Here is a 95168-nt window from a genome sequence, read left to right on the forward strand (position 1 = left end):
CCTGTCGGTGACCGACGTCGTCACCTTCGTCAGCGTCGGCATCATCGGCGGCGCGCTCGTCCAGTACCCGCTCGGCTACATGTCCGACCTGTGGGACCGGCGCATGGTGTTGCTCGTCACCACGGCGGGTGCGATGGCCTCGGCACTGATGCTGGTGTTTTTCGCCGGCGACTCGCCGCTGGCAAATTTCGTCTATGTCTTCATCTTCGGCTCATTCGCCATGCCGCTCTATTCGCTGTCGGCGGCGCATGCCAACGACCGCGCCGAAAAGGGCGAATTCGTCCTGATCAATGCGGCGCTGATGCTGTTCTACTCCGTCGGCGCCATCGCAGGTCCGTTCGTGGCCTCTCTGGTGATGGAGCGATACGGCCCGCATTCGCTGTTCAGCTTCAGTGCTGCCGTTTACGTCGTGTTCGTTGCGGTGATCATCTACCGCATGGGTTCGCGCTCGCCGGTGCCGGCCGGCCATCGCGGCCGCTTCATCGCCTTGTTGAGGACGTCGCCCATTTTTGCCCGTCTTGCCGGCCGAAACAGCTCCTCCAACGGCACAGATGACCGCTAGACATACCCATCGGACGTGCAAGTGCTTGACGAAAGGGCGCCCGGCTGAAATGGAAAGATAACGCGTTCTGATAAAAGCAATATTATGCATGTAATAACGACCCAGGACGAACTCGAAACCGTCGTAGCCGCTCTCGAAAAATCCAACTTCGTCACGGTAGACACCGAGTTCATTCGCGAAACCACTTTCTGGCCCGAGCTCTGCCTGATCCAGATGGCAGCACCCGGCGTTTCGGCGCTGGTCGATCCTCTGGCCCCTGGCCTCGACCTCAAGCCATTTTTTGCGCTGATGGCCAACGAGGCGGTGACCAAGGTTTTCCATGCCGCCCGCCAGGACATCGAAATCATCTTCCATCTCGGCGCTCTGATCCCGCACCCAGTGTTCGACACCCAGGTCGCAGCCATGGTCTGCGGCTTCGGCGACAGTGTCTCTTACGAGCAGATCGTCCAGAAGATCACCGGGGGGCGCATCGACAAGTCGTCGCGCTTCACCGACTGGCGCCACCGGCCGCTGTCGGAAAAGCAGCTCGACTACGCTTTGGCCGACGTCACGCACCTGATCGACGTCTACAAGCATCTCGTCACCGAACTCGAGCGCGAGAACCGCGCGCATTGGCTCAATGAAGAGATGGAGGTCCTGACCTCCCGCGAGACCTACGACCCGCATCCCGAAGATGCCTGGAAGCGGCTCAAGATGCGGCTGCGCAAGCCGCAGGAGCTGGCCATCGTGCAGGCGGTGGCCGCCTGGCGCGAGCGCGAGGCGCGCGAACGCAATGTGCCGCGCGGCCGAGTGCTCAAGGACGACGCAATCTACGAAGTCGCCCAGCAGGCGCCACGCGATGCCGTGGCACTGGCACGGCTGCGCACCACGCCCAAAGGCTGGGAGCGCTCGTCATCGGCGACAGCACTGCTTGGCGTCGTCAACGCGGCGCTCGAAATTCCGCGCGACCAGATGCCCAAGCTGCCCAAGACGTTCCAGCCGCCGGAAGGCTCTAGCGCCGCTTCCGAGCTGCTGAAGGTCCTGCTGCGGCTCGTTTCCGAGAAGGAAGGCGTGGCTCCCAAGGTGCTGGCTTCGGGCGACGACATCGACCGCATTGCCGCCGAAGGCGAGGCCGCCGACGTCCCTGCCCTCCAGGGCTGGCGCCGCTCGGTGTTCGGCGAGGCCGCGCTGAAGCTGGTGCGCGGCGAACTCGCTATTCGCTTCGACAAGCGCAAGATCGCGGTGTTCGAGATCGACGCCTGAACAGCCTGCGGCGCGGTTCAAACCGCGCCGGCGAGGTGCAGCGCGAACCAGATCCAAAGCAGTGCCAGAAGCAGCGCGCCTGAAATAAAGGCCCTGCTGCGATACTTGATCCTGTTGGTGGTCAGGTGGAACCAGGCGTGCGCATAACGCAACGCCACGAATAGCCACGCCAGCACGAGCGCGACGTAAGAAACGCCTGAAGTCACGTAGAGCGACAGGCACGCGGCATAGAACAGTACCGGCAATTCGAACTGATTGATGACGTTGTTGGCGGCGGTGACGCTCGATTCAGGCTCGGTAGACCGCGTCTTGAACTGATTGATACGAGCTTCGCCCGAGCGAACCGCATTCCTGCGCCGGGCCGAAAGTACGGCATAGACGATGTAGACCAGCAGGACCTGTGCAAGCATGGGCCAGAAAATGGCAGCCTGGTTCATAAACATCCCCTCAAGCAAAGTGAAATAATAACAAGATCATCTGCCACAACACTTCATTCTGATTAATAGAGAATTTACTGACGTGGGCGAGATTATGGGACCGAAGCACTGTTCCATGATCGGCCAGACATGATGCTCCCTGCAACCGCCAATCGCTTTCAGCCGGCCTTGTCGGTCATCCAGGCGGGGACCTATGCACGCGAACGCGCGATGCGCGAGGATGCGCAGGCCGCGAATGGTGGCGTGAAATTGGTCGGCGGCATGGCGCAGGCGGCGCCGACGCCGCCAAAGGACATGCAGGCGATCAACGAATACTATTTCGGCCTCAGCATCACGCCGATGGAGGCGATGTTCGCACTGGTCGAGAAAACGGTCGACTATCTCAACGACAGGCTCAGCGAAGGGCGCGACGGCGATCCGAAGCGCATCGAGGCCGGCAACAAATGGCGCGACGAGGCGCTGCAGAAGCCCGTGGCGGTGGGCTCCGCCGAGGATTACTCGATACCGAAGCCCGGCGAGAACGGCGTCAGCTTTCGCTCAGTCGCCAAGCTGATCCGGGACAGCTTCAAATCGGAATACCTAAACGCTGACCAAGACCTCAGAAAGCTTCTGGAGGACACGGTTGGCTTTCGCCTTCACGGCATGAGTGTGACCGATCTGCTCGACGCGTTTATCGAGCCTGAAAGCGATGCCGCCAAACGGGTCTATGATTCGATATCAGAAGGGCTTGCCGGCCAGGCCGGCAGCAAGGCATCGCAGCGGATGGAAGCCGCCACAGAAGGACCCAAGTCGGTCGAAGACACTGTCGCCGCACAGCGCAACAAATCCTCGATCGACGTCGTCGACGAAGAGACCATTGCCGAGGACCAGAAGGCCATCAAGGCGGCACAAGCCAATGAAAAGCTCGACGAGGCGGCGGCCATTCCCGAAAAGGTCGAGGAAGCGCTGAAAGAAGTGCTGGAGGACATTGAAGCGAAGGACGGTGACCAGCAGGCAATTGCCGCCGCAGCCATCCAGGCGCTGACTGGGCTGGGTGCTGCGGTTGGGCCAGAAACAGCTTCGGAAGTCGACGTCGGCAAGATTGCCATTCCAGAAGGTGCGGCAGAGAAGCTCAAGATCAAAGCACCGGGCCTGAGCAACGAGCCGGAAACGAAATCCGACAAGCTGCGTGGCGTGCTTGCGCACTATCTCGAGTTCGTCGAGACCAGCTCCGCCAATGACGACAAGCAGCAGAAATTCTCGATAAGGCTCTAGGCCTGCCGGTTCGTATCGCGGCCGCCGGCGTTGCCGTATGACGATCTGCTTTTCAGCCCTGCCAGGGCAAAGGCTGCAAAGACGATGGCAGGTACGGCCAGAAGCGCGAATTTCGTCACGATCAAAGCTGACGCCAGCGACATCGACTTTGCTCCGGCTGACGGCGGGTCGGACAGGATGCGCGCGACGACGATGTTTTGGGCATAGTCGGCAATCGTGTAGGGCAGCACCAAGGTCAAAGCCGTCACCGAGCGCATCGTCTCGGACAGCGCCGCGAAGCGCGGCAGATGCTCGCCTGATTTCAGGACCAGGCTGACAAGCGTCAGCGACAGCAATGCCGGAAAGATCAGGTCGAACGTCAGATAGTGCCAGACGAGAATGATCTCGGCGCCCGGCCGCCCCAACCCTGCGACCCAGGCAAAGCCCTCGCTCTCCGAGAAACCGAGGAAACGCAGGTCGAGCGATGGCAAGCCACCGCTCAGGCTGCGGAAATAGAAGAACTCCAGCATCGTCATGGCGGCGAAGACCGCCGCCGTGACAACACCCAGCGCGGCAGCGTGGCGCCGCAGCCGAAGGACCATCAAATCACATGCCGCCCGGGTAGTTCGGGCTTTCGCGGGTGATGGTCACGTCATGGGCATGGCTCTCGCGCAGGCCGGCATTGGAGATGCGCACGAAGGTGGCGCGCTCGCGGAAGTCGGCCAGATTGCGGCCACCGACATAACCCATGGCAGCCTTGAGGCCGCCTGCAAGCTGGTGCAGCACGCCGCCTACCGGGCCCTTGTAGGGCACCTGGCCCTCGATGCCCTCGGGCACCAGCTTGAGCGTGTCGCGAACCTCTGCCTGGAAGTACCGGTCGGCCGAGCCGCGGGCCATCGCACCCACCGAACCCATGCCGCGATAGGCCTTGAACGAGCGGCCCTGGTGCAGATAGACCTCGCCCGGGCTTTCCTCGGTGCCGGCAAGCAGCGAGCCGATCATCGCAGCGCCAGCACCTGCAGCAAGCGCCTTGGCCAGATCGCCCGAATACTTGATGCCGCCGTCGGCCACGACCGTAACGCCGGACTTCTGGGCAGCCTCGACCGCCGACATGATCGCCGAAAGCTGCGGCACGCCGACGCCGGCGACGATGCGGGTGGTGCAGATCGAGCCTGGTCCGATACCGACCTTGACGGCGTCGGCACCTGCATCGATCAACGCCTGGGCGCCGTCGGCGGTGGCGACATTGCCGGCCATGATGCGGACCGAGTTGGAAATCTTCTTGGCGCGGGCAACGGCGTCGAGCACGCGCTGCGAATGGCCATGCGCGGTGTCGATGACCAGCAGGTCGACGCCAGCGTCGATCAGGCGCTCGGCACGCTCGAAGCCGTCATCGCCGACGCTGGTGGCCGCCGCAGCCCTCAGGCGTCCCTGCGCATCCTTGGAGGCGTTCGGGTTGAGCTGCGACTTCTCCATGTCCTTGACGGTGATGAGGCCGACGCAATTGCCATGCTTGTCGACGACGAGCAGCTTTTCGATGCGGTGCTGGTGCAGCAGGCGCTTGGCCTCGTCCTGCTCGACCGTCTCCTTGACGGTGATCAGGTTCTCGCGCGTCATCAGCTCGTAGACCTTCTGCGCCGGGTCGGAGGCAAAACGCACGTCGCGATTGGTCAGGATGCCGACCAGCCGGCCAGTCTTCTGGCCACCGGTGCCGCCGTTCTCGACGACCGGAATGCCTGAGATGCCATGCGTGCGCATCAAGGTGAGCGCGTCGGCCAGCGTGGCATCCGGGCCGATGGTGACCGGGTTTACCACCATGCCGGATTCGAACTTCTTGACCTGGCGGACCTGCTCGGCCTGCTCGACCGGCGTGAAATTGCGGTGAATGACGCCGATGCCGCCGGCCTGGGCCATGGCAATGGCCAGGCGCGCCTCGGTCACCGTGTCCATGGCCGCCGAAATGATCGGCACGTTGAGGTCGATGTCGCCGGCAATGCGCGTGCTGATGTCGGTCTCGCCGGGCATGACCTCGGAATGACCGGGCTGCAGCAGCACGTCGTCAAAGGTCAGCGCCAGAGCGCCGGTGGAGGATTCAATGATTTTTGCCATGGCCAACCTCGGAATGCGTGAAGGGACGCTGGAACCGTTGGTATGCAGCGTCGACTCGTCTTTTCCCTTTCAGGATTGGCGGTGGCTGGTACCACGTCTTCGAAGCGATGAAAAGCGCATGATGATGGCCAATCGCACGCCGTGCGGACCGACCGGCTTGCACCGACTCGTTTTCTCGGCAAGCTGCGACAGCGGCCAAATGCAGCCGAAGATTGTATGGGCACATCACCATGAACGACATGTCGGCAACCCAGCAGCAGCCCTCGCCACTCCAGGCGATGCGGCGCGAGCACTTCACCTTTACGGGCACGACGCGCGAGTATTTCGGCATCTGGATCGTCAATGTGCTTTTGACCATCCTTACGCTCGGGATCTATTCGGCCTGGGCCAAGGTGCGGCGCCAGCGTTACTTCTATGGCAACACGCATCTTGCCGGCGCCAGCTTCGACTATCATGCGCTGCCGTGGCGTATCCTGGTCGGGCGCATCATCGTGCTGGTGCTGCTCGTCGCCTACAATCTGACGCTGCAGTTCCTGCCTATTCTCGGCCTCGTCATCTTTGTCACGCTGATGTTCGCCATTCCATGGTTCATCATGCGCGGCCTGCGCTTCAATGCGCGCGTGACAAGCTATCGCAACGTGCGTTTCGACTTCACCGGCGGCTACTGGGGGGCGTTTCTTGCCTACATCGTCGGCGGCATGCTGATCTACGGCTCGCTCGGCCTGCTTGCGCCGCTCGCGTCGCGGTGGATCTGGAACTACATGCTCGGCAACCTGCGTTATGGTGGCCGGCCGATCGAATGCGACCCGCGCCTGGACAGGCTTTACGGCCAGTGGTGGCTGCCGGCGTTCGTGTTTGTCGGCGGCTCCGTGCTCGCCGGCGCCTTGGCCTTCGGCCTGCTGATCGGGTCCGGGTTCAAACCCGTCGATCCTGCAAGCGCCAGCGGCTGGTCGATCGGCATGATGATTATCACGCTTTATGGCGCGATGATCCCGCTGTTCCTGGTGTTCATGCTGTCGACGCTGATCTACCGGGCCGGCACGCGCAATGTCGCGATGAACGAGACCGTCATCGACGGCAGGCACATGCTGGCCTCGTCGATCAGCCGGCGCCGTTTTGCCTGGATATCGATCAGCAACCTGTTCGCGACGATCTTCACCCTCGGCCTCGCCCGCCCCTGGGCTGCGATTCGCATGGCCAGCTACATGGCCACCGTGACCGCACTGGACACCACGGGATCGCTCGACGCCTATGCGAGCACGCTGCAGAACGAGGGCACGGCGACGGGTTCCGAGTTCCTCGACGTGGAAGGGTTCGACCTTGGTTTCTGAGCCCACAGCCGTCTCCGGCCTCTGGCGCAAGGCCGGCGAAGCCCGCGCCGTCGAGGCCCGTTTGACCATCGCCATCGACGGTGGAACCGCAGTTACCGATATGGCTGGCGTGCAACTCGTGGCCTCGCCCTTTTCAGCAGTCACGATTTCAGACCGTGTCGGCTCGATCGCCCGTCACCTGACATATCCCGGCGGCGGTGTCTTCGAGACCACAGACAACGATGGCGTCGACGCGCTCATCGCCCCATATGCGGGCAAGCGCTCCGGCTTGATCCACCAACTCGAGCGCTTCCATCCCCGCTTGCTGGTGTTCGTCGCAGCAACCGTCGTCCTCTGTGCCGCGCTCTATCGTTATGCGGTTCCGGTTCTGGTCGAGGTGGCAGTTGCGGTCACGCCGCCTTCGGTGACCACACTGATGAGCAAGAGTGCGCTTGCCTCACTCGACCAGGCGATCTTCGAACCGAGCAAGCTCAACGCGGAACGGCAGAATCTGTTAAGCGAGGGCTTTGCCGGCCTCGTGGCACTTACGCCACGGGCGGAGGCCGGGCATCCGGCCTATTCGCTCAATTTCCGCGCCGGTGGGGCGATCGGCCCCAATGCATTTGCCTTGCCGGATGGAACTGTCGTCCTGACCGACGAACTCGTCGAACTGGCCGGCAAGGACGACGAGATGATCCTCGGCGTGCTTGGCCACGAGATCGGCCATGTCGACCACGAGCACAGCCTCAGGCAACTCTACCGGGCGGCCGGCGTGACGGCGCTGATCATGCTGATTGGCGGCGACATCGGCTCGGGCACCGAGGACTTGGTGATCCAGGGCTCGGCATTAATGGCGCTGTCCTACTCGCGCGGTGCCGAATCCGAGGCGGACAGGTTCAGCGTCGATCTCATGCACAAGGCCGGACGTGACCCCACTGCTATCGCCCGCTTCTTCGAGCTGCTGCGCGACAAATATGGCGACGAGGACGACACCGACTTCCTGTCGACTCATCCGGCGACGCCGGAACGCATCGCCGAGACATTACGTTATGCCCGCGAGGTCGGCGCCTCGAAGTAGCTGGCCCTGAATTGCGAAGGCGCTGGCTACGGACATGCGTCGGCATCCATGATAACCCTCGGTTGCGGTCGAACCTGCGGCCGCGTTGCGTCTGACTTCCTGCCCCCCGGACTTCCCGCGTGAACAGAACCACCCCGCTGATCCTTGCCGTCGCCCTGTTCATGGAGAACATGGATTCGACAGTCATCGCCACGTCCCTGCCGGCAATCGCCACCGACATCGGCACGAGCCCGATCGCGCTCAAGCTGGCGTTGACGGCCTATCTCGTCTCGCTTGCCATCTTCATCCCGATCAGCGCCTGGATGGCCGACCGGTTCGGCGCCAAGCTGGTCTTCCGCGTCGCCATCGGCGTGTTCATGCTTGGCTCGGTCGCCTGCGCCGTGTCGGGCTCGCTCGGCGAGTTCGTGCTGGCGCGGTTCCTGCAGGGCATGGGCGGATCGATGATGACGCCGGTGGCGCGCCTGGTGCTGGTGCGCACAACGGAAAAGAGCGGACTGGTGTCGGCAATGGCGACACTGACCATCCCTGCCCTCATCGGACCGCTGATTGGCCCGCCGGTGGGCGGTTTCATCACCACCTTCTTTGCCTGGCACTGGATATTCCTGATCAACATCCCGATCGGCGCAATCGGGATCTGGCTGTCCGGGCGCTTCCTGCCCGAAATTCCACCCGAGCCGACGCGGCCGCTTGACGTGCCCGGCTTCTTCCTCTCAGCGATCGCCGCCTCGGGCATCGTCTTCGGCCTGTCGGTTGTCAGCCTGCCGGCCTTGCCACCAGTTGTGGGTGCGGTGACCATCGGCATCGGCGTGATCAGCGCTGTGCTCTATGTTAGGCACGCCAGGCGTACGCCTTACCCGCTGCTGCAGCTGAAGCTCTTTGCCAACCCGGTTTTCAGGACGGCCATTGCCGGCGGGTCGCTGTTTCGCATCGGCGTCGGCGCAACGCCGTTCCTCCTACCTCTGCTGTTCCAGCTCGGCTTCGGGCTGACGCCGTTCCAGTCCGGCATGATCACCTTCGCCACGGCTGCGGGTGCGCTGACGATGAAGTTCGTGGCGCCGCGCATCCTGCGCACAGTCGGCTTCCGCACCGTGCTTCTGGTTGCATCAGGTGCGTCGGCCTGCCTGATCGCCGTAAACGGCTTTTTCACCGCACAGACGCCCTATCTGGTGATCCTGTCGGTGCTGTTCCTCGCCGGTTTCCTGCGCTCGATGTTCTTCACCTCATCCAACGCGCTGGTGTTCGCCGACATCGAACCGGCGCAGAGCGGCCAGGCAACGTCGATTTCGGCGGCCGCCCAGCAGATCACCGTCGCGCTCGGCGTCGCCGTCGGCGGCGGCGCGCTGGAATTATGGAGCGTGTTCACCGGCCAGGCCATCGGCGGCGCGGGCTTTACCTTCGCCTTCCTCGTCATTGCCGTCATCACGGCCTTGCCGATGTTGTTGTTCGCACGGATGGCGCCCGATGCCGGCAAGACGATTTCTGGACACGGCGGGCCGAGGCCCATTGCTGAAGAGCCGCAGCAGCTATGAGGCGTCCGGGACTGCCCTGCCCTTGAAGTCCTTGGCGAGCAGATAGAGTTCCGCCGATTCGTCACGCGAGGCCGGCGGCTTGACGTGATGGACGGTGCGGAAATTCTGCTTGAGAAGGTTCAAAAGGTCGGCCTCGGTGCCCCCCTGGAAGGTCTTGGCCAGAAAATGGCCACCCGGCTTGAGCACCGAGATGGCAAAATCGGCGGCGACCTCGCACAGATGCATGGTGCGGATGTGGTCGGTGCGGCGGTGGCCTGTCGTCGGCGCCGCCATGTCGGAGAGCACGACGTCGGGTGCGCCGCCAAGCGTTTCGGAAAGCCGCTGCGGCGCGTCGTCGTCCAGAAAATCCATTAGCAGCACGGGCGCGCCGGGCACCGCATCCATTTCGAGATAGTCGATGCCGACGACATGCGGCTTCTCGGCGGTCGAGCCGGTGCGGGCCGCGGCCACCTGGCACCAGCCGCCGGGCGCAGCGCCCAGGTCGATGATCTTCATGCCGGGCTTGAGCAGATGATGCTTGTCGTCGATCTCGATCAGCTTGTAAGCCGCGCGGGATCGGTAGCCGTCAGCCTTTGAACGCTGCACGTATGGGTCATTCATGTGGCGCTCGAGCCAGCGGCGCGACGACTCCTTGAGGCCACGCTTCTTCTTGATCTTGGTGCGCACCACGCGTGTCGCGCCTGCCGCCACCTCCGGCTTTGTCGGCTTCTTGGTCATCTCTGCTGTCCGTTCCGCCAGTTGCGGCGCCACACGCCGTCGTCGGCCATCAATTCGCTCAATATGCCTTCGCGCAAGCCCCTGTCGGCGACGCGCAGCCTTTCCGACGGCCACACCGCCCGGATCGCCTCGAGAATGGCGCAGCCGGCGAGCACGAGATCGGCCCGGTCGGCGCCGATGCAGGGATTTGCCACGCGCTGCTGGAAATCCCAGCCGAGCACCTTTTCGACCATGCGGTCGACGCTCAGGCCGTCCATCCACAGGCCGTCGACGCGGCGGCGATCATAACGGTCGAGCTCGAGATGCACGCCGGCCAGCGTGGTCACCGTGCCCGACGTTCCCAGCAGATGGAATTTTGGACCCGACACGACGTGGCTGAGCCGGTCGCGCCCGTCGAACGAGCGCAGCCGCGTCGCGACATCCTCGACCATGGCGGCAAAGATCTCGCGCGTCACCGTACGGCCGCCGAAACGCTCGGCGAGTGAAACCACGCCGACCGGCAGCGACGTCCACGACACGATGTGATTCGCCAGCCGCGGCGAGCGGTGGCGCGAGACGTCGATCAGCGCGATCTCGGATGAGCCGCCGCCGATGTCGAACAGGACCACACCGTCGGTGTCGCGCTCGACCAGGGAACCGCAGCCGGATACGGCAAGCCGCGCCTCGGTCTGGCGGTCGATGATCTCGAGCTTGAGGCCCGCCTCACGCTCGACGCGGTCGATGAACTCCGCCCCGTTCGCCGCTGTGCGGCAGGCTTCAGTGGCGATCAGCCGCGCCTTCCTGATCTTGCGATTGCGCAGCTTGTCGCTGCAGACCTTGAGCGCCTCGACAGCACGGTCCATCGCCGGCTGGCCGAGACGGCCCGAAGCCGACAGCCCCTCGCCCAACCTGACGATGCGCGAGAAGGCATCGATGACACGGAACTGCCCCGGCCGGCCGGGCACGGCGACAAGCAGCCGGCAATTGTTGGTGCCGAGATCGAGCGCGGCAAACACCGGCAGCTCCGAAGTCGGCATGCGGCGCGCCTGCTCGGCCTGCTCCGGCTTGGGCGCAGGTTTTGCCGGCGGCATGTTCGGCTTGAGCTGTGTCGGGGGGATGGCTGTTTCAGCCTGTCCGCCGCCGGCCACCGGCTGTACGCCATCGCGCGCAAAAACCTTGCGGCCGCGACGGCGCTTGCGCCTTTTCCTGGTCTTTGTTTTGTGTTGCGCAGCGTCCCCTTGGCCGTGACCGTTGACCGGTCGTGCGGCGGCCTGACGGCCCTTTTGAGATCGGCCAGCGCTGTGACGCGACGGCCCATCCCCGGAGACACCCGCATCCGACGCGTCAGCGCCGGGCTCGCGGTCCTTCACCTTGCAACTTCCTTCTGGCGCCGCGCGAACCTTTCGGACGCTGCACGCGCATCTCATCTTGTGTTGAAACCAGACTATCAGCGCGCGCGCTGATCACCAAGGCCGCCTGCGTCGAAATTTGCCCTCGACTTCCCGGGCAGCACGGGCTTCCGCACGGAAAACCCCTGTTCGGGTTGAATAGCCGGCTTTGATGGGGCAAAGCTTCAACCCCACCCGGTCGTGCGAGCGGACGCATAACCACAGAACGAGGTACCGAAACGCCAGACCGAAAGGAGCAGGCAAGCGCAGCCGTATGAGAATCAAGGACTTAATCTGGCCCGTCATCGGGCTCGGCGCCGTCGCCGTTTCCGCCTGGCTGCTCTACAATGAGTGGCGTGAAATCTCCCTCGACGACGTCTGGAGCGGCCTCGCCGCCATCCCGCCGCATGGCTGGATCCTGTCGGCACTGAGCTCCGTCGTCGCTTATGCCGCCCTTGCCGGCTATGACCACATCGCCCTTCTGCACCTGCGCAAACGCGTGTCGTGGTTCTTCGTCACCGTCTGCTCCTTCACCACCTATGCGCTGTCGCACAATATCGGCGGCTCGGTGTTTTCGGGCGCCGTCATTCGCTATCGCGCCTACGCCAGCAAGGGGTTGACTGGCCAGGATGTCGGTGTGCTCGTCGGCATCTGCTGGTTCACCTTCGTTTTGTCGAGCGTCTTTGTCGGTGCCGTGGTGATTCTGCTCGAGCCCGGCCTGCTCGACCGCTACACCGAAGGCAGCCATGAAGGCTGGTGGATCGCGCTCGGCATCGCCATGCTCGCCGCCGTCGCCGCTTACGTCTTCGGCAGCTGGCTGCATCTCAAGCCGCTCGCCATCCGCAACTTCCGCCTCTATTACCCGTCCCTGCCCATCGTCGCGCGCCAGCTGATCATCGGCCCGCTGGAGATCCTGGCAGCTGCTGCGATCATCTATTTCGCCCTGCCCGCCGAAAACAATCCGGGCTACCTGATCGTGCTCGGCATCTTCCTGGTCTCGTTTGCGGTGGCGCAGGCGTCGCATGCGCCGGGCGGTCTGGGCGTGCTCGAAGTGGTGTTCCTCACCGGCCTGCCGGAAATGGACCCGGCGACGGTGCTGGCCGCCCTGCTGGTTTTCCGCCTGTTTTACCTCATCATTCCGCTCATCCTCGGCATCGTCGCCGTGCTTGCCTTCGAGCATTCGCAGTTCGGACGCAGCGGCAACGAGGACAAGAGCTGAAATGCGAAATTGCCGCCGCCTGTGGGGTTGACTATTTCCCGGCGGCGGCTAAAAGGCGCGCACCGGCGGCGTTGAACAAGAGCGCCGCGGCCGACACCAGATCGGCCTTGCTGGGGAATAGGTTAACGGTAGACCCACGGACTCTGACTCCGTTAGTCCTGGTTCGAATCCAGGTTCCCCAGCCAACTCGTCTCTCAGATGCTTTGAAATCCGCGGGATCCATGGCCGTTCGAAGGTCATCGTTTCACGTCGAATCGGCCTTCCACAAGTGGTGCCAGATCGAGAATCGTCTTCGAGGCCCGTCCTCTATTGGTAGGCCGCATTCCGTCAGCTTCAACGCCCGGCCAGAAAACGACTAAAGCCAGCCGTACATAAGGTAACTCCGTCTGAGTCTACCTGTTAGAGTCCGGCCTCGGGCGATTCTGGTCTCGCGGTAGGCAGTCGACGGCCAACCAGCTACGCTGGTTGCTCTACTGAAAATCATGCTCGGCAAAGAACATCCAAGGCGGCCCTGTGGAGCTCGCCGTTCGCAGCCATAAGCACTGTCGCGTAACTCGGGGCATCCTTGAGCAACCGCCCTTCCCAGTCGGTCACGATGCCGCCAGCGGCCTGCACGATGGGCATTTGCGGGAGGATATCGTAGTCGAAGACGTCGCTTTCGACGAGGAGATCGATGCCACCGAGCGCGAGAAGACCCGCAGCGTAGCAGTCGTGCGACAGCCGGGTGAAGCGGACGCTGGCGGCAAGAGCCGAGAACCGGTCATGGCGTGGCCGGTCGAACTGTTCCAGCGCCGAGGTGTAGAGGATCGCCTGATCGAGCGCGGTCCTTTCGCTGGTGCGGATCGGTTCTCTGCCGAGGGTCGCGACACCTGCCGCCCCGACCCAGCGTTCGCCCGTGATCGGCTGGTTGATCATGCCGAGCACCGGCTTGCCGCAGTGGAGGAGCGCGATCTGCGTGCCGAAGGCGAGCGAACCGGAGACGAAGGACTTCGTGCCGTCGATCGGATCTAGCACCCAGACCCATTCGGCGTCGATGCGGCAGGTGCCGAACTCCTCGCCCCTGATGCCGTGGTCGGGGAACTGCGCTTCGATCATCCGCCGCATCACGGCCTCGGCATCGCGGTCGGCAATGGTGACGGGGCTGGCATCGGCCTTGGCGTGAATGGCGATACGCGTGCGGAAATGCGGGCGGATCACCCGAGCGGCGGCATCCGCCATTGCATGAGCGAGCGCCAGGCACGCCGGAGGACAGGTGGGGCCTTGGTTCATTGTTGGTTCCTTTCGGCTTCGATGGCGATCTCATCCAACATCGCCCTGACGATTTCGACCTGGCGATGGGCGGCTTGGGCCTCCTGTCGCAGCCGTGTGGCGAGGTCGTCGGTGCCAAGGTCGGTGAAACTGGCGGAGCGGGCCGGAATGAATGGGTCGGGCTCTTCGGCGGCGAAGCGCAGGCCGGGAGCGAAGTAGCCCTCCTCCTCTTCCAGCCCGAAGACCAGGACCTGCGGCCGGTCCTCCCCCAGAAGCAGCAAGTCCACGAACATCGCCTGCATCGGCAGATGGCCGCTACCCGACAGGCAGGCCAGATGCGCCCAGCCGCCACGATCGGGCATGACGAGGCAATCCTTGACATGCACCTCGGTGACATGCGGCGCCTGTAAGGCGAGCGCCAGCAGCGGCATTTCATAGGCATTGATCATGTTGGCGAAATCGAACAGCAGGCTGAGGCGAGGATTGGCCACGGCCTGCAGGATGCTGACCAGTTCGTCCGACTTGAGATCCTCATGCTGTTCGAGCGTGAAACGCAGTTTTCCTTCGGGGTCGAGGGTGGTCAACCGGCGAAGATCGGCGATTGTCCAGGCGACAATGTCGGAAACGCGTCCCTCGTAGCGCGGATAGCAGCGCAACGAGGTGGCACCGGTGGCAAGGGCGATCCGCACGGCATCTGCAAGCCCGTCCGCCTCGGTCGTGCTGGTCTCGACATGCAGCTCCAGCCCAAGATCGCTCACCGCCGTTCCGTAGGCACGCAGCGCCGTGTCCGACATGCGGGCAAGACTTGCGCCTTCGCCGTCCTCGACATGGACCTTCAGGCCGGAAAGGCCTTGCTCCCTGGCGAATTCGGCAAGATGCAGCGGCGTCATGCCGCCGAAGCGCATGTTGAGATGAAAGGCATAGGCATGGGCGAAGAGCGGCGCGCTCCTTGCGCGTGCGGCCAGCCGGGCGCGGCCTTGCATCGGAAGCTGTGCAATACGTGCCCGCCAGTCGACGAACTGCGCCGTGTTCCAAGGCATGTCGATCAATATGCCAGCTCCTTCGCTGGTGATTTCAAGGCTTCGAGACCCATCAGGCGGCAAGCACCAGAAGGTCGCGATGCGACATGCTGATATCGACCGGCGCACCGATCGAAGGCGGCGGCCTGTCGGCCTGGTTGAACGTGTCGAGCGCGATGGAGCCACCGCCTTCCACCGAGACGCGGACACGGATCACGGGCCCGAGGAAATGCACCTCAGTGATCCGGCCCGGCAGGACTATGTCGCCTCCGTTGCGCCCGAGTGCCACCGTCTCAGGCCGGAGCGCCAGGCTGATGCGCTCCCCGGCTCGGCCCGGCGGTGCTCTGTCCAGCGTCACCGGCACACCGGCCAGCCGGATGTGGCCAGCCGCGGCGTCGACCAGATCGGCGTCGATGAGGTTCAGCGTGCCGACGAACTCGGCAACAAAACGCGTCGTCGGCCGGTTGTAGATCTCGAACGGCGTGCCGACCTGGTCGGCGACGCCCTGGTGCATGACCACCACGCGGTCCGACATCGACAGCGCCTCCTCCTGGTCATGGGTCACGAAGATCGTGGTGATGCCAAGGTCGCGCTGGATGCGGCGGATTTCCTCGCGCAGGCTGACGCGGATCTTTGCATCGAGCGCCGACAGCGGCTCATCGAGCAACAGCACCTGCGGGCGCGGCGCGAGCGCGCGAGCCAGCGCCACGCGCTGCTGCTGGCCGCCGGAGAGCTGGAACGGATAGCGGCTGCCGAGCTGTGGCAGGCCGATCAGCTCCAGCATTTCGGCAACCCGCCGTGCGATCTCCGCCTTGCCTTCCCCGGCCACCTTGAGGCCGAAGCCGATGTTGTCCGCCACCGTCAGGTTCGGGAAGAGTGCATAGGCCTGAAACACCATGCCTATCTTCCGCCGGTTGGCGGGCAAAGCAGTGATATCGCGCCCGTCGATGCTGACGGCGCCCGATGTTGGCGTCTCGAAGCCCCCGACCATGCGCAGCACGGTGGTCTTGCCGCAGCCTGAGGGGCCGAGGAAAGACACGAATTCCCCCTTCTCAATGCCGAGGGTGAAATCCTTCACGACGCGCAGCGCGCCAAAGGACTTTTGCAGATGGCGAATGTCGAGAAAGGACACGGTCAGCGCCTCGCGGTGGAGAATTTGGAAAAGCGGGTGAAAAGCTGGATCAGCCCCATGCAGGCCCAGGTGATGACGAACGCGACGACGGCGAGCGCCGAAGGCTCGTAGGCCCGGTTGCCGCCCATCCAGACCATGTAGGGACCGAAGGAATTGACGTTCAGCAGGGCGGCGAAGACGTATTCGCCGATCACTATTGCGAAGGTCAAAAAGGCCCCTGACAGAACCGAGACAAAGACGTTCGGCAGGATCACGACTGCAAGGATGCGTACCCAGCCGGCACCAAGCGACTGCGCGGCCTCGGTAAGGCTGGCGATGTCGATGGTGCGCAGGCCCGTGTCAACCGATCGGTACATGTAGGGCAGCGACAGCACCGCATAACCGCAGAGCAGCAGGATGTTCGTGCCCCACCAGCTTCCGGTCAGCGGCAGCACGGACGAGGTGTTGTAGATGCGGATGTAGCCGAAGACGATGACGATGGGCGGGATGACCAGCGGAAGCAGCGTTATGAACTCGATGGCCGGCCGAAGGCCTGGAAAGCGCAGGCGTACGAAGTAGGCAGTCGGAACGACGAGCAGGATGCCGAGGACGATGGTCAGCAAGGCCAGCGCGATCGAATAGCCGAAGGTCTGCTGGAACTGCGGATCGGCGAGCACGATGCGATAGGCTTCGAACGAATAGACGCCACGCTGCATGCGCATCGAGAAGTCGAACATGCCGACGAGCGGCAGCAGGAAGTAGAGCCCTGCGAAGGCGACGGCGAGCCAGGACCACAGCTGTTTTCCTGTCATTTGAGCCACCTTTCGGCGCGCATGCGCAGGAGGATGTAGATGCCGTTGGCGATGGCCGTCAGCACGATCATGGCAAACGCGATGGCGTAGCCGAGATGCGGATCGTTGAGCACGTCGCCGCGGATCTGAGCGAAGAGCACGATCGGCGCGATCGACAGCGACGAGCCGGTGAGCGCAATGGCGGTGGCAACGGCACCGAAGGCATTGGCGAAGAGCAGCGCCAGCGTGCCGAGCAGCGACGGCCACAGCACCGGCAGTGCCACCATCCGCCAATATTGCGCGCCGGAAGCCCCAAGGCTCTCCGCCGCCTCCCGCCATTCGCGACGCAGCCCCTCCAGCGCCGGCGTGATGATCAGCACCATCAACGGAATCTGGAAATACAGATAGGTAAGCGCGAGGCCGAGGAAGGAGACGATATTGAAGCCACTGCCGTAGAGATTGATGCCGAACCATTGGCGCAGCAGCATGGTGACGAAGCCGAGGCGTCCGAGCGTCGCAATGAAGGCGAAGGCGAGTGGCACGCCGGCGAAATTGGAGGCAACGCCTGAAAAGGTGAGGATGGCATTGCGCAGCGGGCGCGGGAGGCCACCGAGGGTGATGGCGGCCGCAATGAGGAAGCCGAAAAGGCAGCCGAGCAGCGCCGTCAGCAGGCTGAGTTCGATCGAGATCCAGAAGGCCGACCGGATGGAGGGCGAGAGCAGCTTGCCGAGGTTCTCCAGCGTGACCTGCCCCTCAGGATTGCGGAAGGCGCCGACGACGATGTTGAGCGTCGGCAAGATCAGGAACAGGAGAGCGAAGAGGAAGAAGGGCGCGACCCCGAACCAGCTGAGCACCTGCCTCGGTCGCCGCACCGATGGCAGGGATAGGGCGATTGTCGTCATCCGATTGTTCCCAACGGGCGCGATGGCGGGAGGGCCCGCCGCAAGCAGGCCTTCCCAACCTGTGCGCGGCTTACTTGATGTTGGCGCCGACGACCTTGTCCCATCCGCCGGTGATGGCGGTCTTGTTGGCGTCCAGCTCTTCGACGGCCGGGAAGATCGCCTTTTCATAGGCTTCGGCCGGCGGCAGCTTGTCGAGCAGGTCCTGTGGGAACTTTCCGGCCTTCAGCATGGCGGCAAAGCGCGCCGGGTGGCAGTAGCCTTTCAGCCAGCCAGTCTGGCCCTCGTCGGAATAGAGATATTCCATCCAGAGCTTTGCTGCGTTCGGATGAGGTGCGTAGGCGGAGATCGCCTGCACATAGACACCGGCCACCACGCCGCTCTTGGGAACAACGACTTCCATCGGCGGATTGCCGTTCAATGCGTCACGCCAGGCGAGCAGGTTGTAGTCCCAGGCGGCGACGATCGGCGTCTGGCCCTGTGCAATGGTGCCGGCCTTGCCGAGCACCGGCACGAAGTTGCCGGCCTTGTTCAACTCGGCAAACAGTTCCAGTCCCTTGGCGCCAGATTCAGCACCAGGCTTGGCACCGCGCGAGATACCAGCCGACATCAGCGCCAGGATTGCCTGCGCCGAGGAACGCGGATCGCCGGTGAGCGCCACAGCACCGGAATATTCGGGCTTGGAAAGATCCGACCAATCGGCAGGCGCCGTTGCCAACAGGTCCTTGTTCACGCCGAAGGCCATGACGCCGTAATAGTCGCCATACCAGTAGCCGTCCGCGTCCTTGATGTTGTCGGGGATCTCGTCCCAGGTGGCAACCTTGTGGGGCTGCAACAAGCCTTCCTTGGCAGCAGTCGGCGCAAAGGCGAGACCCAAGTCGACGACATCGGGAGCCTGCGAGCCGGTGTTGCCCTTGTTGGCGCGGATCGCTTCCAACTCATCGGCCGTGCCGGCGTCGGGGTTCAGCTCGTTGACCGTGATGCCAGGATACTTTGCCTTGAAGCTGGCGATGACCTCGCCGTAGTTGCACCAGTCATGCGGCAGGGCGATGACCGTCAGCATGCCTTCCTTGGTCGCGGCGTCGACGAGGTCCTGCGAAGGTTCTGCCCGAGCAACGGTCGGCAAGACTGCCGCGAGGGCGAGCGCGGAAACGAATGCGCGCGAGATGAAGCGGTTCATGAAGTCCTCCTGTTGACCGTCAGCGACGGTTCGTGGGCGATGGCTGCGTTGATCCTTGCATCCGGTCGTCGGCCTTGCCGTTCGCACCGGTTCCCCTGGCACCTGTCTGCCTCCTCTGGGGTTGCACCGGTGCGTTCTCGTGTAGGCAGAGCATGTAACAATTGGACAACAATCAAACGTCCATTATCATGCATTCGACTAGACCAATTTTTGGGACATAACCTTGGCCAAGCAGTTTGAAGGCCCGATCCTGCCCTTCCTTCGCCTCGAAGGTTCCGCTTCCCTGCCGAAGTTCCGGCAGGTGCAAGACCAATTGCGCACGGCGATCCTGCGCGGGCATCTGCGGGCGGGCACGCGTCTGCCGGCAAGCCGCATCCTGGCCCAGGAGCTGGGCCTGTCACGCCAGACGCTGGTTCGCGTCCTGGAAAACCTGAAGGCAGAGGGATATCTCGAGGCGCGGCAAGGCGCCGGTACGTTTGTTTCGACCGCCCTACCCCGCCAGCAGTCACAGCCGCGCGCAGCACAATCGCTGGGCGATGCGCCGCCACGACTGTCGCAGATCGGTGCCCTGGCGGCTGGAGTGTCGGCCGAGATCGGCAGGATGGAGCATCGGCCCTTCCTGCCCAACCAGCCGGCGCTCGACCGTTTTCCTTTCGCCCAATGGCGCAAATGCTGGAATGCAGTGACGCGCGGCGGCAAGGCGGCCATGGGCTATGGCGATATCGCGGGTGAACTGGTGCTGCGACAGCGGATCGCCGAGTACCTCGCCCTGCACCGGCGCGATCCCTGCGATCCCGAGCAGATCGTCATCACGCCAGGCGGACATGCGGCCTTCACACTCGCCGCGTTGGCGCTCGCCGATCCCGGCGACAGCATCTGGTTCGAGGATCCCGGCCCCGTCACCACCAGCAACCTTTTCCGTACACTTGGCCTCAACCTCTGCCCCGTGGATGTCGATGCCGATGGCATGGATGTCACCGGCGCCATGGTGCGCCACCCCGATGTGCGGCTCGCCTTCGTCATGCCCTCGCGACATCATCCGCTCGGGGTGACGCTCTCGCTGCCGCGTCGGCTTGCACTGCTGGAATGGGCGCGGACCAGCGACGCCTGGATCATCGAGGACGATTATGACAGCGAGTTCCGTTATGACGGCGCGCCGCTGCCCTCGATGCGTTCCATCGATAGCCACGGCCGGGTGATCTATGCGGGCAGCTTCAGCAAGGCGCTCTATCCCGGCATCCGCATCGGCTATCTCGTGCTGCCTCCAGCACTCGTCGGCGCCTTCCGCAACCTTGCCGGCCTGATCCATCGCAGCGTGCCGGTGGAAAGCCAGCTCGTGCTGGCCGAATTCATCGGAGGCGGGCATTTCGCCAGCCATCTGCGCCGCATGCGCAGCCTTTATGCCGAGCGCCGTGAAGCCTTCAAGGAGGCCGGTCATGCAGCTCTCGCCGGCCTTGCCCGCATCGACTGTTCCGAAAGCGGGCTTAATGCGCTCGCCTGGCTGGAAGGCGGGCGAGAGGATCGGGCAGCTCATCGCGCGGCGATCGAGGCCGGGCTGCAATGCTATCCGCTGTCCGACTATGCGATCGGCCCGGCAGCCCGGGCCAACGCGCTCATCCTCGGTTATGCGGGTGTTCCGGCAGAGCGCATGAAGCCCTATCTCGGCCGTCTCGCCGAGGCACTCGCCCGGCTGTGAGGCCGCCGCCATAGAGCTTTTACGAACACGCCGGTGAAGCAGGCTCGCAACCGGCGAAAGAACGCCTTTATGTTGGGCGGCTGATCACGCGGCTCCTCGGGCCCGTCATGATTCCGTCGGCACACCACATGGCCAATCCCACGTTCAAACATGCTGGCCTCCCAAACAGCTCAGTGTTGGACGGCGCGTACCGGATTGCGGCTGCGCTGGCTGACCCCAACTCCGGGGGCGATGCCCACCTGCGCATTAGACGCTGCGAGCAGCGTCTTTCCGCGCACGATGTCGGAAGCCCGTTCGGCAAGCATGATGGTCGGCGCATTGAGGTTGGCGTTCGGCTCCGAAGGGAACACGGAGCTGTCGATGACACGGAGCCCTTCGATACCGCGAACCTTGAGGTTGCTGTCGACGACGGCCATCTCGTCCTCGCCCATGCGGCAAGAGCCGCAAGGATGGTAGGTGCTCTCCATCGTCTCGCGCACCCAGGCGTCGATCTCGTCATTGCTGCGCACATCCTTGCCCGGGGCCATCTCCTCGCCGCGGAACCTGTCGAAGGCCGGCTGTGCGATGATCTCGCGCGTCAACCTCAGGCAACGACGGAAACCTTCCCTGTCCTCCTCGCGATCGAGATAGTTGAACAAGATGTCGGGCTGTTCATGCGCTTCGGGCGAGCGCAGGCGGACATAACCACGGCTCTTAGGCTTGTTCGGCCCGGTCAGCACCATGAAACCGTGCCCCTTGAGCGGCTTCTTGCCGTCATAGCGCATGGCGGCGGGCAGGAAATGGAACTGGATGTCGGGCCATTCGAGCGACGCGTCCGAGCGGATGAAGCCACCGCTCTCGAAATGGTTGGAGATCGACAGTCCCTTCTTGAACAGGATCCACTCGGCCCCGATCAGCGCCTTGCTCAGCAACCCCATCTTGCCGTTGAGCGTGATCGGCTCCTTGCAAGCGTACTGGATGTAGACCTCGGAATGGTCCTGGAGATTTTCGCCGACGCCGGGCAAGTCATGCAGGACCGGCACGCCGGCCTTTTGCAGCACCGCCACAGGCCCGATGCCGGAGCGCTGGAGGAGATGCGGCGAGCCGATCGGGCCGGAGGAAATGAGCACCTCTCGGCTCGCCTTGGCCACGACGCGTTCGCCGCCGAGTTCATACTCGACGCCAACAGCACGCTTGCCCTCGAGCAGCACGCGACGCGTCATGGCATGAGTGACGACAGTGAGGTTCGGCCGGCTCATCGCCGGCTTGAGGTAGGCATTGGCCGTCGACCAGCGCACGCCGTCCTTGACGGTCATGTGCATGGCCCCGAAGCCCTCCTGCATTTGGCCATTAGGATCCGCCGTCGTGATGTAGCCAGCCTCGTGGCCGGCATCGACGAAGGCCTTGTACAGCGGGTTCTGCATCTTGTTGCCGGCATTGGTGGCGAGCGGCCCGCTGTCGCCGCGATAGGAATCGCCGCCGTCCTGCCAGCTTTCGGCGCGCTGGAAATAGGGCAGGCAATTGGCATAACCCCAGCCGCGTGCGCCGAGCTCTGCCCATTCGTCGAAGTCGCGTGCGTGGCCACGCATATAGACCAGCCCGTTGATCGAGGAGGAGCCGCCTATGACCTTGCCGCGCGGGCAATGCACCTGCCTGCCGTCGAGGCCGGGCTCCGGCAGGGTCATGTATTTCCAGTTGTACTTGGTGCCGTTCATCGGGATCGACAGCGCCGTCGGCATCTGGATGAAGATCGAGCTGTCGCTGCCACCATATTCCAGCACCAGCACCTTGGTAGCCGGATCTTCCGAAAGGCGGTTGGCAAGCACACAGCCGGCCGAACCGGCGCCGATGATGATGTAGTCGAAGGTGGCATCCATGGCGGTCATCCCGATGGGTTTCGGATCACGGGTGGGTACGGAGATCGAGGCGGGACGTAGCCCGCCTCCTTGGTCGGGCTCAGCGCCCGGGGTAGTTGCCCCAGCCGCGCCGGCGGGCGAACAGCCGGGTCAGGACATAGTGGACGCAGCCGGCAGCAAGGCAGGACGGCACGGAGGCGGTCAGGTACTTGAAGGCCGGAATGCTCGCGAGCGTCTGCGGGTTGAAGATCATCACATAGACGATGAAGCCTATGGCAAGTGCTGCGAGCCCGACCGGGTTGAACCCTGCCCAGAAACGGTAGGGACCGTTTTCCTGCGGGCCATGCAGGCTGCGCATGTCCAGCTTTTGGCCGCGCAGGAAGAAGTAGTCGGCGATGCCGATGCCGGCGAGCGCTGAGTTGAGCGCCGAGGTCCAGACGAGGAAGATGAAGAAGCCGTCATACATCTGCGGATAGAAGATCACGAGGCCGAGCGGGATGAGGCAGAACAGGAACAGGATCGTGCCCCAGGAAATAGCGCGCACGGATGCCGTTCCCACCTGTCTCAAGCCGACGATGGAGGTGTAGAGAATGTTCGCCATCGAGGTCATGTTGGCGAAGGCAACAAAGAGCAGCGCGATGATGCCTATCATCGGGCCAGCAATCTTGGTCATCCAGATCGTCGGGTCGCTTTCACCGAGAGCCACGGCGGCGAGCAGGCCGACGATTTCGCCAAGAGCGGCCGCGCCGAAGATGCCGAGGATGTTCGGCCAGAAGGCGGTGCGCTCGTTTTTGGTGAGACGCGCCAGGTTGCCAATGTAGGGCCACCAGGAGAAGCCGGCCGCAAGGTTCACCTCGACGGCAATGATGAAGTTGAGCGTGTCGTCCTCGAAGGGCGGGGCAAGCGCTGGCATCGCCAGAAGTTCAGCGAAGGAACGGTTCTGGAGGATCAGGTAGAGCATCACGATCATCAGGATCACCAGCGCGGGCGAGACGACCATGTTGAAGAACTTGATCGAGGTTGGCCCCTTGGCAACGATGAACCAGGTGACGAGGATGGCGCCGACCGCGGCAATGACCATCTTGATGCCGGTCGGATTGGCCGCCTCCCCTGCGCTCAGCGCCGCGAGGCCATCGATCGAACGGCCGAACATCATGGCCAACACGGCAAGCCAGCCCATGGTGAGCACGACGACGGCGAGCACATAAACGACGCGGCTGCCGTTGTAGCCGAACTGGCTGCGCAGCGCGACGAACTGCTCTATGCCATAGCGGCCGGAGAGCGGCGTGGTGGCGAGCGCAGTCAACACGACGCCGACGATATTGCCGATGACGATGGCGGCTATACCTTCCTTTGGCCCGACGAAGAGGCCGATGGCGCCACCGATCAGGAAGGCCCAGGTAGCGATGGCGAGCGCCGAGTTGGCGTAGGTGAATTCCCAGAAGCCCCAGAGCCTTTCAGACGGTAGAAGCGGCGCATCACCGCGTTCCGCAGCCTCACGATTGCGGGCGGCTTCCTCGAGTTCGGCTGCAGCAGCGCCGAGCCCTGTGTTGGTGACGTAATCGGTCATCTCACGCCCCCCAGATCCAGAAGCCGACGGCCAGAACGAGCGTCAGCAGGGTCATGCCGGCGTAGTCGAGCGTAGTCATCACGCCCTCGAAGCGACCGCCAGCCTCGATGTCCTCATAGATGCGGGCGCGCCGCTCGAGCTCTTTCTGCCAGGCGATATCGGTTTCCATTGTCGTTCCCCTTTCGCGTCGCGCCTTCGGCGTCTGTCCGCGATGACTGCGGCTCCATCAGCCGCCGATCTTGCCAACCGGCCGCCCATGGGCGACGACCGGAGAATTGCTCATCGGGTGCCAAGCCTCATGGCAGCGTGATCCACACGGCCTTCGTCTCCATCAGGTAGTCGAGCTGTTCCGGCCCCAGATCCTTGCCGAAGCCGGAGGCCTTGAAGCCGCCGAAGGGCATGGAAGGATCGATCGTGCTATGGGCATTGACGTAAATCGAACCCGCATGCAGGCGCGGGATCAGTCCGTGCACCCGCGACAGGTCGTTCGAGTAGATCGCAGCCGCCAGGCCGAACGGCGTGTCATTGGCGAGCGCGACCGCATCGTCGAGATCGTCGAAGGCGTCGGTCACCAGCACGGGGCCGAAAATCTCCTCGCGGACGATCGTCATCTCGGCCTTGCAGCGCGCGAAGATCGCCGGCTCGATGAAGTGGCCCGCCCGGTCAAGGCTCACGCCACCATGGATCAGTTCGGCGCCTTCGCGACGGCCGGCCTCGATATAGGAGGAGACGACCTTCTTCTGCTGCGCCGAGACCAGCGGGCCGATGTAGCAGTCGCGGTCGAGGCCCGGCGCAATCTTGAGCGTCTTGGTGACGGCGACCAGTTCGTCGAGGAAGGCGTCATGCACCGAGCGCTGGACATAGACGCGCGTGCCGGCATCGCAGACCTGCCCGGAATTGAAGAACACGCCGTTCACCACCGCCTTGGCGGCACTCGCGAGATCGGCATCATCGAGAACGAGCACTGGCGACTTGCCGCCGAGTTCCAATGTGACATGCTTGAGATTGCCGACAGCCGAGCGGCCGACCTCCTGGCCGACGGGTGTCGAGCCGGTAAAGGTCACCTTGTCGATGCCGGGATGGGTCGACATGGCAGCGCCGATCACGCTGCCCCGGCCTGTCACGATGTTGACGACACCATCAGGGATGCCGGCCTCCTGCACCAATTCGGCAAAGCGCAGGGTAGAGAGCGAGGTCAGTTCGGCGGGTTTGACGATAACCGTGCAGCCGACCGCCAGCGCCGCCGCGAGCTTCCAGGCCATGGTCTGGAGCGGGAAGTTCCACGGAACGATGGCCGCGACCACACCCAGCGGCTCCTTGCGGGTGTAAGCGAGATAGTTGCCGGGAATGGACGGCTCGACGGTGCGCCCGTGCAGCTTGGAAGGCCAGCCGGCAAAGTAGCGGAACGTATCGACAGTGCCCTGGATGTCGATCTCGCGGGCAAAGGTCACCGACTTGCCCATGTCGATCGCTTCGATTTCGGACAGCTCGTCCGCATGCAGCTCGATCAGGTCGGCAAGGCGGTGCAGCAGGCGTTCGCGCTCGAGCGGCTTGAGGCGGCGCCAGGCCCCGCCGTCGAACTCGCGTCGAGCGGCGCGGACGGCACGGTCGAGATCCTCGGTCGTGCCGGAAGGCGCGCGGCTGACCAGACCGCCGGTCGAAGGCTCGAAAATGTCGAAGGTCGCGCCGTTGCTGGCATCGACCCAGGCGCCGTCGATGAACATCTTTTGCGGCTTCGCCAGAAACCGCCGCGTCGCGTCGCTGATACCGTAGTGGTCGAGATAATTGCGGACGTTGTCGTCCATGTGTTCTTCCTCCTCAGCCGGACACCGCATGCGGCCGGCTCTCCTCAGTTCTTCGATCAGCGTTGTTTTGACCTGGCATGCATGACGCGGCCGATGAGGTTCATCAGCACTTGGGCTGCCAGGATCGCGGTGCCGCCAGTATGGTCGTAATCGGGTGCCACCTCGACCAGATCGATGCCGACGATGTCGCCGCGCTTGGCAAGTGCCGCCAGGATCTCCAGCACCTCGTAATAGATGAAGCCGCCATGCGAGGGTGTCCCGGTGCCCGGCGCGATCGAGGGATCGAAGCCGTCGATGTCGATGGTGACGTAGTAGCGCGCGCCAGCGGGAATGCGCTCGGCAACGGCAGCACTTCCAAGGGCGCGAATCTGGCGGACCGAGAGAATGTCGGAACCCATCTTGCGCGCGTCCTCGTAACCTTCCTTGGCGGTGGACGAGACGTTGCGGATGCCAAGTTGCGACAGGCCACTGACATAGGGCTTTTCAGCCGCGCGGCGCATCGGGTTGCCGTGGCCGTAGCGCACGCCGTGACGCTCGTCGACGAAGTCGAGATGGGCGTCGATCTGCACGATATGGATCGGGCCGTTCTTGGCGCAGTCGTCGGAGAAGGCGTTGACGCAGGGGATGTTGACCGAGTGGTCGCCGCCGAGCACCACCGGCAAGGCGCCGGCGGCAAGGATCTTGCGCACGCCGAACTCGATGTTGGCGTGGCTCTTCATCGTGTCGGTGTGCACGATGTCGGCGTCGCCGATGTCGACGATCGAGACTTCGCCACTCGGAAGGTAGGTGACGTCGTCCTCGTGGTCATAGGCACCGCCGTGGCCGAAGGAGAACAGCGTCGAAGCTTCGCGGATCGAGCGCGGCCCGAAGCGGGTACCGGCCCGCCATTGCGTGCCGCAGTCGAAGGGCGCGCCGAGGACCGCCACGTCGGCGTCAATAGCGTCCCAGTCGGGCTGGTAGGGATACTTGCCGAACGTGCAGATGCCGACAAACGGCAGGTTCAGGCGCCCGGATTCATAGGAATTGCTGGTCATGTACCCTCCTCCAAAGGTCGGAGGAGTGTGCCAAATGCCGATACGTTTAAAAGTATCTATGATTGGATGTTTACTTGTGCATTAATCAATGAATGATCAACAAGGTCCGCCATCGCGTCCTCAACCTTTCGCTTGGCGATGCGGAACTCCGGCTGCTGCGTGTCTTCGCCTCCGTCGTGCAGCACGGCGGCTTTTCCGCCGCGCAATCGGCGCTCGGCATGACCCAGGCGACCATCTCCACCCATATGCGCCATCTGGAGGAACGGCTGAACTTGCGCCTGTGCAGCCGCGGGCGCGGCGGCTTCCTGCTCACTGACGAGGGGCGGCTGGTCTACGACGCAGCACTCGAACTCTTTGGATCGCTTGAAAAATTCCAGAGCCGCATCGGCGAGGCGCAAGGCGAGCTGACGGGCAATCTCAGCTTCGGCACTGTCGATGCCATGATCACCAACCGTGACCTCGACCTGCAGGGAGCACTGGCAGCCTTTCACCGTGCCGCCCCTCGCGTTCATTTGGAAATCGACGTTGCCGCACCCCAGGTGCTGCATCAGGGCCTGCTGAATGGCGCCTACCAGATCGTACTGATGCCTTCGGTCGGCAGCGTCACGCCGCATTTCCGCACGCAGCCAGTCTTTTCGGAAGTCCAGAAACTCTACTGTGCCGAGGGCCACGCGCTCTTCGCCGTCCCCGACGCCGACCTTACGGACGAGCGCCTCGCTGCCCAGCCCTTCGCCGGCCGCACCTACATGCTGAACGAGACGATCTGCGGGGTGAACTTCACCTGGGCAGCGGCGACGCCTCACATGGAAGGTACGCTGCTGCTGCTGCTCTCCGGCGCCTATATCGGGTTCCTGCCCGACCATTATGCTGACGAATGGGTTCGCACCGGCCGTCTTCGGGTGCTGGCACCCGAGCGTATGGTCTTCGAGGATATGTTCCACATAGCCTATCCGCGCAACAAACCTTCTCGCGCCGCCGAAACCCTGGCGCAGACCATCACGGAATCGGTGCGCAAGCCGCACTGACATCATCCGGGGTCCCGCCTTTCGGCATCACCGCCCCTCCCCTGAATCTTGTACCGCCGTCCCTCGGAGACGCTGAACAAACGCGGCTTGACTCCATTCGCAACGCCTCATATTAAGTTGTAGGCCTAACCCTACAATTGGATACCATGTCCCAATCGCCTCCACCTTCAACCGCTGCATTACCGCTGGCCGATCTGCCGGCGCGTGACGTCGCCGTTCGCCGCCTGCATCATTCCGGCCGCTGGATCAGCGGCGGCATCGTCGTTCTGCTGCTCGCCGTCATCGGTCGTGCCTTTGCGGTCGGGCAGATCCAATGGCCGGTGGTCGGAGAGTTCCTGACGGCAGGCGTCATCGTGACCGGCTTCGGCTGGACGCTGCTGATCTCGGCCGTGGCGTTGGCGCTCGGCGTGGCGCTCGGCTTCGCCTTCGGCATCATGCGGCTCTCGGCAAATCCGACCCTGCGTTTCGCCGCCTGGCTTTATGTCTGGGTGTTCCGCGGAACGCCGGTTCTGCTGCAACTTCTCATCTGGTTCAACATCGCGCTGGTCTTCCCGCGCCTCTACATTCCCGGCCTGGTCGACGCACGCATGGTCGACGTCGTCACGCCCTTCGTCGCCGCCGTGCTCGGGCTCGGCGTCAACGAAGGCTCCTACCTCACGGAAGTGGTGCGCGGCGGTATCGCCTCGGTTGACCGTGGTCAGACGGAAGCCGCCCATACGCTTGGCATGACGCCTGGCCAGACGATGCGTCGCATCATCCTGCCGCAGACGCTGCGGCTGATCCTGCCGGTGCTTGGCAATAGCGCCATCGGCATGCTGAAGTTCTCCTCGCTTGCCGCCACCATCGCCATGGGCGAGATGCTGAACGCTGCGCAGCGCATCTATTTCATCAACGGCGCCGTCATCGAGCTGCTGTTCGTCTGCGCCGCTTGGTACCTTGCCGGAACCACAGTCCTCTCCATCGGCCAGTACTACCTCGAACGTCACTTTGGCCGCGATGCCACGGCAGCTGCCGGTCAGCGCAGCTGGCTCAAAGGCTGGACGCGCCGCGCCGTTGCCAGGGGGCAAGCATGAGTCTCGCGGTCAAGGCGGTCGGTATCCGCAAGAGTTTCGGCGAACACGAGGTCCTCAAGGGCCTGGACCTGGAAGTCGCCTATGGCGAGGTGCTGTGCATCCTCGGCCCTTCCGGCAGTGGAAAGAGCACCTTCCTGCGCTGCATCAACCATCTGGAAACGCCCAACGGCGGCTATGTCTGGGTCGACGGCGCCATCATGGGCTACCGATACGCCAACGGCGCGCTGCAGGAGCTGCCGGTCAAGCATCTGCGCGCCCAGCAAAGCCAGCTCGGCATGGTGTTCCAGCATTTCAACCTGTTCGCCCACCGCACGGTGCTCGGCAATGTCATCGAAGGGCCGATGGTGGTGCGCGGCCTCAAGCGCGCCGAGGCGGAGGCTCGCGCCATGGAACTGCTGGAGCAGGTCGGCATGACCGGCAAGGCCTCGGCCTATCCCTCCCAGCTTTCCGGCGGCCAGAAGCAGCGCGTGGCAATAGCCCGGGCGCTCGCCATGGAGCCGCGCGTCATGCTGTTCGACGAGCCGACCAGCGCGCTCGACCCGGAACTCGTCGGCGAGGTGCTAGAGGTGATGCGTACCTTGGCCCGCGGCGGCACCACCATGATCGTCGTTACCCACGAGATCGGCTTTGCCCGCGAGGTTGCCGACCGCGTCGTGGTGATGATCGACGGCGAAATCCGCGAAATGGGGGCGCCGGGCGACGTGCTCAGCAACCCTGCCGATCCACGCGTGCGCTCGTTCCTGAGCCGCGTGCTCGCCTGACCCTTTCAGTCCAACACATGGGAGTACGGACAGTGAAGAAAATGCTACCGATGGTTCTGGGGCTCGCCTCGGCCACGTTTATCAGCCTGGCCGGCGCGGCATACGCCGCCGGCGACGAAAAGCTGGCAGCCGCCCTGCCCGAGGCCGTGCGCTCGGCCGGCAAGCTCAACGTCACGATCAGCCTCGCCTATCCGCCGATGGAATACAGCGATGCCGGCTCGACCGAGCTGAAGGGCTTCGACATCGATCTCGCCAAGGCTATCGCCGAACGCCTCGGCCTGACGGCGGAATTCCAGAACGTCGAGTTTCCGCAGCTCATCCCGCAGGTCGTCACCGGCCGCTCCGACCTGATCATGACGGCGTTTTCCGACAAGGTCGAACGCCAGACCCAGCTCGATTTCATCGACTATTTCAAGACCGGCAACGTCTTCTATTCGAGCGCCGACCATCAGGGCGAAATCAAGACCGAGACCGACCTGTGCGGCAAGACGGTTGCAGTGGCGACCGGCACGAGCTGGGTCACCTGGGCCGAAGAGCTCGGCAAATCCATCTGTCCGGCGGACAAGCTGATCACCGTCATCCAGATCCCGACCCAGGCCGAGCACATCATGCAGATCCGCCAGGGCCGCGCCCAGGCATCGGTCATCGGTCTCGAGGGCCTGCTCGACCTGATGAAGCAGGAGCCGGGCAAGTTCTACCAGATCGGCCAGGTCGGCGACATCAACCACTACGGCATCGCCTTTGCCAAGGCGAACGGCGAATTGCGCGATGCCGTGTTGGCCACGCTCGACGCGCTCAAGGCCGATGGAACTTATGCACAGATCCTCGACCGCCACGGCTTGAAAGAGGCTGGCGTGGAAGAGTTCAAGATAAACGGATCCAAGAAGTAACGGAACCGCGCCGGAGCCGCCCTTGACCCAACCTTACACACCAGATGCCACCATTGCGGGCGAACACCCCGACGACAGGCTGTCGCGCTTTCGCCTCGATCAATATTCGAGCGAACAGCTCTACCGGCAGCTCTATCGGGCGTTGCGCGCCGCGATCCTGAGCGGCGATTTCTCCGAGGGGGAAGCCATTCCTTCGGAGAACCAGATGCGCGACCAGTTCGGCATTGCCCGGACGACGGTACGCAACGCGATGGCGCTTTTGGTGTCGGAAGGACTGGTTCAACAGGTGCGAGGCCGGGGCACGATCGTCTCGCACCGGCCGATCAGCCACAACATCTGGAACTTCGGCAGCTTCACGGAACTGGCACGCCGGCAGGGCCTGCGACCGGTGACGCAGATGCTGGAGCATCGGGTGGAAAACGGCGAGCTCCTTCTGGTGCGGGCTCGCGGCCTTGCCAATGGCGAGACGATCAATTGGCTGAACGTTGATACGTCCCAGCTCGACCTCGCGCTTTATCCCGGCATCGAGGCCTACGATTTCGCGGCGCAATCGCTCTACGAGGTTTTGCGCCGCGATTATGACCGCCATCCACTGCGCTCGGAACTGCTGCTCACCGTCGTGCCGCCGTCCGATCGACTGCGGACGGTTTTCGGCCCGGCGCCTGACGTGCCTGGCTACCTTTGCGCCAGCGGGGACGTGCTCGACGCCGACGACCGATTGGTCGAACGCACGTCGATCGTCTACTCGCCGGCTGTCCAGATGAAATTCGCCACCCGCTGGGGACGCGATACCGCGCCTGCCTGAGGGCGGCGCGCAGGAGAAGAAGCATGAGCCGCCTTAGTCAGACATTCACCACCGTAAAGCCGATCCTCGGCATGCTGCACCTTGCCGGCGACGGCGCCGCGGCCAAACTCGTCCAGGCCGAGGAAGAAGCGCGCATCATGGCGGGCGAAGGCGTCGACGGCCTAGTGGTGGAGAACTATTTCGGCGAGGCCGACGACGTCGAGCGCGTGCTCGATCGCCTGTGTGGCCTCGATCTCGGCGCGAAGATCGGCGTCAACGTGCTGCGCGACGATGCGCGTGCCTTCGCGCTGGCAAAGCGCTATCCGGTCGCCTTCATCCAGGTCGATTCCGTCGCCGGACACCTGCCGCCGGAGGCCGACGGCCCCTTTGCCACAGGCCTCGCAGAAAGACGGGCAAGCGTTCCCGCCCTTCTGCTCGGCGGTGTGCGCTTCAAATACCAACCGGTTCTTTCGGGCCGGCCCGAGGACGAGGACGTGCGCATCGGTGCATCCCGCTGCGACGGTCTGGTCGTGACGTCAGATGCCACCGGGCAGCCGACGGACATGGACAAGGTGACGCGCTTCCGCGCCGCCACCGGCGGCACCGTTCCGCTTCTCATCGGTGCTGGCCTGACCGAGGCGAATGCCGCCGAGCAGCTCGCCTCGGCCGACGGCGCAGTGGTCGGCAGCTGGTTCAAACACGATCACAAGGATACCGGCCGCGTCGAGGCCCCTCATGTTGCCAGACTGATGCGCGCCGTCCGCTCTCTCAGGAGTGCTGCATGAGTGCGCCTGATGCAGTCGTCCCTCGGCCGGTGTCTTCAGAGAACTTTGCACCCTTCGGCAAGGTCTATGATCTCATGGGCGACACAGACTCCGCTGTGATTTGGACCGCCGGCGACCGTTGGAACGACGGGTTCACCCGAACCCCGCTGATCGAGGGTGCGGGGCATCTCGGTATCACCCGCGGCGGCGGCGCGCCATGGTCGTGCGCGGCGATGGAACGGCATCCCGGAACGGAAGAAGCGATCTTCTGCGCCGCCGAACCCGTCATTCTCGCCGTCGCGCCCGCGTCGGTTGCCGGCGCTCCGCACCGCGACGACATTGAGGCCTTCGTGATCGCCCCCGGCCAGGCAGTAGTGATGCACCGCAATGTCTGGCACGACGCCTGCCGGGGTCTTTCTGGCCCGGCTCCCTACTATTGGATGGCGATCTGCGGCCTTGGGGAAAGCCCCTGGGTGCCGGTCGAAGGCGGGCCGCGCCTGGTGCAGGCTGCGCAAGGACAGCACCCATGACCACCTTCTTCATCGGCGACGTCGCGCTCGACGAATATTACACCGCCGATCACTGGCCGGGCCGGGCCAACAAAGGCATGGTCAGGGAGTTGCCTGCCGAGATTGGCGGCTCCATCGCCAATGCCGCCGTCGTGCACGCTGCTCTTGGCGGCAACACCCAGTTCATTTCGCTACTCAATGACAGTCCGCTGTCGCGCCGCCTGATCCACGACCTCCGGCAAAATGGCGTCGGCGCCGATCACATGCTGATCGATCCCGCCATCGCGGAGTCGCGCAACCTGATCTTCCTGATCGACGGCGAGCATGTCGTGCTGACCGTGGAGATGGGCGAGCAGCCGATGTGGCTGGCCCCCGCGACCTTGGCAGCCTTGCGCCGGCCAGGCTTCCTGTACACGACGCTCTATCGCGTTCGCCGGCTTCACGCCCAGACCGAACAGGGACTGCTCAAGCAGGCAGATCTCGTCGTCGATCTCAGGCACCACGGTCGCCGCGCCATCTTCGACCTCGACGTTGGCGGCTGCACGCCCGAAGACATGCCCTACCTTTCAGGCGCAGCAGTCGTCATCTTCAACCAGGTCGGCTTCCGCGCCGCTTTCGGCCATGACGACATGTCCCGCATCGGCGATTGGATACGCGATCACCAGATCGGCTGGGTTGTGCGCACGCTGGCCGCGGAAGGCGCGGAAGCATATGACGGCCAAACCCGCCTGCAAGCAGCCGGCTACCCCGTCGACGTGATCGACGTGACCGGCGCTGGCGACACATTCGGCGGCGCGCTGACCTGGTGCCTGACGCAAGGCCAGACCTTCGCCGAAGCACTGGATTTTTCCATCGCCGCCGCCTCCCGCTCGGTCACCATCCATGGTCCGCGCGGCGGCAAGGCCGACGCGACTGCCGTGCATGCTTGGCGTGACGAAAACCGCCGAGGCTAACTCTGAACGTCGGGTGCGCGGCCATGTCGTTGGCCGGAAGGAAAGCGAACGATTGAAGAACTCTTGTGGCGCCGAAAGCTGCCGTTCCACTTTCGAAACACACTTGGCTTCCTCCGCTGGATGAAGGAAGCATCCTCTCGAGCAAGCCGTTTCGGATCTGTTTACTCGGGTGCCTTCGTGTTTGGGGAAGCAGGTTTGTGAATGGCAGGCTGCGGAATTTGCGAGGTGCTTCCCCGACGCGAAGCTCAAGCCCAATTGCATATTCATTGATGACGGTAACGTCTGGATCTCTGCTGGCGCTACTGCCGGCATCCATTTAGCAATCGCCATTGTTGAAAAGGATCTCGGCCTGGAAATCGCTCTCAAGGCCGCCAGTGAACTCGTTGTCTTTCTCAAGCGGCCGGGCGGCCAGACGCAGTTCAGCACCCTGCTAGCCGGGTCAGGTTGCCCAAAAGACGCCTATCCGTGCTACACAGGATTTCATCGCGGAAAAATCTCGGCGCCGACCTCAGCGTGGCCGTGATCGCCAAGCGCGTTGGCATGAGCGAGCGGAATTTTTCAAGGCAGTTCAAAAAGCAAGTGGAAATGACGCCAGCCGACTACCTGGAAGGTTTGCGGCTCGAGGCGGGGCTTAGGCTCGCCGAGGACACCACGGTCCCGGATATCGGCTTTCATAACGATGTCTCCTTCCGACGCTCCTTTTCTCGCCGATTTGGCACATCTCCGGCAGCTTATCGAAGATGCTTTGGGTCCTAAGCGCCATGCGACCGTTCAATCTCCAAACGCTCAGCGGCCGCTTGCTATCTCATCCCAGCCAATCATGCGACTTCGGGGCCGCAAGCGGTCTGTCAGGTTCCGGTAGAAATTGGCGATAAGCCGCCAGTTGGCTGATCGGCCTCCTTGAAGACATTTGGCCTGTTGTGCCTGTTTGCCGAACGCGGCCATGTCATCAGGTGGCAAGCTATGCGCAAGCCGGGCCAGCACGAAGGCATCCTCGGCGAAGATGAGTGCCAAAGTTTACCGACAATCAGTTACGTGTTGTCTTTTTTTGTCCGATCTTTGTCCGGCGAATGGCTGGAGTACCTCGACACAAGGTCTACGATTGCGGCACACCATGGCTCACGGAGTGTCCAGAAATGACCGATACCGCGCTACTTATCATCGATGCCCAGGAAAGTTTCCGTCAACGCGCCAGTTGGGCGGAGGTAGATAGCCCCACTTATCTCAGGAACCAGCAGGCGCTTATCGACGGGGCGGTCAAGAAAGGCTGGAAGATCGTGCGCGTGTTCCATGCCGAGCCCGAAGGCATTTTTTCCCCCGCTTCGGGTTTCGTTAGGCCGCTTGCGGAACTCAAGCTCGACAAACCCGACCTCGAGTTCTTCAAGTTCAGGCATTCCGCCTTCGTCGGGTCGCCGCTTGAAGTGTACCTGATCGAGAACGGCATCCGTCGCCTCGTCATTTCAGGCATTCGCACCGAACAGTGCTGCGAGACGACCACTCGGCATGGTTCGGATCTCGGTTGGCAGGTCGACTACGTTACCGAGGCGACCCATACCATGCCGCTTACCGATGCGGCCGGAAAAACCTGGACGGCCGAAGAGATCAAGGCCCGCACGGCAGCCGTGCTCGATGGGCGCTTCGCCCGCGTCTGCACGATCGCCGAGGCTCTGGCCGGCGGCGAGACGATGGCTGCCGCGGCATGACGACGCCGCGTCGGGTTCCGACCTATGTGGTACTGCCGGCGCGGACCTTGCTGCTCGATGTCGCGGGGCCAATGGAGGCCCTGCGCTATGCCAATCGGCTGCAGCAGGACGTGCAGTTCGACGTCGACTATGTCGGCGCATTGCCCGAGGTCACGACCTCGATTGGGCTGCGCATTGCCGGCATCTCGCCGCTGCCCGAGACCATCGAGCCGGACGCCATGATCGTGGTCGCGGGTGATACCGACGAACCGATGGATGCGGGCCAGCCGTTCGAGGCGCCAGATCAAGGCTCCGACGAACTGGTCCAGTGACTGCGGCGCAGCATAAGACCCGGCATTTTGCTCGTGTCGATTTGCTCGGGGGCTCTGCTGGCCGGGAGAGCGGGGCTGCTTGACGGGGTCAAATGCACCACGCATTTCACCGACTGCAAACGTCTCGCCCAGATCGCGCCTTTGGCCAAGGTGCTGGAGAACCGGCTCTATGTCGAGGACGGCGAACGCTATACCAGCGCCGGCATCACCGCCGGTATCGATTTGATGCTGCATATCATCGGCCGGCTCACCAACCCGGCCGTCTCCGCCGCCGTGGCAAAGTCGCTCGTCGTATATTTCCGGCGCCTCGGAACTGACCCACAGCTTTCGCCATGGCTGGAAGGAAGAAACCACATCCACGCGGCCATCCATCGGGTACAAGATGCAATAACGGCCGATCCGGCGCGAGACTGGTCGCTCGCAGCATTGGCTGACATAGCCATAACCAGCCCCAGGCACCTTAGCCGACTGTTCAATGATCAAACCGGCATGAGCATCCCCGATTATCTCAACCGGCTGCGCGTCGCACTGGCCCAGCAGCTTCTGAACGAGACGAGGCTCGACATGGAGCGGGTGGCAGAGCGTGTTGGCTACAGTTCAAGCCGGCAGTTGCGTCGCGCCTGGGGACGGTTCAATGCGACCCCGCCGAGTGCCCTTCGGCGGGAGGTCGCCTATCCTCCTCACCTGCGAAAAGGCTGAGCCTCCGCAGCATGCAAGTCAGCAGCCTTGCGAATGGCACTGCTTTGGGCGCGCATGTCAGACCTCGCCATCTCAACTATGCGGGAAGATAATCAGGTCCTTTGCATGCGACCACCAGCGCGGCACGCGTAGCCCCGTCTCTTGTCATGAGGCTGATCAGATCAGTCGCTCCTGGAAAAGCCGGTCTCACAGAAGCTGATGATGTCGTCTATCAGGGCGCTGTTGCTGACGTGATCCTGGATATCCTCGAGCCCGGGCATGCGACGGGCATTCGGATCGAGGTCCGCAACGATGTGCAAGATGGCGCCGCGAATGTATTCATAGCGCAGTGCGATCTGCGCCTCACCGAGTTCGGGCGCCACCCGCTGCAGCATTCGTCGGGATAGGCGATGGAGTTCGTCGAACTGCTCGGCGAAGATTTCATTGGTCAGGGTTCGAGGCAAAGCCTTGGTTTGCAGCATCAGTCGGATCGCCGCGCGCCCCCCGCGCTCGTCGAGGCTGAGCTCGACAAGCGGTGCCACGATCGCGCGGAGCACGGTGCGTAAGGTTGGCTGCGGATGGTCCTCACATGCCTTCATTGCCCCCAGGCGCGCCGCGTTCAGCGGGCCAAGGCATTGCTCGAGCGTCAGGCGCAGCAATTCGTCTTTGGAGCGGAAGTGATAATTGACTGCCGCAATGTTCGCCCCCGCCACCCGGGTGACTTCCCGTAGCGTGGCCGCATCGAACCCGCGATCGGCGAACACGAAGGTAGCCGCATGCAGCAATGCACGACGCGTATCGCGATCGTCGTGCCGGCCGGTTCTTCCTTCAGTTGCGTCCATACACCCCTCATAACCGAAAGCCGGTTCGCGTGCTGCTCTCACCGGCGTCAAATCTGAGGATATGTACCAGCGGAGCCTCGGCCATCCGGTGCCGAGCTTCAGTCTGAGAGTGCAGAGCTGTGGCCACCAATCAGCGCGCCAGCCGGTAGCCGTAGGCCCTGTCGAGCTCGAGTTCGCGGACGATGCGGATGCCGTCTTCAAGCAACTTGGGATCAGCGGCCCGGAGCGGTTTGCGCAGCGGTCCGGCCGGCAGGCCGACAGCTGCCATCAGCGACTTCATCGAAACGGGATTAACGGCCGCATAGGCGAAGTGCAGCATCGGCAAGTTCCGCAGCCAGGCCGAGCGGCAGGCGAATGCGTCTTCGCCTGATACCCATGGCTTGGAGATGGCCGCCATCTCGCGCGGGATGATGTTGCCTGTCATGTTCGCGGTGCCATGGCCGCCGAGCGCCATGGTCGGGATCACCAAGCCGAGATTCGGCGAGCAGCAGCACATGACCGAGATGTCGAGATCGGCGCGGCAGACCTGGGCCACCTGGCCGACACGCGTGGTCGATTCCTTGAGCACCACCATGTTCGGATGGGCAGAAATGCGCTGGATGTCGGTCCAGTGCAGGTCCGTCTTCACGCGCGGGGGATTATTGTAGAAGCCGATCGGGAAGTCGACGGCATCGCAGATTTCCAGGACATACTCGACGATGGATTCATTGTCGGCGCAGATGTAGGAAGGCGCTGCAATGATGGCGCCGTCGCCGCCTTCGTTCTTGGCATAGCGCACCAAATCGATTGTGCCCTGGGTGTTGGAGCCCGTACAGCCAAAATAGAGGAGCATGTCGCCGCGCGGCATCTTCGCCGTTTCGGTGATGATCATGCGCCGTTCTTCCGGCGTCAGCATCGAGACCTCCCCGGTCGACCCCATGATCAGGATCGCCTTTGTGTGGTTTTGCCGGTGAAAATCGAGCAGGCTGCGAAACCCAGCCAGATCTACGGAGCCGTCGGAGTTCATCGGCGTGATCAGCGCCACGAACGAACCATTTGGTTTGGTATGCACGACACCCTCCAGCGTTCAAGACACCCAGCCAAGTTGTGGGCGAACACATATTTGAATTGTACGTTTCAAACATATGTTTGAATCTTGAGAGCACGTTGTCAATGGCGCGTGCACCACACGCGCATCACCCCCGTTTGGGCTCTGACGCAGAGCTGCACGAGTAGCTGGCAAGAGGGGCTTGCCGCGTTTGTCTTCTCACTGCCTGAAAGATTGCGGGCGCGGCCCACAGCGAACCATGCGAACCCGGCGCCCCTTTTGGCCTGGCAAGCGTCAAAAGCGAAAAGGTCCAAGCAGGATCTAATTGGAGTATTCGGCCGGTCCTTTCGCGCATTCCACCACGCGCGTCACCGGCAAGTTCTAGCGTCCGAAAGACAATAGCGGACGCTCCGCCTGAACATCACTGTTTCCGAGTCGTCTAGTCGCTTGACGGAGCCCCCGACGTCCGCCCGCCAAGTACGAAATCAACAGCCGCCTTCGTGCGAATGGGGGTGGAGTTGAAGCCTAAATCGTCCCCACTGTCATTCGGCGGATCGCTCAAACCCCGTGCCGTTGGTGAGCCGAAGCAGCATATAGGTCGACGCCAGAATGGCGCTCGCTCCCACCCATTGAATTGGTGTTAGCGTTTCGCCAAGAAACACATAGGCAAGTGCGACACCGAAAATCGGGATGACGTTGAAGTAGCTGCCAGCGACAGCTGCCGGGACCCAACGGAGAGCGGCAATGTAGAGCCAGTATGCGGCGGCGTAATATAAGAGGCCAGTTACTGCTGCCGTTGCAAGCAAGCCCGGAGGGATGGACTCAAAATCGTCAATCGAACCGAATGGCGTGTGGATGAGGAGCAGGGCAACAGCCCAACCTAGCCCGCCTGTTTGCTGCAGAGCCACGGTGAATACTGGGTCGATGCGCTCAACCAGCTTTCGCGAGAACACGGTGTAGAAAGCACAACAGAGGACGGCTCCCAGCAGCAACAGTATCCCGAGGGGGGTACTGAGATCACTGAGATCACTGAGACCACCATAAACATTGGCCACCAAAGCTACCCCCAAGCCACCGAGCAGCATTACCAGAAGAAGTTGCGAGGTGACTCGCTCTCCGAGAAGCAGCGCAGCCAGACCAAGTATCATCAGGGGTTCGGCCGCCCACAGCAGCGTCGAGACGCTCGCCGACACGCTGGCAAGCCCCATCAAGCTGAGCGTGTAGGAAATCCCCGGGTTGAGTACGCCGAGCGCGATCAACGGAAACCAATATGACTTTGGCGGAGCAGGACAGGCTGTCGCCAGAACGGCAGCCCACAGGAACAAGGCGCTCGGTGCAAGTTGGACGACCAGCAGCGTTACCGGGCTGATTGACGCAAGCAGCGCCTTGTTCATGACGGTCGCAGCTCCCCACAGGGCACATGCAGCAACCAATAGGACAGCAGGAGGAAAGCGCAGTGAATGGCGCATCTCAGTGGACTCCAGAAGCGGTTACGGAAAAGCGGCAGATACGGCTAACGAGCTAGCGCCCGGCGCAGTTCTCTGCGTCGCAATGATCGTACCCGGGTCTTCTTGGAGGCCTTGCCATCCGTCTCTAACCCATCACTCAGGATCTACGATTGCTATCATCTGCGGAAGGAGGCATCAACCTGGCCAGCCTTCCGTTCCCTAGTTGCAGCAAGGCTGGCCATCGCCTTTTGCGGGGCCGCAGCAGGCAGCGGTGGCCTTCGCCTGCTCGACCAGCCAACGGTCTCGCGGCTTGCAGCTCGCCGCCCGGGCAGACAGTGACACATGGACCTCGCTGCCCCGGATCAGCGGCATAGATGCCTTGTGAAGCTGCATCGGCGCGATGCCGTCGCTTACCTCAAAGGTCAGCTTGGCAGTGGGATCGAGAGCCACCTGTTCGCTGACCTTTCGTATGATGGCCGAGAATTTTCCAGCGGGCATGTGGGTCCGCTCGCCCTCGTTCACATCCCAGAGCTGGATGAAGAGCTCAGTCCAGGACTCAGGGTTTGCGCCGCAATCAAGCGCGGCAAACGATCCCGCCTTCACTTCGGTGACATGGTAGCCCGGCTTTACGGAGCGGCCATCATAGCTGAACACCAATGGCTTTTCCTTGTGTTCGGCAAGGAATGACAACAGCTCGCCAATCGAAATGTCGTCGCTCTGGAAATCGGTCGAGCTGGCAATTTCGCGGTTGTCGGGGGGCAGCATCTCGGTTATTCCTTATTTTGACATTTATAGGATTATTGAAATATGGATGAACGTCAAGCGCTGATCGCATTCGGGGCAATGTCCCAGGAAACGCGACTGAAGATCGTTCGGCTGCTGGTCAAGGCCGGGCCGGAAGGCATGGCCGCGGGCATCATTGCGGAAGCCGCGGGGGTCTCCGCATCGAACGTCTCGTTCCACCTCAAGGAACTGGAGCGTGGCGGCCTGGTCACCGCCCGCCGGGACGCGCGCTCCATCGTCTACTCGGCGGACTACCAGGCCCTGAGCGGCTTGATCCGGTTTCTGATGGAGGACTGCTGCGCAGGCAACCCGGCCATCTGCCAGCCGGCACTCGCCCCGGCCTGCTGTTAAACTTTCGGACTACTAGCAATCATGTCGACATTCGAACGCTACCTGACCCTCTGGGTTGCTCTCTGCATCGTCGTGGGCATCGCCCTTGGCCATCTGTTGCCAGGTGTCTTCCACGCGATCGGCGGCGCCGAGATTGCCAAGGTGAACATCCCGGTCGCCGTCCTGATCTGGCTGATGATCATCCCGATGCTGCTGAAGATCGACTTCGCCGCCATGGGCGAGGTCGGCAGGCATTGGCGCGGCATCGGGGTCACGCTGTTCATCAACTGGGCGGTGAAACCGTTCTCGATGGCGTTGCTGGGCTGGCTCTTCATCGGCTGGCTCTTCCGCCCGCACCTGCCAGCCGGCCAGATCGATTCCTACATCGCAGGCCTCATCATCCTGGCCGCCGCCCCTTGCACGGCCATGGTCTTCGTGTGGTCGAACCTGACCAAGGGTGAACCCCATTTCACCCTGTCGCAGGTGGCGCTCAACGATGCCATCATGGTGGTTGCCTTTGCGCCGATCGTCGGCCTGCTGCTCGGCCTGTCCGCGATCACCGTTCCCTGGGGCACGCTGGTCTTGTCGGTCGTTCTCTACATCGTCATTCCGGTCGTCATCGCGCAGGTGATAAGACGTCGGCTGCTCGCCTCAGGCAGCCAGGCGTCGCTCGACCGCCTGCTCCATACGCTGCAGCCGCTTTCGCTGGTGGCTTTGCTGGCAACGCTGGTCCTTCTGTTCGGCTTCCAGGGCGAGCAGATCATCGCCCAGCCCGCGATCATCGCGCTGCTGGCGGCGCCGATTCTGATCCAGGTCTATCTGAATTCGGGCCTTGCCTATCTGCTCAACCGTATCTCAGGCGAGCAGCATTGCGTTGCGGGTCCGTCAGCACTGATCGGCGCATCCAACTTCTTCGAGTTGGCGGTCGCTGCCGCCATCAGTCTGTTCGGCTTCAGCTCGGGCGCTGCACTCGCAACCGTCGTCGGCGTGCTTGTCGAAGTTCCCGTGATGCTGTCGGTCGTCTGGATCGTGAACCGCAGCAAGGGCTGGTACGAGCGCGGATCCGCCGTTTCCGCCGCCAAACAAAGCGAAAGGACCGCCTGATGGACATCACCATCTACCACAACCCCGCCTGCGGCACGTCGCGCAACACGCTCGCGCTCATCCGCAACGCCGGGGTCGAACCCACTGTCATCGAGTACCTGAAAACGCCGCCTACAGGCGCGGTGCTTCAGGAACTGATCTCCTCGGCGGGCCTGAGCGTACGGGAGGCCATCAGGCAGAAAGGAACGCCTTATGCGGAACTGGGCCTGGACGATCCGAAGTTGACCGACGAACAGCTGCTGGACGCGATGCTCGCGCATCCGATCCTCATCAATCGGCCGTTCGTCGTCACGCCGTGGGGCGTGCGGCTCAGCCGTCCTTCCGAGATCGTGCTCGACATCCTGCCGCTTCCGCAAAAAGGGCCGTTTCACAAGGAGGACGGCGAAGTGCTGATCGATGCCGAAGGAAACCGCGTTGCCTGACCTGCCCAACGTAACGAAGAAAGCCCTCGAGCTTCCTGACCCGGCCCAGCTTTCCAGGCCACTCTCCACCCACAGGCCTCGGATATTGCTGCTCTACGGCTCACTCCGCGAGCGTTCCTACAGCCGCTTCCTGACCCAGGAAGCGGCCCGCCTGCTCGAACATTTCGGGGCCGAAACCCGCATATATGATCCGTCCGGCCTTCCCCTGCCGGACGGAGCGCCGACCGATCATCCGAAGGTCAAGGAGCTGCGCGAGCTGTCGCTTTGGTCGGAAGGCCAGGTCTGGACCAGCCCGGAGCGACACGGTGCGATGAGCGGGGTGATGAAATCGCAGATAGACTGGATCCCTCTCGCCGTCGGCTCGATCAGGCCGACGCAAGGGCGCACATTGGCCGTGATGCAGGTCTCGGGCGGTTCGCAGTCGTTCAACGCGGTCAACCAGATGCGCGTGCTCGGGCGCTGGATGCGGATGCTTACCATTCCGAACCAGAGCTCGGTCGCCAAGGCCTATCAGGAGTTCGACCCGGAAGGCCGCATGAAGCCGTCGTCCTACTACGACCGCGTGGTCGACGTGATGGAAGAGCTGGTCAAGTTCACGCTGCTCACCCGCGATGTCTCAGGCTACCTGACCAACCGATACAGCGAGCGGAAGGAAGATGCCGAAAAGCTTGAGGCTCGCGTCAAGCTCAAGGCCATCTAGGATCGCATGATGGAGTTGCAAGGTGGCATCGCCGGTTCCCATTGAACATCGACGCGGCACAATCATCTGGGGCCTTGGCCTGACCCAGATCATTGGATACGGCACTTTGTACTACAGCTTCAGCATCCTTGCGCCTGAGATGGCCAAGGACCTCGACTGGACGCAGGAATGGGTGTTCGGCCGGAGTCGGCGAACCAAATTTCTGCCGGATCCTGCCTCGCGAGACGTGCCGGATCGTGCGTTCTCGTAGCCAGGGCGTTGGCGCTCAGCTCTCAGTCACTATCGTTCGTCCACGAAATTCTCGCGCATCTGGACACCTGCGACGCAACGGCCCGAGATCGGCGGCGAAGCGCTCGATCATGGCAAGACCGGCGGCATTGGGACGTAGCACCGGCCCACGATCATGAATCGTCATTCGGCTACGCAACGCAAACAAGCGCTTGCCATAGCACAGCAGGTTTTCCAGGCCCTGCATGGTGGAAACAACAGCGGGAAGCATCTTGCGATAGGTCTCGAGCGCAACGTCTTCATCGCCTGCCTGAAAACTATCATAGGCCGCGACCGCGTAGTCGATGCAATCCGGCGCCAGGATCAGGCCGCGGCAGCCGATACGCAGATTGTCGAGCATTTCCAACCCGGCGCGGCCGTTGAAGATCGGCAGCTTGCCGCCGGTCGCCTCAACGAGACCGGCGATGTCGACCACCGGGCCCTCGCCCTTGATCAGCTGGATGTTGGGGTGCTGCCGAACGAGATCGGAAATCTCAGAGGAGCTCAGTCCACGGCCCATGAAGGCCGGTGCGTTCTGTATCGCAACGGGCAGATCGGTCGCCTCGGCCACGCGGCCGAAGAAGCGGATGTATTCGGCCGCACCATATTGGCCGACCATCGGCGGCTGCAGGATCAGCCAGTCGGCGCCGACGCTCTCGGCATGGCGCACCTGTGCGATCTGTTCGGCGACCGACGCGCCGAAGATGGTGAGCGACAGCGGCACGCGGCCGCCGTTGTCTTCGGCGATCCAGTCCATGATCGTACGGCGTTCGGCATCGGTCAGCTTGGACACTTCGGTAGCTAGGCCGAGCGCCGCCATGCCATGAACGCCGACTTCGAGGCAAACCTCGACCTGCCGGCGCATGGCAGAGCGGTCGAGCTTTTCCTGATCATCGAACAGCGCATAGAGGATGGCATGGATGCCATGCATATTGGCGATTGAAAAGCGGGGCATGGGGCTCTCCCTCAATGGCTTTCACGCGGAACGTCGTGGCCACGGCAGCCGACAAGGAAGTCGAGGTCTGCACCTCGGTCAGCCTGCATGACGCGCTCGACATAAAGGCTCTGATAGCCACCCTGCATCTGCTGCAGCGGCAGGGTCCAGCGCTCGCGGCGGCGGGCGAGTTCTTCATCGCTCACCTCGAGATGCAGGCGCCGGTTTTCGACGTCGAGTTCGACCATGTCGCCGTCTTGGACGAGCGCGAGCGGGCCACCGACGGCCGCCTCGGGTGCCGCATGCAACACGACAGTCCCGAACGCGGTGCCGGACATGCGCGCATCCGAGATGCGCACCATGTCGCGCACACCTTTTTCCAGCAGCTTCTGCGGCAGGGCCATGTTGCCGACCTCGGCCATGCCTGGATAGCCCTTGGGGCCGCAGTTCTTCAGCACCATCACGCAGGTCTCGTCGATGTCGAGCGCGGGGTCATCGACGCGCGCCTTGTAGTGCTCGATGTTTTCGAACACTACGGCGCGACCACGATGGCGCATCAGTTCCGGCGATGCGGCGGAAGGCTTGAGGATCGCACCGTTGGGCGCAAGGTTGCCGCGCAGAACGGCAATGCCGCCCTGCTGGGTCAGCGCCTTGTCGCGGCGCAGGATCACCTCGTCGTTGAAGTTCTCGGCACCGGCGATGTTGTCGCCGACAGACTTGCCCGTCACCGTCAAAGCATCGAGATCGAGGAGGTCGGCGATCTCCTTCATGACGGCGGGAAGGCCGCCAGCGTAGCAGAACTCTTCCATCAGGAATTTGCCCGAGGGCATCAGGTTCAGGATGGTTGGAATATCGCGGCCGAAATGATCCCAGTCGTCGAGGGTCAGTTCAACGCCAATGCGGCCGGCGATGGCGAGCAGATGCACGACCGCATTGGTCGAACCGCCGATGGCGCCATTGATGCGGATCGCATTGGCGAACGCCTTTCGGGTGAGGATGGCGGACAGGCGGAGATCTTCCTTGACCATCGAAACGATGCGCCGTCCCGAAAGACGGGCAAGCCGCGCGCGGTGGGCGTCGACCGCCGGATACGCAGCGTTGCCAGGCAGGGCCAGGCCGAGCGACTCGACCATCGACGCCATGGTCGACGCGGTGCCCATTGTCATGCAGTGACCAGGTGAACGCGACATTGCGCTTTCGGCGGCGGCGAACTCCTGCTCTGTCATCAGGCCGGCGCGCACGTCCTCGGAGAATTTCCACACGTCGGTGCCCGAACCGATCGGCTTGCCGCGGAAACGGCCGTTCAGCATCGGTCCGCCCGAAACGACGATCGCCGGAACGTCGCAGGACGCAGCCCCCATGACCAGCGACGGCGTGGTCTTGTCGCAGCCAGCCATCAGCACCACGCCGTCCATCGGGTTGCCGCGGATCGCCTCTTCGACATCCATCGAAGCAAGGTTGCGAAACAGCATCGCGGTCGGGCGCAGGTTGGATTCGCCGCAGGAAAAGACCGGGAACTCAAGTGGCAATCCACCCGCTTCAAGGATGCCAGCCTTCACATGCTCGACAAGTCCGCGGAAATGGGCGTTGCAGGGCGTGAGCTCGGAAAAGGTATTGCAGATGCCGATGACCGGGCGTCCGTCGAAGACATCGTCAGGCAGTCCATTGTTCTTCATCCAGCTGCGGTGAATGAAGGCATCCTTGCCGATGCCCCCGAACCAGGCCTGAGAGCGCAGTTTCCGTGTCACTGTTATGTTCCTGTAGTTGGAGAGCCACCAGCAGTGTGGCTAGGCCGCTAGATCAGCACATCAGGCTCCAGCCGACCCTTGACCGGCAAGTCGACCAGAAAAGTCCTTCCGGCATCCGGCTGGGCATGCCGCGCCTCATCGCTCAGGTCGATCCAGGCCGAAGTCACCGCAAGACGATCTGCATGTTTGCCGACAAATGCCGGGCATGATGGCTGGCTCACCGGCAACGGCACGGAGCGGACAAGTTTGCCATCGGGCGTGTAGGCGGCGAGCCGACCTTCGCCCCAGCGCGCGTTCCACAGGGTTCCGTCGGCGTCGACCACCGAGCCGTCGAAGCTGCCCTCGCCCTGGCTTTCTGCAAACACTTTCGGCTCTCCTTCGGGCATGCCGGTCCGTGCATTGCAAGCAACGCGCATGATCCGCCCGACAGCGGTGTCAGCGTAATAGGCAACGGTGCCGTCCGCGGAGAACGCGATCGAATTGGGGATCGAAATGCCAGCATAGAGTTCGCGCAACTCGCCGCGAAAGAACCAATAGACTCTACCGGCGCCCGCCTCAGCCTGCTTGCCCATCGTGCCGAACCACAAGGCTCCGCATGGATGCACCCGGGCATCGTTGGAGCGCGTGGCAATGTTGCTCGCCTCCACTGCTGTGTGAAGGGCCATGCGGCCCGTCGTCCTGTCCCTGACATGAAGGCCGGTCTCGGTCAGGATCAGCTGACGCTCGCCATCGATGGTCGCCTGCGCGCTCGCCATCTGGCCGAGCTGGGTTGTCATGGTGCGATCTTCGCCGAACCGTTTCTCCAGCAGCAGCCCGTTGACGATGTCGAACCAGTAGAGCGTGTCACTCACCGGATCGTAGCTCGGTCCCTCGCCGAGTTCGCAGGCATGGTCGGACAATACCGAAACGAGGTCAGCCGTCATTGGCGTTGCTCTCGAACGAGGCATCCCAGGCAGCAACTGCTGACCTTGCCCGCGTTGCCACCTCCTCGACGCTCATGCCAGGGCGGTACAGGCTCGTGCCAAGCCCGAAGGCGGTGACGCCGGCTGCGCGATAGCTGGCGAAGTCGCGATCCGAAACACCGCCGACGGCGCCGACAATCGTATCTTTGGGCAGCACCGCGCGCATCGCGGCGATACCGCCTGCCCCGATCACGCTGGCTGGGAAAAACTTCAGCGCCGAGGCACCGAGCTGCAATGCCTTGAACGCCTCGGTCGGACTCATCACCCCGGGCATGGTCACCATGCCGTGGCGGACAGCTGCGGCCATCACCTCGATGTCGATGTTGGGGCTGACGACAAGGCGACCGCCAACTTCGGCGAGGCTATCGACCTGACTTGCTTCAAGCACGGTACCTGCTCCGATCAACGCGGAAGCTGGCAGGCTGCCAACTATGGAAGCGATGGAGGCAAAAGGCTCCGGCGAGTTGAGCGGCACCTCGATTGCCTCGATGCCGGCCTCATAGATCACGCCGGCTACTGCAACGGCCTGATCCAGGGTGAGGCCACGCAGGATCGCGACAAGCCCGCGCCGCAATCTCGGAAATTCCGCCGTTCTGGTCATGCCGGCACTCCATCGAGCATCTCGTTCTGACGCGCGGCCTTAAACAGACCGATGCGCACCGCGGTGTCGGCATCGATGTCGCGGACTTCGAGCCCGGCGATCTCGAAAGCACGGCGATAAAGCGTGGCGAGCGCGCCGGATGCAACGAGGGTCGCGCTTCGGTCAGCATGGATAAATTGTCGCCGGGCCGACGCCACTTCGCTGCCAATCATCAGTCCGGAAAGCGTGGCCATTGCATCCACGGAGGTCAGGCCATTGAGCAGCGAACCGGCCCGGATTGAAAACAGTCGCGAGGCGAAATCGCCGCCTTCAGCAAGCGCGATCTCGCAGGATCTCGCAAACACCGGGTTCTCCGCCGAGACAGCGCCCTGCTGCTCGCCAATGGAATGACGAAGGATGGAGTGCGTGGAGAGCAGTGCGAACAACTCGCCGGTCGGCCATGTACGAAAGGTCTCGACGGCGCCGCTATCGACGACGACCCATTTGGAGTGGGTACCTGGCATGCACACGATATGGCGGCCTGTTTCCCGGAGCCCTGAGCCGGCCAGTTGCGTCTCCTCGCCCCGTATCACGTCGGGGGTCTCGACGCTGCGACGGGCAAGGCCCGGGACAATGCGGATGTCGCGCCCCGCATTGGGAACGCGGACCGCTCCCCTCAGGATCGCTGCAATTGAGGATGGGACGTCGACATAGGGCGCCTCAATCCATCCTTGGCGCGCGCCCGCCATGCCGCAGATGATGACCGGCACGCCGTTCGGTGCGCGCAGGGTTGCAAGGCAGCGTTCCAGAATGGGTTCGAAGCCTGTCTTCTGCGCGGTGGTCAGCCCATCGTCGCTGCGATGTTCGGCAAGGGCGGCCCCTTCGGCATCAAGGAGCCATGCCCGCATGCGGGTGGTTCCCCAATCGATCGCCACAATTGCAGGTACTGGGATCATTGTAACCCTCACTGCGCGGCGTGCTGGAGTACGCTCAGCCCACCGTCGACAGTCAGGCAGGCGGCGTTCATGAACGGGCATTCGTCCGAGATCATGAACACGGCCGCCTTGGCGATCTCGGTGGTGGTGGCGATGCGCTTGCCGGGATGGAGAGCCAGGGTTTCGGCACGCGCCTTTACCGGATCGGCAAAACTGTTCCAGTAGTCGATGTTCTTCTGCGTCTCGACATAGCCGGGTGCGAGCGCATTCACGCGCACGCCGGCGGCCGCGTATTCCAGCGCGAGCGACTTGGTCAGTCCTAGCAGCGCGTGCTTGGCCAGCGGATAGGGGAAAGTATGCGGAATGATGGTGAAGGAGTGCGTCGAGGCGATGTTGAGGATCGCACCACCGCCGGCCGAGATCATGCCGGGGAGTGCGGCCTTGCAGCAGTTCCATGCGCCCTTGAGATTGACGTCGAAGCAGCGCTGCCACTCGGCATCTGTGGTCTCGAGCGGCGAGTTGAAGACGTTGATGCCGGCATTGTTGATAAGGGCGTTGACAGGGCCGATCGCCTTGTCGGCCTGCGCCATGGCCACAGCGATGGCCGAAGCGTCAGAGATATCGGCTTCGGCATGACCAAGTGTGCCCTCGTTTGCGTTGAGCTGTTCGATGGTCTCGCGCAACAGCGGTCCATCGCGATCGACGATGAAAAGTTTCGCGCCTTCCTTCAGGCACTCCTGGGCTATGGCCAAGCCAATGCCCTGTGCTGCGCCAGTCAAGAAAATACGTTTGCCGACAAGACGGTCGCTCATTGGAAATCCTCGCGGTCAGAAACAGTGATCGAAAAGGCGCCGGAAAGCGTCTCACCGGGAGCAAGCAAATGGAGTGCTCCAGGGCCTAAAATCGCCAGAGCATTGGGCGTGTGCGACATAGGCTCAAGGCAGAAGAAGCTCCTGTCTTCCTCCGGCGCATAGAGCATGTAGCGCGAGAACAACGCATCGGAGCCGATGTCTGCGGCGAGCTTCATCTCGGGCCAAATTATCCGCGCCTGCCCGTTCCAGCCTTCGAAGCAATTGTTCAGCCTGCGGCGAGGCAACCGGTGCGGCGTCGCGAAATCCGCGCTGTCCGGGATCGGCGTGCGGACGCCGGGCAGATAGCCCTCGCGCTCGGTCCACCAAGCCGCTGCCGGGGCCATGAGCTGGGTGCCCTCGGTGCGGGGAAAATAGGGGTGAAAGCCGATGCCGAACGGCAACGTCTCGTTGCCCCAGTTTGTCACCGAAAGCGCTAGCGTCACTTTCGCGCCGTCCAAGGCGATGGTCTGAATCGCGCGATAGACATGAGGCGAATTGACAGGGCGTGGCTGCTCGAAGGCGAGCCGAACATGCGTCGCCGATGCATCTTCAACCTTCCATTCGGCCAGCCAACCGTCGCCATGGATGTAGTTCGGCTCGGTTGTATTGGGCTTGAAGCGATAGCTTTTGCCGCCCAGCTCGAAACCATTTCCCTCGACGCGATTGCCGATCGGAACTAAGGGAAAGCATGCCGACCTCAAGACGTCGAACGCGCCGTCGTCGTGTCGGCGCAGGAAGCGTTGGCCATCACGTGTCCGCCCATCGACGACTGCCCCGCCCTTCGGGCTCACGCGCAGCGACAGGCGGTCGTTTTCAAGCTCGACAAACCCTTGCATCTCAACGGCGTCCGAGCGCGCTGGACCTGAGGTTGTCGAGCAACACGGCGAGCAGCAAGATCACGCCACGAACGATATACTGATAAAACGCCGGGATGTTGAGCAGGTTCATCACATTCTCGGCGATGCCCATGATCATGACACCGACGATCACGCCGGCGATCGCCGCGCGGCCACCGGCCAGCGAAACGCCGCCAAGCACGCAAGCCGAGATGACTGACAGCTCCAGGCCAATGGCCGCGTTGGGTTGGCCCGAGGTGATACGCGAGGCAAGCAGGATGCCGGCGATGGCGCAGACCATGCCTTGCAGGGTGAAGATCCAGATGCGCGTCCAGTCGACATTGACGCCGGCCAGACGCGACGCCTCGGGATTGCCGCCAATGGCCAGCGTGTTCTTGCCGAAGACGGTGCGGTTGAGCACGAAACCGAACACCGCAAACAGGATCGCCAATACCCAGATCGGCGTTGGAATGCCGAGCAGCTTGGACAGCGCAAGCTGGTAGAAATTCGGATCATTGATACCGACCGCCCGGCCATCGGATGCAATCAGAGCGAGGCCGCGCACGATCTGCATGGTTGCCAGCGTGGTGATCAGCGCGTTGATGCGGAACTTGGCGATGACCACACCGTTGATCAGGCCGACAGCGCCACCGCAGAGAAGGGCTGCGAGAATCCCGACCATGATCGACCCGGTGGCATTCGAGGCCATGACGGCGACCATGCCGGCAAAGGCGACGATCGAACCGACCGACAGGTCGAAATCCCGCGCAGCCAGGCAGAACATCATCGTGCAGGCAACGATGCCGACGGTGACGACCGACTGCAGCAGGCCGAGCATATTGCGTTCGGTCAGGAAGTTCGGGACGAAGATCGACACCAGCGCGAAGGCCAGCACGAAGATCACGACGAGACCCTGGTCGCCGAGCAGTATCTTCTTGAAGGAGTTTGTCATGCTCAGTCCCCTTAGGAAGCGATTGCGTCTGGCGTTTTCTTGTCGGGAAGCGCTGCCGCCAGGATTGCACGCTCACTGAAATCGTTGCGGTCGATGTGCGCCGAGATGCGGCCGCCGCACATGACCAGGATGCGGTCGCAGATACCCATCACCTCGGGCAGTTCGCTGGAAACGACGATGATCGCCATGCCCTGCTCGGCGAGTTGGTAGAGGATTTCATAGATTTCGGATTTGGCGCCGACATCGATGCCGCGTGTCGGCTCGTCGACGATCAGGACGCGGACGCCCTGTTCGGAAAGCCAGCGGCCGAGAATGACCTTCTGCTGGTTGCCGCCAGACAAGTTCAGGATGTCCTGTTTGCGCGAAGGCGTGCGAACCTTGAGTTTCTTGATGTAGGTCTCGGCGATTTCGGCTTCCTTGCGCGGGTTGAGGATACCGAAGCGGGTGTTGTGGCGACGCGAGGAGATGTTGATGTTCTCTTCCAGCGAGCGCCCCTGGATGATGCCGTCATGCTTGCGGTCTTCAGAGCACAGCACGATACCGGCGCGGATCGCCTGGCGCGGATCGACGGCGTGCACTGTCTGTCCGTCGACATTGATCGTTCCGCTGCTGCGCGTATCGGCGCCATAGACCAGTCGCATCAATTCGGAACGGCCGGCACCGATCAGTCCGAAGAAGCCGAGAATTTCGCCGGCCCTGGCCTCGAAGCTCGCTGGTTGCGTGAGTTTCTCGCCCGCAATGCCTTCAGCCTTCAGCCGAACCTTGCCCATCTTGCGTGCGCGCCAGCCCCAGACATTGGAGATTTCGCGGCCGACCATTTCGGCCACCACCTGTTCGCGCGTGACGTTTTCGAGGCTTGGATGATGGGCAGCAAGCTTGCCGTCGCGCAGCACCGTCAGGCTGTCGCAGAGCCGAAACACCTCGTCGAGGCGGTGGGAGATGTAGAGAATGACCTTGCCTTCGGCGCGCAGGCGCTCGATCAGGGCAAACAGGATTTCGCTTTCACGCGAGGACAGCGAAGAGGTCGGCTCGTCCAATGCAATGACGCGCGCATCGAGCATGATCGCTTTGGCGATCTCGACCATCTGGCGCTCGCCGATCGACAGCGTCTTGACCTTGCGCCGTGGATCGATGCCGATGCCGGCGGATTTCAGCTTCTCACCGACCTCGGTGAACATCTGCCGTGACTGGATGACGCCGGCATTGGCCGGAAAGCGGCCGAGCCGCAGGTTTTCCGCAACGGTAAGCTCCGGAACCAGCTGCAGTTCCTGGTGAATGACAATGACGCCGGCATGGAAGGCGTCGCGTGTCGAGGCGTATTTCTGGACCTGGCCGTCGATGATGATGTCGCCGGTATCGGCATGCTGATCACCGGAAAGCACCCGGATCATCGTCGACTTGCCGGCGCCGTTTTCGCCCATCAGGCCGTGGACGGCCCCCTTTGCGACGGAAAACGACACGTCGGACAGAGCCTGGACGCCGGGATAGGCTTTCGAGATATTGGAAAATTCGAGAAATGACATCGACGGTCCTCCTGAATGTCCGACGGCAGCAAAGCACCGCCGCCGGACACCGTTCAATGTGGCGGTGATTACTCGATGCCGAGTTCCGCACGGACCTTTTCGAAGTCGTCGCGCTTGGCAAGCGCACCGGCTGTCAGGATCAGCTTTTCCGGTTCCTTCCCGTTGGCGACCCACTCGTACATGTTGAGCGCGGTCTCATAGCCGTGGCGCTTCGGCGAGATGATCACTGAGCCAATGAAGCCGGTGGCTGCAGGCTTCTTGAACTCGTTGATAGCCGAGTCCGCGCCGCCGATGCCGACGCCGATCATGCCGTCAGCCGCGATGCCGACGCCTTCCGATGCACGCACTGCACCCAGAACCGCTTCATCGTTAAGGCCGAAGGCGACCCACTTCTTGATGCTGGCGTTCTTGTTCAGGACAACCGTTGCTGCGTTGAGCGCGGCTTCCGTGTCGGTCTTGGCCTGTGGCGCATCAAAGATGTTTTCGGCCTTGAAGCCGTTGGCCTTGAGCACAGAGATTGCGCCCTCGACGCGGTCGACCGCAGTCGGCAGCTGGTCGTAGGAGACACGGATCGCGCCGACCTCTTCGGCCTTCCAGCCACGGGCCTTCATTTCGTCGACGATGGCCTGACCGACTGCCTCACCGATCTTGGTCGCAGAGATGCCCATATGCGGAACTTCCTCGATCGGCTTGCCGTCGGCGCTGACCAGACGGTCGTCGACGGTCATCACCTTGAGGTTGTTGGCCGCGGCTTTGGCGACGATGCCAGGCCCAAGCTTGACGTCGGGCGTGCAGACGACAAAGCCCTGGGCGCCCTGGGCGCCGAGATTGTCGATCGCCGACATCAGCTTCTCGCCGTCCTCGGCGCCAATCTTGACCAGCGTAAAGCCTTTTTCCTTGGCGGCCTGATCAGCGAATTTCCACTCGTCCTGGAACCACGGCTCCTCGGGCTGCTTCACGATGAAGCCGATCTTGGTCTCCTGCGCATAGACAGAAGCAATGGTGGTGGCAGACAGAACCGCAAGGGCGCCCGCGACGAGCGCCGTCTTCAACAATCGCATGTGAACTCCTCCCAAAGATACCGGGCGCTCAGCCCGGATGACAAACGCTAGCTTCTTTTATCATACCAGTCAATTGCGCTGGTATGATAAATGAGCTAGCTTCCTTTTGCGATGATCGCAGGGGCGCATTGTCCGGTATGCGAAGCGGACATAAGAACGAACAAACGCTCTTGGGGAGGAGAAGGCATGAACATCAACGAGGCACCTGAAGCGGCAGTGAAGTCACGTCGCCCGCGCGTCCTGCCCGATGTCGTGCGTGCAATCGCTTCGGAGGTTCTCGCGGGCAACTATCCGGTCGGCAGCACACTCCCGAGCGAAAACGATCTCTGCATCGAGCACAGCGTGAGCCGCACCGTCATCCGCGAGGCACTCAAGACGCTCGCAGCCAAGGGCCTGGTTCTCAGCCGTCCGCGCATCGGCACCGTCGTCTGCGAGCGCGATAACTGGAACATTATTGATCCGCAGGTGCTGGAGTGGCATGCGCCCAATACACTTGACCCCAAATTGTTCGATTCCATCCTGGAAACCCGCCGTGCCATCGAGCCGCTGGTCGCGGAACTTGCGGCGACGCGGGCGTCGCTGCAGGAGATCGCCGACCTTGAGCTGGCATGGAAAGGCATGGAAGCCGCAGGAAGCGACGTTGCGCGCTTTGCCCGCTCGGACGCCGCCTTTCACCAAGTGCTGTACAGCGCCTGCCACAACCCGATCTTTCGCCAGATCGGCGGGATGATCGAGACCGCGTTGAACTTTGCGCTCGAGGCGACAGCCAATTCCGTCGACCGGCGCGACGAAGCCGTCAGGGTTCACTACGGCGTCGTCGAAGCGCTGCGAATGCGCGACGCCGCAGCTGCTCGCCACGCAGCCAACGAGATCCTGGACCTTGCTGCGCGCGATCTCGCTCGCGCCAAAAATCAGCACAAGAAAGACTGAACGGGCGCGTCAGCCCATCCGGAGTCGTGCCTGCACCATGAAGATCACTGCACTGAAGACCTACATTGTTCCGCCGCGCTGGTTGTTTCTCAAGATCGAGACCGACGAAGGCGTGAGCGGCTGGGGCGAGCCCGTGGTCGAGGGCCGCGCCCACACAGTGGAGGCTGCGGTGCATGAACTCGCCGACTATCTGATCGGCAAGGATCCGCGGCTTATCGAGGACCACTGGAACGTCATGTATCGCGGCGGCTTCTACCGCGGCGGTCCGATACTGATGAGCGCAATCGCAGGGGTCGACCAGGCGCTGTGGGATATCAAGGGCCGGGCGCTGGGCGTGCCGGTGCACGAACTGCTCGGCGGCAAATGCCGCGACCGCATCAAGGTCTATTCCTGGATCGGCGGCGACCGTCCCGCCGATGTCGCTGCCGGCGCCAGGGACGTAGTGGCACGCGGCTTCTCAGCCCTCAAGATGAACGGCACCGAGGAACTGCAGATCGTCGACAGCCATGACAAGATCGATGCTGCAATCGAGCGCGTTGCCATGGTGCGCGAGGCCGTCGGCCCGCATGTCGGCATTGCCGTCGATTTCCATGGCCGCGTCCACCGGCCGATGGCTCGCGTGCTGGTCAAGGAGCTTGAACCCTATCGTTTGATGTTCATCGAGGAGCCGGTGCTCAGCGAGAACCGCGAGGCACTCAAGGAGATCGCCGCTCTGTCGTCTGCTCCGATCGCACTCGGCGAACGGCTCTATAGCCGCTGGGACTTCAAGAGCGTGTTCGAGCAAGGCGTGGTGGACATCATCCAGCCCGATCTTTCACACGCCGGCGGCATCACCGAGTGCCGCAAGATAGCAGCCATGGCTGAGGCCTATGACGTTGCCGTTGCGCCCCACTGCCCGCTCGGACCCATCGCACTCGCTGCCTGCCTGCAGTTGGACGCGGTGAGCTACAATGCCTTCATCCAGGAACAGAGCCTCGGCATTCACTACAACAAGACCAACGACCTGATGGATTACGCCAGCAATAAGGACGTGTTCAAGTACGAAGACGGCTACGTCACCATCCCCGACGGGCCCGGTCTCGGCATCGATGTGGACGAAGACTACGTCAAGGAACGAGCCAAGGAAGGTCATCGCTGGCGCAACCCCATCTGGCGCCACAAGGATGGTTCGTTCGCCGAGTGGTAGGTTTTCCACTGCACGCAACATCGGGTCTGTTGCTGCTGCCTTCAATCGCCTGGTGCGCTTGCCCATGACATCAAGCAAGGGCGCTTTGCGACATGGGTCACGGCGACGACTGCAAGGGGGCCGGAACCGGGCTGTCCGGTTTCGGGGGCGAATTTCAGATAAGCTGACATAGAACAATGATCGGATGACCAACAGGGCTCCCGACCGTTTCGGCAGGTGTCCACCGAGGCAGCGCGTTTCCAATCCTACAATTCAGCGACAACTCACATCCAGGTGGCCACCTAGGCAACAAACCTAGCTGGCTATTGACTGACTAGTCAGTTTTATTAATGTGGAGACCACACGCGCCATCGGGTCGGCGTTCTCCATTCGCGTTGACCTATCGACCCGTTCGTTTGCGCACTTCCCTTCTTGGCACAAACCCCGCCACGCAACGATTGCACAACCACAGCAACCAAAGGCTTTAGAATGCAGCCAGGTAACTTGCCAATTGCGAACGAGACCGTACTTAAGCACCTAGTGGATGAGCTTATTCCAGGCGACGGTTGCTGGCCATCAGCCTCCGAGGTTGGCGTCCACGGTGTGGTGTTATTGCGCTTGCTTGGCGATCGGCCCTCCCGCGCCATCGAACAATTGGCCACAGCGCTCGATTCTGGTTCAGACGGCCTGCAAAACGCCGCTTCGGAACGCCGCATCTCGGCTGTTCGACAGTTTGAAGAGGCAAACCCTGTTCTTTTCGAGAAAATCTACACCGCAGCGGTACTCGCCTACTACGAGATGCCGGGCGTGGTGGAGGTGATCAGGGCCGGTGGTCGACCATACTCCACATTCCCCCATGCCGACGGATACCCCATGCCGGCCTTTGACCTTGAACGCGATACGCCGACCCACGGCCGCGGGCGCTATCTGCGAACAGAGGACGTCGTGCCCTTGGACCTGTCGTCGATCGACCTTGGTTCAGCAATGACCGAACGTTGGGGAATGAAGCGATGAGCCGGCAGCGTATCTGCGACGTCCTGATTGTCGGCGCCGGTGCGACAGGGTCGCTCGCCGCGCTCGTCTTCGCGAAAGCTGGGCTCGACGTGGTCTGCCTGGAACAGGGGTCCTGGGTAAACGCTGGCGATCGGCCGCACGGACATGCGGACTGGTCTTGGCAGAGACGCGGCAGATGGAACCCCGACGTCAACAAACGCGACCACGCCGACGATTTTCCGGTCGAGTCCAACTCATCGCAGATCCTCATGTGGAACGCCGTTGGCGGGTCGACCAACGTTTACGGCGGGCTATGGCCCCGCTACCGTCCGTCAGACTTCAGGAAGGGCACCGAGCATGGCCTTCAGCCCGACTGGCCCATCACCTACGAGGACGTCTCTCCCTTCTATGAACTCGCGGATCAGGTCGTAGGCGTCTCGGGGCTGGCGGGCGACCCCGCAATGCCACCGCGAGAGCGCTGCCCAACCCGACCGCTGCCTGTATCCGACGTCGCCCGGCGGCTTTCGGCCGGCTTTGACAAGCTTGACTGGCATTGGTGGCCCGTCGAGGCATCTGTCATCTCGGAAGACTACGATGGCCGCCCTGCCTGCAACAACTGCGGCGTATGCAATGGCTGCCCTCGTGGCTCGATGAACGAATACGCGACTTCGATCTGGCCGAAGGCATTGCATGCCGGGTGTGAATTGCGAACCCATGCCCGCGTCATCAAGATCGAGAAGGGAGTGGATGGCCGCGCAAGCGGCGCCTACTACATAGATCGCAACTCCGACCAGGTTTTGTTCCAGAAGGCGCGGATCGTTGTCGTGGCAGCCAACGGCGTTGGAACGCCGCGTCTCCTGCTGGCCTCGGACAACCTCGCCAACGGCAACGATCAGGTCGGCCGCAACCTGCTGCACCACACGCTCGTGGCGTCCGAAATGTGGGTCGACCGCCCGGTCGACGGGCACATTGGCTATGCCGCCTCGCTGATCAGTCGCGAATTCGCGGAAACCGACCTGTCGCGCGGCTTCGTGAACGGCTTCAACCTCAACTGCATCACTTCGACTCCATCTGCCGGGGAGTTGGCAGCCGGATGGTTTTCGTCGGCGCGCGCACCGTGGGGATCAGGGCATCATCGATGGTTCGAAAATCATTTCGGCCATTCCATCGGCGTCTTTGCCATCGGCGATGATCTTCCCAGTCCCGAAAATCGCGTCACGCTGGACACTCGGACGGATTCGGACGGAATGCCCGGAGCCAAGCTGCATTACGCGCCCGGTGAAAACGACAAGCGCATGATGAATTACATGCTTGATCGGCTGAAGGATCTCGCGCAGGCATGCGATGCCGTCGAGTATCGCATGCAGGATTACCGCGATGCGAATGGGGTATACCGGACGCCCGCCTGGCATATGCTGGGAACATGCCGGATGGGCAAGGATCCGGAAACCTCCGTGGTGAACGGCTGGAACCAGAGTTGGGAGGTGCCCAACCTGTTCATCATCGACGGGAGCGCCCTTGCGACCGGCGGGACCGTGAATCCGACGCCGACGATATCCGCCCTGGCCCTACGGTCCGCAACCTACATACGCGACAACTTTGCCGCCTTGTCCAAGGCCACCAGTGTTCCGGCAATGTCATGATTGCCGAGCGGAGCGAGTAGTCTCCGTGACGCTCGCTCCGTCTCAACTACGTTGGTCACATCCCCCCAGTGGCCAACTCGGCCTGGGCGCAGCCGGTTCTGTCCGGCGAGCTCAGGTGATCCGACCGCGTGCTGCCACCGGCTCGGCCCGGACATAATACTCTCCCCGGACGAGATGCACGCAATCGACCATATTGCTGACGACACAGGCATGGTTGGGGATGATGCGCAGGAACTCGCCCACCGAGGGCATCAGCTCGCTGCCATATTCGATCCGTCCGTGCTCTTCGTTGAGCGAAGTGACAGAGCTGTCGGGCCGGTCCAGTACCATGCCATAGCCGCTCATGCCGAAGAGATCGGACGTCAGCACCTTCGTGCCGGCATCGACGATCGCGCGGCCACGCGCGGGCGAACTGATGACGGTGGTCAGTACCGTCAGCGCGCAATCCTCCGGCCCACACGCACCGGCAGTAACAAGCGAGCGATCATTGTAAATGTAGCTGCCCGGCCTGTACTCGGTCAGGCTGGTGTGATGCTCCATTGCGTAGAGGTCGGGGGTTCCGCCGCTCGACACGACTTCGGCTTCGATCCCCGCAGAACGAATGATGCGAGCAACACGCTCCAGCCATTTCCCAGCTGCATTGCCCTGGCCGGGAGCCGGGTACGTCATCACGCCGGCGAAACGCAAGCCTGGGGAGCTGGAGATCTGCCGGGCCAGCTCGAGCGCATCCTCCGGGGTCAGGACGCCACACCTCTGCATGCCGGTATCGCATTCCACCAGGACGCCGAGTTCGCTTTTTCCGTCCGCAAATGTACGCGCAAGGCCAGCAACGACTTCGGCGCTGTCGGCAACCACCGAAAGGCGGCACCGTTCGGCGAGACGTCGGAGCCGCTCAAGCTTGCGATCGCCGACAATGTTGTAGGAAATGAGGATGTCATCGATCCCGGCATCGGCCATCACCTCGGCTTCGCCGATCTTCTGCGCCGTGACGCCAACCGCCCCCGCCGCCAGTTGGGCGTGCGCCAGTAGCGGCAATTTGTGCGTCTTGATGTGGGGCCTGACTGTGACGCCGAGCTTGTCACACTGCTCCTGGCAGCGCCTGATGTTCCGTTCGACGATATTGAGGTCGATCAGCACCGCGGGCGTTTCGACGACGTCGCGCCAGAGCAGCGGCCCGGCATCCGGCAGTATCAGCGGCGTAGCGGTCATTCTTTTCCGTCCAAGGATTTGACGTTGCGCAGGTAGTCGAGGACCATTTCGGTCATATGCTGGAGACGCACCTTTTCCGCACCCTGCCCCAGCAGATCGCGATTGAAGACCACACCAAGGGTCCAGCGATTGGCCAGGAAGAAATAACCCAGGCCGACGATCGAAATGTAAAGTTCGACGACATCGACGTTCGACCGGAAAATGCCCTGCTCCTGACCGCGGCTGATCAACTCGCTCAGGCGCCGCGATAAGGGCGTAAACATGTTGCGGATGCTCTCCGACCGCTCAAGATGCTGGGCCTTCATCAGATTTTCGGAGTTCACCAGCACGATGAATTCCGGATGATCGACAAAGTACTGGTATGTGTGCGCGATGAGCTCGCGGATGCCGTCTACCGGCTCGAATTCGTCCAGAACCAGGGCCTCGTTCTGCGAGCGAAGCTCCTGATAGATATCTTCCAGGACTGCTACGAAAAGATCATCCTTCGAACTGAAGTAGTGATAGAGAACACCCTTGCTCATGCCTGTGCGGATGGCGATCCGATCCGTGCGTGCACCATCGTAGCCGTTTTCGGCAAATTCCTCGCGAGCTGCCTCGATGATCACAAGCCTGGTGCGCTCGGGGTCACGCTTTCTTGCCTCCGCAGGCTTTGCTTCGCTGGTGGAGCCGTGACTACGTATTGCTGCCATTAGATACGCTCCTTGGTTTCGGCTGCGAAGAGGTGAAGGTTGGTCGGGTCGAAGGCGAGCCCGACACGCTCTCCTTGCACGAGATGCTGGCGGATCCGGGATTGGACCGTCCACTTCTCGGACCCAACTGAAAGAATGACGTTGGTTTCACACCCCGTATGCTCGACGAGATCGACCGTTCCGGTGAGCCCAGCGCCCTCCGGAGAAACAACTTCCAGGTGTTGCGGGCGCACCCCGGCCACAACCTCCTTGTGAGCTGACGGCGGAACGTTGGCAAGGTCGATCGGCCCGGAGCCGGCATGGAATTCGAGCTTGGCTGATCCGCCTCCGGCCGAAAGCGTTGCGCTGCCCAGGTTGATCGTCGGTGAGCCGAGGAAGCCGGCAACGAAGACATTTGCTGGTTTGTCGAAGAGTTCCAGTGGCGTACCCACCTGCTCGACCTTGCCGCGGTTCATTACAACGATCCGGTCGGCCATGGTCATCGCCTCGATCTGGTCGTGCGTGACATAGATGGACGTTGCGCCCAGCGACTTGTGCAATTGGCGCAGCTCGATGCGCATATGATGCCTGAGTTTCGCGTCAAGATTGCTCAGCGGTTCGTCGAAAAGGAAAGCCCGCGGCTCCCGCACCATCGCCCTGCCCATCGCGACGCGTTGACGCTGCCCGCCGGAAAGGGCGCGTGGCTGGCGGTCAAGAAGCGCGTCGAGATGCAGCGTGTTTGCAACACCTGCGACGGAACGGCCAATATCATCCTGGCTGGCACCGCGCAGCTTCAGGGGAAAGCCGATGTTCTGCGCGGTCGTCATATGCGGATAGAGCGCATAGGTCTGAAAGACCATCGCCAAATCGCGCCGCTGCGGCCCGACGTCGTTAACGACCTCGCCGTCAATGGCGATGGTGCCTCCCGAGATCGACTCCAACCCGGCGATCATCCGGAGGAGCGTGGACTTGCCACATCCGGACGGACCAACCAGGACGACGAATTCTCGATCCTCGATTGAGATATTGACATCGTCGATGATCGTGACCGAGCCATACTGCTTGCGGATGTTGGTGAGATTAATCGAAGCCACTTAGCTCCTCCTACTTGACCCCACCAAGCGCCATTCCCCCAATGAGGTAGCGCTGGATGGATGCGAAGACGATTGCGACAGGCACCGACGCAAGCAACGTCGCGGCCATGATGAGATGCCATTCAATTTGGTAGAGAGTGCCGGTCAGGAACGCGATCTGAACCGGCGCGGTCTGCTGGCTGACCTGACGCAACAGCGTCAGCGACATCGCATACTCGTTCCAAGAATTGACGAAGGTGAAGATTGCCGTGACGACAATCCCGGGAAGGCACAACGGCAGGAAGACGCGGATGAAGGCACTGAACCGGCCGGCGCCGTCGATCCACGCGGCCTCCTCGAGATCCTTCGGAATGGTCGCGAAATAGCTCTGCAGCATCCACACGGCAAACGCCATGAAGAAGGCGCTGTGCGCGATGATGACCGACAGCAGGCTGTTGACCAGGCCGAAATAGGCAAACATCCGGAACAGACCAATGATCAGAACGATCGGCGAGATCATCTGGGTGATGAGCAGGTAATTGGTCAGTGCGCCCTTGGCTGGAACCCGCATCCGGGTGAGCGCATAGGCGGCTGGTATGGCCACCGCGAGGGACAAAACGGTAGCCCCGACGCTGATGGCAAGTGAATTTGCCAATGCCCGTCCAAAGCCCTTCTCGAAGATGAGTTCGGCAAAATTGCCCAGATAGAACTCGCGTGGCAGCCAGGTCCGATGGAAGGTGAATATCTCGTCCTTCTGCTTCAGCGACGTCGACAGCATCGTCGCATAGGGAAAGAGCACGACCACGAGGAAGGGCGAAAGCAGCGCCCAGCAAACGAGACTTTTCTTTGCCTTAGACATCGTTGCGAGCCCCCTGCGCTTTTGTCAGAAACAGGTAGACAACGGCAAAGACCAACAGCATCGCGAACATGACCACAGAACCGGCTGCCGCGTTGCCAAGCTTTCCGAAAGCGAAGGCCTGCTTGTAGACATAGGTGATCAGAATGTCGGTCCGGTTTGCGGGGCCGCCATTGGTCATGATCCAGATGATCGGGAAGGAATTGAAAACATAGATGACGTTGAGGACGAGCGCGATCTGCATGAACGGCCACAGCAGCGGCATCGTGATGAAGTAGAAACTCCTGGTCGACGATGCGCCGTCGATGGCGGACGCCTCGTACAGAGACTCCGGGATGGACGTCAGCCCGCCGAGGAGGATCGTCACGGTGAACGGCACCGACACCAAAATTCCGACCAGTATCTCAAGGAGGAACGCCATCCTGGCATCGGCCAACCATGGATAATTTTCGAATGGCAGCCCGAGGGCGGCCAGTGTCATGTTGAGTGTGCCGAAATCTCCGTTGACGACATAGCGCCAGACCACGGCCGTCATCGCCAGCGAGATGGCCCACGGCAGCAGCACGATTGTCCGGGCGATTGTCCGGCCGTAGAAATCCTCATTGAGGATCAAGGCTATCGGCACCGAGACCAGCAGGGTTCCGCCCACGACGGCGACGGTCCAGACAAGGGTCTGGCGTGCAGCCTGCAGGAAAACAGGGTCGGCGAACGCCTTGGCAAAATTGGCTAATCCAGTGAAATCGCGGACAACGCCAGTGCGGCTTACGTCAAAGAGCGACATGCGGATCACGTCGAATATCGGGTAGCCGATCACGGCGACCGAAAGCAGCAGACAAGGCGCAATCAGGATCAGCGCGAAGGCCGGACCCGGTAGTCCCGTCTTGCTCCACCGGCCCGCGCTTGCGGCCCTTCTGGGAGCGGTATTCTCAAATCCCGGCATAGGCGCATTACCTTTGAGGAAGAGCGGTGGCGTGGTCGACACGCCACCTGAGTAGAATGGGATCGCCCTCAGGCGACGATTTCAGGACTTATTCTTCCTCGGCCAGGATCGCGTCCATCTTTGCGGCCGCCTGCTTCAGGCCTTCCTCAGCCGAAACCTCGCCTGCGTAAATCCTGGACAGCTCGGACTTGAGGCCATCCGCCATCTCTTCCCAGCGCGGGAACAGCGGTGCGAATTTTGCCGTCGGCCCCATTTCGAGGAACACCGACATCTTCGGGTTCTCGGTGAAGAATGGCTCGGTCGATTCCGCCTTCAGGACAGGCACGAAGCCTTCGAGCTTACCGAATTCAAGCCTGTTTTCCTTGTTGAAGATGAACTCCAGGAACTTCATGGCCTGTGGCTTCACCTTCGAGGATTCCAGGATGGCGATGGTATCGGTGACGCCATAGGTCGCCTCGGTCGTGGCGACCGGAATTCGGCTGATGCCGTACTCGACATCCTTGCCCTGTTCGGCGAGCTGCGCATTGAACCAGGGACCCGACAGGACCATGCCCATCTTTCCGGCGGCGAAGAGATTCTGCAGGTCCTCGCGGCTGGAACCGGTAACGCCCGGCTGGGTGACATTCGCCTTGATCATGCGCAAGTAGTTATTGGTCGCCGTTACGGCCTCAGGCGAGGCAAATCCGCTCTTGCCGTCCGGCCCCAGAATGCTGCCGCCATGGGTCCAGAGGCTGTAGAACCAATAGCCTTCGGTATCCAGGTCTCGGCCCTGGACGCCGATGCCATAGACCCCTTCGCCCAGCGCATCGATCTTCTTGGCCGCCTCGAATGCCTCGTCCCAGGTTGCCGGCGGATTTGCGATCCCAGCCTGCTCGAGCAGCTTCTTATTGTAGAACAGCCCCCGCGCGGATGCCGCAATCGGCAGCCCCCAGGTATGATCACCCTGCTTCTGAAGATCGAGATAGGTTGGCACAAAGCTATCGGCGAAGCCCGGCGACATCAGTCCTTCGATCGAGGCGAGCGCCCCGTCCTTGGCAAATCCCGCCATCCAGCGTGTCGCCATATGCGAGACATCAGGCGCGGTACCGGCAGAAATGTCGCTCACCAGCTGCTGCTGCATCTCCGGCCAGGGCAGGTGCTCGACCGTGACCTCGATATCGGGATTCGCCGCGTTGAACTTTGCCGCCAGACCCTGAAAAAACGGACCGGTCTTGGTGCTATATTCCGCGACGCGGACCCGAACGGTGTCCTTTGCCCAGGCACTGCCGGAATGCAGCAGCGCAGTTGCAGTGGCCGTGCTGACGATCAGCGCGGCCCAAAACTTCTTACCCATCAGAACCTCCCAAATGGTGCTGTAAGTTGTCGGATGACGCGGCCATCTGGAATGAAAATGGGGTCGCTGTCAATATTGACTGACTGGTCAGTATGTGCTTTTTGTCACGCAGACGATCACCCAACGCAGCACGCCCCCCCCCGAGCACGACCACCGGCTCGATACGGGAACCCTACTGGAGACGAGTACTCGCCAATGTCACGACGAACAGTTCTACAAGGCGGCCACGTCCTGGCCTTCGGCGGCGCACCGGGAACCGCTGCCGATGTCGCCATCGCTGACGGTCGCATTGTCGCTATCGGCTCCGGCTTGTCGCGCCCCGAGGATATCGTTGTCGATGCGCGAGAAGCAATCGTTCTGCCAGCCCTGACCGACATCCACACCCATATCTACTGGGGTGCCACCTCACTGGGGGTTCGGCCCGAACTGGTTGCGCATCGGTCAGCGACAGGAACCTTCGTTGACGCCGGTTCTGCCGGAGCAGGAAATTTCGAAGGCCTGAAAACCTTCATCTTCGAACCGCTGCCCTTCCACGCCTTTGCCTTCCTCAACATCTCGTTTCCGGGAATCTTCGGCTTCTCGAAGCGCGTTATGGTTGGCGAATGCTGCGACATGCGCCTCGTCGACGCAGAAAGCTGCATCGAAGCCGCGCAGGCCTATCCAGAGCAAATCGTCGGCATCAAGGTGCGGGCCGGCCGCAAAGCTTCCGGCGAAAACGGCGGCGCAGCTCTCGAGGTGGCACTTGAGGTGGCCGAGCGCCTGAACCTGCCAGTCATGTGCCACGTCGATCTTGACCCTCCCTCCATCGAGGAGGTCCTGCAGCGCCTGCGTCCCGGTGACATCATCACGCATTGCTGCCGTCCGGATCCGAATGCTGCGACTGAAAATGGCCGCGTCCGCGATGCGGTATGGCGGGCTCGCGAGAGCGGTGTCCATTTCGATATCGGCCATGGGATGGGCGGATTTTCCTTCCGCGTCTGCCGCGAGATGCTGGCCGAAGGCTTCGTGCCCGACCTGATCAGCTCGGACATACATTCCCTTTCGGTCAACGGTCCTGCCTACGACCTTCTGACTACGATCAACAAGATGATCGCACTCGGCGTCGACCAGACGACGGCTCTGGCCGCCGGGAGCGCCAACCCAGCGAAAGTGATCGGCCGTCCCGACCTCGGGCGTATCGCCGTCGGCGACGAAGCCAATGTTGCCGTGCTGAAATGGCGCGATGAACCTTGGACTTTCAGGGACGCGGCCGGCGAAGGCCTCGACGTTTCCACAAGGCTGGTGTGCGATCGCCTCATCGTGAAGGGCCGCCAGATCGACCCGGCGGGCGGCAGCCATCCCATGCAATCCCAGTAAGAATCCGAGCGGAAAACGACGATGCAACACAGCGTAATTCAGGCGCACCATTTCATAGCGGGCAAGTGGACGCCCTCACACAGCGGCAAGACGTTCGAAGCGCGGTCGCCTTACGACGGCAAACTCCTGGCAGTGCTTGCCGAGGGTGACCGCTCCGACGCGCAAGATGCGATCAAGGCGGCTGAAGCCGGTCACAATGCGTTGTCGAAAATGTCGGCATGGGATCGGTCACGCCTCTGCAACCGCATCGCCGATATCATCGAGAAGCGCCGCGACGAGCTGGCGCTCACGCTCGCACACGAGCAAGGCAAGCCGCTGGCGTCAGAGGCCTATGGCGAGGTCGACGCCGCCGCCACCGGATTCCGGGAAGCTGGCGAACTGATCAAGTGGCTCGAAGGTGAGTTCATCCCGGTTGAGACACCCGGAAAACGAGCCATCAGCTTCCGTCAGGCACGTGGCGTCTACGCGATCGTCACGCCTTGGAACTTCCCGATCAACATTCCGGTCGAGTACCTCGCGCCCTGCCTTGCAGCAGGCAATGCGGTGGTGTGGGTGCCTGCCCCGACGACATCGCTTTGTGCCGTCAAGCTGATGGAATGCATCGCCGAAGCTGGTCTTCCCGATGGGGCGGTAAACCTTGTCCTCGGCCCAGGCGCGGTTGTCGGCGACGAGATCGTCGCCAATCCCGGCACGCATGGGATCGGTTTCACCGGCAGTCCACAGACCGGTAGCGCCATTGCAAAGCGTGGTGCCGGCAAGCCGATGCTGCTGGAGCTCGGCGGCAACGGACCCGTCGTCGTGCTCGATGATGCAGATCTGGATCGTGCGGCACAGGCCGCCGCCTTTGGCTGCTTCTTCAATGCCGGGCAGGTCTGCGCCGCCACAGGCCGAATTCTCGTCACCGAAAAGAACCATGATGCCCTCGCCGCCCGCATCGCCGGCATTGCCGAGGCGATCCGTCTTGGCGATCCGCTTCTCGCCGAAACGACGATGGGGCCGCTGAACAACCCCCAGGTCGTCGCCAAGGTCGAACAACATGTGGCGGACGGATTGTCCCGCGGCGCCGACATCCTCACCGGGGGAAAGAAGGGAGCGGGCCTGTTGTACCACCCGACCGTCATGGGACGCGTAGACCGCCAGGCCTTGCTCAACACATCCGAGACCTTCGGACCAGTCGCGCCACTGGTGATTTGCGCAGATGACGCCGACCTGCTCGAAACGGCAAACGCGTCATCGCACGGACTTGCCGCCAGCGTGTTCACCCGCGATCTCAGCCGCGCCTTTTCATTCGGCGAAAAGCTGCGGGCCGGTCTCGTCAACATCAACAGCGCAAGCTGCTACTGGGAACTTCACCTGCCGTTTGGCGGCGCCTCGGGCAAGGCCAGCGGTCTGGGCCGCCTCGGCGGCAAGCACACTCTGCGCGAAGTCACCGACGTCAAGACAATCACCTTCGACATCAGCTGAGGAGCGGACGGGCGGCGGCAGGCGCCCGGTTCGCAGACCACCAACCAAACACAGGCCGGCTTCGCGTCGCCTGCGAACATGCGCCCGCTTTCCGGGACTGAACACCATCGAATCGCAAGTGAGGAACGATGCGACTTTGTAGCTATCTCCATAACGGCCGTGCCGGATACGGCATCGTGGCGGACGACCGCATCCTCGACATCAGCAGCGTCCTTGGCGACCGCTTTCCGACGCTCGCCAATCTCCTTGCCGAGCAGGACTTCGTAAACATCTGCACCCAGGCGATCAGCCGCAGCGCCGAGCTGCCGCTGGCCGGCATTGAGCTGCAAGCACCAATTCCCATTCCGGGAAAGATCATCTGCGTCGGGTTGAATTACCACGACCACATGGTCGAAACGCGCCATGCGCCGACACAGCATCCGACCTTGTTTGCCCGCTTCGCCGACTCTCAGTGCGCGCATGGTGAACCGATGCTGATGCCGTCAGTTTCCGTCCAGTTCGACTTCGAGGCGGAACTCGCCGTCATCATCGGCAAAAGCGGCCGCAACATCCGGGCGGATGCCGCATTGGATCATGTCGCCGGCTACTCGTGCTACAACGACGGCTCCGTACGCGACTGGCAGGTCCATACGTCGCAGTTCTTGCCGGGCAAGAATTTCCCGGCGACCGGCGCCTTCGGGCCGTTCCTCGTCACCGCCGACGAGATCCCCGACCCGCAGGATCTGGCCATCAGCTGCCGTTTGAACGGCAACACCGTCCAGGCGGCGCGCACCAGCCAGATGATCCACTCTGTGGCGCAGTTGATCGCCTACATCTCGCGCATCACTCCACTATCGCCCGGCGACGTGATTGTTACAGGCACACCTGGCGGGGTCGGCTTCGCCCGCGTGCCGCCCCTCTTCATGAAGGAAGGCGACCTGGTCGAAGTCGACATCGAAGGTGTCGGCCTGCTGCGCAACCGGATTGCGCGCGAAACCATCCAAAGCGCCTAGCGGCAATGTGCGTAGGCACAGTCGTGCTTGCCTAGTCGGTCAGGTTGGCACTTGGCGAGGCGCACGTTCGTTTGTTTCAGACCAGACGGCGACAGGCCCATCTGGCATTTCATTTTCAGGAGAGACACCATGGGCGAAGTGATTGAATTTCTGTCTGGCGGCTACCGTTTCATCAAAGGCGTATCGCAATATTCGGGCGGCGTGGCGGCATTGCCGGGCTTTCGCCTGGAACGGGTGCGCTTTACCCACCCCCTGCCCCTGCAGGAAGGTTTTGCTGAGATCGAGAGGATCATCGCGGCTGCCGGCAGGCCCCTCACGGCATTTGCCGCGTGCGAGCTGCGGTCTCCTGCGCCATTTACCGAAGAGGGTTTCGTTGCTTTCAACAGCACCTACACCGAGACGCTGAAGGCGTGGGGCTTGCTCGACACCGGCCTCAATCCTGTGGCGCGCAGCAACGTCTGTCCGCAGATCGCGCCGCCGCCGGTTCCGTCGATCTATGCATTCTCGTTCACGGTGCCTTCCGTCGAAGCCAAGCCATCCTTCGTCATTTCCGGCTCCGCCGAAGTTCCGGAGGGACATGCGGCCTATCGCGACCACATCATCAGCCGTGGTGATCTCTCTCCCCAAGGTTTGCGCACCAAGGCGCAATTCGTGCTGGAGGAAATGGAGCGTCGCGCCAGCACGCTGGGCTTCGGATGGGAAAATGCGACAGCGGTCCAGGTCTACACCGTGCACGATCTCTACCCGTTCCTGGCCGACGAAATCGTCAAGCGCGGTGCTGCGCGCGCAGGCCTGACCTGGCACTACAACAATCCGCCCGTCGTGGATCTCGAATACGAGATGGATCTCCGGGGCGTTGCCGCGGAACATGTCGTCTGAAAGCGCTCGTCAGATGACCATGCGTACTGACATCGGCAGCTATGACTATGTCATCGTGGGGGCGGGCTCGTCCGGTTGCGTACTGGCAAACCGGCTGAGCGCCGATCCCGGCAAGCGCGTGCTGCTTCTGGAAGCCGGTGGTTCGGACAACTATCACTGGATCCACGTCCCGGTCGGATATCTCTACTGCATGGGTAATCCGCGCACGGACTGGGGCTATCGGACAGCGGCGGAGCCAGGCCTGAACGGCCGCTCCCTCGCCTATCCACGCGGCAAGGTGATGGGCGGCTGCTCGTCCATCAACGGCATGATCTACATGCGCGGCCAGGCCGCCGACTACGATCAGTGGCGCCAGCTCGGCAATCCGGGCTGGGGCTGGGACGACGTCCTGCCACTGTTCAGGAAGTCGGAGGACCACCATTCCCTTTCCGGCCAGTTCCACGGCCAGGGCGGCGAACTCAGGGTCGAACGTCAACGCCTGAGCTGGCCGATCCTCGACGCCGTGCGCGAGGCTGCGGAAGAACTCGGCGTGCCGAAGGTTGACGATTTCAACGACGGCAACAATTTTGGCTCGTCCTATTTCGAGGTGAACCAGAAATCCGGTTTCCGTTTCAATGCCGTGCGCGCCTTCATCAAGCCTGTTCGGCACCGCAGGAACCTGACGATCCTCACTCATGCGAAGGCCGAACGCATCCTGTTTTCCGGCCGTCGGGCAACCGGGCTCGAGCTGTGCCTCAACGGCAAGCCTGCCCATGTGAAGGTAATCGGCGAACTCATCCTGTCAGGTGGTGCCATCGGCACGCCGCAGCTGCTTCAATTGTCGGGCGTGGGGCCAGCCGGCTTGCTCGGACGTCACGGCATAGAAGTCGTGCACCACTTGCCCGGCGTTGGCGAAAACCTCCAGGACCATCTGCAAATCCGGACGGCGTTCAAGGTTTCGGGTACGAAGACGCTCAATGAGCGCCAAGCGAGCCTCACCGGCAAGGCACTGATCGCGCTCGAATATGCTCTCAAGCGTTCCGGCCCCATGTCCATGGCGCCGAGTCAGCTCGGAATTTTCATGAAGTCGGATGCGCGCCTTGCGACACCCGACATCGAGTTCCATGTCCAACCGCTGTCGCTGGAAGCCTTTGGCCAGCCGCTGCACAGTTTCCCGGCGATCACCGTCTCGGTCTGCAATCTCAGGCCTGAAGCGCGCGGCCATGTGCGCATCGTCTCACCGAGACCCGACGATCATCCGGAGATCGCGCCCAACTATCTCTCCACCGACGGAGACCGCGAGGTTGCAGCCGCCTCGATCACAATCGCGCGTAGGCTCATGGAAACCCGACGCATGGCCCAGTTCCGGCCCGAGGAATTCAAGCCGGGCGTACATATCCAGGCACCCGAGGAGCTCGCACGCGCCGCCGGCGACATCGCTACGACGATCTTCCATCCGGTCGGCACGGCACGCATGGGCAGCGACGACATGGCGGTGGTCGATCCTCAACTGCGCGTGCGCGGTATCGAGGGACTCCGCGTCGCCGATTGCTCGATCATGCCGACGATCGTCTCTGGCAACACCCACGCTCCGGCGGTGATGATTGCCGAAAAGGCAGCCCAGCTAATCTCGTGAATTTTGGCTTCGATCGAAGATTGGATAGGTCGCATGACGCCCTAGCGCTGATGAATTTCAGGCGGCGATAGCCTCGAGTTGCTCCTCGAATGAGGGAGCGTGAGACAGAGCCGTCGTTCACATGGAGGTCGACGGATGGGAAACGCAGGGCACACTCAACGACGCAGATCGGGAAGCCGACCGCCAACTTGGTTGGGCCTACGCATGCTGCACGACTACGGGATGGCTCCCTGAAGCAGTTCTTCCAAGCCGTCACCGTGCGCGCAAAACGCTCGGCAGGATGCCGAAATGGTCCTTGAAGCTTTTCGAGAAGTAGGACGCCGAGTCGAAGCCACAGGCGATGGCGATGGCGGTTACCGACATCTCGGTCATTTCGATGAGCTGGCGGGCGCGGCGGAGCTTGAGTATCAGATAATGCTGCCGCGGCGTGGTCGACAGATGGCGCTCGAACAGGCGCTCGATCTGGCGCCGCGACAACGAAACCTCTTGGGCGATCGCCTGGAGCGACAGCGGCTCCTCGATGTTCCTCTCCATGAGCTGCAGGATGCGCGACAGCTTCTTGCCGGCGCTGCCGAAGCGCAATCCTGGCAGCAATGACTGGGCGCTCGCCCCGTCACGCCAGCGATCGGCCGCGAGATGCTGGCAGATCCGGCGCACCAGCTCGATGTCGCAGTGCTGCGCCACCAGTTCCATTGCGAGGTCGAAGGCGGCTAGTTCGCCGGCGCAGGTAACGATGGAGCCGTCGCGCACAAACAGCGCATCGTCGATGGCGAGGCCATAGAAGGTCTCGTACAACGCCGCCATCTTGCGCCAGTGGATGGTGCAGCGGGCCCCATCCAGCAGCTTCGCATCGGCGAGCAGCCAGGTTGCAGTGCCCAATGCATAAATCGGTACGGCGGCACGGCGGATGCGCCGCAGGAAGCTGCGCAGTTCGCTTGTGCTGTGTTGCTCGACGCCTTCTCCCGCGCAGACCAGCACAGCGTTGCGCGTGCAAGCAGTGGTTGCTGCTTCCTCCGCGAAGACGTTGCCCGTGACCTCCAGCGACATGCCGCTAGCACTGGCAACCGAATGGCCGTCGAGGCTCGCCAGCTGCCAGCGGAACAGGCTCTTGCCCGACAAAGAGTTGGCGAGCCTGAGCGGCTCGATCATCGATGCCAGACAGAGCTGGGAGAAACCGGGCAGGAGCAGGATGTGGAAGCTCGATACGACCGCATCCGATGCCGCGGACGAACTGGAGGAGAGACCCCGGCCGGCAAGAGGCCGGTCGTCCAGGTCAAACGACACGGGCCTGTGCGCTACGTTCACGTGCCTCTCCTCCCGGGATCTCGGTGTGCCGTTGTCAGCCCTTCGACCGGCGAATTTCGATGAATGGCAAGGACACGACAGTGGCCGAGACAAGCCCGATGCCGGCGCCCTCGTCATCCTTCAGTTCGACATCGACCTTGGTGCCCGGCGATGACAGCCCGGCGGGCAGGAAACCGAAGCTGATGGCGCGCTTCAGCGTCGGGCTGAAGGTAAGGCTCGAGGCACGCCCCACCGGCTTGCCGGCGTGGAAGGCGGGCATCGAACCCCAGTACACCCGGGAAAGCGCGGTGCCATAAGCGCTTTTTTCGACAGCCGCACTCACGATCTCGCTTGCGTCATATTGCAGCCCGACAAAACGCCGTCCCGGCTCCGTCGCGGCCGCCGCCGCCTGCAGCGCCTGCTTGCCGACAAAATCGCTGCCGAAATCGATCAGCCGCCCGAGGCCGGCCTCGATCGGCGTGATGTTCAAATCGTCTGTGATGTCTATACGCGCGGTGCGCGGGTCCGGACCGGCGCCGTTGTAGTCGGCCGAGACCAGGATCAGGCCGACTTCGATGCGGGCGACGTCGACAGCGTATTCGCCTGCCGGCATCACGCCAAATGGCTGGCCGACGGAATGGAGCTCTTTCCACACGGCGGCACCTGCTGCCCGCGGTACCCAAAGCTCGAAGCCGAGTTCGCCGGTGAAGCCCTGCCGGGCAACCAGAATGTCATGGCCGGCAATGGCGGCGCGCCCGATCTGCGAAAATTTGAGGCTGGACCAGTCGTGGCCGGTCGCCGCCTGCATCAGATCGAAGGCGCGCGGCCCCTGCAGCGAGAGTATGCCGTAGTCGTCGGAGGCGTTGCGGATCTCGACCTGAAGATCTGCCGCCTGGCTGGCAAACCATGCGTGGCTCGTTTCACCCGAGACAATGAACCAGTCCTCCGCGAGGCGGAAAACCAGGCCGTCGCCGACGAGAAGGCCGTCGCGGTTGCACCATGGCGTGTACATCACGTGGTCGACGTCGAGCCGCGTCATGTCGCGGGTCATCAGCCGGTCGACGAGGCGATGCGCGTCGGGGCCGCGCAGCTCCATCTTGGGCAGCGGCGACATGTCGATCATGGCAACGGCGTTGCGGATCGCCGCCAGTTCCCGCGGCATGCTCGTATAGACGTCGGGGACGATGTATTTGTCCCACGCATACCACCAGGTGGTCCGCATCTCGGCGCTGCTTGCGGTGTGGAACGGTGTTCCGTTGCCTGCCAGTTCAGCCTTGTCCTGCACTGTCTTTCTCCTCCTGACGTGAGTGTCTTGACTGTGCAGCCAGCGGGGCGCGGAGAGAATACCGCGCCAACGGCAATCCATATCCCTGATGAAAGCCGGGATGGAATTTATCCAACACAGTCCTTACTCTACCTACCTGAACAAGGCAGAGGTTTTGCTGGCATGGACTCCATTGTCGACGTCGGCCACGGTTTCGCCTTCGGCGAAACAACCTATTCCCGCGGCGGCGTCTATGGACCCTTGTCCAGGCAATATGTCAGCCTGATCTTCGTCCATGAGGGGTTGATCAGGGTCACCTGCGACGACGAGAAAACGACCCTTGCGGGTGGGCAAGCCGCCTTCTTTAGGAATGACCGCCTGTTCCTGATCGAGATGGAACGCGACATCCTGCATCGGGTGGGGTGGTGCGAAGGCGTGCCCGGCAAGATCTGGGCAAGCGGCCCCTCTCCGCTCGCCGGCGCCTCGCCCGTTGTCCCGCTGACCAAAAGGCTGGCCGCACTGCAGCGCATCGGCGTCGAGCTCGGCTTTTCCTCCAGCACCGGCCTCAACGACGTGCGCAATGCCGTTGGTTACGCGCTCTACACCGCCTTCTTCCACGAAGCGCAGCTCATCGAACGCGACCGCTTCGTTCCCAGGCAGCTCCTCAGGGTGAAACGGCACATGGATGAAAACATGGACAAGGACATCACTGTCGGCGCGCTCGCGGCGATCGCGCACCTGTCGGCGCAACAGCTGATCTCATCGTTCCGCAAGCACCTTGGCGTCACGCCGATGCGCTATCTCTGGCAGATCAGGGCCAATCGCGGCCGGGGCCTGCTGCTACAAAGCGGCCTGTCGGTTTCGGAGATCGCCTATCAATGCGGCTACAAGAACCCGTTTCATTTCTCGCGTCATATCAGGCAGAACTTTGCGATGACGCCGACCGAGATCCGCGCCAACAAGGGCTATCGCCCTGCCAGCGATGTGCTGGAGAACCCGGGCGATATGGCCTTCTGACCCTGAAATGAACAGGCGACATGCGGGCAGCATGTCGCCTATTGGAGGTGGCACCGCAGGCGACCCTGCGCCCAGTCATTCCCTGGCGTAGGGGATCCCCAGTCTGGCAGGCTGGCCGGACCGGAAGCGCAGCCCCATCAAGAGGCCGATCGAAGCGAGATAGGGCAGCGCGAGCAGCAGCTGGTGCGGAACCTGGGCGCCCACCACCTGCAGGTGAGTGGCCAGCGACTCCAGGAACGCGAAAGCCGTCACCGCGATCAGAACGCCCTTCGGCCGCCAGTTTCCGGCGATGAGCGCGACGATGACGATCCAGCCGCGACCGGCGGTGAAATCGGCAAGGAACCGGTCGGAAAAGCCGAGCATGAGGAAGCCGCCGCCAAGGCCGGTCATCGCACTTCCCAGCATGACGGCAGCATATTGCCGGGCCGAAACGCTGAGCCCCTTGACGTCGAGCGCCTTGGGATTTTCGCCAAGGCAGCGCAACTCGAGACCATAGCGGCTGCGATAGAGCAGGAACCAGACGACCGGCACGACCAGCAGGGCGACATAGGTCAGGGCACGTTGCGAAAACAGCACCGGGCCGATGACAGGAATGTCGGAAAGCAGCGGGATGTCAACGTCCTGGAAGCCCGAGAAGATCGGCTGCGCCCGGCCCTGGATGTAGCTCTGGAACCAGTAGAGCGTGAGCCCGCCGGCAAGCAGGTTGAGGCCGAGACCGGCGATGAAGTGGTCGACACGCAGGGTCGCGGTCATGAAGGCAATGACAATCCCCATCAATGCGCCGGCAACGATTGCCGCCAGCACCGCCAGCCACAGCGAACCGGTCAGCGTCGCAACCAGATAGGCGGCAAAGGCACCGGTCAGCATCGTGCCCTCGACGCCCATGTTCCAGATGCCGGCACGCTGGGTGATCAGCTCGCCCATCGCCGAAAACAGCAGCGGCGTCATGATGCGTATGGTCGAGGCGAGGATGCTGATGATGATCGCTTCCTGGAACAGCTGGCTCATTGGATGGCAACCTTCATGACGATTCGATAGCGCGCCAGGACGCCGGCGCAGAGGAAGAAGAACAAGGTGATGCCTTGCATGGCCGGCACCAGCGAGGCCGGCACGTCGCCGAGCACCCGCATGTAGACGGCACCGCTCGCCAGGCCGCCGAAGAACAGGCCGGCAAACACGGTTCCTATCGGGCTCAGGCCGCCGATCATGCCGACAATGATGCCGGCGTAACCAAGGCCGATGAGATTGTCGGCGCGCAGGCGGTGAGAGACGCCAAAAAGCTCGATGGCGCCGGCAAGGGCTGCAAGTGCGGCACTCGCCATCATGATCACGCTCACCGTGCGGGCGATGTCGACGCCCTTGTGGCGCAGTGCCTCGGGATTGTAGCCCAGGCCACGGATCTCATAGCCCAAAGGCGTGCGCGACATGACGAGCGCGCAGATGGCGGCGGCCAGGAAAGGCAGCAGCACCCCGGCATGAAGACGGCTGCTGCCGAACAGTGCCGGCAGGAACGCCGCATCGGGCAGCATCGGCGACTGGTGGTAGGCAACCGTGCCGCCAGTTTCGCCCCATGGGCCGCCCTGCAGCAGCCATGAAAGCAGGTAGACGACCAGATAGTTGAGCATGACCGTCGAGATGATCTCGTTGACAGCAAAGCGGTTGCGCAGCACCGCCGCGATCCAGCCGAGCCCCATGCCGGCCGCCATGCCGAAGGCGAGCACGCCGGGGAAAAACAGAAGCGGCGGCAGGCCGGCAAGCAGCTGGGCGCCGAGATAACCGCCCATGGCGCCGGCAAAGACCTGCCCTTCTTGGCCGATGCTCCATATCTGGGCGCGGAAGGCGATGACCGTCGCCAATCCGGTCAGGATCAGCGGGGCGGCCTTGACCAGCGTCGTTGCCAGCGCCTTGGGCGAGCCGACCGAGCCCTGCAACAATGCGCCGAAGACATCAGGGACATTGGCGCCCGTCGATGCGATCAGAATCGCCGAAGCCGCCAGGCCGGCGACAATGGCCATGATGAAGGAAGCGAGCGTCCAGAGCGCGTTCGCCTCCATCCTGCGTTCGAAGACGATCATGCCGGCACCCTTTCCTTGCTGGCCGCGGTTTCCCCACGGCGGCCGGCCATCATGACGCCGACTTCGGCAACCGTGGCCGTCCTGGGGTCGACGATGCCCATGATCTCGCCCTTGAACATCACGGCGATACGGTCGGCGAGGCTGAACAGATCGCTGAGTTCTTCCGAGGCAAGCACGATGGCAAAGCCCTCGGCGCGCTTCTTCAGGAGTTGCGTCTGCACATATTCGATGACGCCGACGTCGAGGCCGCGCGTCGGCTGGTTGGCGAGAACCAGGCCCGAGGCATGCAGGAACTCGCGGGCGATGATGATCTTCTGGGCGTTGCCGCCTGAGAGCTTGCCGGCAGCGACATGTTCGTCGCGCGTGGCGATCTGGTATTCGCCGATCATCTCCCGGGCAAGGCTGGTGATCGCGTCGCGATCCATCAACGGGCCCTTGCAGTATTTCGGGCTGCGCTGCCAACCGAGGACGACATTCTCGGCGACGCTGAACTCGGGGACCAGTCCTTCGCGGAACCGATCGTCGGGTATGTGCCCGACGCCGCGGTCCATCATCGCCCGCGGCGACATGCCGGCCACCTCCTCGCCCTTGAAGATGATCGAGCCGGCAGCGGGCCTGCGCACGCCGCAGAGCACCTCGAACAGTTCCTTCTGGCCGTTGCCGGCAACCCCGGCAATGCCGAGGATCTGGTGCCGCGCGACCGAAAAGGAAACGTCCGTCAGCACCGCATCACCCCAGAAGCCGCGGGCCGACAGGCCTTCGACGGCCAGGACCGTCTCGCCCGGGGCAAGTTCGGGCTTGGTGACGGTGAAGGAGACGTCGCGGCCGACCATCAGCCTGGCCAGCTCGTCCGGCGTGGTGTCGGGCGTGTCGAGCGTCGCCACCACCTTGCCCTTGCGCAGGACCGTCACCCGGTCCGACTGCATCACCTCGACCAGCTTGTGGGTGATCAGGATGATCGACATGCCGCGGGCGCACATCTTGCGGACGATGTCGAACAACACCTTCGACTCGCCCGGCGTCAGCACCGCCGTGGGCTCGTCGAGGATCAAGATCTGTGCATCCAGATAGAGCGCCTTGAGGATTTCGACCCATTGCTGGCGCCCGACCGGCAGTTCCCAGACATAGGCATCGAGATCGAGATCGATGCCGTAGCCGTCGCAGATGCCCCTCAGCTTCTGGCGTGCCTCGGCGGCATTCAGCCGCCAGCCCGACCGTTGCGTGCCGACGATGATGTTTTCGAGCACTGTGAATTCCGGAACGAGCACGAAATGCTGGTGCACCATGCCGATGCCGTGGCGGATGGCGTCCATCGGCGAAGCAATGTGCACGGGCTGGTCGCGCAACAGGATCTCGCCCTTGTCGGGCCGGTAGAAGCCGAAGATGCAGGACGAAAGCGTCGACTTGCCGGCACCGTTCTCGCCGAACAGGCAGTGGATCTCGCCGCGGCGAAGATCGAAGTCGACATCGTCGTTGGCGGTAACCCCGGCGAACCGCTTGGTCAGGCCTTCGACACGCAAGGCAGTGGACATGAGAGGCACCAAATTTCGAGTGAGCGAAGGCCGCGGCAGGCGGAGGCGCCCGTCGCGGCCGGGCTTGCAATAGAAACTACTTAGCCTTCGGATCGGAGACGTCGACAGGCACCTCGAAGCTGCCGGCCATGATCCTGGCCTTGAGCTCGTCGACTTCAGCCTGCACGGCGGCAGGCACGTTGCCTTGCAAGTCGGCATTGGGCACGACGGCCGAGCCGCCGTCCTTCATCGGGAACCAGTGCTTGTCGGCATTGCCCTGATAACGCTTTCCTTCCGCCTTGTGCGCCCACCATTCGTCGACGATCCAGCTGACATCGGGATCCCACTGCGCCACGGCGCTCGACAGGACGGTCGAAGGCGAGAACGACTTCTGGTCCTGGAAGTTGCCGAAGCACAGGATCTTGGCTTCTTCGCACGGCTTGAAATTGCCGGTGAGCTGGAAAATCAGGTCCGCCCCGGTGGCGATCTGCGCCTTGGTGTATTCGCCAGCCTTGGCCGGATCGTACCAAGACTCGATGAAGGCGACGGTGCGCTCAACGGCAGGGTTTGCCGCCTTTGCCCCGGCGAAGAAGGCATTGATCTCGTCGTTGACGTCATCAGCCGGGAACGTCCCAACAGCCCCCAGCTTGTTCGACTTGGTGAGCTTTCCGGCAGTATAACCAAGCAGGTAAGCCGGCTCATGAACACGCTTGTAGACCCAATACTGGTTGCCGCCGAGCCCTTCATTGCCTGAGCCGACGACGACGAAGAGGATGTCGGGAAACTCTTCCCGCAGCTTCTTGACCTGATCGGAATAGGTGCTGTGGGCCCAGATGACGTCATATTCGCCGCTTTCGGCGAACAGACGCATGGCATCTCCGGCATCGTCGCCCCAGAGCGGATCGGTGTATTTCCAGGTGATATCGAGCCCGTGCGGCTTTGCCGTCTTGGCGCGTTCAAGCGCCTCGATCAAGGTGCCATCCCAGGCACTCTCGATGCCGGCCGACAGGATGACGGCGATGTTGAGCTTGTCGGGCTCGGCTGCCACTGAGCGTTCCGGACTGCCTGTCATCGCTGCGATGACAAGCATCGCCATCGCAGCCAGTCTTCTGGCGAAATGTTCGAACATAGGATTGTACCTTTCCCTCTGGTGTTATTGTCTGGGTTCTATCCCGTCTGTTCTTATTGTCGTGAAACCGCCTCCTCCTCGAGGCGGCCTGGCCTCAGATGGTGGCGTGCACCTCCTCCGGTTCCGCCATCAACAGGTCGATGTCCTTCGTCCACTCGGCGCGCCAGCTACGCTTCGTGCTGTTGTCCAGCCAGGCCGCATCGAGCGAGTTCAGCGCCAGCGCGGCAAGGGTCGCCCGATCGAGCGACATCGTCTCAGCGAGCAAGCTGTATTCCTTGGCAAGGTCTGTCTGCAGCATTGGCGGATCGTCGGTATCGACCACCAGCTTGAGACCGGCATCGAGCATGGTCCGGATCGGGTGGTCGGCGGCGGTAAGGTCGCGCCAATGTGTGAGGATGACTGTCGAGCTCGGGCAGACGGTGAAGGCGATGTTCTCGGCGACGCAGCGCGCGACGAGATCGGGATCTTCCATGACGCGGTAGCCATGGTCGATCCGCTCGACGCCGAGCAGGTCGAGCGCGTCGCGCACATTGGCAGCCGGGCCGCCCTCACCGGCATGGGCGGTGAGCCGCATGCCTGCCTTCCTGGCCTTGTCGTAGACCGGCTTGAACGGTGCCGGTGGGAACGGCTCCTCGTCATAGTCGAGGCCGATGCCGATGACCTTGTCCGAGCGGAACGGCAGTATCAGGTCGAGGAACTCGAAGCTTCGATCGAGGCTCAGCTCGCGATTGATCGCCGGAATGAGCCGCGACACCAGGCCAAAGTCGCGCTCGGCGTCGTCCATGGCCTGGAAGATGCCGGAAAACATGGTCTGGTAGCTGATGCCCGCATCCTGATGCACCTGCGGGCTGAAGAAGAATTCGGTGTAGCGACCGCCGGCTTTGGCGACATGCTCCAGCGCCTCATAGGCGATCAGGTGGAAATCGTCTGCGTCGACGACAGAGCGCGCGACAAGATCGTAGACTTCGAGGAAATCGACCAGATTGTCGTATCGGTAAAGGTCCTCGACCTCGTCGAAATCAGGCAGCGCGACATTGTTCTTGCGCGCCAGCTTGAGGAACGTCCTGGCCTTGACCGCACCGGCCAGATGCAAATGAAGTTCTGCCTTGGGCAGGTTCCGCACGAATTGTTCCAGTTGCATCATCTTTCCCCTTGGTGGCTTTCCTTCTCGGGCCTGCGGCCCTCGCGCTTCGCTGCCTGGTCAACGTTCAATGCCGCATGCGTGACACCCTTCCAGCCTACAGATCGAGGATCAGCTCGGCGCTGCGGGCGCGCGAGCAGCACAGTGTCATGTGGTCGGCACGCTGCCTGTCGGTCAGAACGAGATCGCGATGGTCGGGCTCGCCCGAAACCACGCGCGTCACGCAGGTGCCGCAGATGCCCTGTTCGCACGACACCGGAATGTCGATGCCGTTTTCGGCCAGCACCGCGACGATGCTTCGCCCTGGCGCGACGTCGAAGCTGTGGCCTGTACTCGCCAGCGTGATCCTGAACGGCTGATCGGATTGCGCCTTTGATGCCGAGTTGGCGAAATACTCGCGATGCACGGCATCCGCCGGCCAGCCTGCCTTGGCCTTGGAGACCACGGCGTCGAGAAACCCCGATGGACCACAGGCGTAGAGATGCGCGCCTTCCGGCCGATAGGCCAGCAACCTGTCCAGGCTCAGAAGCTGGGCCGCAGGGCCGTCATCGAGATGGAACCTGACCTTGCCGGCAAAGGGCGAGGCCTCGATTTCGTCGCGAAAGGCCAGGCGGCCTGCACTGCGGGCACAATAGTGGAACTCGAAATCCCGCCCGAGCGCAGACAGCCTGTGGGCCATGGCCAGGATCGGAGTTGCGCCGATGCCGCCGGCCAGCAGCAGCGAAAACGGCACTGTCTCATCGAGTTCGAAGGCATTGCGCGGCCTGCTCGTCTCCAAGGCATCGCCAACGTCCAGCCTGTCGTGGACATAGGCCGATCCGCCACGGCCGCCAGGCTCGCGCAGCACGCCGATTGCATAGCGGTGACGCTCGCGTGGATCGTTGCGGAGCGAGTATTGACGCGTCAAGCCGCCGGGCAGGAACAGGTCGATGTGGGACCCCGCCGTAAACGCTGGCAAGGGCGCGCCATCCGCTGCAACGAGGTCGATTGCGACGATGCCCTCGGCAGAGGTCCACTTGCGTGCGATCTGCAGCCGCAACCTGTTACCGGCTGCAGGTGCCGCGGGCGCGAGCCCGTTTCTCGTGAACGCCATGGTCAAGACGCCCTCCTCCATTGCTGGGCTGCCCGGCCGTCGTGCTGTCCCGGCCCGGCGCGAAGCACGGCCTGATGATGGAAGCAGGTTTCGAAACGGATCGGCATCGTCTTTCCTGATATCTGCAGTTGCGATGATGCTGGGGAATCAACTCGCGATCGGCGCACCGAGGCCAAATTTGCGGACCAGCCCACGGCGATACTCGAGCGACATGCGATCTGACGGCACATGGATCTCCTCGGTCAGATCGAGCGGCAGTTCCTCAGGATGCTGCTCCTCGACCATCGGCTTGTCCTCGTCGTTGATCAGCAGCGCATCCTTGACCCAGTAGTCGGTATCCGGGTCGCCTGACGTGTCGGTCATCAGCTGAAAGATGCGAGTCTCGCGCGCCGATACCGGGCAGACGGTGTCGGCGAAGTAGACCACGTAGTCGGAACCCTGCGGATCGATCTTGATCAGCGTGGAGAACGGATAGGTCAGCTCGTAGGTGTAGACCACGTCGCGCTCGTCGCCCTCGACGCCGTCGTCGAAGCGGTTGAAACCTTCATGGTAGGGCAACGCGAAGCGCAGGCCATACTCCGTCTGCTCGACGTCATAGGGAGGGATCGGATCGGCCGTGCTGCCGCCGAAACTCTGGGTGTGCACCCAGGGGAAATGGGCAACGTCGTTGAAGTTCTCGACATGCCGGCTTGCCGCCGCATACCAGGTGCCCTCAGGCACATAAACCTTCCGCAGAGCCGGGTTGGAGATACCGTCCCAATCCGGCAGCTGCCAGATCGGCTTGCCCTTCAGGCACGTCCAGATGATGCCGTAGCGCTCGACCGATGCGTAGGTTTCGAGGCGCAGCTTGGGAGGTACGCGCCCTTCGGAATTGGCGATCGACGGGATCTTGGAACAGGCGCCGTCATGCCCGAAATGCAGCCCGTGCATGGGACAGACGATCTGGTCGTCGGCCATCCAGCCGGCGCTGATGCGGGTGCCGCGGTGCGGACACAAATCGCGGGCCACAGTGTTTCCGGCCGACGTCTTGTAGATCACCAGGTCGACGTCGAGCAGCTTGGCGCGGACCGGCTTGTCGGCGATGTCGTGAACGAAGGCAATCGGATGCCAGAACGAGGCCAGGATATGCCAGTCGCTGGCGGCAAATGTGCAGCCTCGCGGCAGGTCGCTTCTTGTCTTGGAATTGTCGGCTGGCAGAAACACGTTTTCCCTCCAGAGGATGCGTCTTGCTGGCATGTCCAGGCGGCGTGACCGGCTCGCCCGTTGATGTCTGGAGTATTTCGCAGCCCCTGTTTTCACGGAATGCCTGCGTCGGCCGAAAACATATCTGTCGTTAAGATCGCATTCTTCTAATCTTTGCCGGCGCATTTAGCCGTGATAGGAAAAAGCATGACGCGGCAAGCGAGGCCTTGGCTATGCGTGCATTTATCGACAATGGCCGGGGCTTCGCCTTCGGTGAAGCGATATATCCAGCAGGCGGCGTCTACGGGCCGCTGAAAGACCGTTATGTGACCTTGCTGATCATCCATGAAGGCAAGGCAAGGATCATCTGCGACGACGAGGAGACCGTGTTGGGCGCAAGGAGCTGCGGCTTCTTCCGCAATGAGCGAGGCATCTCCATGGAATACACCGAAGGACGGCACACGCGGGTGAGCTGGTGCGAAGGTTATGCCGGAGACGTCAGCGAGGCTCTTGCCTCGCGGCTGCGCTCTTTGCCGGCCCGGATCCCCCTGCCGCAACGCATCGAGAGCATTCAGCGTATCGGAGTGGAGCTCGGCGCAGGCTCGGGTTCCAATCTCAACCAGCTTCGCAACGCACTGGGGGAGTCGATCTTTCTCGCCTACTTCCATGAAGCGCAGATGTCCGAGCAGGAGCGGCTGACGCCGCGTTCCGTTCTGCGCGCACGCTTCTACATCGACGAGAATTACGAAAAGGAAATTACGGTCGAACGCCTGGCCGCGCTTGTGGGTGTCACGCCGCAGCATCTGGTTTCATCGTTCCGCAAGCACATCGGCGTCACGCCGGTGCGCTATCTCTGGCAAGTCAGGGCCTCGCGCGGCCATTTCCTGCTGCTGCAGACCAGCCTGCCGATCTCCGACATCGCCTATCAGTGCGGCTACAAGAACCCGTTCCACTTCTCCAGGCAGATATCCGAACAGTTCGGCATGTCTCCGCGCCAGGTTCGCGAAAACAAGGGCTACCGCATGGCAAGCGACGTCGCCGAAGGCGCCGGCGACACCGCCTATGGCATGGCGCTTCCCGACACGACGGTGCTCCAGCCGGAGGCGTCACCGACGACGGCGGTTGACGATCCGGCCGGCTCAACGCTCCCTGAAAAGGCCAGGGAGCCGACAGCGAACTTGCAGTTTCCAGACTCGAATGCCCGAAGCTGAACTCCAAGGCTTGCGACCGCCGCTTGGCGGCGACCAGCATCGTTCAGGACGTCACGCGGCCGCAGCCGGCTGGGTCGGCTCGCCGAGCGACAGCATCAGGCGGTTGGCCCAGTTGAAGAATGCCGCACCGTTGATCACGTCGACGATGGCCACGTCGTCAAGGCCGGCTCGGCGAAGCTCGTCGATATGGCTTTCCGTGAGGCCGTGGGGCGTCTTTGTCAGGGCGGCGGAGGCGTCAATGATGGCATTCCAGCTCGGATCGATATCCGTGTAGATGCCCTCGTCGAGCAGTTTCTGGACATCGTCGCTGCGCTTGGAGTGCTGGTAGGCAAAGCGCGAATGGACGGAGGCGCAGAAGATGCAGCCATTGGTGCGGGACGCAGCGGTCGCTGCGATCTCGCGTTCGGCCCGTGGCAGCCCCGTCTTCGTGTTGTAGAAGATGTCCTTGTCGGTCTTGGTGCGTGCGCCGAGAATATCGGGATCGCGCGCCAGCAGCATGAAATAGGGTGACTTGGCGCGGGAGGGATCGACCAGGCCGGCATGGTGGCGGTCGGTCAGCTCGTCCTCGGCCAACGGCTGCAGCCACGGAATCCAGCCGAGTTCATCGCGGGTGAAGACATTCGGTTCGATGTTGTCGGGATAGGTGATTACTTGATCGGTCATGTCGTCGGTCCCTGTCATTCCGCCGCGTCGAGACGGTCGGCGGCAAACTTCCTGTCGAGCACACGCAGGCCAGCCACCACCCTGATCTGGAAGGCAAGGAAGGCAATGATCTGCGACAGCGTGACGATGCCGGTCACACTCCAGCCGGCGTCGAGCAGCGCCTGCAGCGCTGCCGGGCTGGCGTCGCGCGGGTGCAGCACCAGCAGATGCGCATGTTCGAGCCCGGCCACGAGCTTCGTACCCAGGACCCCGCGGCTCGCCTCGGCGACGCGGTAGGACGGGCCGGTCACATTTTCCCGCGTCAGCGGCCCGGCGGGATAAGCACCGTAGGGACCGCTGGCCTTGCCCTGTCGCACTTCATGCGTGATGGCGCTCGCCAGCGCCTTGGACGGCTTTTCTGCGTCGAACTTGTCGAGATAGTGCTTCGTCACCCTGTCGTCGCCATACAGCCCGACGACGAAGCTGGCGATCGCGAAGCGGTCGCGGACGGAAACCTCGCTCTGGTCGTCCGGGTCGAACAGCGCGAGATAGCTCTTCTGTGCGTTGTCGCGGGCCTCGACGCGGTCATAGCGGATGAGATCGAGCCTGGAGCCGACAACAATGCCGGCAAGCTCGTCGATGATATCGGGGTTGCTCATGGTTCTGGCCTCCGTTCAGGCAACAAGTTTCGGGGAGTGTTGTATCGACCTGCCCCAGCCGAGCGCAGGCGCAACCTTCTGGGCGGTGAGTTCGATCGAGCGCAGCGTGCGTTCATGGCCGGGGTCGACCGAATGGACCTGGAACACGACGTCGGTGACACGCCTGAGGCTGGTGTCGGCCGCAAGACTTGCGATCACCGCATCGGGCGAGCCCGCATGAGTGTCGAATGCGGTCGCGAGCTCCTCGACGCTGTCGCCCGGCACGGTATGGCCGGTGGCGATGAAATGGTCGCGCACACGGCGCAGCCCCTTCTCTGCAAGCTGCAGGGCTTCCGAATGGCTGTCGGCCACGAACAGGCTGCGTGAGCCCAGGATGCGCGGGGCGACACCCTCAGGCAGTGCTGCCAGATAGGCGTCGATGATCGGGTTCTGCACCTCGTCCAACGCAGCGCTCGGATTGTCCTTGGGGCGTGGTTGCGTCCGCGACAGCATCAGGCCATCGCCGGTGAGACCGGCACGACGACCGCCTTCTATCGAGAAGGTCGCCTGCCAGATCCGCCCGGCAAGGGTCGGAGCTGCCGGATACAGCGTGTCGTCACCGTCGAACGGCTTGCCGGCAAAAGCGCTGCGCAAAACTTGGAGATGCGCATCGAGCAGCTCGCCGCGCCTGATACTGTCCAGGCCAAAGGCGGTGAAGGAGGACGGCGTTCCGCCTGAGCCAACGCCCAGTTCAAGCCGTCCGCCCGAGATGAGGTCGAGCACGGCGGCGTCCTCGGCGACACGCAGCGCATTCTCCAGCGGCAGCGTGATGATCCCGGTGCCGAGCCGGATGGTGCGGGTGCGGGCGGCCACATTGGCAAGCAGGATCAGCGGCGACGGCAGGCCGCCTTCAGCGGCGCGGAAATGATGCTGCGCCACCCAGGCCGTGTCGAAACCCTCTCGTTCGGCGGTGAGTATCTGTTCGGTGGCGAAACGGTAGCGGTCGGCCGGCGATGCCTCCTCGAGCAGGCGGGTGAAAAACCCGAGCCTTTTCCTCTCGGTCATGAAGCAGTTCCTTCAATTGGCTGGACTGTGCGCGCGAGGAAGCCTGTTCCAGACTTCAGCTTGCTGCCGGGGATCGCGGCGATGAGTTCGCGTGTGTAGTCATGCGCCGGGCGCTCGAAGACATCTTCGATGCTGCCCCGCTCGACCTGCTTGCCGTCGCGCAGCACCGACACTGTGTCGGCGATCTGCCGGACCACAGCGAGATCATGCGAGACGAACAGATAGGTCAGGCCGAGCGAGCGCTGGAGTTCGTCGAGAAGCTCCAGTATCTGCGCCTGGACCGTGACGTCGAGCGCCGACACTGCCTCGTCGAGAACTAGGATTCCAGGGTTCAGGATGATCGCCCGGGCAATGGCCACGCGCTGCCGCTGTCCGCCTGACAGCGCCGCCGGCAGCCGGGTTAGCGATGCCTCCGGCAGCCCGACCCGCTTGAGGATCGCATGGACGCGCTCCCGGCGCTCGGCCTTGGGCACCGGATCGAAGTTGAGCAGCGGCTCCTCGACGATGTCGAAGATGCTCTGGCGTGGATCGAGCGATGCGAAGGGATTCTGGTAGACGAGCTGGATGCGCCGGCGAAATTGGCGTAACTGCTCGCCGCGCAGCGACGACACATCCTGGCCATCGACGACGATGCGGCCGGATTCGAGTTTCTGGAACCCCGCAATTGCGCGCACCGTGGTCGTCTTGCCCGAGCCGGATTCGCCAACCAGGGCGTGGGTGGTGCCGCGTGCCACGTCGAAGGAAACACCGTCGACGGCACAGAGCTGCCGGCCACCCGACAACGGAAAATGCTGGACTAGCCCCTCGACCACGATGGCCGGCTCGGCGTTTACCCGGGGCTGGTTCCGCGCGGTCTTCGGCGTGGCAAAAGCCGGCGCGTCGTTGAGCAACTGCCTGGTGTAGGCCGACTTCGGTGCGGCGAGCACGTCGGCCACCGTCCCGACTTCCTGGATCTGGCCGCCCTGCAGCACCACGATCCGGTCGGCCCTGTCAGCCGCAACGCCAAGGTCATGGGTAACAAGCAGAACCGATGTGCCGGACTCCGCCCGCAATTCGTCGATCAGGTCGAGAACGCGGCGCTGTACCGTGACATCGAGCGCGCTGGTCGGTTCGTCAGCGATGATCAAAGTCGGCCGGAGTGCTACCGCGATCGCGATCAGCACGCGCTGGCGCATGCCGCCTGAAAGCTGGTGCGGATACTGCCTGGCCCTGAGCTCGGGCTGCGGCAGCCCGACGCGATCGAGCAGCTCGATGACGCGCTCTTCGATCGCGCGCCGGTCGCCCCAATTATGCACCTTGAGGATTTCGCCGACCTGGTCGCCGATTGTCTTAACCGGATTGAGCGAGCTGACCGGATCTTGCGAGATCAGGCTCACCACCTTGCCGCGGATCGTGTCCAGGCGCTTGTCGGCCCAGCCTGAAATGCTGGTGCCGTTCAGCCTGATGTCGCCGGCCTCGACGCGACCGTTTTCGGGCAACAGCCCGATCACCGCATGCGCCGTCGTCGACTTGCCAGAGCCGGATTCGCCGACCAGCGCCACCACTTCGCCCGGCTGCATTGAAAAGGAGATGCCGTGGACGACAGCTTCGCGGCGCGTCCCATGGCCATAGGAAACGACCAGCTTGTCGACTTCGAGCACGGGGGCCGCAGCATCGGCCGGCGCTGCCTTGTTTGCCAGTTTCAATTCGGTCATGCCCGGCTCCTGCCGAAGGAGCGGCTAATGCGATTGGCCGACAGCACGACCAGCACCACGACGATTCCGGGTGCCGTCGTCAGCCACCAGGCTGTGGAAACGTAGTTGCGGCCCTCGGCGATCAGCAAGCCCCATTCCGGCGTGGGCGGCGGCGCGCCATAGCCGAGGAAGCCAAGCGTCGAGATGTTGAGGATGGCGTTACCGAACTGCAGCGCGGCAAAGGCAATGACCGAGGTCAGCGAGTTGGGCAGGACATGACGGAACAGCACCGATGTGAAGCTGCCGCCGCTGCCGAAGGCGGCCTCGACATAGTCGCTGCGGCGCACGCGGACCACTTCGGACCGAGCCAGCCGGGCGAAGCTGCCGATCGAGGCGGCGCCGACGGCAATTGCCGCGTTCACCGTGCCGAAGCCAAGCAGGATGATGATGGTGAGCGACAAAAGCAGGCTCGGGATCGACAGCAGCACATCGACGATGCGCATGATCACATCCTCGACACGCCCGCCGGCGGCGGCAGCGAACACGCCAAGGGCGGTGCCTATGACGAGGCCGACGCCGACAGCGGCAAAAGCACCGCTGAGCGAATGGACCGCGCCGTAGACGATCCGGGCATAAACATCGCGGCCGAGCGCATCCGTGCCCAGGATATGCTGCGCGCTCGGCCCGGTGAGCTTTTCGGCCGCCACACCTTCGGTGCCGCTATAGCCGGTGAACAGCCCGGGCAGCAGCGCCCACACAACGACGATCGAGATAACCAGCCAGGCCAGGACCAGGCTGGGCTGGAGCCGCTTCAGCCGTTCGGCGAAGTCTTCACGATCATAGGCCGCATTTGCGTCCCGGGGCGCCAGGCCGCCGACGGCGCCCAGTGAATCGATGATGGTCATGCGCTGGCTCCTGCGGGATTGCGAAGACGGGGATCGAAGACCGGGTAGAGAAGATCGACGATCAGATTTGTGAGCACGAAGCCGGCGGCTGAGATCAGCACGATCGCCTGGAGGACGGTGACGTCCTGGGTGTTGACGGAGAGGTAGGTCAGCGCACCGATGCCGTTGAGGCCGAACACGGTTTCGGTGATGACCGCACCTGCGACGAGTTCGCCGAACAGCACACCGCCGATGGTCAGAACGGGCAGGATGGCGTTGCCCGCGACATGGCTCACCAGCACGCGCCTGTGGCTGGCACCCTTGGCCCGGGCCACTGCCACGAAGGGGCGCGTGCGCACCTCGTCGATGCTGCGGATGAGGATCTGCGCCAGCGGCGCCGAGATCGGCACGGCGATGGCCAGTACCGGCAGCACCAGCATTTCCACCGGTCCGGGATTGATGACGGAGATCAGCTTCAGCCGGAAGGAAAAGACCTGGATCAGGGCGATGCCGAGCCAGAAAACGGGGACCGAGATGAACAGCGACGGCAGCGACTGGAGTGTGTTGCGCAACCACGCGCTCCGACTGACGGTGGCGACATAGGCGATAACAGCGGCGACCAGCACCGACACGACAAGGGCAATCGCTGCCAGCCGCAAGGTCGTCGGCAAGGTGGTTGCCAGCAGCGACGTCACCGGCACGCCGACGCGGACCGAATAACCAAAATCGCCTGACAGCACCGATGCCAGCGTCGACAGATATTGCTGCCAGATCGGAGCATCGGCGCCGTAGGCGACACGGATTTCGGCGAGCTGCTCGGGGCTGAGGCCGAGTTCCGGATTGAGGAACTTGATCAGCACGCCGTCCGCCGGCAGCAATTGCAGCAACACGAAGCTGACGGTGTAAGCCGCCCAGAGGACGAGCACGGCCTGGCCTATCCGGCCAATGACATATCGCGACATGAAGGATCTCCGTCGAAGCGATCAGGAGAACGGTCCCGTCTCGCCGGAGACGGGACCGTTCGGACCTCAGTCGCGCGGCGACAGCCAGACACGATAGAAGGACGGACGCCCGACTGCCTCGAAGGCGACGTCATGAACGTTGGGCGCGCCGGCAAAGGCCTGCGGTTCCTCGAAGATCGGGATCGCATAGGCCTGGTCGAGCACATAGGCCTGGACCTCGCCTGCGATCGCCAGCCGCTTGTCGCGGTTCGGCTCGGAGGCGAGCGCCTCGAGCAGGCCGTTGAGCTTGGCGTCGACGAAGCTCTGGACCTTGTCGCTGACGCCGCCCTTCTGCTGCAGCACGTTGCGGTTCTTCGGGTAGTACTGGCTCTTGATGACGTCGGGATCGGCGCGGCCTACCATTGCGGGCGCCACCGGGGTCTTCAGCGGATCGAGGTTGTCGGCAGCCGCACTGCCGGAGTCGCCGGCGAGCACGGACAGCTTCACGCCGACCTTGTTCCACTGCTGGGCGATCAGCTGCAGCGTTTCCTTGTTCTGCGGCTGCGGCAGCGATTCATAGGCGGTGAGCACCAGTTCCTTGCCGTCCTTGCTGCGCACGCCGTTTGCGCCGAGCGTCCAGCCCGCCTCGTCGAGCAGCTTGCCTGATAGAGCCGGATCATAGGCAAGCTTTGCCGACTGGTCGACATAACCCTGGGCCGCCTTGGCGATGATCGACGTCGCCTGCGGATAATTGGCCGAGAACAGCGTCTCGACGATCTCCTTGGCATTGGTGGCGTGCAGCAGCGCCTGGCGCACCTTGACGTCGGCAACAAGCTGATTGTCCGGCCGGAAGACGACCGAATTGTTCACGCCGCGGGTGCCGGGTGCGTAGATCTTGTATTCGGCTGCTTCGACCTGCTTTTCGTCATAGGCCTGGACCTGGCGGATGAAATCGGCCTGACCGGCAAGCAGCGCGCCGATGCGCACGCTGTCCTCCGGCGTGATCAGATACTTGATCTCATCGAGCAGTGCCCTGCCCTGATGTTTCAGCTTGGCCGGTCCCCAGGCATAGTCGTCGCGTGCCTTGAGCACGAGTTCGCGTCCGAGCACTTCGCTTTCCACGACAAACGGTCCGGAGCCGATGATCTTGGTCGCATCGCCCAGCTGCTCGAAGGGCAGTTCCAGCGTCTTCGGCGACACCAGCCCCGAGCCGATCACCGCGGTACCCTGCAGGAAGCCCGGCGACGGCGCCTTGAAGTGGAACTTCACCGTGAGCGGATCGACCACTTCGCTGCGGTCGTAATTGTTGATGACCTCCGAAACCGGCAGCTTCAGCTCCTTGTTGCCCTTACCGAAGGTGTCGAAGTTCCTGGCCACGGCGGCAGCATCGAGCGGGGTGCCGTCGGAGAAGGTGACGCCCGGACGCAGCTTGAAGGTGTATTCGGTGGCAGTCTCGTTAACCGTCCAGGATTCGGCGACCCAGGGCTCGATCTCGAGCGTGTCGGGGTTCTGGTATGTCAGCTTGTCGGTGATCTGGTTCAGCACCCCGCCATTGGGGTAGAAGCCACCTGCCGGCGGGTAGAGATTGGTGTGCGCCTGCTGCTCGAGATAGACCAGCGTACCGCCCTTGACCGGCGTGTCCGACTGCGCGAAGCCGTGGGCGGCAAAGCCGAGCGATGTCGCCGCCATCAATCCGATCAGCGTGAGTTTGAGTGTCGAACGTCGTGTATGCGACATGGCCATCCCCTTGATAAGGACCGGAAATCGACGCCCTCGGGAGGATCGGGATCGCGCGGTCTGCCTGTTTGCTGACAAAAGGATAGGCGTGGGTATGGGGTGGGCGACAGGAACTGAGTTCCATCATCGTCGTCGGACGGGAATTAATTCTACTGAGCTTATAGAATATGTGGAATTCGTTGGTGTCGCCCGAGGAGCTGGCAGAGCCAGGACCTGGGCTGCCGACCTGAAGGCAATTACTAAGGCAAGTACCTTATTTTCCTTGACGGATGCCTTGGACGCGATTACTAAGGTATATGCCTTACCATTCAACGCCACTCGATCTCGCCTTTCACGCGCTCAGCGACCCGACCCGCCGTGCGGTGGTGTCACGGCTGGCTGCGGGCGAGGTGCCGGTCAGCGCGCTGGCCGAACCTTTCGACATGGCCCTGCCCTCCTTTGCCCAGCATCTCAAGGTGCTGGAAGAGTGCGGGCTGATCGTCAGCGAGAAGCGCGGGCGCAGCCGCTGGTGCCGGCTGGTGCCGCAGCGCTTCGACGAGGCGGCGAACTGGATGGAAGCAGAGCGCCGGCGCTGGGCCGAGCGCCTGGATCGGCTGGAAATCTATCTGGACAAGACGGAAGGATGAAAAAGGATATGGAAAACCTGTTCGAAACCTGGTCGCTCGACCGCGAAATCGTGCTGGTCAAGCTGCTCAACCACCCGCGCGACAAGGTCTTTGCCGCCTGGATGGACCCCAAGGCGCTGGCCCAATGGTACGGGCCGGCCGGCCTCGCCATCGAGAGCCACGAAGCCGATATTCGCGAGGGCGGGGTCTGGCACTTCGACATGGTCGGCGTCTTCGAAGGCAAGCAGCAGCGCTTCCCCAACCTGATGCGTTTTCTGGAGATCGTGCCGAACGAGCGCATCGTGATGGACTACGGTACGCCCGCTTCAGAGGATCCCGATCGTTTCCGCGTCACCGTGACCTTCGACGAGCAGAGCGACGGCAAGACGGTGCTGACCATGCGCCAGCTCCACCCCAGCGCCAAGCGGCGTCAGGTGGTCATCGGCTTCGGCGCGGTCGAATACGGGCTGCAGACGCTGGACGGCCTCGCCGCCTGGCTGGACCGCTAGGCCTTTGGCGGCGCGGTGCATCTATTGACGACGGTCGATGCGGGGATGAGCCCCGCATTGTCATTCGTGTGCGGCGATCACCTCGAGAAAGGCCGGTCCGTAGCGGTCGAGCTTCGCTTCGCCGACACCCGGCACATTTGCCATATCAGCGCGTGAGGTCGGCCTAGCTGCGGCCAACTCGATCAACGTCTTGTCGTGGAAGATGACATAGGGCGGCACGTTCTGTGCCCGCGCGATCTCGGTGCGTTTCCGCCTGAGTGCCTGGAACAGGTCCTGGTCCGCATCGCTGACGGCAGACTGGGCCGCGCTGCGTGCGACCTTGCCGCGCCTGGCGCGTGCCGGTGCCGGTACGCGCAGCATCAGCGTTGGCTTGTCGCGCAGGAATTCGCGGCCGGCAGGCGCAATCGACAGGCCGCCATGGCCGGCGAGGTCGACGTCGACAAGGCGCAGCGCGATCAGCTGGCGCAGGATCGCCCGCCAGGTGCGGTTGTCATGTTCGGTGCCAATGCCGAAGGTGGAAATCCTGTCATGGCCGAACTGGGCGATGCGCTCGTTGTCGACGCCCAGAAGCACGTCGACGACATAGGCCTGTCCGAAACGCTCGCCGGTGCGGTAGATGCAGGACAGCGCTTTTTGCGCGGCGATTGCGCCGTCGAACAGTTTCGGCGGCTCGGCACAGGTGTCGCAATTGCCGCACGGTGCGCACTCGTCGCCGAAATAGGACAACAGCACCTGGCGCCGGCAGCTTGCCGTCTCGGCCAGGCCCAAAAGCGCATCGAGCTTCTGCCGCTCCATGCGCTTGCGCTGGTCGGGCGCTTCCGACTCCTCGATGAAGCGGCTGCGCAGCGCGATGTCGTCATAGCCATAGAGCATCAGCGTGTCGGACGGCAGGCCGTCGCGGCCGGCGCGACCGGTCTCCTGATAATAGGCCTCGATGCTGCCCGGCAGGTCGATATGGGCGACGAAGCGCACATCCGGCTTGTCGATGCCCATGCCGAAGGCGACGGTGGCGACCATGATGACCGCCTCGCCATGCTGGAAGCGCATCTGGTTGGCCTCGCGCGCCGCCTTGTCCATGCCGGCGTGATAGGCCAGCGCATCGTAGCCTAGGCCCTTGAGCCAGGCGGCAGTCTCCTCAGTCCGGCGTTTCGACAGGCAGTAGACGATGCCGCTCTCGCCCTCGTAGCGCTTGAGGAACTCCTTGAGCTGGGCGCGCGGATTGTCCTTTTCCTCGATGGCGTAGCGGATGTTGGGCCGGTCGAAACCGGCGATGAAGGCGTCTAGCTCGTCGATTTCGAGATGCGACAGGATTTCCGCGCGCGTCGGCTCGTCGGCGGTGGCGGTCAGCGCCATGCGCGGGGTGCCGGCAAAGCGCGAGACGATCGCATCGAGCTGGCGATAGGACGGACGGAAGTCGTGCCCCCACTGCGACAGGCAGTGCGCCTCGTCGATGGCGATCAGCGACAGCTTGACGCTCTCCAGCAGCTCCAGCACATCAGGCCGCAGCAAGGTTTCAGGCGAGACATAGAGCAGGTCGAGCGCACCGGAACGGATATCCCGCCACAGCGCGCGGCGGTCGTCGGGCGACAGATCGGAGTTCAGCCCGGCCGCCCGCACCCCGGCCTGCCTGAGCGCTGTCACCTGGTCGGCCATCAGCGCCAGCAGTGGCGAGACGACGAGCCCCATGCCGGGACGGACGATCGCGGGAATCTGGTAGCAGAGCGACTTGCCGCCGCCCGTCGGCATCAGCACGAAGGCATTGTTGCCGGCAATGACATGCTCGACGATCCGCGCCTGCGGTCCCCTGAACGCATCATAGCCGTAGACGGTCTTGAGGATGTCGAGAGCGGTGGCGGTCATCGGGCAGCACAGAGAATCATCTTGATGTCGTTCATAGCAGCTTCGTCGCTCTGACGATCATTGCCGCGCCTTTTTGTCGGCCTGCCTGCAATAGCTCGCTCGGGAAGACTCCTGCCCGCACAGCCATTCCGCCCAGGAATACCATTAGTCTCAGTGGCTATGCGCGACGCATGCGCTGCACTGATAGTGTCTCCTGACCCTGAACTTTACCCATGTAGCCAGATGCCAAAGACCCATAGACTGCTCGCCCTGACGCGGATCTTCGCCGAATTGCTCGGCGCCTGGACGCGCGGACAGTATCATCCGGAAAGGCACTATATGCGTGGCCCCGGCCCAGCCACGCTAAGTAAGACGATGCCGGACAATACGCGGCTTCGACATGGCGCGCGGCATCCCGAACAGGCGTAGTAGCAGCCATTGATATCGAGGGCCTCCAGCTGGGTCCCGAGCAGCCATTTCATGAGAAGTATCGCGGGTGGGCATTTATCTCCCGATTGCTGAGATGTCGGTCAATGTGTTCGTGCTCCTTGCGATGGGTGCGGCGGTTGGCTTCCTGTCGGGCATGTTCGGGGTCGGCGGCGGCTTTCTGATCACGCCGCTTTTGATCTTCTACAACATCCCGCCCGCCATCGCCGTCGCCACCGGCGCCAACCAGGTCATCGCCTCGTCCTTCTCCGGCGCGCTCGCCCATCTCAAGCGCGGCACGCTCGACTTCAAGCTCGGCACGGTGCTGCTGATCGGTGGTATCGCGGGGTCCGCGGCCGGCGGCTTCGTCTTTGCGCTGTTGCGCGCCATCGGCCAGCTCGACCTGTTCATCTCTTTGCTCTACGTCGTCTTCCTCGGT

92 protein-coding genes, 1 tRNA gene and 1 pseudogene (1 of these 94 only partly in view) are annotated in these 95168 nt (G+C 62.8%); 40 read left to right on the forward strand and 54 right to left on the reverse strand.

The window, feature by feature from the left end; all coding sequences use genetic code 11:
- Together ACSQ3E_RS14945 and rnd are read left to right on the forward strand one after the other, a co-directional pair.
- Nucleotides 1-562: the 3' end of an MFS transporter gene (locus tag ACSQ3E_RS14945; protein ID WP_436123369.1), read on the forward strand. Its footprint begins 695 nt before the window's first position; 562 of the gene's 1257 nt are visible here — the last part of the coding sequence; its start codon lies beyond the left edge, outside the window; it ends in the stop codon at nt 560-562.
- A gap of 84 nt (nt 563-646) precedes the next feature.
- Entirely contained in the window at nt 647-1804 is a 1158-nt protein-coding gene (gene rnd, locus ACSQ3E_RS14950) for a ribonuclease D (RefSeq protein ID WP_310326692.1), read from the forward strand.
- Between the two features lie 17 nt (nt 1805-1821).
- On the opposite strand, the gene ACSQ3E_RS14955 is transcribed toward rnd, so the two are convergent.
- A complete protein-coding gene (locus ACSQ3E_RS14955) occupies nt 1822-2241 on the reverse strand; it encodes an MAPEG family protein (protein WP_310326690.1) in 420 nt (139 codons plus the stop codon).
- Between the two features lie 129 nt (nt 2242-2370).
- Between ACSQ3E_RS14955 and ACSQ3E_RS14960 the strand changes: the two genes are divergently transcribed.
- On the forward strand, nt 2371-3495 hold the full coding sequence (locus ACSQ3E_RS14960; RefSeq protein ID WP_436123283.1) for a hypothetical protein: 1125 nt from the start codon (nt 2371-2373) through the stop codon (nt 3493-3495).
- On the opposite strand, the gene ACSQ3E_RS14965 is transcribed toward ACSQ3E_RS14960, so the two are convergent.
- Together ACSQ3E_RS14965 and guaB are read right to left on the reverse strand one after the other, a co-directional pair.
- A complete protein-coding gene (locus ACSQ3E_RS14965; RefSeq protein ID WP_436123284.1) occupies nt 3492-4076 on the reverse strand; it encodes a hypothetical protein in 585 nt (194 codons plus the stop codon). The two genes, ACSQ3E_RS14960 and ACSQ3E_RS14965, sit on opposite strands and share 4 nt — an antisense overlap.
- A gap of 4 nt (nt 4077-4080) precedes the next feature.
- Nucleotides 4081-5583 (reverse strand): IMP dehydrogenase, encoded by a 1503-nt coding sequence (gene guaB / locus ACSQ3E_RS14970; protein WP_436123285.1) that lies wholly within the window; start codon nt 5581-5583, stop codon nt 4081-4083.
- Nucleotides 5584-5813: 230 nt separating this feature from the next.
- On the opposite strand from guaB, the gene ACSQ3E_RS14975 reads away from it, so the two are divergent.
- The 3 genes from ACSQ3E_RS14975 (at nt 5814) to ACSQ3E_RS14985 (ending at nt 9500) form a co-directional block, all read left to right on the forward strand.
- A complete protein-coding gene (locus ACSQ3E_RS14975; protein WP_436123286.1) occupies nt 5814-6914 on the forward strand; it encodes a YjgN family protein in 1101 nt (366 codons plus the stop codon).
- Nucleotides 6904-7971, forward strand: a complete 1068-nt coding sequence (locus ACSQ3E_RS14980; RefSeq protein WP_436123287.1) for a M48 family metallopeptidase — start codon at nt 6904-6906, stop codon at nt 7969-7971. Before ACSQ3E_RS14975 ends, ACSQ3E_RS14980 begins: the two co-directional genes overlap by 11 nt.
- 119 nt (nt 7972-8090) lie before the next feature.
- On the forward strand, nt 8091-9500 hold the full coding sequence (locus ACSQ3E_RS14985) for an MFS transporter (RefSeq protein ID WP_436123288.1): 1410 nt from the start codon (nt 8091-8093) through the stop codon (nt 9498-9500).
- Here ACSQ3E_RS14985 and ACSQ3E_RS14990 read toward each other — a convergent pair.
- Both ACSQ3E_RS14990 and ACSQ3E_RS14995 read right to left on the reverse strand, forming a co-directional pair.
- Nucleotides 9495-10217, reverse strand: a complete 723-nt coding sequence (locus tag ACSQ3E_RS14990; RefSeq protein ID WP_310326674.1) for an RlmE family RNA methyltransferase — start codon at nt 10215-10217, stop codon at nt 9495-9497. The two genes, ACSQ3E_RS14985 and ACSQ3E_RS14990, sit on opposite strands and share 6 nt — an antisense overlap.
- The gene (locus tag ACSQ3E_RS14995; protein ID WP_436123289.1) at nt 10214-11566 is read right to left on the reverse strand and encodes a Ppx/GppA phosphatase family protein; all 1353 of its coding nucleotides are present in this window, start codon (nt 11564-11566) and stop codon (nt 10214-10216) included. Before ACSQ3E_RS14995 ends, ACSQ3E_RS14990 begins: the two co-directional genes overlap by 4 nt.
- A 292-nt stretch (nt 11567-11858) precedes the next feature.
- Here ACSQ3E_RS14995 and ACSQ3E_RS15000 point away from each other — a divergent pair, with 292 nt between their 5' ends.
- Both ACSQ3E_RS15000 and ACSQ3E_RS15005 read left to right on the forward strand, forming a co-directional pair.
- Complete coding sequence (locus ACSQ3E_RS15000; RefSeq protein WP_436123290.1) at nt 11859-12803, forward strand: lysylphosphatidylglycerol synthase transmembrane domain-containing protein; 945 nt, start codon at nt 11859-11861, stop codon at nt 12801-12803.
- A gap of 111 nt (nt 12804-12914) precedes the next feature.
- A tRNA-Gln gene (locus ACSQ3E_RS15005) sits at nt 12915-12988 on the forward strand.
- Between the two features lie 295 nt (nt 12989-13283).
- Here ACSQ3E_RS15005 and ACSQ3E_RS15010 read toward each other — a convergent pair.
- From ACSQ3E_RS15010 to ACSQ3E_RS15035, 6 genes are all read right to left on the reverse strand, one after another.
- Nucleotides 13284-14072 carry an inositol monophosphatase family protein gene (locus ACSQ3E_RS15010; RefSeq protein WP_436123291.1) on the reverse strand — a complete coding sequence of 263 codons (789 nt, stop codon included), beginning with the start codon at nt 14070-14072 and terminating at the stop codon, nt 13284-13286.
- Nucleotides 14069-15091: a sugar phosphate isomerase/epimerase family protein gene (locus ACSQ3E_RS15015; protein ID WP_436123370.1), complete on the reverse strand. Its 1023-nt coding sequence runs from the start codon at nt 15089-15091 to the stop codon at nt 14069-14071. Before ACSQ3E_RS15015 ends, ACSQ3E_RS15010 begins: the two co-directional genes overlap by 4 nt.
- 52 nt (nt 15092-15143) lie before the next feature.
- Complete coding sequence (locus ACSQ3E_RS15020; protein ID WP_436123292.1) at nt 15144-16202, reverse strand: ABC transporter ATP-binding protein; 1059 nt, start codon at nt 16200-16202, stop codon at nt 15144-15146.
- A gap of 2 nt (nt 16203-16204) precedes the next feature.
- Nucleotides 16205-16993, reverse strand: a complete 789-nt coding sequence (locus ACSQ3E_RS15025) for an ABC transporter permease (RefSeq protein ID WP_436123293.1) — start codon at nt 16991-16993, stop codon at nt 16205-16207.
- A complete protein-coding gene (locus tag ACSQ3E_RS15030; protein ID WP_436123294.1) occupies nt 16990-17874 on the reverse strand; it encodes an ABC transporter permease in 885 nt (294 codons plus the stop codon). Before ACSQ3E_RS15030 ends, ACSQ3E_RS15025 begins: the two co-directional genes overlap by 4 nt.
- A 70-nt stretch (nt 17875-17944) precedes the next feature.
- Nucleotides 17945-19051 (reverse strand): ABC transporter substrate-binding protein, encoded by a 1107-nt coding sequence (locus ACSQ3E_RS15035; protein WP_436123295.1) that lies wholly within the window; start codon nt 19049-19051, stop codon nt 17945-17947.
- 223 nt (nt 19052-19274) lie between these two features.
- On the opposite strand from ACSQ3E_RS15035, the gene ACSQ3E_RS15040 reads away from it, so the two are divergent.
- A complete protein-coding gene (locus ACSQ3E_RS15040; protein ID WP_436123296.1) occupies nt 19275-20747 on the forward strand; it encodes a PLP-dependent aminotransferase family protein in 1473 nt (490 codons plus the stop codon).
- Between the two features lie 170 nt (nt 20748-20917).
- Here ACSQ3E_RS15040 and betA read toward each other — a convergent pair whose 3' ends face one another.
- From betA to speB, 5 genes are all read right to left on the reverse strand, one after another.
- Nucleotides 20918-22603, reverse strand: a complete 1686-nt coding sequence (gene betA, locus ACSQ3E_RS15045) for a choline dehydrogenase (protein WP_436123371.1) — start codon at nt 22601-22603, stop codon at nt 20918-20920.
- A gap of 79 nt (nt 22604-22682) precedes the next feature.
- Nucleotides 22683-24152, reverse strand: coding sequence for a purine-cytosine permease family protein (locus tag ACSQ3E_RS15050; protein WP_436123297.1), 1470 nt, complete (start codon nt 24150-24152; stop codon nt 22683-22685).
- Nucleotide 24153: 1 nt separating this feature from the next.
- Complete coding sequence (locus ACSQ3E_RS15055; RefSeq protein WP_310320697.1) at nt 24154-24321, reverse strand: hypothetical protein; 168 nt, start codon at nt 24319-24321, stop codon at nt 24154-24156.
- A gap of 127 nt (nt 24322-24448) precedes the next feature.
- A complete protein-coding gene (locus tag ACSQ3E_RS15060; protein WP_436123298.1) occupies nt 24449-25957 on the reverse strand; it encodes an aldehyde dehydrogenase family protein in 1509 nt (502 codons plus the stop codon).
- A 56-nt stretch (nt 25958-26013) separates the two neighbouring features.
- Nucleotides 26014-26991 carry an agmatinase gene (gene speB / locus ACSQ3E_RS15065; protein WP_310320693.1) on the reverse strand — a complete coding sequence of 326 codons (978 nt, stop codon included), beginning with the start codon at nt 26989-26991 and terminating at the stop codon, nt 26014-26016.
- Nucleotides 26992-27083: 92 nt separating this feature from the next.
- Here speB and ACSQ3E_RS15070 point away from each other — a divergent pair, with 92 nt between their 5' ends.
- The 10 genes from ACSQ3E_RS15070 (at nt 27084) to ACSQ3E_RS15115 (ending at nt 34506) form a co-directional block, all read left to right on the forward strand.
- A complete protein-coding gene (locus ACSQ3E_RS15070) occupies nt 27084-28016 on the forward strand; it encodes a LysR family transcriptional regulator (RefSeq protein ID WP_310320691.1) in 933 nt (310 codons plus the stop codon).
- A gap of 146 nt (nt 28017-28162) precedes the next feature.
- The gene (locus ACSQ3E_RS15075) at nt 28163-29089 is read left to right on the forward strand and encodes an amino acid ABC transporter permease (protein ID WP_436123299.1); all 927 of its coding nucleotides are present in this window, start codon (nt 28163-28165) and stop codon (nt 29087-29089) included.
- The gene (locus ACSQ3E_RS15080; protein WP_436123300.1) at nt 29086-29850 is read left to right on the forward strand and encodes an amino acid ABC transporter ATP-binding protein; all 765 of its coding nucleotides are present in this window, start codon (nt 29086-29088) and stop codon (nt 29848-29850) included. The genes ACSQ3E_RS15075 and ACSQ3E_RS15080 overlap by 4 nt, the downstream gene beginning before the upstream one ends.
- A 41-nt stretch (nt 29851-29891) precedes the next feature.
- Nucleotides 29892-30740: an ABC transporter substrate-binding protein gene (locus tag ACSQ3E_RS15085; protein ID WP_436123372.1), complete on the forward strand. Its 849-nt coding sequence runs from the start codon at nt 29892-29894 to the stop codon at nt 30738-30740.
- Nucleotides 30741-30762: 22 nt separating this feature from the next.
- Nucleotides 30763-31545, forward strand: coding sequence for a GntR family transcriptional regulator (locus tag ACSQ3E_RS15090; RefSeq protein ID WP_436123301.1), 783 nt, complete (start codon nt 30763-30765; stop codon nt 31543-31545).
- 23 nt (nt 31546-31568) lie between these two features.
- A complete protein-coding gene (locus ACSQ3E_RS15095) occupies nt 31569-32309 on the forward strand; it encodes a BtpA/SgcQ family protein (RefSeq protein WP_436123302.1) in 741 nt (246 codons plus the stop codon).
- Nucleotides 32306-32818, forward strand: a complete 513-nt coding sequence (locus ACSQ3E_RS15100) for an ureidoglycolate lyase (RefSeq protein ID WP_436123303.1) — start codon at nt 32306-32308, stop codon at nt 32816-32818. The genes ACSQ3E_RS15095 and ACSQ3E_RS15100 overlap by 4 nt, the downstream gene beginning before the upstream one ends.
- Nucleotides 32815-33750, forward strand: a complete 936-nt coding sequence (locus ACSQ3E_RS15105; protein WP_436123304.1) for a carbohydrate kinase family protein — start codon at nt 32815-32817, stop codon at nt 33748-33750. Before ACSQ3E_RS15100 ends, ACSQ3E_RS15105 begins: the two co-directional genes overlap by 4 nt.
- Nucleotides 33751-33931: 181 nt before the next feature.
- Nucleotides 33932-34273 carry a hypothetical protein gene (locus ACSQ3E_RS15110; RefSeq protein WP_436123305.1) on the forward strand — a complete coding sequence of 114 codons (342 nt, stop codon included), beginning with the start codon at nt 33932-33934 and terminating at the stop codon, nt 34271-34273.
- A gap of 17 nt (nt 34274-34290) precedes the next feature.
- Nucleotides 34291-34506 (forward strand): helix-turn-helix domain-containing protein, encoded by a 216-nt coding sequence (locus tag ACSQ3E_RS15115; protein WP_436123373.1) that lies wholly within the window; start codon nt 34291-34293, stop codon nt 34504-34506.
- 30 nt (nt 34507-34536) lie between these two features.
- On the opposite strand, the gene ACSQ3E_RS15120 is transcribed toward ACSQ3E_RS15115, so the two are convergent.
- Nucleotides 34537-34764 (reverse strand): hypothetical protein, encoded by a 228-nt coding sequence (locus ACSQ3E_RS15120; RefSeq protein WP_436123306.1) that lies wholly within the window; start codon nt 34762-34764, stop codon nt 34537-34539.
- 122 nt (nt 34765-34886) lie between these two features.
- Here ACSQ3E_RS15120 and ACSQ3E_RS15125 point away from each other — a divergent pair, with 122 nt between their 5' ends.
- A complete protein-coding gene (locus ACSQ3E_RS15125) occupies nt 34887-35453 on the forward strand; it encodes a cysteine hydrolase family protein (RefSeq protein ID WP_436123374.1) in 567 nt (188 codons plus the stop codon).
- A pseudogene (locus ACSQ3E_RS15130) lies at nt 35450-36463 on the forward strand (GlxA family transcriptional regulator). The gene ACSQ3E_RS15125 and the pseudogene ACSQ3E_RS15130 overlap by 4 nt, the downstream one beginning before the upstream one ends.
- A 161-nt stretch (nt 36464-36624) precedes the next feature.
- On the opposite strand, the gene ACSQ3E_RS15135 reads toward ACSQ3E_RS15130, so the two are convergent.
- The 4 genes from ACSQ3E_RS15135 to ACSQ3E_RS15150 all read right to left on the reverse strand — a co-directional run bounded on the left by ACSQ3E_RS15135 (nt 36625) and on the right by ACSQ3E_RS15150 (nt 40524).
- On the reverse strand, nt 36625-37284 hold the full coding sequence (locus tag ACSQ3E_RS15135; RefSeq protein ID WP_436123307.1) for a TetR/AcrR family transcriptional regulator: 660 nt from the start codon (nt 37282-37284) through the stop codon (nt 36625-36627).
- Between the two features lie 130 nt (nt 37285-37414).
- On the reverse strand, nt 37415-38335 hold the full coding sequence (locus ACSQ3E_RS15140) for a dihydrodipicolinate synthase family protein (RefSeq protein ID WP_436123308.1): 921 nt from the start codon (nt 38333-38335) through the stop codon (nt 37415-37417).
- 518 nt (nt 38336-38853) lie between these two features.
- A complete protein-coding gene (locus ACSQ3E_RS15145; RefSeq protein ID WP_436123309.1) occupies nt 38854-39780 on the reverse strand; it encodes a DMT family transporter in 927 nt (308 codons plus the stop codon).
- 198 nt (nt 39781-39978) lie between these two features.
- Nucleotides 39979-40524 carry a DUF6428 family protein gene (locus tag ACSQ3E_RS15150; protein ID WP_436123310.1) on the reverse strand — a complete coding sequence of 182 codons (546 nt, stop codon included), beginning with the start codon at nt 40522-40524 and terminating at the stop codon, nt 39979-39981.
- 42 nt (nt 40525-40566) lie between these two features.
- Here ACSQ3E_RS15150 and ACSQ3E_RS15155 point away from each other — a divergent pair, with 42 nt between their 5' ends.
- Genes ACSQ3E_RS15155 through ACSQ3E_RS15175 form a run of 5 tightly spaced genes read left to right on the forward strand, consistent with a single transcriptional unit; the run spans nt 40567 to nt 43348 of the window.
- A complete protein-coding gene (locus ACSQ3E_RS15155; RefSeq protein ID WP_310316754.1) occupies nt 40567-40893 on the forward strand; it encodes an ArsR/SmtB family transcription factor in 327 nt (108 codons plus the stop codon).
- Between the two features lie 21 nt (nt 40894-40914).
- Entirely contained in the window at nt 40915-41976 is a 1062-nt protein-coding gene (arsB, locus tag ACSQ3E_RS15160) for an ACR3 family arsenite efflux transporter (protein WP_436123311.1), read from the forward strand.
- Nucleotides 41976-42398: an arsenate reductase (glutaredoxin) gene (arsC, locus tag ACSQ3E_RS15165; protein ID WP_436123312.1), complete on the forward strand. Its 423-nt coding sequence runs from the start codon at nt 41976-41978 to the stop codon at nt 42396-42398. The genes arsB and arsC overlap by 1 nt, the downstream gene beginning before the upstream one ends.
- The gene (gene arsH, locus ACSQ3E_RS15170; protein WP_436123313.1) at nt 42373-43098 is read left to right on the forward strand and encodes an arsenical resistance protein ArsH; all 726 of its coding nucleotides are present in this window, start codon (nt 42373-42375) and stop codon (nt 43096-43098) included. The genes arsC and arsH overlap by 26 nt, the downstream gene beginning before the upstream one ends.
- 22 nt (nt 43099-43120) lie before the next feature.
- On the forward strand, nt 43121-43348 hold the full coding sequence (locus tag ACSQ3E_RS15175) for a hypothetical protein (RefSeq protein WP_436123379.1): 228 nt from the start codon (nt 43121-43123) through the stop codon (nt 43346-43348).
- Between the two features lie 15 nt (nt 43349-43363).
- Here ACSQ3E_RS15175 and ACSQ3E_RS15180 read toward each other — a convergent pair whose 3' ends face one another.
- The 10 genes from ACSQ3E_RS15180 to ACSQ3E_RS15225 form a co-directional block, all read right to left on the reverse strand.
- Nucleotides 43364-44320: a dihydrodipicolinate synthase family protein gene (locus tag ACSQ3E_RS15180; RefSeq protein ID WP_436123314.1), complete on the reverse strand. Its 957-nt coding sequence runs from the start codon at nt 44318-44320 to the stop codon at nt 43364-43366.
- Nucleotides 44321-44331: 11 nt separating this feature from the next.
- The gene (gene araD, locus ACSQ3E_RS15185) at nt 44332-46053 is read right to left on the reverse strand and encodes an L-arabinonate dehydratase (RefSeq protein WP_436123375.1); all 1722 of its coding nucleotides are present in this window, start codon (nt 46051-46053) and stop codon (nt 44332-44334) included.
- Between the two features lie 41 nt (nt 46054-46094).
- Nucleotides 46095-46970, reverse strand: coding sequence for an SMP-30/gluconolactonase/LRE family protein (locus tag ACSQ3E_RS15190; protein ID WP_436123315.1), 876 nt, complete (start codon nt 46968-46970; stop codon nt 46095-46097).
- Complete coding sequence (locus tag ACSQ3E_RS15195) at nt 46960-47610, reverse strand: 2-dehydro-3-deoxy-6-phosphogalactonate aldolase (RefSeq protein WP_436123316.1); 651 nt, start codon at nt 47608-47610, stop codon at nt 46960-46962. The genes ACSQ3E_RS15190 and ACSQ3E_RS15195 overlap by 11 nt, the downstream gene beginning before the upstream one ends.
- Nucleotides 47607-48545: a 2-dehydro-3-deoxygalactonokinase gene (locus ACSQ3E_RS15200; RefSeq protein WP_436123317.1), complete on the reverse strand. Its 939-nt coding sequence runs from the start codon at nt 48543-48545 to the stop codon at nt 47607-47609. The genes ACSQ3E_RS15195 and ACSQ3E_RS15200 overlap by 4 nt, the downstream gene beginning before the upstream one ends.
- Before the next feature lie 8 nt (nt 48546-48553).
- Nucleotides 48554-49336: an SDR family oxidoreductase gene (locus ACSQ3E_RS15205; protein ID WP_310320649.1), complete on the reverse strand. Its 783-nt coding sequence runs from the start codon at nt 49334-49336 to the stop codon at nt 48554-48556.
- Nucleotides 49333-50211 carry an aldose 1-epimerase gene (locus ACSQ3E_RS15210; RefSeq protein ID WP_436123318.1) on the reverse strand — a complete coding sequence of 293 codons (879 nt, stop codon included), beginning with the start codon at nt 50209-50211 and terminating at the stop codon, nt 49333-49335. Before ACSQ3E_RS15210 ends, ACSQ3E_RS15205 begins: the two co-directional genes overlap by 4 nt.
- Nucleotide 50212: 1 nt before the next feature.
- Complete coding sequence (araH, locus tag ACSQ3E_RS15215; RefSeq protein WP_310320653.1) at nt 50213-51163, reverse strand: L-arabinose ABC transporter permease AraH; 951 nt, start codon at nt 51161-51163, stop codon at nt 50213-50215.
- 11 nt (nt 51164-51174) lie between these two features.
- Nucleotides 51175-52686, reverse strand: a complete 1512-nt coding sequence (gene araG / locus ACSQ3E_RS15220) for an L-arabinose ABC transporter ATP-binding protein AraG (RefSeq protein WP_436123319.1) — start codon at nt 52684-52686, stop codon at nt 51175-51177.
- A gap of 68 nt (nt 52687-52754) precedes the next feature.
- On the reverse strand, nt 52755-53747 hold the full coding sequence (locus ACSQ3E_RS15225) for an arabinose ABC transporter substrate-binding protein (RefSeq protein WP_310320657.1): 993 nt from the start codon (nt 53745-53747) through the stop codon (nt 52755-52757).
- Nucleotides 53748-53933: 186 nt separating this feature from the next.
- Between ACSQ3E_RS15225 and ACSQ3E_RS15230 the strand changes: the two genes are divergently transcribed.
- From ACSQ3E_RS15230 to ACSQ3E_RS15245, 4 genes are all read left to right on the forward strand, one after another.
- Nucleotides 53934-54677 (forward strand): FadR/GntR family transcriptional regulator, encoded by a 744-nt coding sequence (locus ACSQ3E_RS15230; protein WP_436123320.1) that lies wholly within the window; start codon nt 53934-53936, stop codon nt 54675-54677.
- 37 nt (nt 54678-54714) lie between these two features.
- Nucleotides 54715-55863 carry a galactonate dehydratase gene (dgoD, locus tag ACSQ3E_RS15235; protein WP_436123321.1) on the forward strand — a complete coding sequence of 383 codons (1149 nt, stop codon included), beginning with the start codon at nt 54715-54717 and terminating at the stop codon, nt 55861-55863.
- A gap of 468 nt (nt 55864-56331) precedes the next feature.
- Nucleotides 56332-56856 (forward strand): hypothetical protein, encoded by a 525-nt coding sequence (locus ACSQ3E_RS15240; RefSeq protein WP_436123322.1) that lies wholly within the window; start codon nt 56332-56334, stop codon nt 56854-56856.
- Nucleotides 56853-58478 carry a GMC family oxidoreductase gene (locus ACSQ3E_RS15245; protein WP_436123323.1) on the forward strand — a complete coding sequence of 542 codons (1626 nt, stop codon included), beginning with the start codon at nt 56853-56855 and terminating at the stop codon, nt 58476-58478. Before ACSQ3E_RS15240 ends, ACSQ3E_RS15245 begins: the two co-directional genes overlap by 4 nt.
- 111 nt (nt 58479-58589) lie before the next feature.
- On the opposite strand, the gene ACSQ3E_RS15250 is transcribed toward ACSQ3E_RS15245, so the two are convergent.
- The 6 genes from ACSQ3E_RS15250 to ACSQ3E_RS15275 are packed head-to-tail and all read right to left on the reverse strand — an operon-like array spanning nt 58590 to nt 64557.
- Nucleotides 58590-59687 carry a D-TA family PLP-dependent enzyme gene (locus ACSQ3E_RS15250; protein ID WP_436123324.1) on the reverse strand — a complete coding sequence of 366 codons (1098 nt, stop codon included), beginning with the start codon at nt 59685-59687 and terminating at the stop codon, nt 58590-58592.
- The gene (locus tag ACSQ3E_RS15255) at nt 59684-60376 is read right to left on the reverse strand and encodes a TetR family transcriptional regulator (protein WP_436123325.1); all 693 of its coding nucleotides are present in this window, start codon (nt 60374-60376) and stop codon (nt 59684-59686) included. Before ACSQ3E_RS15255 ends, ACSQ3E_RS15250 begins: the two co-directional genes overlap by 4 nt.
- Nucleotides 60376-61449 carry an ABC transporter ATP-binding protein gene (locus ACSQ3E_RS15260; protein WP_436123326.1) on the reverse strand — a complete coding sequence of 358 codons (1074 nt, stop codon included), beginning with the start codon at nt 61447-61449 and terminating at the stop codon, nt 60376-60378. The genes ACSQ3E_RS15255 and ACSQ3E_RS15260 overlap by 1 nt, the downstream gene beginning before the upstream one ends.
- 10 nt (nt 61450-61459) lie before the next feature.
- Nucleotides 61460-62287: a carbohydrate ABC transporter permease gene (locus ACSQ3E_RS15265; protein WP_436123327.1), complete on the reverse strand. Its 828-nt coding sequence runs from the start codon at nt 62285-62287 to the stop codon at nt 61460-61462.
- Nucleotides 62280-63266 (reverse strand): carbohydrate ABC transporter permease, encoded by a 987-nt coding sequence (locus ACSQ3E_RS15270; protein WP_436123328.1) that lies wholly within the window; start codon nt 63264-63266, stop codon nt 62280-62282. Before ACSQ3E_RS15270 ends, ACSQ3E_RS15265 begins: the two co-directional genes overlap by 8 nt.
- Nucleotides 63267-63312: 46 nt before the next feature.
- On the reverse strand, nt 63313-64557 hold the full coding sequence (locus ACSQ3E_RS15275; RefSeq protein WP_436123329.1) for an ABC transporter substrate-binding protein: 1245 nt from the start codon (nt 64555-64557) through the stop codon (nt 63313-63315).
- A 57-nt stretch (nt 64558-64614) separates the two neighbouring features.
- Between ACSQ3E_RS15275 and ACSQ3E_RS15280 the strand changes: the two genes are divergently transcribed.
- The 5 genes from ACSQ3E_RS15280 to ACSQ3E_RS15300 all read left to right on the forward strand — a co-directional run bounded on the left by ACSQ3E_RS15280 (nt 64615) and on the right by ACSQ3E_RS15300 (nt 70863).
- On the forward strand, nt 64615-65913 hold the full coding sequence (locus tag ACSQ3E_RS15280; protein ID WP_436123330.1) for an amidohydrolase family protein: 1299 nt from the start codon (nt 64615-64617) through the stop codon (nt 65911-65913).
- A gap of 21 nt (nt 65914-65934) precedes the next feature.
- Complete coding sequence (locus ACSQ3E_RS15285) at nt 65935-67377, forward strand: aldehyde dehydrogenase family protein (RefSeq protein ID WP_436123331.1); 1443 nt, start codon at nt 65935-65937, stop codon at nt 67375-67377.
- Nucleotides 67378-67505: 128 nt separating this feature from the next.
- On the forward strand, nt 67506-68369 hold the full coding sequence (locus tag ACSQ3E_RS15290) for a fumarylacetoacetate hydrolase family protein (protein WP_436123332.1): 864 nt from the start codon (nt 67506-67508) through the stop codon (nt 68367-68369).
- Between the two features lie 129 nt (nt 68370-68498).
- A complete protein-coding gene (gene cnbZ / locus ACSQ3E_RS15295) occupies nt 68499-69248 on the forward strand; it encodes a 2-amino-5-chloromuconate deaminase CnbZ (RefSeq protein ID WP_436123333.1) in 750 nt (249 codons plus the stop codon).
- Between the two features lie 13 nt (nt 69249-69261).
- Nucleotides 69262-70863 carry a GMC family oxidoreductase gene (locus tag ACSQ3E_RS15300; protein WP_436123334.1) on the forward strand — a complete coding sequence of 534 codons (1602 nt, stop codon included), beginning with the start codon at nt 69262-69264 and terminating at the stop codon, nt 70861-70863.
- Between the two features lie 252 nt (nt 70864-71115).
- Here ACSQ3E_RS15300 and ACSQ3E_RS15305 read toward each other — a convergent pair whose 3' ends face one another.
- The gene (locus tag ACSQ3E_RS15305; RefSeq protein WP_436123335.1) at nt 71116-72168 is read right to left on the reverse strand and encodes a GlxA family transcriptional regulator; all 1053 of its coding nucleotides are present in this window, start codon (nt 72166-72168) and stop codon (nt 71116-71118) included.
- Between the two features lie 34 nt (nt 72169-72202).
- The gene (locus ACSQ3E_RS15310) at nt 72203-73432 is read right to left on the reverse strand and encodes an aminomethyltransferase family protein (RefSeq protein WP_436123336.1); all 1230 of its coding nucleotides are present in this window, start codon (nt 73430-73432) and stop codon (nt 72203-72205) included.
- Between the two features lie 162 nt (nt 73433-73594).
- Here ACSQ3E_RS15310 and ACSQ3E_RS15315 point away from each other — a divergent pair, with 162 nt between their 5' ends.
- On the forward strand, nt 73595-74428 hold the full coding sequence (locus tag ACSQ3E_RS15315) for a helix-turn-helix domain-containing protein (RefSeq protein ID WP_436123337.1): 834 nt from the start codon (nt 73595-73597) through the stop codon (nt 74426-74428).
- Nucleotides 74429-74503: 75 nt separating this feature from the next.
- Here ACSQ3E_RS15315 and ACSQ3E_RS15320 read toward each other — a convergent pair whose 3' ends face one another.
- The 7 genes from ACSQ3E_RS15320 to ACSQ3E_RS15350 form a co-directional block, all read right to left on the reverse strand.
- The gene (locus ACSQ3E_RS15320; RefSeq protein ID WP_436123338.1) at nt 74504-75436 is read right to left on the reverse strand and encodes an ABC transporter permease; all 933 of its coding nucleotides are present in this window, start codon (nt 75434-75436) and stop codon (nt 74504-74506) included.
- Entirely contained in the window at nt 75433-76503 is a 1071-nt protein-coding gene (locus tag ACSQ3E_RS15325) for an ABC transporter permease (protein WP_436123339.1), read from the reverse strand. Before ACSQ3E_RS15325 ends, ACSQ3E_RS15320 begins: the two co-directional genes overlap by 4 nt.
- On the reverse strand, nt 76500-78035 hold the full coding sequence (locus tag ACSQ3E_RS15330; protein WP_436123340.1) for an ABC transporter ATP-binding protein: 1536 nt from the start codon (nt 78033-78035) through the stop codon (nt 76500-76502). The genes ACSQ3E_RS15325 and ACSQ3E_RS15330 overlap by 4 nt, the downstream gene beginning before the upstream one ends.
- A gap of 76 nt (nt 78036-78111) precedes the next feature.
- Entirely contained in the window at nt 78112-79143 is a 1032-nt protein-coding gene (locus tag ACSQ3E_RS15335; RefSeq protein WP_436123341.1) for a BMP family lipoprotein, read from the reverse strand.
- A gap of 94 nt (nt 79144-79237) precedes the next feature.
- On the reverse strand, nt 79238-80284 hold the full coding sequence (gene add, locus ACSQ3E_RS15340) for an adenosine deaminase (RefSeq protein ID WP_436123342.1): 1047 nt from the start codon (nt 80282-80284) through the stop codon (nt 79238-79240).
- A 97-nt stretch (nt 80285-80381) separates the two neighbouring features.
- A complete protein-coding gene (locus tag ACSQ3E_RS15345; protein WP_436123343.1) occupies nt 80382-81377 on the reverse strand; it encodes a PDR/VanB family oxidoreductase in 996 nt (331 codons plus the stop codon).
- A gap of 147 nt (nt 81378-81524) precedes the next feature.
- Complete coding sequence (locus tag ACSQ3E_RS15350) at nt 81525-82580, reverse strand: aromatic ring-hydroxylating oxygenase subunit alpha (protein ID WP_436123344.1); 1056 nt, start codon at nt 82578-82580, stop codon at nt 81525-81527.
- A gap of 212 nt (nt 82581-82792) precedes the next feature.
- Here ACSQ3E_RS15350 and ACSQ3E_RS15355 point away from each other — a divergent pair, with 212 nt between their 5' ends.
- Nucleotides 82793-83770 carry a helix-turn-helix transcriptional regulator gene (locus ACSQ3E_RS15355; RefSeq protein ID WP_436123345.1) on the forward strand — a complete coding sequence of 326 codons (978 nt, stop codon included), beginning with the start codon at nt 82793-82795 and terminating at the stop codon, nt 83768-83770.
- A 51-nt stretch (nt 83771-83821) separates the two neighbouring features.
- On the opposite strand, the gene ACSQ3E_RS15360 is transcribed toward ACSQ3E_RS15355, so the two are convergent.
- The 7 genes from ACSQ3E_RS15360 to ACSQ3E_RS15390 all read right to left on the reverse strand — a co-directional run bounded on the left by ACSQ3E_RS15360 (nt 83822) and on the right by ACSQ3E_RS15390 (nt 91302).
- Nucleotides 83822-84433: an alkylhydroperoxidase domain protein gene (locus ACSQ3E_RS15360; protein WP_436123346.1), complete on the reverse strand. Its 612-nt coding sequence runs from the start codon at nt 84431-84433 to the stop codon at nt 83822-83824.
- Between the two features lie 14 nt (nt 84434-84447).
- Nucleotides 84448-85071: a CMD domain protein gene (locus ACSQ3E_RS15365; RefSeq protein WP_436123347.1), complete on the reverse strand. Its 624-nt coding sequence runs from the start codon at nt 85069-85071 to the stop codon at nt 84448-84450.
- Nucleotides 85072-85086: 15 nt separating this feature from the next.
- Nucleotides 85087-86115, reverse strand: coding sequence for a putative FMN-dependent luciferase-like monooxygenase (locus tag ACSQ3E_RS15370; RefSeq protein WP_436123348.1), 1029 nt, complete (start codon nt 86113-86115; stop codon nt 85087-85089).
- Complete coding sequence (locus ACSQ3E_RS15375; protein ID WP_436123349.1) at nt 86112-87809, reverse strand: dipeptide ABC transporter ATP-binding protein; 1698 nt, start codon at nt 87807-87809, stop codon at nt 86112-86114. Before ACSQ3E_RS15375 ends, ACSQ3E_RS15370 begins: the two co-directional genes overlap by 4 nt.
- Entirely contained in the window at nt 87806-88693 is an 888-nt protein-coding gene (locus ACSQ3E_RS15380) for an ABC transporter permease (RefSeq protein ID WP_436123350.1), read from the reverse strand. Before ACSQ3E_RS15380 ends, ACSQ3E_RS15375 begins: the two co-directional genes overlap by 4 nt.
- Nucleotides 88690-89634: an ABC transporter permease gene (locus ACSQ3E_RS15385; protein ID WP_436123351.1), complete on the reverse strand. Its 945-nt coding sequence runs from the start codon at nt 89632-89634 to the stop codon at nt 88690-88692. Before ACSQ3E_RS15385 ends, ACSQ3E_RS15380 begins: the two co-directional genes overlap by 4 nt.
- Nucleotides 89635-89700: 66 nt before the next feature.
- Nucleotides 89701-91302, reverse strand: a complete 1602-nt coding sequence (locus ACSQ3E_RS15390) for a TIGR04028 family ABC transporter substrate-binding protein (protein ID WP_436123376.1) — start codon at nt 91300-91302, stop codon at nt 89701-89703.
- Between the two features lie 344 nt (nt 91303-91646).
- Here ACSQ3E_RS15390 and ACSQ3E_RS15395 point away from each other — a divergent pair, with 344 nt between their 5' ends.
- Complete coding sequence (locus ACSQ3E_RS15395) at nt 91647-91976, forward strand: ArsR/SmtB family transcription factor (protein WP_436123352.1); 330 nt, start codon at nt 91647-91649, stop codon at nt 91974-91976.
- Between the two features lie 8 nt (nt 91977-91984).
- The gene (locus tag ACSQ3E_RS15400) at nt 91985-92464 is read left to right on the forward strand and encodes an SRPBCC family protein (RefSeq protein ID WP_436123377.1); all 480 of its coding nucleotides are present in this window, start codon (nt 91985-91987) and stop codon (nt 92462-92464) included.
- A 60-nt stretch (nt 92465-92524) separates the two neighbouring features.
- Here ACSQ3E_RS15400 and recQ read toward each other — a convergent pair whose 3' ends face one another.
- Nucleotides 92525-94324, reverse strand: a complete 1800-nt coding sequence (recQ, locus tag ACSQ3E_RS15405; protein WP_436123353.1) for a DNA helicase RecQ — start codon at nt 94322-94324, stop codon at nt 92525-92527.
- 475 nt (nt 94325-94799) lie between these two features.
- Between recQ and ACSQ3E_RS15410 the strand changes: the two genes are divergently transcribed.
- The coding region (locus ACSQ3E_RS15410) for a TSUP family transporter (RefSeq protein WP_436123354.1) at nt 94800-95168 on the forward strand (369 nt) is incomplete at its 3' end.

The sequence above is a fragment of the Aminobacter sp. LjRoot7 genome, from assembly GCF_964252895.1.
GTDB classification, from domain to species: Bacteria; Pseudomonadota; Alphaproteobacteria; order Rhizobiales; family Rhizobiaceae; genus Aminobacter; species Aminobacter aminovorans_B.

Excerpts from the sequence above, each read along its gene's own strand:
- rnd (WP_310326692.1), top strand. The coding sequence starts at position 647 with ATGCATGTAATAACGACCCAGGACGAACTCGAAACCGTCGTAGCCGCT.
- ACSQ3E_RS14955 (WP_310326690.1), bottom strand. The coding sequence starts at position 2,241 with ATGAACCAGGCTGCCATTTTCTGGCCCATGCTTGCACAGGTCCTGCTG.
- ACSQ3E_RS14960 (WP_436123283.1), top strand. The coding sequence starts at position 2,371 with ATGATGCTCCCTGCAACCGCCAATCGCTTTCAGCCGGCCTTGTCGGTC.
- ACSQ3E_RS14965 (WP_436123284.1), bottom strand. The coding sequence starts at position 4,076 with ATGGTCCTTCGGCTGCGGCGCCACGCTGCCGCGCTGGGTGTTGTCACG.
- guaB (WP_436123285.1), bottom strand. The coding sequence starts at position 5,583 with ATGGCAAAAATCATTGAATCCTCCACCGGCGCTCTGGCGCTGACCTTT.
- ACSQ3E_RS14975 (WP_436123286.1), top strand. The coding sequence starts at position 5,814 with ATGAACGACATGTCGGCAACCCAGCAGCAGCCCTCGCCACTCCAGGCG.
- ACSQ3E_RS14990 (WP_310326674.1), bottom strand. The coding sequence starts at position 10,217 with ATGACCAAGAAGCCGACAAAGCCGGAGGTGGCGGCAGGCGCGACACGC.
- ACSQ3E_RS15000 (WP_436123290.1), top strand. The coding sequence starts at position 11,859 with ATGAGAATCAAGGACTTAATCTGGCCCGTCATCGGGCTCGGCGCCGTC.
- ACSQ3E_RS15010 (WP_436123291.1), bottom strand. The coding sequence starts at position 14,072 with ATGAACCAAGGCCCCACCTGTCCTCCGGCGTGCCTGGCGCTCGCTCAT.
- ACSQ3E_RS15015 (WP_436123370.1), bottom strand. The coding sequence starts at position 15,091 with ATGCCTTGGAACACGGCGCAGTTCGTCGACTGGCGGGCACGTATTGCA.
- ACSQ3E_RS15025 (WP_436123293.1), bottom strand. The coding sequence starts at position 16,993 with ATGACAGGAAAACAGCTGTGGTCCTGGCTCGCCGTCGCCTTCGCAGGG.
- ACSQ3E_RS15030 (WP_436123294.1), bottom strand. The coding sequence starts at position 17,874 with ATGACGACAATCGCCCTATCCCTGCCATCGGTGCGGCGACCGAGGCAG.
- ACSQ3E_RS15035 (WP_436123295.1), bottom strand. The coding sequence starts at position 19,051 with ATGAACCGCTTCATCTCGCGCGCATTCGTTTCCGCGCTCGCCCTCGCG.
- betA (WP_436123371.1), bottom strand. The coding sequence starts at position 22,603 with ATGGATGCCACCTTCGACTACATCATCATCGGCGCCGGTTCGGCCGGC.
- ACSQ3E_RS15050 (WP_436123297.1), bottom strand. The coding sequence starts at position 24,152 with ATGACCGATTACGTCACCAACACAGGGCTCGGCGCTGCTGCAGCCGAA.
- ACSQ3E_RS15055 (WP_310320697.1), bottom strand. The coding sequence starts at position 24,321 with ATGGAAACCGATATCGCCTGGCAGAAAGAGCTCGAGCGGCGCGCCCGC.
- ACSQ3E_RS15060 (WP_436123298.1), bottom strand. The coding sequence starts at position 25,957 with ATGGACGACAACGTCCGCAATTATCTCGACCACTACGGTATCAGCGAC.
- speB (WP_310320693.1), bottom strand. The coding sequence starts at position 26,991 with ATGACCAGCAATTCCTATGAATCCGGGCGCCTGAACCTGCCGTTTGTC.
- ACSQ3E_RS15070 (WP_310320691.1), top strand. The coding sequence starts at position 27,084 with ATGATCAACAAGGTCCGCCATCGCGTCCTCAACCTTTCGCTTGGCGAT.
- ACSQ3E_RS15075 (WP_436123299.1), top strand. The coding sequence starts at position 28,163 with ATGTCCCAATCGCCTCCACCTTCAACCGCTGCATTACCGCTGGCCGAT.
- ACSQ3E_RS15080 (WP_436123300.1), top strand. The coding sequence starts at position 29,086 with ATGAGTCTCGCGGTCAAGGCGGTCGGTATCCGCAAGAGTTTCGGCGAA.
- ACSQ3E_RS15085 (WP_436123372.1), top strand. The coding sequence starts at position 29,892 with ATGCTACCGATGGTTCTGGGGCTCGCCTCGGCCACGTTTATCAGCCTG.
- ACSQ3E_RS15095 (WP_436123302.1), top strand. The coding sequence starts at position 31,569 with ATGAGCCGCCTTAGTCAGACATTCACCACCGTAAAGCCGATCCTCGGC.
- ACSQ3E_RS15100 (WP_436123303.1), top strand. The coding sequence starts at position 32,306 with ATGAGTGCGCCTGATGCAGTCGTCCCTCGGCCGGTGTCTTCAGAGAAC.
- ACSQ3E_RS15105 (WP_436123304.1), top strand. The coding sequence starts at position 32,815 with ATGACCACCTTCTTCATCGGCGACGTCGCGCTCGACGAATATTACACC.
- ACSQ3E_RS15115 (WP_436123373.1), top strand. The coding sequence starts at position 34,291 with ATGAGCGAGCGGAATTTTTCAAGGCAGTTCAAAAAGCAAGTGGAAATG.
- ACSQ3E_RS15125 (WP_436123374.1), top strand. The coding sequence starts at position 34,887 with ATGACCGATACCGCGCTACTTATCATCGATGCCCAGGAAAGTTTCCGT.
- ACSQ3E_RS15135 (WP_436123307.1), bottom strand. The coding sequence starts at position 37,284 with ATGGACGCAACTGAAGGAAGAACCGGCCGGCACGACGATCGCGATACG.
- ACSQ3E_RS15145 (WP_436123309.1), bottom strand. The coding sequence starts at position 39,780 with ATGCGCCATTCACTGCGCTTTCCTCCTGCTGTCCTATTGGTTGCTGCA.
- ACSQ3E_RS15150 (WP_436123310.1), bottom strand. The coding sequence starts at position 40,524 with ATGCTGCCCCCCGACAACCGCGAAATTGCCAGCTCGACCGATTTCCAG.
- ACSQ3E_RS15155 (WP_310316754.1), top strand. The coding sequence starts at position 40,567 with ATGGATGAACGTCAAGCGCTGATCGCATTCGGGGCAATGTCCCAGGAA.
- arsB (WP_436123311.1), top strand. The coding sequence starts at position 40,915 with ATGTCGACATTCGAACGCTACCTGACCCTCTGGGTTGCTCTCTGCATC.
- arsC (WP_436123312.1), top strand. The coding sequence starts at position 41,976 with ATGGACATCACCATCTACCACAACCCCGCCTGCGGCACGTCGCGCAAC.
- arsH (WP_436123313.1), top strand. The coding sequence starts at position 42,373 with ATGCCGAAGGAAACCGCGTTGCCTGACCTGCCCAACGTAACGAAGAAA.
- ACSQ3E_RS15180 (WP_436123314.1), bottom strand. The coding sequence starts at position 44,320 with ATGCCCCGCTTTTCAATCGCCAATATGCATGGCATCCATGCCATCCTC.
- ACSQ3E_RS15190 (WP_436123315.1), bottom strand. The coding sequence starts at position 46,970 with ATGACGGCTGACCTCGTTTCGGTATTGTCCGACCATGCCTGCGAACTC.
- ACSQ3E_RS15195 (WP_436123316.1), bottom strand. The coding sequence starts at position 47,610 with ATGACCAGAACGGCGGAATTTCCGAGATTGCGGCGCGGGCTTGTCGCG.
- ACSQ3E_RS15200 (WP_436123317.1), bottom strand. The coding sequence starts at position 48,545 with ATGATCCCAGTACCTGCAATTGTGGCGATCGATTGGGGAACCACCCGC.
- ACSQ3E_RS15205 (WP_310320649.1), bottom strand. The coding sequence starts at position 49,336 with ATGAGCGACCGTCTTGTCGGCAAACGTATTTTCTTGACTGGCGCAGCA.
- ACSQ3E_RS15210 (WP_436123318.1), bottom strand. The coding sequence starts at position 50,211 with ATGCAAGGGTTTGTCGAGCTTGAAAACGACCGCCTGTCGCTGCGCGTG.
- araH (WP_310320653.1), bottom strand. The coding sequence starts at position 51,163 with ATGACAAACTCCTTCAAGAAGATACTGCTCGGCGACCAGGGTCTCGTC.
- araG (WP_436123319.1), bottom strand. The coding sequence starts at position 52,686 with ATGTCATTTCTCGAATTTTCCAATATCTCGAAAGCCTATCCCGGCGTC.
- ACSQ3E_RS15225 (WP_310320657.1), bottom strand. The coding sequence starts at position 53,747 with ATGCGATTGTTGAAGACGGCGCTCGTCGCGGGCGCCCTTGCGGTTCTG.
- ACSQ3E_RS15230 (WP_436123320.1), top strand. The coding sequence starts at position 53,934 with ATGAACATCAACGAGGCACCTGAAGCGGCAGTGAAGTCACGTCGCCCG.
- dgoD (WP_436123321.1), top strand. The coding sequence starts at position 54,715 with ATGAAGATCACTGCACTGAAGACCTACATTGTTCCGCCGCGCTGGTTG.
- ACSQ3E_RS15240 (WP_436123322.1), top strand. The coding sequence starts at position 56,332 with ATGCAGCCAGGTAACTTGCCAATTGCGAACGAGACCGTACTTAAGCAC.
- ACSQ3E_RS15245 (WP_436123323.1), top strand. The coding sequence starts at position 56,853 with ATGAGCCGGCAGCGTATCTGCGACGTCCTGATTGTCGGCGCCGGTGCG.
- ACSQ3E_RS15250 (WP_436123324.1), bottom strand. The coding sequence starts at position 59,687 with ATGACCGCTACGCCGCTGATACTGCCGGATGCCGGGCCGCTGCTCTGG.
- ACSQ3E_RS15255 (WP_436123325.1), bottom strand. The coding sequence starts at position 60,376 with ATGGCAGCAATACGTAGTCACGGCTCCACCAGCGAAGCAAAGCCTGCG.
- ACSQ3E_RS15265 (WP_436123327.1), bottom strand. The coding sequence starts at position 62,287 with ATGTCTAAGGCAAAGAAAAGTCTCGTTTGCTGGGCGCTGCTTTCGCCC.
- ACSQ3E_RS15275 (WP_436123329.1), bottom strand. The coding sequence starts at position 64,557 with ATGGGTAAGAAGTTTTGGGCCGCGCTGATCGTCAGCACGGCCACTGCA.
- ACSQ3E_RS15280 (WP_436123330.1), top strand. The coding sequence starts at position 64,615 with ATGGGGTCGCTGTCAATATTGACTGACTGGTCAGTATGTGCTTTTTGT.
- ACSQ3E_RS15285 (WP_436123331.1), top strand. The coding sequence starts at position 65,935 with ATGCAACACAGCGTAATTCAGGCGCACCATTTCATAGCGGGCAAGTGG.
- ACSQ3E_RS15290 (WP_436123332.1), top strand. The coding sequence starts at position 67,506 with ATGCGACTTTGTAGCTATCTCCATAACGGCCGTGCCGGATACGGCATC.
- cnbZ (WP_436123333.1), top strand. The coding sequence starts at position 68,499 with ATGGGCGAAGTGATTGAATTTCTGTCTGGCGGCTACCGTTTCATCAAA.
- ACSQ3E_RS15300 (WP_436123334.1), top strand. The coding sequence starts at position 69,262 with ATGACCATGCGTACTGACATCGGCAGCTATGACTATGTCATCGTGGGG.
- ACSQ3E_RS15315 (WP_436123337.1), top strand. The coding sequence starts at position 73,595 with ATGGACTCCATTGTCGACGTCGGCCACGGTTTCGCCTTCGGCGAAACA.
- ACSQ3E_RS15320 (WP_436123338.1), bottom strand. The coding sequence starts at position 75,436 with ATGAGCCAGCTGTTCCAGGAAGCGATCATCATCAGCATCCTCGCCTCG.
- ACSQ3E_RS15325 (WP_436123339.1), bottom strand. The coding sequence starts at position 76,503 with ATGATCGTCTTCGAACGCAGGATGGAGGCGAACGCGCTCTGGACGCTC.
- ACSQ3E_RS15330 (WP_436123340.1), bottom strand. The coding sequence starts at position 78,035 with ATGTCCACTGCCTTGCGTGTCGAAGGCCTGACCAAGCGGTTCGCCGGG.
- ACSQ3E_RS15335 (WP_436123341.1), bottom strand. The coding sequence starts at position 79,143 with ATGTTCGAACATTTCGCCAGAAGACTGGCTGCGATGGCGATGCTTGTC.
- add (WP_436123342.1), bottom strand. The coding sequence starts at position 80,284 with ATGCAACTGGAACAATTCGTGCGGAACCTGCCCAAGGCAGAACTTCAT.
- ACSQ3E_RS15345 (WP_436123343.1), bottom strand. The coding sequence starts at position 81,377 with ATGGCGTTCACGAGAAACGGGCTCGCGCCCGCGGCACCTGCAGCCGGT.
- ACSQ3E_RS15355 (WP_436123345.1), top strand. The coding sequence starts at position 82,793 with ATGCGTGCATTTATCGACAATGGCCGGGGCTTCGCCTTCGGTGAAGCG.
- ACSQ3E_RS15360 (WP_436123346.1), bottom strand. The coding sequence starts at position 84,433 with ATGACCGATCAAGTAATCACCTATCCCGACAACATCGAACCGAATGTC.
- ACSQ3E_RS15365 (WP_436123347.1), bottom strand. The coding sequence starts at position 85,071 with ATGAGCAACCCCGATATCATCGACGAGCTTGCCGGCATTGTTGTCGGC.
- ACSQ3E_RS15370 (WP_436123348.1), bottom strand. The coding sequence starts at position 86,115 with ATGACCGAGAGGAAAAGGCTCGGGTTTTTCACCCGCCTGCTCGAGGAG.
- ACSQ3E_RS15375 (WP_436123349.1), bottom strand. The coding sequence starts at position 87,809 with ATGACCGAATTGAAACTGGCAAACAAGGCAGCGCCGGCCGATGCTGCG.
- ACSQ3E_RS15380 (WP_436123350.1), bottom strand. The coding sequence starts at position 88,693 with ATGACCATCATCGATTCACTGGGCGCCGTCGGCGGCCTGGCGCCCCGG.
- ACSQ3E_RS15385 (WP_436123351.1), bottom strand. The coding sequence starts at position 89,634 with ATGTCGCGATATGTCATTGGCCGGATAGGCCAGGCCGTGCTCGTCCTC.
- ACSQ3E_RS15390 (WP_436123376.1), bottom strand. The coding sequence starts at position 91,302 with ATGGCGGCGACATCGCTCGGCTTTGCCGCCCACGGCTTCGCGCAGTCG.
- ACSQ3E_RS15395 (WP_436123352.1), top strand. The coding sequence starts at position 91,647 with ATGCCTTACCATTCAACGCCACTCGATCTCGCCTTTCACGCGCTCAGC.
- ACSQ3E_RS15400 (WP_436123377.1), top strand. The coding sequence starts at position 91,985 with ATGGAAAACCTGTTCGAAACCTGGTCGCTCGACCGCGAAATCGTGCTG.
- recQ (WP_436123353.1), bottom strand. The coding sequence starts at position 94,324 with ATGACCGCCACCGCTCTCGACATCCTCAAGACCGTCTACGGCTATGAT.